The following is a 115343-nucleotide window of genomic DNA, read 5'->3' as shown; positions in this document are numbered from 1 at the left end:
CGTATTGACGTTTGCCGTACCTGCGACTTCAATGATATTAGCGGTGGCTCGTCCCGTCTGCTTGATGCGTTCATGTTTGATGAACGAGGCAAGTTGTTCCCCGATCAATTGGTTATTCGAGGTGATCGAACTGACGACTGCTTCGGAGCGAATCAATCGATCGATCGCGAAGACCGGAATCCCAGCACGGGCTGCCTCTTCTAACGTACTAGCGATATAGACATCATCCAGCGTCGTCACGAAGATTGCATCCACCTTCATTCGAATGAACTCTTGAATCTGCTCACGTTCATTGATGCGTGAGTTATGAGACGTCGCGACGACTGCTTCATATTTATTCAGTTTGGCTTGTGTCTTGAACGCATCGACAAGTCGTTGCGCAAATTCATGTTTATCATTGACGATCGTGAAGCCGATGAGATGACGACGTGGACTCGGATCCGGATTGACGAATAAATTGGAAATGAACAAAACGGATGAAATCCAAACAATTAGGACGAATAACCAGGCCTTATTGAATTTCATTCCGTTTGCTCCTTTCGAGGTAAGTGGACTTGAATCGTCGTACCGACCCCTGGCTTACTATCAAAAATCATCTTTCCTTTATGATCACGAACGATTTGTTTCGACATGAAGAGTCCAAGTCCATTGCCATCGACTTTTGATGTCTTAAACGCTTGACCGACATGATCAATTTGATTTCCATCCATCCCTACCCCATTATCCTGAACAATGAATACGACTTCTTCTGGATAAACGTGGACATGCAGATGACAGATTCCATCCGGTCCTTTAAACGCGACAGCTTGAAGAGCATTACGGACACAGTTTGCTAAAATCTGCAAAATCCCCTCTTCCGATGCATAAATCTTTGGCATGAAGGACGGTGTATAAATTTTGCAGTCCGCTTCGTAATGATGAGCTTCCGCTTCTAAGATATATGTCAGCTTCTTCATTAAATCATTCATATCGATCGTCGTTTTTTGAAGCGCATTGTTTTCGCCTTTCGATAAATCAAGCATCGTTTGAATCATGCCATTTGCTCGATCCAGTTCCGATAAGGCGAGAATCAACATTTCTGGATCACGATCCTTTTCTGCTGCTAACAACTGTAACGTCATCTTGACTGGCGTTAGTGGATTACGGATTTCGTGGGCAATTCCAGCTGCTAGTTGACCCAGTGAGGCTAGTTTTTCTTGATGTAACATCGTTTGTTGTTGACTCAACTGCTCAAGGCGCGCATTTTCCATCCGTTGAGCGTACTCGTTATAGGCAGCAACGAGTGTCTTGACTTCGTTTGATCCGGCACGCTCGAGAACGATTGGTTTGGGTGAGGTGCTTTTCTCAATCTTATTCACAAGTTCAAGCATCGGCGCCGTCAATTGTTTTGACATCAAATAGCCGACGATCAGACTGAGGACGAGCGTCAAGGCAGCGATGATCAAATACTGTTGCCGTGTCGTGTAGACTGGTTCATAAAAGACGCTTCGTGGCGTTCGAACGAGAATCTTCCAATCCGTCACCTTCAAATCTTTCGCAAAGTAATACATATCTTGGTTCGTACTAAAAATCTCAGAAGGCTCTACCGATTCAAAAGCACGTTCAATGACACTTTTCGATAATAAGCGTTCTTCATCCGGTACCAGATTACTGGATGTGGCTAACAATTCTTTTTTACTATTGAACAGGTAGGCAATCGTTTGATCGTCAAATGATTCAAGTGAATTCCGAAAGACGATCGAGTTCATGACACTTAACCCACCACCAAAGACACCGACACGTTCATTGCCGTCTCGAACCGGAACGAACATATAGGAAACGGCGTCTGATTCCATCGTATACAACTTACTCATATGAAAATCCGTACTCGTCAACGTTTGCAAGAATTCATCATCTTTTAGGATCGTACTGTTTTCTATGCGTCGATCCTCACTTGAGAACCAAGTGATTTGCTTCGTCTGTCGATCAAAGTAGAAGAAACTCTTAAATCCTGTATCAATGTCTAATAGATTTGATTCTTCAATTTTTTGTTTCAGCTTTTCGGGGTTTTTGACATTCAACTGCAAGCTCATGATCTCTTCGTGCAGATTCCCAATATTGTCGCGAATCGCATTTCCTGAGACCTCGACACTCTTTTCGCTCTGTTTCTCTGTTTGTTGCTCGACCCGAGAAATCGTGACCCGGTCAGCAGTGAAGGCAAGCGCTGAAATGACAAGACAAATCAGGATGAATAAGACGGCGGTGATTTGAAAAAAATACGACCGCATCATTTTCTTAGACTCCATCCCTTCGCCTCCCTTTTGAATAATTGACAACTTCATTAGTATAGCATGTTCTGTGGATGAAACAGACTCCTCTATTTTCATTCAGCTTCAATCAATGGTACACTCTAACTAATCATTCTTTTTCGCAAAGGGAGAATCCATAACTATGCTAGTAAAAAAAATCAGCCCCCGCGGCTATTGTTACGGTGTCGTCGATGCAATGAAACTTGCACAACAAGCGGCATTGAATAAAGACTTGCCACGTCCGATCCATATTTTAGGGATGATCGTCCACAATGCTCACGTGACACGTGAGTTCGAAAATATGGGTGTCATCACTGTCGATGGTCCCGATCGCCTCGAAGCGTTAGAGACGATTCAAGAGGGCACTGTCATCTTTACTGCACACGGCATTTCACCTGCAGTTTATGCGCGTGCTGCTGAGAAGAACTTACACGTCGTCGATGCAACATGTCCTGACGTGACGCGTACGCACGATTTGATTCGACAAGTCGTCGCGGATGATTATGAAGTCATCTACGTCGGCAAACATGGACATCCGGAACCTGAAGGTGCAGTCGGTGTAGCACCAGAGCATGTGCACCTCATCGAAAAAGTCGAAGATATTGATGAACTTCCGCCTCAGCTTGCCCACAAAAAAATCATCGTCACGAATCAGACGACGATGAGCCAATGGGATGTCCAAGCTTTGATGGAACACGTTCGTAAAAAGTATCCGCATGTAGAAGTACACAATGAAATCTGTAACGCAACACAAGTCCGGCAAGAAGCGGTGGCTGATCAAGCAGGAGACTGCGATCTCGTCATCGTCGTCGGGGACCCGCGTTCGAACAACTCGAACCGTTTGGCACAAGTATCCTTCGATATCGCTGGCACTCCAGCGCATCGGATTGGTGATCTAACGGAACTTGACTTAACTTGGCTCGAAGGTGTCACGCAAGTTGGTGTCACATCAGGTGCATCAACGCCAACACCGATCACGAAAAAGGTCATCGATTTCCTACAACAATATGATCCTGCTGATATCAGTACGCATGACAAGACACCGTTCCTTGAATTACGACGCATCTTGCCTAAAGTCAAAGTACTTTAATCATTACAATCGATACAGCAAAACCGAGTCGCGATCGTCATTCGCGACTCGGTTTTTTTATTACTAAATACGACGGTAGCATCGACGGATTCCATTCGATTCATCATAAAAACTGAAACGGATTCGTATTCGCTGTTGAAATCAGCAGTTCGACGTCGATTTTTTTCTGTTCGAATCGACGCTTCAATTCGTTGACGACGCCTTCCTTCATGACCGACTCTACATGATGTCCTGGATCGACGACTGCTAGTCCAAGTGCCATCGCATCATGCGCAACATGAAAATAGAGATCGCCTGTCACAAGGACATCCGCTCCCGCAAATGCTGCAGTCGAGACGTACTTATTGCCGTCACCACCAAGGACCGCAACTTTTTGGATGTGGCGTGATTCGTCTCCTACGAAGCGTAAGTTTTGTACACCAAACGCATTGCGAACATGCTCTGCAAATTCACGCAACGTCATTGCTTCCGGCAACCGACCAATCCGCCCAAGACCAAGTGATGTTGCTGGACGTTCTTGACGAATGAGATCATAGGCGACTTCCTCATATGGATGAGCCTGTTTCATCGCTCGAATGACTTGTTTCTGATTCAGTTCCGTGACGATCGTCTCGATTCGGACTTCTGAAACGCGTTCGAGTCGCCCTGCTTCACCAATATACGGGGTAGCTTCCGTCAACGGTCGGAATTGACCCGTTCCATCGACGTGGAATTGACAATCACTATAGTCCCCTTCTTTTCCTGCTCCCGCTTGTGCAAGGGCTGTTGAAACGCGCTCTACAGCCTCAGTCGGTACGAAGACACTTAGTTTATATTGCGTGTTTTCAAACGTCGGTGCTAGTACTTCACAAGACTCAAGACCAAGCGCATCTGCCATCCAGTCATTGACCCCGCCTGGTGTCACGTCAAGGTTCGTATGCGCAGCATACACCGCAATATCGTGTTTGATACATTTTGTGACGATCCGTCCTGTTGCAGAACGATCCGTCACATTTGCTAACTTACTAAAAATCGGTGGATGATGCGCGATGATGAGATCGACCTTCTTTTCAATCGCTTCATCCACGACAGACTCCAAGACATCAAGTGTTACGAGAACACGTTTGACGTCCTTGTTCAATGTTCCGATTTGTAGACCAATCGGATCACCTTCGAGTGCGAATTTTTTCGGAGCAAATGCTTCAAACTGCTCAATGACATGGTTCCCATTCGCCATTAGTTTGTCACCTCTTCCATCTTTTGAATCAACCGTTCGATGGCTTCGATTTTTTCAGATAAAACCTCCGTTGCTTGTCCTTGTTTCATCTGAGCTAGGATATACTCCCGCTTTTGTTTTTCGATCTGCCATTTTTCGATGAATTCTGGTGCACGTTCCCGCATTAACTGTGGTCCAAAGAACAATTCCCACTGACGTGTTGTTTCGTCCTCTGAGTACAGTGTTTCATCTCCACGTTCTGCAACAAGAATTTCATAGATCTTCCCGTTCTCCTCGACGATGGCTTCAGACAATAACGCATATGAATTCGTCAACAACCACTTCCGGACATCGACTGCATCGACATTCGGTTGAAGAATCAAGCGTTCCGCTCCCGACAACCGATCTTTCCCTTCTTCAAGGATTGAGGCAATCAGAGTTCCTCCCATTCCCGCAATCGTGATCGCCGTTGCTTCGCCCGGCTTTAAAACCGATAGACCACTTCCAAGGCGAACATCGATTTGGGACTCGAGCCCAACCAGTGCAACTTGTCCTTTTGCTGCTTCCATCGGTCCTTCATTCACCTCTCCTGCAATCGCGCGTTCGATTTTATGTTGCTGGATACAAAAACATGGTACGAATGCATGATCTGATCCAATATCTGCGAGGATTGCTCCTTGTGGAATATACGACACGACTTTTTGGAGTCGTTGATCCAATACGACGTTCATTTGCATCATCTTCATCCTTCCTATTTTCCGAAAAACTCTCTTTTAAAAATAGCGGATTTACGCTAAAAAAGATACCATACACCACAAAAAAACATCCATCTCGTGACGAGATAGATGCCCTTGTTCTTATTTCTTAGCAGCTAACCATTTGGCTAGAACAGCTGCTTCTTCGTCATTCGCAAGACCGCCAGGCATTTGCCCTTTACCGTTCATTGCGATGTCTTTAATTTCATCTTCTTTCAGCTTCGCGCCGATCTTTGTTAAGTTCGGACCTGTTCCGCCTTCTAAGTTTCCACCGTGACATCCTGTACATCCTTTAGATGCAAACAAGTCTTCTGGCTTCATTTCTGCAGTTGACGGCCCTTTGCGAGCTTCCTTCACCTGATCGACCCCAAAGTAAGACAATGAAATCATAGCGATGATGGCGATGACTGCGATCGCCGCGAACGGTACTAATGGATTACGCATTTGGATTCCCCCCATATTCTATACCCAACCAAGTTGGTGACTGAATGGTATTCCCCGTTACTATTCTACTGTAAAAAAAACAGGGAAGGAAGAAAAAAACGAAACTTTTTTCTTCCTTCCCACTAAAATTTCATATATTCTTCACACTTTGAATTAATCGAGGAAATCTTTCAAGCGTTTTGAACGACTCGGATGACGTAACTTCCGAAGTGTTTTTGCTTCGATTTGACGAATCCGCTCACGTGTAACGCCAAATACTTTTCCGACTTCTTCAAGTGTCCGTGTCCGACCATCGTCAAGACCAAAACGAAGACGGAGGACGTTTTCTTCACGATCCGTCAGTGTATCTAACACATCTTCGAGTTGTTCTTTCAAGAGTTCGTATGCCGCAGCATCTTGTGGTGCTGTCGCATCTTGGTCCTCGATGAAATCTCCGAGATGTGAATCACCCTCTTCCCCGATTGGTGTTTCCAGAGAAACCGGTTCTTGCGCAATTTTCAGGATTTCACGGACTTTTTCCGGCGTGATTTCCATCTCTTTCGAAATTTCTTCCGGTGATGGTTCACGTCCAAGATCTTGCAAGAGTTGACGCTGGACACGAATCAATTTATTGATCGTTTCAACCATGTGAACCGGAATTCGGATTGTCCGCGCTTGGTCAGCAATCGCACGTGTGATTGCTTGGCGAATCCACCATGTTGCATACGTCGAGAATTTGTATCCCTTCGTATAGTCGAATTTCTCGACCGCCTTGATCAGACCCATGTTTCCTTCTTGAATCAAATCAAGGAACAACATGCCACGTCCGACATACCGTTTAGCAATCGAAACGACGAGACGTAAGTTTGCTTCCGCCAATCGTTTTTTTGCTTCTTCATCGTTTTGCTCGATTCGTTTTGCGAGTTCGACTTCGTCTTCCGCATTCAACAAATCGACACGACCGATTTCTTTTAGATACATCCGGACAGGGTCATTGATCTTGACACCAGGAGGAACAGACAAATCGTTTAGATCCGCCTCTTCTTTTTCGTCCCCTGTACCGTCATTGTTGACCTTGATACCTTCTGTTTCAAGCAATTGAAGGAATTCCTCGAATTGCTGAGCATCCATTGATTCGAACGAACTTAGTTTGTCTTCGATCTTTTGGTGTGACAATTCACCATTTTTATGTCCGAGCGCGATGAGTTCCTCTTTCGCGAGACGGAGTAATTCAGCTTCTGATCTTGCTTTTTCTGCCATCGAACCATACACTCCTTCCACATCATGCAGCAGGTCATCGATCTTTTAAACGACGCTTCCGTTCTATGATCGCCTGCATCAGCTCCGCTTGAGCACGGATATCTGTTTGTTGATTCAATCGTGACTTTTCTTCTTCTAACAACCGACGTTGCTGTTCATTTTGGACGGCACGAATGTAGTGACTGAGCAAATCAGGATCATACTCAGGCATCAGCATGAACTCTAAATCCGCTACAATTCGTTGCAAAGAGGCGTCGTGCAACATCGTCAAAAAACGATCAGGACTTCCCTGCGTACCTGCTCCGTAAAATTCATATAGCTTGCCGGCAATCAATTGGTGTGCCGGATCATTGAATTGGACACCTAGTTGCTCTCGCACTTCAAGACATACTTCTTCTGAACGGATCATGTAGGCAAGCAAGAAGCGTTCTGCCTTCTTCCAGTTCGCGAACGTTCGGTCAGGAGGTGCTGTCGGTAGAGCAGCTGGGCGATCGGAAACGATTTGTTCTCTCTTCGGTTGTTGCACGGTTGGACGCACTTGTGCGATCAAGGAGTCTTTCGAGAGTTTGAATTCCTCAGAAAGTTTTCCTAAATAAATGTCCCGTAACAACGGATTGGATGTTCGACCAATCTCTTCAAGCATAGTTTCAATATATCGAACGCGTTCTCCTTCTAATCGCAAGTTTTTTCCTTGTCGAAAATAAAAAGATTTGAATTCAAGACTTGAAACCCGTTCTTGTTCGATCCAGTGTAAAAACGTCTCTTCGCCCTGAGTCCCAATGAAGGAATCCGGGTCTTCGCCATCCGGTAAACGGATGACGGAACAGTCGACGGCAACGGCTTCAAGCAACTGTAGGGCTTTTAACGTCGCAGCGCGTCCTGCCTTGTCTCCGTCATAACAAATAATGACTTCATCGACGATACGTGCTAGGTTTTGGGCATGAACCGGTGTTAAGGCTGTTCCTAAAGAAGCTACCGTATAAGGTATACCCGCTTGAGCGACACGCACAACATCAAGATTCCCTTCAACGAGGACGACTTGTTTGATTTTGCGCATCGCCCCTCGTGCTTGAGCGAATCCGAATAACAGTTCACTTTTATTGAACAAAGGTGTTTCCGCTGTATTGACATACTTCGGATCACGACCATCAATCGAACGTCCACTAAATCCGACGATCGTGCCATCACGATCGGAGATAGGGAATACGACTCGACCGTTGAATCGATCTCGATAATCGCCATCGCGTCCGATTGAAATCAATCCCGCTTCGACCATCTCATCTAAATCAAACCCACGTCGTGCCAAGGAATCCACTGTAAAACGATCTTGATCCGGCGCATACCCGAGTCGGAACTCACGCATCGCACCTTCACGGATACCGCGATTCTCTAAATAGATTCGTCCTGCGTCGCCTGCTTCCGTTTGAATCAACACCTCATGATACAACTCGGTGACGATCCGATGTGCTTCGCGCATCCGGAACTTCTTTTCCTGTTCGGGTGTCGATTCTGATTGTTCGAATCGGTCCGGCTCCAGTTCCGGAAGTGTGACATCACTTCGATCAGCTAATTTAGAGACGGCTTCCTTGAAACTCATTCCTTCTGTTTCCATGACGAAAGTGATCGCGTTTCCACCTGCACCACATCCAAAACAGTAGTACATCCCTTTATCAGGAGAAACAGAAAAGGAAGGTGATTTCTCAGAATGAAACGGGCAAAGCCCTGAATATCGATTCCCTTGTTTTTTTAATTCTACACGTTCTGAAATCAATTCGACGATGTCCGTTGCTTGGCGGACCTGATCGACGATTTCATCAGGAATTCGCTTCATTCCGTCCTCTCCCCTTTCCTTGAGAACTTATCCTTACATGACCATACCCGCAATGAAACGGAACGATGACTCGTTCCGTTTCATTAGAAAAAGGGCATTATCTCATTTATCAGCTAAACAAGTATACTATGTTCCTGACTGCTTGACTAGTCATGCGCCTTCCCGGAAATTCCGGTCAAAATCAGGTTCGCCGTTTCCTCGACTGCTTTATTCGTCACGTCGATGACTTGGCAACCGATTCGTTCGTATAAATTCCGTGCGTATTCGAGTTCCCGGTTGATTCGGTCCATCTGCGCGTACGCTGCTTCTGGTTTGAGTCCTAATGAACGCAGGCGTTCCATTCGGATGTCGATCAACTTTTCCGGTGAGATGAGTAGTCCAAAACATTTTTCTTTTGGAATATCGAATAGCTCTGTCGGCGGGATCGATTCAGGTACGAGTGGTACGTTCGCTACTTTATATCGTTTCAAGGCCAGATACTGCGAAAGCGGTGTCTTAGATGTACGCGACACCCCAATCAAGACGATGTCCGCACGTTTAATTCCTTTTGGATCACGTCCATCGTCATACTTAACAGCAAATTCGACCGCTTCGATTTTTCGGAAATATTCCTCATCTAAGCGATAGATTAATCCTGGCTCTTCCTTCGGTTGCATCTGCAAGCGATCTTCCATCGTATCAAGCAATGGACCAAGTAGATCAATCGCTTTTACACCGTGGGCACGCGCTGTGTCTGCAAGCAGACGACGATGGGTCGCATGAACGATCGTAAAAGCGATCGTCGCTTGTTCTTCTTTCGCATGAAGAACCAAGTCATAAATGACTTGATCATCATCGACGAACGGAATGCGGACCGTTTCGATGGCTTGTTCCGGGAATTGGATTGCAGCTGCGCGGACGACGAGTTCACACGTCTCTCCGACAGAGTCACTCACGACATAAATCCGTTGACGCATCAGGAACCCTCCTTAAATTTCTTCATCACGTGCTAAAGCGACCAACACTTTCGTCATGTTCGTCTTCGTCATTCGACCAACGACTTTCAAGACGCCGTTCTCCTCTTCGACGACTGGCATTGAATCAATCTGTTTTTCGATCAGTTTCATACCGGCACCAATCAACGTCTCCGATTTTTCACAGACCGTCAAATTCGGCATCCGTGTCATGATGATGTTGACCGGTAACGAGTCTAATTCTTGATTACCGATTGCCGCACGTAGAAAATCCTTACGTGACAACACACCGACTAACGCATGGTCCTTACTGACGACGAACAGCGAACCAACATCTTCAAGGAATAAGTGAACGATCGCATCGTATACGGTCATCCCTTCATGAATGACCTTTGCCGAAGACATGAATTCGCCGACGGTCAAGGTGTCGAGTTTCTCATGAAGCATGGACGCATTTTTCTTTCCAACGTACATATAGCCGACACGTGGACGCGCTTCTAGCATGCCGGTCATCGTTAAAATCGACAAATCGGGTCGTAATGTCGCCCGTGTCAGGGAGAGCGCTGCAGCAATCTGCTCTCCCGTGATCGGACCATTCTCTTTGACGATTTGGAGTATCTTTTTTTGCCGTTCATTTAACTTCATCGGCTCATCCGTCCTTTTTCTTTACGCTAAAGTAAGTGCATTGAACCGGGCGACTGATTCGATTGCTTGCGCAAATCGTTTCATTTCGCTAAGACGGTTCGTACGGACTGTTTCGTCGTCCGTCATGATCATCGTACCGTCAAAGTATGCTGTGATCGACGGAACGGTTGCCTCAAGTGCCTCAAGCGCTCGTTCATAATCAAGTGACGCGATGGCTTGATCTACCTCTGGTAAGGTTTTCTCAATCGCCTCATGCAACGCGCGTTCCGCATCATTTTCAAAGAGCGCTGGATTAACAGTTGTGACGTCTTCTGCTTTTTTCGAGATGTTTAAGACACGACTGAGTTGTTCGACCGTTTTCTTGAACAATTCTTTTTTCGTCGCACTTTCAAGCATCGCAGCACGCTGCTCATTCGCTTCGACTGTCAACGTATGATCAAGAGCGGCTTCGACGACATCATGACGGAAGTTCATTTCCGATAGACGGTATTTCAAGCGTTGTGCAAAGAAGTCTTGTAATGCAGCTTGAACTTCTTCGGCATCCTTCGCATAAAGACCTGCTGCCACCTGTTCTGAAACGACGAAGGCAATCAGTTCAGTCAATGTCAGATTCAACTTACGATCTGATAAGATTTGAACAATCCCTTGTGCTTGACGACGCAATGCGTACGGATCCGCTGATCCACTCGGAATCATACCGACGCCAAAGAATCCAGCGACGCTGTCCATCTTATCAAGAATCGCATAGAGTGTTCCTGTCGGTGTCTCCGGACTTGCATCACCCGCGAAGCGTGGCATGTAATGTTCACGAATCGCAGCCGCAACTTCCGGATCCTCATTCTTCATGTTCGCATAACGCTCACCCATCAGACCTTGTAATTCTGTGAATTCATAGACCATTTGACTGACCAGATCGAATTTATAGATTTGTCCTGCACGTTCAACACGTGTTTTGTCCGCACCGACACGATCTGCAAGTGCGAGCGCCATCTGACGGACGCGACGGACTTTTTCGCCTGTCGTTCCTAATTTTTCATGGAAGACGATTTTATCAAGACGTTTCGCCTGTTCATCGATATCTGCTTTTTTATCTTCTTCATAGAAGAACTGCGCATCGGCTAAACGAGCACGGATGACTTTTTCGTTTCCGCGTGCGACGTTTTCAAGATGTGTTGTGTTTCCGTTTCGTACCGTGACGAAATAGTGGAGCAACGCACCGTCACGTTTGACCGGGAAGTAACGTTGGTGTTCTTTCATCGTCGTGATCAAGACTTCTTCTGGTAACTCAAGATACGCTTCATCGAATGCACCGAACAAGGCTGTCGGATACTCGACGAGGTTCGTGACTTCTTCAAGTAAAGACGCATCAATCGGCACTTCGAATTGTTCGCGTGCCGCAAGCGCTGCGATTTGTTCTTCGATCAATTGACGACGTGCTTCATAACTGACGATGACGTTTTCTCCTGCGAGCGCTTCGACATACGCGTTCGGACGCAGGATTGTGATGTCCTGCCCGAGGAAACGATGTCCACGCGATGTCCGACCTGTTTCGACGGATGCGACTTCAAACGGGATGACTTGATCGTCAAGCAGGGCAATCAACCAGCGAATCGGACGCATGTAACGTAACGATTGTGTGCTCCAACGCATGTTTTTCGGGAATGTCATCGCTTCGACGACTTGTTTTAGTCCAGGAAGTAGATCAGCTGTCGCTTGTCCGACTTCCTTACGTGTCGCATAAAGGTATTCGACTCCTTTTTCTTCTCCAAGGAAAAGATCATCCGTCGTTAACCCTTTACCACGCGCGAATCCTTCGGCTGCTTTCGTCCAGTTACCGTCTTCATCCATCGCGATGCGTTTTGCTGGTCCTTTTAATGTCTCTTCGAGGTCGCTTTGACGTGCTGCGAGACCTTTGACATACACTGCAAGACGGCGTGGTGTCGAGAAGGATTCAACGCTCGCGAACTCAATCCGTGCTTCTTCAAGAAAACGCGTCACGCGTTCCTTGAGTTGTGTTTCCGATTGAAGGACGAATCGAGCCGGCATTTCTTCTAAACCGATTTCAAGTAATAATTCATGCATGTGACTCACCTGCTTTCGACTTGATCAATGGGAAGCCAAGACGTTCCCGTTCTTCGATGAAACTTTGCGCACAACGGCGCGACATGTTCCGGACACGATGGATGAATCCTGTGCGTTCCGTAACAGAGATTGCTCCCTTCGCGTCGAGAAGGTTAAAGGTATGCGAACATTTCAAGATGTAATCATATGCCGGGAAAACGAGGTTCTCGTCCAAGGCACGATTTGCTTCTTTTTCATATTGATCGAACAACGTGAAGAGTAACGCGACATCAGATGTTTCAAACGTATACTTCGAATGTTCGAACTCTGGTTGATAGAAAATATCACCGTATTTGAAGCCATCCGTCCAAACGAGATCAAAAACACTCTCGACGTCTTGAATATACGACGCGAGACGCTCAATTCCGTAAGTGATCTCTACTGCGATTGGATTACACTCGATTCCACCGACTTGTTGGAAGTACGTGAACTGCGTGATTTCCATTCCGTTCAGCCACACTTCCCAGCCGAGACCTGCAGCACCGAACGTTGGGTTCTCCCAGTTATCCTCTACGAAACGGATATCATGTTCGAGTGGGTTGATACCGAGCAACTCGAGACTTTGTAAGTACAATTCCTGAATGTTGTCAGGTGATGGTTTCATGATGACTTGGAATTGATGATGTTGATACAGACGGTTCGGGTTCTCCCCGTAACGACCGTCAGCTGGACGGCGTGATGGTTCTGTATAACAAACGTTCCATGGTTCTGGTCCGAGACTCCGTAAGAATGTCATCGGATTCATCGTACCGGCTCCTTTTTCTACGTCGTATGCTTGCATCGTCAAGCAGCCTTGTTCTGCCCAAAATTTTTGTAATGTCAAGATCATGTCTTGTACTGTCATCTTCACGACTTTCACCTCCGAAATGATTAAGGAACGCAAAAAACGCCCCTATGTACAACAATCGTTGCACATAGGGACGAGACGAGCCCGCGGTTCCACCCTACTTGCATGCATCGCATGCCACTCTTTTTGACAAAGAACACTCCGAAACGCCATTCGCGCCCCTCTCACTCCCAGCTCACACCACCCTGGAATCGCTTGATTGAGAAAAAGACGGTACTCCTTTTCGTCATCGTGTTCATTTAGTTACTTCTACCGCATTTATTCTACCGAACCCGCTTGTTGCTGTCAATCGTTGCCGAAATCAATCAACTGGTCGAGGACACGTTTTGAACGCAGGCGTAACCCGCTGTAACGTTCCATATAAGCATCCATGATTTGACGTAGTAGACGCTTCGTTTCCGGTTTCACCGTCACGGTCCCGATCCGTGAAAAATCGTAGACAGAAAATACGTAAAGCATCTTCGCGACTGCCTCTGACATGAAGACAGCATGTTCATCCTCATGGCGATGCCGGCGACAGAGTAGACCGCCATGGTGTAACGAAAAAGCAAACGGTGCTTCAGCACTCCCGCAAATCGTACAACCATTCAAATGAGGCGCAATCCCTAGATGACGCAACAGACGCAATTCGATGATGAAAGAGACGACGTCAGGATCGAGTCCTTCATCCATCGCCTCCAGTCCTTCGACGAATAAATCATACAGTGCCGGTTGTGGCACCCGTTCATCAAGCGCTTTATCTGCAAGCTCCAGTAGATACATCGCATACGCCATCAAGACGACATCTTGCCGGATATGCGCGTGGCTCGTGATGACGTCTGCTGATTTCAACTGACCGAGACCACGTGACCTTGGATAGATATAGACGGCTCGAACGAAAGGCTGGCTTGCCGCGTTAAAACGACTACCCGGCTTCTTCGCTCCTCGCGCCATGACGGCGAGCTTGCCGTATTCACGTGTCAGTAGCGTGACGATTTTATTCGATTCACCGTATACGACCGTTCGTAGTACAAGCCCTTCCGCCTTATCGATCATCGCTTAGTACTCGTCATCGCGGAAGCCAAGTTCACGCAATTGACCGGCCTTGTTACGCCAATCCTTTTGGACTTTGACCCACAAGTTCAGGTAAACTTTCGTTCCGAGTAACATCTCGATGTCCGTTCGTGCTTCAGAGCCGATTTCTTTTAGAAGTGCTCCGCGTTTACCGATGATGATTCCTTTTTGGGAATCGCGCTCGATCAAGATCGTCGCATGGACATCGACCATGTTTCCATTCTCACGCGTCTTGATTTGATCAATCGCGACTGCGATCGAGTGTGGTACTTCGTCGCGTGTCTTCTGCAAGACTTTCTCACGAATCATCTCTGAGATGATAAAACGCTCCGGGTGGTCAGTGACTTGATCCGCCGGGTAATACATCGGTCCTTCTGGTAAGATCTTCGCGATTTCTTCAAGTAACGGTCCGACGTTGTTACCTTGAAGCGCAGAGATCGGAACGACTGCCGCAAACTCGAGCTCATTTTTATATGACTCGATGATTGGCGGAATATCATTCGGATGAATCAAATCGACCTTATTCATGACGAGAATGATGGGTGTATCGAGTTCCTTCAATTTTTCAATGATGAAATCGTCACCTTTTCCTTTTGGTTCTGTCACGTTGACCATGAACAAAATCGCATCAACTTCACGCAATGCGTTCGTTGCGACCTTCATCATGAAGTCACCGAGTTTATGTTTTGGTTTATGAATCCCTGGTGTATCGATGAAAATCGTCTGAACGTCTTCTGTCGTATAGACACCTTGGATCTTATTTCGCGTCGTTTGTGGCTTATCAGACATGATGGCAATCTTTTGTCCGATGACACGGTTGAGGAATGTCGATTTTCCGACGTTCGGGCGTCCGATGATCGAGACAAAGCCCGATTTGAATCCTTCTTTAAACATGTAAATCCCCTTTCGTGAATGCTCCTGGTAAGAGGGCGCCCACTGTTGTTTCTGTGACATCCCCTTTAAGGTTCGTCAAATAGATTGGCATATCTGCGTCACACATCTCTGATAGCACTTGGCGGCATTGTCCACATGGTGCGACCGGTCCTTCTGTGTCCGCAACGACAGCCATCGCTGCATACTCGCGCGCATCCTGTGCCCATGCAGAGAAGATTGCTGTCCGTTCTGCACAGTTACAAAGACCATATGCAGCGTTTTCAATATTGCAACCATGGAAGACTTGTCCGTCTTTTGTTAGTAGAGCAGCACCGACTTGGAATTTCGAATATGGAACATACGCTTTTTCGCGTGCACGTTTAGCTTGTTCGAGTAATTGTTCTGTTTTCATGTGAGTATCCCCTTCTTAGGAACGGTATTGGCCAAAAAGGCCGGATTCTTATTGTACCAAATATGGGATGAAGATGCATAGTGCAATTGCAATAGATGTAAGCGCCAACACAAGAACAGCTCCACTTGCAATATCCTTGACTGCTTTTGCCAGTGGATGCCATTCCTGCGTCACGAGATCAACGACGCGCTCAAACGCTGTATTGAACATCTCGGCACTGATGACGATCCCGACCGTCAAGAAGAGAATCGCTCGCTCGACAGACGTCAAGGGTAATAGAAAAGCGACAAGTAACACGATGGCACCAACTGTCACGTGAACTTTCATATGCCGTTCTTCTCGAATCGATTGGCACAATCCGTTCATGGCATGTCGAAAGGGTTGCCACCAGCTTTTCACAATGTGCCCCGATATAACTCGAAGTGATGCAGGATTTCCTCCTGTCGCTTCGTCATGACTTCCTCATCTGCTTTTTCAATGTGATCGTATCCGAGTAAATGGAGAAAACCATGGACAGCGAGGAAACCGAGCTCTCGCTCAAAATGATTGCCATACTCTGCCGCTTGTTCACGACACCGTTCTACGGAAATGATCAAATCGCCGAGGACGATTGGTTCATCTTCCAGCAATCCAAAATCGATTTCATCTTCTCCGAGTTCTTCCATCGCAAAGGAAATGACGTCTGTCGCCTGATCCTTTCCACGCCATTCACGATTGATTTCTTGAATCTCATCGTTTGAGACGAAAGTCACGGACAACTCACTATTTGAATCGACTTCTTCTTGTTCCGCCGTGTAAATCAAAATCGATTCGACAAGCTGTCGTTGTTCTTCCGTTAGACGATTATTTTCGTCTGTCATATAAATATTCATGTCGTTGCCTCTTTCTTTAATTCTGGATACTCGATTCGTTCATGGAACAAACCGGATAAGGTATGACACGCACTTTCACCGACGCGATAAATCTCACGTGTCGTAATGTCACATTCCGCAAATTGGTCATCCATCATCTTTTCACGAATGATTTTCGAGACCAAGTCCCGAATTCCTTCTTCTGAAGGAGCTTTCATCGAACGAACTGCCGCTTCAATCGAGTCAACGATCATGATGACCGCCGCTTCACGGGTTTGTGGTTTCGGACCCGTGTAACGGAACGTCTCCTCGTCGACCTCACCTTGTTCTGCTGCCTTGACATAAAAGTATCGTAGCAGAGAGGTTCCATGATGCTGGCGGCAAATATCGATGATCGCTGCAGGCAGTTTTGCGTCTTCGAGTAATTCAACACCATCCTCAGTATGTGCCAAGATGACACGTGCCGACTCTTCCGGTGTCAATCGATCATGGGGATTGCGTCCATGCTGGTTTTCAATGAAATAAAGTGGTCGTCGCGTTTTCCCTAAATCATGATAGTAGGCTCCGACTCGTGCAAGCAATCCATCTGCTCCGATTGCTTCACAGGCTGTTTCTGCTAGGTTCGCGACCATCATACTATGATGGTACGTTCCCGGTGCTTCAACTAATAGTTTTTTGAGTAACGGATGCGTCGGGTTCAACAGTTCGAGTAGGCGGGTCGGTGCTAAAATACCGAATGTCATCTCAAGAAACGGCAATAGTCCAATTGCTAGGACGGCACTCAAGATACCACTCGCAATCGCAAAACCGATTAAAATCAGCGTTTCTCGTAGTTCGAACGTACCACTTCGTAACAGGACGAATGCTAAGAAAATCGCGATGTTTGCTCCGGCAATCGAAATACTGCTCATGAAAATACGACGACGCGACAAACTAGATTGTAGGAAAAACGTTGCAACTAACCCACCGACCAATAAATAGATCGCGATATTGAAGCTGAAGTTTTGATTTGCACTATAGAAGAACGTTCCAGCAAGCGCCGTAAAAAGAGAACTCGATAATGCAATCCGTTCGTTCAATAAATTGCGCAGGACAAGCGCAGCAAAAGCGGTCGGTGTGAGTAAGTAAAGTGCAGGATTGATGTCGTCTGCTAAGAACGCCATACCATACATGACGAGTAATTGTAGACTGACGACGAGATAGACAAGACCGAATAAACGAATCCGCCCCATTTGAGCGTATCGCAATTTCGAACGATGAATGAATCCAAATAAAAAGGCAGTCATCAACGCACTGACAAGCATCGCACCGAGTAACGGTTTCAACGACTGTCGATCAGAAATCAAACCGACCAGTTGTAGCTGACGATAGGCATCTTGTGAAATCACTTCGCCTCGTTTGACGATCACTTCACCTTCTGAAATAATAACCGGTTCGACTTTATCACTCGTCTGCTTACGAAGCTGTTCCGTCTTTTCCGGATCATAGACGTAATTCGTCACGATCAGTTGATCGGTCAGCGCTTTAGCGACTGCTTTTAATGAGAAGGAGAGCGGCGAACGTTCGATATCAGTCCGCGCATTCTCACGTGCTTCTGCTACTTCACCACCATCGGACGAGATACGTTGACGCATCGCTTCTTCAATCGCTGTAATGACGACGTCACGTGTCGTATTCCGAAGTGCTGTCGTCGACGTCACAAGCAAGCGTAACTCATCATCCTTCAACAGTGTCGCCGCCTCCGTTCCACGCAGACGCTGTTTGATTTTACCGATCTCATTTGCTTTTTTAATACCGGACAAACTAGCAAAAAGTTGTTCTACTTTATCAATTTGCTGTGCTGCATACTCTTGTTTGATCGTATACTGACTCTCGATTGCAGCAACCGAATTTTCCTTGATTTGATTTGTTGCGACCCGGTCCTCCATCGTCAAGGGTGACCGGATATCTTCTTCTGCAATTGAGAATGGTTCTGCGGACAAGGCTTCTGGTCGAACGCTGACATACATCATCGTCGATACGATGAGATAGAATATTACTGTCAAAAGACCGACCCAGACCCCAACCTTGCGCATATCATCTCCCCCTTTTTCCTCTATTTCCGTAACGGCTTAGGTCAAATCCTGACTATAAGCATCAACGATTTTTCGGACAAGTGGGTGACGTACGACATCAGCTGAGCCAAAGTGCTCAAAATGAATCCCTTTGACATTGCCGAGCAAATGTAACGCTTCTTGTAGACCAGACGTTTTTCCACGCGGAAGATCGACTTGTGTTAAATCGCCCGTAACAATCATCTTCGAATGGAATCCGAGACGCGTCAGGAACATCTTCATTTGTTCCCGTGTCGTATTTTGCGCTTCATCGAGAATGACAAAAGCATGTTCAAGCGTCCGTCCTCGCATGTAAGCAAGCGGTGCGATTTCGATGACACCACGTTCAAGCAGACGAGCCGTATGCTCGACACCAAGCACGTCATGTAGCGCATCGTACAGAGGACGTAGATAGGGATCGACCTTTTCTTTAAGATCCCCTGGAAGAAATCCTAGATTTTCTCCTGCTTCTACTGCCGGACGCGTCAGGACGAGTCGTTTGACGTGACCTTCTTTTAACGCTTTTGCTGCCATCACGACAGCAAGATACGTTTTTCCGGTTCCCGCTGGACCAATACCGAATGTCAAATCACAGCGGTCGATTCCCCGAACGTAACGTGCTTGACCGAGTGTCTTTGCACGAAGTGGTTTTCCTTTATGATTCGTATGAATGACCGTATCGTAAAGTTCTAGCAGTTCATCCACACGATCTTGACGTGCAAGTTGAATGGCGCTCGTCGCGTCACGTTCCGTTAAAACAGCTCCGCGATTCACAAGTTGTTTCAAGACGCCTACGACCTGTCCTGCTAAGATCACAGACTGCTCCTGTTCGGATTGTGCCAACAGCTCATCTCCTCGATGGGTCAGCTGAACGTCAAGTTCTGCTTCCATCGTACGTAAGACTGCATCATTCGGACCGACGAATGCTTGAATCTGTTCTGAATTCGAAAATGCAAATGGGATTCTTTCGTTGAATATCACGTTGTGAATGGCCTCCTAGTCATGGATAACAAGTTGTCATCGCTTCATATCTAATCTCTTCCACTTTAGCACTTCCGCCGAAAAGATGGAAAGAAAAACCCGTTCCCACCTTTTAGGAAATAAAAAGAGTCGATCCTACGCGTTTCGTAGAATCGACTCACTAGACAAATATTAGCGTTTGCGCTTGGAAACAGGCGCACCAAGAACTTCACTCCAAACGATGGCACGTCGCATTTCATCTTGTGAAATCGTCGTTGCTGATGCTGAACGACTAGACGATCCAATGGCACCATCTGCTACGCTATCTTTGATTTCGCCAATCGTCGATGAGGACATCCCTTTTTTCGAATGTTGCTTTTGACGTTGGTCCAAACGTTGTTGCAATTCCGTTCGTTCATGAACTGGTCGCGCTTTCGTTTGCGTTACCCCCGGTTGTTTCTTCGCGGGTGCTTTTTTACGAACGACAGGTGGAGGTACCGTCTCTTGTCGCATCGTATCGACCTGTTCGGTCATTTGCTTCACATATTCACCGAACTCCTTTGAAGGAGTTCGGTTCGTCTGCTTCGGTTTTTTATCTGCTGCTTTTGAGATGACGGAGATGACACCGAATGCGATCATCAATCCGACCCATATGATATCCATACCGTCTCACCCTTTATTGTGAGTCATTTGGTGATGATTGCCCACCGATTGCTTGGCGCATTTTCGTATCTGCTGTCACGTTCAAGTAGTTCGCATAATCCATGACACCAAAGTTACCGTCACGCATCGCTTCAGCGATAGCAAGCGGCACTTCCGCTTCAGCAGCGACAACCTTCGCACGCATCTCTTCAACACGTGATTTCATCTCTTGTTCACTTGCGATCGCCATTGCGCGACGTTCTTCGGCTTTCGCTTGCGCAATGTTCTTATCCGCTTCTGCTTGATCCGTCTGCAGAACCGCACCGATATTCTTACCGATATCAATATCTGCAATATCAATCGAGAGAATCTCGAACGCCGTACCCGAATCGAGTCCTTTTGCAAGAACCGTCCGTGAGATCATCTCTGGATTCTCAAGTACTTCTTTTTGGTCATTACACGAACCAATTGTTGAGATGACACCCTCACCAACACGTGCGATGACCGTTTCTTCCCCAGCACCACCGACGAGACGATCGATGTTCGCACGTACCGTGATCCGGGCTTTCGCTTTCACTTCAATCCCGTTCATCGCCACACCGGCAATGAATGGTGTTTCGATGACTTTCGGGTTAACCGACATTTGAACAGCTTCCAAAACGTTACGACCAGCAAGATCAATCGCCGCTGCGCGTTCGAAGCTCAACTCGATATTCGCACGGTGTGCTGCAATCAAAGCATTGACGACGCGGTCAACGTTACCACCAGCAAGGAAGTGACTTTCCAGTTGGTTCGTATTCAAGTTCAATCCCGCTTTAACCGCCTTGATCAACGGATTGACGATCTTAGACGGTGTTACTCGACGAAGACGCATCCCGACTAATGTAAAGATCGATACGCGCACTCCCGCTGCGAGCGAGCTAATCCAAAGTGGAATCGGAACGAGCGTGAAGAAGATGGCGAGGAAAATTAAAATTCCTCCGGATATGAGTAATACAGTCAATAATTCAGGTGTCATGTGTGGGACTCCTCCTTCGTATGTTGGACTCTAACAATGACGCGTCCATGCGTCACTTCTTTTACGACGATCGTTTCCCCCGCTTGAATGAAGGTCCCTTCCGTAACCGCATCGATTCGATTTCCGTCGATTTCAATTGTTCCTGACGGACGGAGAGGTGTCAGACTGACTCCTTCTTGTCCCAACAGTTGCACTTTGTCTTGATGAGAAAGATAGCCTTTTTCAGACGATGTGGAATCTGTCAAAATCAAACCTCTCCATAATAAGGATTGATTCGATTTAATTCTGCGATATGCCCAGTATCCGGCCGCAAGTGATAGAAATACAGCAAGTCCAACCGCTATGCCTACTTGACCAACTGTAGCACCTGCCATGATCAGACTAGCAAGGACAGCCCCGATTCCGAGGACTCCAAAGATTCCGAACCCTGTGACGAATATTTCGACCAGTAACATGAGGACCCCGATCATGAAGACCGCCAAAATCATCCCTAAGCTAAACGTCGTGCGTACGTTCACCCCTTTTCATTCGTGTCAGAAGTTGCTTCTTTTGCACTTTGATTCGTTACTATAATTATATACGCTTTCAAAACAAAAAGGTTTCATGACTATTCTGAATTCATTAAGAAACTTTTAATTGTGACAGGAACGACAAAAAAGGTGCCCCGAAGGACACCTTTTTCATGTATTAAGCGAGCCGTTGTTTGACGAGTCGATTAATTAACGCACCGTCTGCCTTGCCTTTAAGCTGTGGCATGACGATACCCATTACTTTCCCCATATCTGAAGGAGCAGAGGCACCCGTCTGCGCAATAGCTGCGTCGACGATTTCCTGTACTTCTTCCTCGGAAAGCTGTTTTGGCATATAAGCTTCGAGCACGACAATCTCTGCTTGAATTTTCTCGACGAGATCGTGACGACCAGCGCTTTCGAATTCTCGGAGGGAGTCGTTGCGCTGCTTCATTTCACGTGAAAGAATCGTTAATTCTTCCTCGTCTGTCAATTCTTGCTTACCGAGTTTGATCGTTTCATTTTGCAACGATGATTTCACCATCCGAATCGTCGTAAGACGATCTTTTTCACGTAGACGCATGGCTTCTTTCATATCCGCTGTCAAACGCTCCTGAAGACTCATGAGGATACACCCTCTCTAACGTTAGAACTTCTTACGCTTACGCGCAGCCTCCGATTTAAGCTTACGTTTTACACTTGGCTTTTCGTAGTGTTTACGTTTACGAACTTCTGCAAGCGTACCATCTTTTGAAACACCACGTTTGAAGCGACGAAGTGCGTCTTCAAGTGATTCATTTTTACGTACACGAGTTTCCACTAGTTTTCCCTCCCTCCGATATTACCGACTAAAGGAAACGTGTCAGACACGTCATACAACATTATAGTAGGAATATACAATTTGGTCAACAGTTGATTCTAGCGACTTTTCTGTACCCTACGCTGTTCCTTTTTGTTCTTATCTATCCTCTCATGGTTGCATCCGTTTGACAACAAAATCTAGTCATTCCTGCATCAAAATCCAGAAACTTTTTTGTAAGCGTTATCATGTATTTTTTAAAATGTTTTGTCAAAAAGGGTGATGATGTGTCAAAATATAGACAATTATCAAATAAAGGAGTGTGACATCACTTATGAAAGAAGCAAAGCGCATCATTTGGGGATTGATTCTCGGGGTGATTCTCGGAATCGTCCTCGCTTCCTTACCGGACAAGTCGATTTATGAGGGATTGAATAAATATGCTTTACAACCCATCGGAACGATCTTCCTGAACTTAATTAAGATGCTCGTCGTACCGATCGTCTTCTTCTCAATCGCCCTTGGCGTCATGGGACTTGGAAATCCAAAAGAGCTTGGTCGTGTTGGTGGTAAAGCCATCACTTACTTCATGACGACGACAGCTGTCGCAATTGTCATTGCTCTCGGTTTGTCATTACTGATCAAACCGGGTACGTTTGGTAACTTCGAGACGCAAGGTCTGGAATATGATAACGGAAATCTACCAGATACGAGCATAATCAACACAATCGTTGGTATGTTCCCGACGAACCCGATCACGTCGATGGCGGAAGGAAATATGCTACAAATCATCGTCTTCAGTGTCTTTATCGGTTTTGGGATCACGTTCCTCGGTCAAAAAGTCTCGACACTACGGACGTTCATCGAGCAGGGTAATGATTTAATGACGTACTTGATCACGCTCGTCATGAAAATGGCACCGCTCGGAGCATTTGCTTTGATCGCATCAGCCGTCGGTTCTCAAGGGTGGGATTCGCTAAAAGCAATGGGACTTTATATGGGTGTCGTCATCTTGTCACTATTCGTCCATTCCGTATTGACGTATGGTTCGACTGTTTCACTTCTTGGGAAGATGAACCCGTTCTTCTTCTTTAAGAAGTTCGCACCTGTCATGCTGTTCGCTTTCTCGACGTCTTCGTCGAACGCAACACTCCCTGTTGCGATGCAAACGGCTCAAAAAGAGTTGAAGGTTCCGCGTTCCGTCTCAAGTTTCGTCCAGCCTCTTGGTGCGACGATCAACATGGATGGAACAGCAATCATGCAAGGTGTCGCGACTGTCTTCATCGCGCAAGTCTACGCTGTTGACTTGACGCCAGGTCAACTTGCGACTGTCGTCCTGACAGCTGTTCTTGCATCGGTCGGAACAGCCGGTGTACCGGGTGTCGGTCTCGTCATGTTGACGATGGTTCTTCAATAGGTCAATCTACCGGTCGAAGGGATCGCTTTAATCATCGGTGTCGATCGTCTTCTTGATATGATGCGGACAGCCGTCAACATCACTGGTGACGCAGCATGTGCCGTCATCGTCTCGAAATCGGAAGAAGGTAATCTGAAAGAAGAAGAGAACGAAGAAACGGATGAGCGTTACGCTTGATTGCACGTTTCTCGACTGACGAAAAGGACATTCCGCCAACTGCGGAACGTCCTTTTTTATCTGTTCACTTATTTTGATAAGACGAATGAGCTAAGTCCTTCGACACGAACCGTACCTGATACGTTACGGATTGCTTTGGTTCCTGCTTGTTTACCGTCTACAAGCAACTTCCATTTCCCTGTAGGTAGCTTCATGTCGACTGCTGTTCGATTCGCATTATGAATGACGTAGAGATCATCCTTTTGTTGTGGCGCAGCATCATCTAATCGATAGGCGATGACTCGTGCCGGTGCTGCTTCAAACGTCAGGTAACGACGAATGTCTTTTGCTGTTGCTAAATGAAGTACTGGATTCTTTTTGCGTAACTCGATCAATCCTGTCATATAATCAACGTCTTGTTGACGGTCCATCTTCCGTTTCCAGTCGAGCTGGTTGACAGAATCCGGTGATTTATATGAGTTATGGTCGCCGCCCTTCGTCCGCATGAAGTCCTGTCCTGCATGGATGAACGTCGTTCCTTGTGACGTCAACAAGATGCTTGAAGCCAAACGATGCATCTTTGTCTTCGTTGCGTCATTGTCTTGCGGATTCGTCAGGTTCAACTTATCCCAGAGCGTATGGTTGTCATGTGCTTCAACGTAAGTGATGGCTTGATCTGGTTCTTGCGTAAATCCTTGAATCTCTTTGTCATAAGCAATTTCTCCGACGATTCCGCGTTTGATGCGCGTTTCAAGACCCGTTGTTCCGTTAATGAAACCAGCATCTGAATCGATGAAGACGCTACCTTTGAGCGCATCGCGTAGATTGTCATTGAAATGTCCGATTCCTGGCATTTGTTTTGTATTCGTTTGGTTTGCCTTATCCGTCTCCGGAAGCGGTGTTCCAAGGCTCCACCCTTCTCCGAATACAAGAATCGACGGATCAATTCGTTTTGTCGCCTGTTTGACAGCATTCATCGTCTTGACGTCGTGAATGCCCATTAAGTCAAAGCGGAATCCGTCCCAGTGGTATTCTTTCGCCCAGTATGAGACAGAGTCAACGATCAATTTGTGCATCATTTGACGCTCAGATGCTGTATCGTTTCCGACACCAGTTCCGTTCGCTAAATCGCCGCCTTCTGTATAACGGTAGTAATAACCAGGGACGATTTTATCAAGGTTTGATGCCTTTGCGTCAAACATGTGGTTGTAAACGACGTCCATGACAGCACGAAGTCCATTGTCATGTAGTCCTTGAATCATCTGCTTCATTTCTGTGATTCGGACTTTTGGATCATAGGGGTTTGTCGCATACGATCCTTCTGGTGCGTTATAGTTCTTCGGATCATAACCCCAGTTATACGATTTAAGCGGGTTCGTCTCATCGACGGACGCTGTGTTGAAATCATAGACTGGAATGAACTGAACGTGCGCGATGCCAAGTTCCTTCAGATGATCAAGCCCCGTCTTCGTCTTCGTTTTCTTACCATCCTTCGTCAAACGCGTACCTGGCTCGATGACGCCAAGGTACTTCCCTTTTTGTTTGATGCCTGAATCGTAACCTGAATTCGTCACATCAAACATCGATAAATCACGGACGTGTGATTCATAGATGATCGCGTCTGTCGTATGGCGAAGTGGCATTTTCCCATTCGTCCAGCGTTTTGGATCCGTCTCGCGTAAGTCGACGACGACACCTTGGTCGCCATTGACGGCGACTGCTGTCGCATACGGATCAACAGCACGCGTTGATTCTTTGGCGTGTTTGACTTCGTATGTGTATCCGACACCGTCAAGATCGCCCTTGACTGTTACTTGATACACACCACGATCCGTTCGTTCCATCTTGATTTCGCGCGTGATATCTTTTGTCGTAGCAGCTTCTTGTTTTGGTAAGCGATACAATTCGAGCTCGACGGCTTGTGCTGTCGGTGCCCAGACTTTAAACGTCGTCTTCGATTTTTGATAGTCGACACCGAGTTTTCCATCGTAGGCATACTTTTGGTCGAATGCTTTCGAACGGAGCACTTTACCTGCTTCAAGAATTGCTTCTCCAAAAACAGGATGAGATGCTCGGACGACTTTTGCTAAATCGATATCTAAAGTGACTTCGACTTTTACCGTTTTGGCATCGATTGCTGACACGACTGGATTCGTCACGCCTTCAAACGTAAATGCCTTTAAGTCTTCTTCCGTCAGCGGTGCATTCGTTTTTAATGTCATCGTCCGGAAGTCATCTGCTAAAAAGCTTGTGATTTTCGGTGTGCGATCAATTTCCGGTTTGCTGTAGTATACCGTCTGATCCCCTTCAATCAACCAGATGTCTTTCGCCCCTGCATAAAAGAAACGATCAGCTCCGTCTTTTTCCGACCAACCCTCAAGATGAGGAATGACGCCTGCAAGACGTGCTTTCGTTGGGTTATCGAGCGTTACCTTGGCAATGGTACCGAACTCATCCTGCTGATCGAACTCGAAACGCTTGCCATCTTGCTCTTCCGGCCAAGACCAGACACCGTACTTTTCGTAATCATTGTCATACCGGTAATAGTGGATGTTCGCATCAATTTTTTCGACATCTGCTCCATTGCTTGGATTGACTGTCGAGATGTCCTTGCTTCCCGACTCGATCCAAATTTCAGCAACACCATTTTTAATCATGTCTTTCGTAATGAAGCGATCATTCTCAGATCCCCCATCCTTGTTCCAGTTGTCATCTCGAACGATGAAGCCGATTTTTTCCGGCTGATCAACTGGAAATTCATAAGCTGCGATTTTTCCGTAAGCATCCTCACCGTTAAAAGCGTGGGCTTTATTCGGAAAATAATCCGGCCCATTTGCCCATAACCATAGATTCCAATCTTTTGTGGCATTCGGGTCTTCCTTGTAGTGAATGATGACCAATGTCGACTTCCCTTTTTCCAGTGCTTGACCGGATAAAGAGAGTCCACTAAATATCAGTGCAAACGTTAACGCAACGATACAAACGAATCTCATGCGTTTCATACGGTAGCCATCTCCTTTTGGTATGTAATCGTTTTCATTTTGCATCCGTTTACAAGTCCTGTCAAAGCCTATTTCATCGATTTGATCGAAAATAAGACTTTTGAACCAAGCACTTTTTTCAAAAAGAATGATGCGTTACTTAAGAGAAAGATAGGAAAAAGCGCCTCCACAATCATTTGCTAGAGACGCTCAACCTTGTTTATTTGATGGTAATACTAATTATGACTTATGATCGTGCGAGAAGTTTAGCGATCGTCTGCTTCGTCTGTTCCATTGATTCGTCCGATGCAAAGAAATACCAGACACCATCACTTGCGATATATCCTTCTCCCTCGATTTTCAGCGGCTTCAATTGTTCGAACCCACGCTGATTCTCCTGTGCTAGCTGCGTTGCGACATCAAGTCCGATATTCGTCGTAAAGTTGTTTTTCATGACATCCGTGATCTTTTCGAGTTGCGTCAACAACTGTGGTCCAGCAAGCTTCATTCCGACTGCTTCTAGCACTTGACGCTGACGAATTTGTCGACCCATATCGCCGAGTGGATCTTGCTTTCGCATCCGAGCATAACCACTCGCTTCAAGACCCGTCAGATGAATTTTCCCTTTATCATACTCCTTTTGAAGACGACGGTCGTTCCAACTAAAGGCAGATGGATTGTCGACCGTGACACCCCCAACAGCATCGACCAACTCAATCAATCCATCCATGTTGATTTTCGCATAATAAGGAATATCGGTCTCAAACGTCTGCTCCACCGTTTCGACTGTCTCTTTCACCCCCCCCATAGGCATAGGTATGATTGATTTTAGTCTTTTCGCCAGACGGCACGGTTACCTGCATATCTCTTGGAATGGACAGGGAAGTCGCTTGTTTTGTTTTTGGATTGAATGAAAGAAGCATGATGGCATCGGCACGTCCCTTATCATTTTTCCGTTCATCCACGCCCAGTAACAAGACATTAACCGGCTTCATCGATTCGAGTGGCTTAGGTTGCTCTCCATCTAACGGTGTTAAGAACGCGTCTGCCGTTTGCTTCACTTTTAAAAAAGCTAAACCAGCTGATGCACTAGCAATCAGAACGAATCCTAGTAGGAGCGCACTCAATACGCGCCAAACAAGGCGTGGTTTTCTTTTCGCCATTCGGGATCTCATGTCATGAACTCCTTCATAGTGTGTTTTCATACGTCTTCATCAATCCAGCAATGTTCGAGTTATGCAGGAACAACACGGAGTCGACTTGTTTTTGTTTAGCGAACTGCGACACATCGAATGATTTTGGGACGTAACGAACGTCGACGACTTCGAGATTGGCACTTTTAGCAAGGAACGGTAAGACTGGATTCGCGAATGAATCCTTTAAGACGAGAATCGTTGGTCGATCATTCTTCGTCTGCTCCTTCATCGACATGATGCCATGATTCCCGCGCAAGAATACTTCATACCGATCGACGTAATCTCCCTCTTGCTGAACGAAGGATTCATCAATGACTGGGCGATCGCATGCACCGTCGTAACAGACATTGATTCCTTTGAAAAATGCTGGTTCATAATAGGCTAACTGATCACCAGACGTCGCATACGCAAGCGTCGTCTTTCGCGCTAATGAACCATAATAGGCATGCTCATCTTCTTTACGATTTGCTTTTGATGGCATGACTGGTCGTAAGTCCATCCCCTTCGTAATCGTCTGATATGCTGACGCTGCTCCGTCGATATTCCAGTGATGGTCCGTCTTGAAGTAGTCCGTTAGTTTTAATTGATCAAGTGACAAATTCGTCATCCCCGCAGCCTTGAAGTCACGAATCATTCCTGCGTAACGTGTCCGTGCATTCGAAGCAACATACGATGGGATCAACTGATCGCGTTCAGCAATGACCGTCTTCGATGGAGCTAGCGCCATATAGACGGGTCGATCGACTTCTTGCACGAATTGCTGAAACGCGTTTGGAATCTGGACTTGAGTCGAGGCACTCGGTTCGATCATATAGCCATTTTTAGCTGTATAAATTCCATTACGAAAAGGCTGTCTGAAGACATCCTTCGATAGTAGCGCCTGCATCTCAACGAACGTCCCTCGCAAAAGTAGTTGGTCCGTGAAATACGTCTCCATCTTCAGCATGTCTTTTCCAGTCGCGATTCCTTCGATCGTCGGATCGACCGATTGTGCGAGTGTACGATTTTCTAGCTGAGAACGCACACGGTCTTCTCGGACGATCGTACCAATACCAATCGTTAACAAGATGAGTAAAAAACTGATCGTCGTCACCCACATCATGATCCGTTCAAAAGAAGTCGTCCGTTTTTGTCCCTGCTTATTTTCTGTTTCAAGTGGCTGTGCCATCAGTAGACCTCCTTTTTAGAAGCGGAAATAGATGAATGGATTAAACGTACTTGCAACAAGTGCTGATGTCGCCAAAAATAGTAGCAACATCGCATATCCATACTGCATCGTCGTACCAATTCTTCCGAGTGACACAACTAATCGCTCTCCGATGATTTTCGGAATCGGTGTCGCTGCGATGCACGCGACAAGCAGTAGAACACCATTTTGGACAAGCTGGTAGCTCGCGCGTTCATCCCAGATCACATCTGGTACGAACATCGCTTGAATGTACGTAACGGCTTCCGGGAACGTCTCGGAACGGAAGAATACCCAACCGACCAACACGAGTACGAGTGTCCAAACGGTCGAGAAGACTGGCGTTTTCTCCAACCATTTCCCGAGAAATGCTTTCTCGAGCATGATCCAGATTCCGTAATACGCTCCCCACGCGACGAACGTCCAACTAGCACCATGCCAAAGACCCGTCAGCATCCAGACAATTGCTAAGTTGCGATACTGTAACCACGGTGAGACACGATTTCCACCAAGCGGGATGTAGACATAATCCCGGAACCACGATCCGAGCGAAATATGCCAACGACGCCAAAATTCAGAAACGGACTTTGAAATGTAGGGATAGTTAAAATTCTCAAGAAAATGAAATCCAAACATCAAAGCTAGTCCAATCGCCATATCACTATATCCTGAAAAATCGAAATAGATTTGTAAGGCGTAGGCGATAATGCCAATCCAAGCAAGCCCCATCGAGAGATCTTTCATATTGAAGATGGCATCCGCGACCTGACCACATCCATTGGCAAGAATCAGTTTTTTAGCTAAGCCGATCGTAAACCGACGAACCCCTCGGGCAAAATCGGAAACTGTCTCTTCTCGTGATTCGATTTGACTCGCAATCGTGTTATAACGAACGATCGGACCCGCGACGAGTTGGGGGAAGAACGCGATATAAAGGGCGAGGTCAAGCGGATTCTTTTGCACCGCTTCCTTCCCTTTATAGATGTCGATGACATAACTCATCGCATGAAACGTATAGAACGAGATACCGAGTGGCAAGACGACTTCTGGTACGAACCATCCTAATCCGAATGTCTCGTTGACCGAACGAACGAAAAATCCGCTGTACTTGAACCAGCCGAGTAATCCTAAATTGACTGCAATCATACTAAACATGATCCATTTGACGCCGATTCGCTGTCGATACAGATCGACGAACAAGGCGAAGAAGTAGTTGATCGTGACGCTCAGTAGCATCAGCAATGCAAAACGCGGTTCTCCGAATGCATAAAAGAATAGACTCGTCACTAGCAGCCAACCATTTCGGAAGCTACGTGGTAGTAGGTAATAGACGATCAAGACAGTCGGTAAGAACAGAAATAAGAATATCGTCGAACTAAATAGCATACGTCGCTTCCTCCCCTGCCGTGACATGCTGCACAATCTGAATGTCCCGGAGATGGACCCGGAAGCTCCCCTCTTGCAAGAACTTCCATGCCACTTTGAAATACTTCGCTCCTGGTACTCGTTTCATCTGTACCTGAACGACTGTTTCATTCATCAGTGTGACGGTTTCCGTTTCCGACCCCATCCGTTTCTTCTGTCCATACTGCATCTTGAATAACTGAACGACACACGGTGCATCGACTTCGAAATGACAGGTCACCTCGATGAGATCTCCTGTAATCGTGGCGTCTGTTCGGTATAACTTTGAAGGCGGATGTTGAAATCCTTGATCAAACAACTGAATGTACAATTTGTCGTCTGCCGTCGCTTCTTGAAAATCAAAATAGACACCATCTGTAGCATCCTCAAGCAAGATTTTTTCCTGCGTTCCGAATGGAAAGAATTGATAAATCGCTGGAGGAATACGTTGACTCATACGGGTACCTCACTCATGATCGCATCGACGATTCGCTCTGCTGCCTGTCCATCGCCATAAGGATTCGCCGCTTGTGCCATCGATTGATAGAACACTTCGTCCGTCAATAATTGATGGCTCATCGCATAGATGCGCTCTGGATTCGTACCAACCAGTTTCAAGGTTCCTGCTTCGACGCCTTCAGGTCGTTCCGTCGTCTCCCGTAAGACAAGAACGGGAACACCGAGTGAAGGTGCTTCTTCTTGAATCCCGCCTGAATCTGTCAGGATGAAGGAAGCGCGCGCTGCAAGGTTATGGAAATCAAAGACATCAAGTGGTTCGATCAATTGAATCCGCGGATGATGTTTCAGGCGAGCCGCCGCTTCTAGTACGACCGGATTCGGATGAACCGGATAGACGATTTCGATTTCCGGATGATCATTTGCTAACCGTTCAATCGCATCAAAAATCGTTGCCAGTTGTAAATGATTCTCACGGCGATGAACGGTCAGCAAGACAAGTTTTCGTCCCGACTTCTCGAGGCGTGTTAGGACAGGATGCGTATATGTCGATGATACAGTCGTCTTCAACGCATCGATGACCGTATTGCCGGTTACGATGATCGGTGTCTGCTTGTTCTCAGCACGTAAGTTCATGGCAGCCTGTTCAGTCGGTGCAAAATGATAATCCGCCAGCACACCTGTCAATTGACGATTCATCTCTTCTGGGAACGGCGCATACTTTTCATATGTCCGTAGTCCTGCTTCCACATGACCGACTGGAATCTGTTGATAGAACGCCGCTAAAGAAGCAGCGAACGTCGTCGTCGTATCCCCATGGACAAGGACGAGATCCGGCTGTTCCTTTTCGAGGACACGACGCATCGCGTTTAGGATACGCGCTGTCATTTCCTCTAACGTCTGACGCGGACGCATCAAATCCAAGTCATGGTCCGGAGTGATTTCGAATAGTTCAAGGACCTGATCGAGCATTTCTCGGTGTTGTGCTGTAACGACGACGATTGGTTCGACGTCCTGACGATTTTCAAGTGCTTTAACGACCGGCGCCATTTTGATCGCCTCTGGTCGTGTTCCGAATACAAGCATGACACGTTTCATTTACTTCATCCCCTATCTCATTTCATGACGATCGTTCAATCGTCTCGCCCATCATCTGTTGATCCACGGAACCGATCCGTTCCGTTCGTTTCTTAGCTACGTAATGGGAGGCTTGCTTTTTTGATAACTGTTTGTACCAATATAGATATTTATTGTATTCAGCCAACGTTTCGTTCGTCGGACCAAATAGACGTACTTCCCCGTATTCCAACCAAAGGATTTTTGTACAGAAACTCTTTACCTGACTGAGCGAATGACTGACGAAAAAAATCGTTTTCCCTTGATCGCGGAATTCACGCATCTTATCGAGACACTTTTCAGTAAACGTTTGGTCTCCGACTGAGAGCGCTTCGTCGATGATCAAGATATCTGGATTAATATGAATCGAGATGGCAAAACCAATCCGAGCTCGCATGCCGCTCGAGTATGTCTTGACTGGCTGATCGATGAACTCCCCAATATCAGCGAACTCTAAAATTTCTGGAGTAATCGTCTCGATTTGGCGTTTCGTCAAGCCCATCATCAGCCCTTTTAATTCAATGTTATCTCGCCCTGTCAGTTGACTATTCAATCCACTAGAGATGGCAATCAAGGCTGACTTCCCACCCAACGTGACCCGACCGTACGTCGGTGGTGTCACGTTAGCAAGCAGATGCGATAGTGTCGATTTCCCACTTCCGTTAATGCCAACGACACCGACGATTTCTCCCTCTTCCACAGAAAAGGAGACGTTCTTCAGAGCATAAAACGATTTTCCATTCACCTTACCGAACAACACTTCTTTTAGCTTGTCGATCGGTCGGGCATAGAGCATGTGCCGTTTCGATACATTCTCAAACACGACATGACCCATCGTTCTCCCTCCTATACGTAATCGATGAAATAGCGTCGGAATCGAATGTGAATCGATGCTCCAACAAGTAAGATTGCGAGCGTCATACACCAGAAGTACACGCCATACCACATATGATCGAGCAGATAGCCCGTTCCGATGAGTGCTGAGCGATACCCCTCAATCAAATAAACGAGTGGGTTTAGCATCAACAACATCTTGAATAACGAGTGATCTGGCGGAATCCACATGATTGGCGTTAAATACATCAACATCCGAATGGCAGATGTCACCATGTTTTGCACGTCTCGAATCATCGTTGCAAGCGCGGACAACAATAAGGAGACCGCATAGAGGAACACGACACCCGCCGGTACGATATACAAGAGTTCAAGCGTATGCCATCCCGGAAAGTAACCGAAGGCACATCCTAAAATGATCGTTAAGGCAATCATCGCTAAGTGGCGATAGAATTGCGCCAAGATGACGTACGCTGGAATCGTACTCAATGGAAAATGCATCTTTGAGACGAGCGCGACTCGACCATAAATCGACCGGGAACCACTTGGAATCGTACTGCCGATAAAGAACCAAGCAATCAATCCGCTGACGAGCCAAAAGACGAACGGAATTCCATCGACTGGATGCCCACCACGAATCCCGAAGCCGAATACGACCCAGTAGACACCGATTTGGAGAAGCGGCGTCATGATCTCCCAAAACCAACCAAGGTATTGCATGCTATATTGACTCTTTGTTTCATAAAGCGAGAGTCGAAAGATCAGATATAGATGATCCTTCAACTCTCCCCCAATCGTTCGTAACGCGTTCATATCGCTTTCGCATCCACTTCCGTCACGCGGTGCGTATGCAAATTACCGAAGTTCAGGACTTTGACAGCGTCGAGCTCATTGACGATCCCTTTCGTATCAAAGAGTAACGGTGTCCGCATGTAGTTTGCGAGACGACGTGAATCGAATTGTTTGAATTCATCGTGGTCGACTAGGACGAGTGCGAGATCAGCGCCTTGAATCGCTTCCAGCTCATCGACGAGTTCGAAACGTGTCGAAATCGAGCGTTCGACGTGCGGATCACAGACAGCGACGTCAAGTCCACGGTCGAGTAATTGTTCAATGACTTCGACAGCTGGACTCTCGCGCATGTCGTCGACGTTTCCTTTATACGTGACACCAAAGACGGCGATCTTCGGACGGACACGTGAACCAACAAGACGCGCTGCTTGTTCAGCGACGAATTGTGGCATCTGAACGTTCGTTTGTCGTGCTGTATGAATGATGCGTGCAAGCGATGGAGCTTTTGCGACGATGAAGTAAGGGTCAACCGCAAGACAATGACCACCAACGCCCGGTCCTGGATGATGTAAGTTCACCCGTGGATGCATGTTCGCCATCTCGATAACATCTAAGACGTTGATCTCTAGCTGATGACATACCTGCGTCAATTCATTTGCGAGAGCAATGTTGACATCGCGGAACGTATTCTCCATCAACTTCGACATTTCGGCTGTCTTCGCGTCTGTCCGAACGATTTCACCTTGAACGAATGTTTCATAGACGGCTGCGCCCGCCTCTGCACACGCTGGCGTCAATCCACCGACGATGCGGTTATTATGAATAAGTTCATGTAAGATTTGTCCTGGCAAGACACGTTCTGGGCAATGGACGACATAGACGTCTTCACCGATCGTAAAGCCGGCTTCTTCAATCAATGGACGAACATGGTCATCCATCGTACGTGGCGCAATCGTCGATTCGACGATGACGACATTCCCTTTTTCAAGGAATGGTAGCATATTGTTAACCGCTGAAATAACATATTTCAAATCACATGATTTATACGTATCGTTTAAGTTCGGTGTCGGAACGGCGATTAGGAAAACATCTGCCCGTTCTGGTGTAAGTGTCGCCCGGAATTTTCCGTTTGCGACGACCCGTTTGATGACATCCTCGAGTCCTGGTTCTTCAATATGAATCGTTCCCGTGTTCAGAAGATTGACGATTTGTGGATCGATGTCGACACCTACGACTTCCGTGCCATGATCCGCGAACATCGCAGAAGAAGGTAATCCAATATATCCTAGTCCGATTGTGCAAAGTTTCATTTTGTCATTCCTCCATCGAGTTAGTCATACTAGCCAACGAACGGTCTGTGGCTTGGCTGTAACTAGACCATAACGACATTTCCTTTGCTTTCCAATGCTTCTAACCATCTCTTAAACCATTCTTCACAGACCTTACATTTCCAGCGTTTTCTATTGTTTTTGTAAATCTTATGAAGCTTTCGCGAATCCTTCGTATCTATTTGAATGAAACAAAACGACTCGTCAGGAATCCACCTTCATTGCACGTGGATTTCCCTTCGAGTCGTTGACTATTTCTCTTATTTTGCGTCAGATTCCATGAAAATCGAGTCATAGACAGCAAGAAGTCGACCTTTTTCTTGCTCCCAGTTGTATTGTGTCCTTGCTACGCTTGCTCGTTCCTGCATCGCCCGTCGCAAGCTCTCATCCTTCACTAGACGGTTGACTGCTGTAGCAATACTCTGCGGCGATTCGACATCAACGATTAATCCAACTCCTTCTGTTTCGACGACACGACGGATTTCTGGTAAGTCAGCTGCGATGACAGGAATCAACGCCGCCATGTATTCGAATAGTTTGTTCGAAGAAGCAGAATAATGATTGAAACAGACGTTCTGAAGGACTTGAAAGCCGACCGTTGCCGCTGCCGTGTAACTTGGTAGTTCAGCAAGCGGAACCTTCTCAATGAAGCGAATGCGAGACTTTTCCGATGATCGGGCAGCCAGTTGCATCAGTTTTCCTTTTAATTTTCCGTCCCCGACGAAAATCAATGTTCCTCGATCGATGAACGGCATCGCTTCAATGAGTCGCTCCAGTCCGCGTCCTTCTTGGATTCCGCCTTGATACAACAAAATCGGCTCATCTTGAGCAAGTGCTAACTCTTCGCGTAACGGTCGCGGTTGCGGAACAATCGGTTCGTAAAACGGATAATTGTGCAAGACAGACGGTCGTGTTCCGTATAACTTCTGGTGGTAATCCGCACGCGTGTCATTTTCAACGATTGTCTGGTCGACGAAGTGAAGCAACCAGCGTTCTAATTTCCCTTGCATGCTGCCGTATCCTGTCCGATCGGTCTGGACTTCATGCGAATCATAGACGATTTTCGTCCCACGGGCCGCCCCAATCGCTTGTGGTAACGTATTGACATCGTTCGCATGCATGACGTCATAATCGTGCTTCCTAGCAGCTCGTGTCATACGCAGAATGCCGAAACTGTTGTAAAGGGCGTACCGGATGAACCGACTTCGCATGAGGAAAAAGAGCACGAGCATCACGGGAATGAGCCATGGCGCAAGAAGCGCACCCATCAAACCGACAGCAAGTGTCCGTTTTTTCCGTTTACGAAAGAACGGGAGCCACCTCGCAAAAGGTGGCGTCCGGTCAATTCGAATGACGCGAAACCCTGACATCGGGTATTCGACTTCTGGAAGTGTGCCGTCATTTAGGCAGTATAGGTCCACGCGGTGCCCTGCTTCGACGAGTGCCGTACATTCACGTAAGACTCGGGCGTCATTCGTAAAGGGATTCCAAACAAACATTCCAATGCGCTTCATTCTGCGACCGCCTTTCGCGCCTGTGTTCGTTCGATGGCGTCGAACAAGCGCTGTTCATTTTGTTCCCAATCAAAATGGTGTTGGACGTATGCCACACCTGCGCGTCCCATCGCTGCACGTTTTTCTGGATTTCGTGATAACTCGAGAATATGATCGACGATCTCCTCTTTTTTCCGCTGGACAGACACATAACCAGCTCCTGCCTCTTCAATGACATGCGCTGCGTGTCCGGATACCGCTCCGACGATGGCACACCCCATTGCCATGTAGTCAATGATTTTACCGGGTGTCACCGTATCGAATGCTGTACTTTCGACGAGTGTCGCAAAGGCGATGTCACTCTTTGCCAGTTGTTTCAACGCATCCCAACGCGGCATCGCGTCAAGAAACTCGATGTTCGTCAATCCACGTTCCTTGACGAGTCGTTCGAACGTTTGCTTGTGATAACCGTAACCGACGACTTGAAAGCAGATATCCTGCTCTTGTTGAAGTTCCTGTGCGACGTCCAGCAACAAGAACACATCTTGCGCGAGTCCGATATTCCCTGTATATACGACACGCACTTGTTCCGACACTTTTCGCCGTTTAATCAACCACTCGTTTTCCTCGATCGAGTTCGGAATGTAATGAATTTTTTCCGGTGCGATACCACGCCCTTCAATGTACGATCGAAACCCTTCACTATTAATGACCAATTGATCCGCCTGACGATACATCCACTTTTCAAGCCAGTAGAGCGGAGTCAATAACAAACGCGAATTCGTGATGCCGACGCCAATCAGCGACTCCGGCCATAAATCGCGTACATCGAGAATCAATGGCGCTTTTTTGACATGTTTCGCGACGACCCCGACGAGTCCCATGAAGATGGATGGTGTCGTCGCATAGATGTAGGCGTAGGATTTTGGATCGTGTCGCACCTCTTTTACAGCGAGTACGAATTGTTCTACAAACAAGCGGAGGCGCCGCCATAAATTGTTCGTCGCCCGGATGTCACGCGGTTGGATACGGGTTACATGTGCCGTATCCAAGCTCGGTTCATCCCAGAACATTGAGTCCGTATAAAGTTCTGCCGTCGGATAGAGCGGTTCTGATGTCAGCACATGGACGTCACTTCCCGCTTGTTCCATCCGCTTGAAGATATTCTTCATTCGGTTTGCCGCACTCCCGATTTCCGGATAAAAATTTTGACAAATCATCAAGACGTTCATCGATGACTCCGGCGCTGCTTGAGTTGACGTCGGAACTTCCAGTAGCGGACGACGATTTTTCCGAGCTTTGATCGCGCGAGTGAGCGGTATTTTGATTTCCATGATGCATTCGCCTCCAGCAGTTCCAGATTTGCTACCAATGCCCCTTCGAATCGATCAAGTAGTGCGGCATATTGTTCTTCAAGCACCTTGTATTGTTCACGCTGTTCCTGTAGTTGCTGTTCCTGACGTAACGATTCTGCTTGTGCCTGCTCTAATACATCTGTTTGTTCCCCTAACCGCTGAACTTTTCGTTCTAGAGTCTGTTGCTTGCGTTTTAAGTCAATGATCGTTGCGAGATGCAATCGCTCCACCTCTTCAAAGGCGTCTTCTAGCCATTCAACTTCCTCCGGTAAAATCGATCGACCAGATTGAAGTTCCGGATAGACTTGAATCGTGATTCCAAGCCACTTATCGATCCGCTCGACCGTTTCGATTTTACCGAAAGGTGTCAATTGCTCAAGCAGTCGATTTAAATAATACGTCCGTTTATGATCTGCATAATCGTTCACTCCGAATGGGACTGTGATGACAAGTCGGCCTTCTGGTGCGATGAACGAGACGGCACGAGCGATGAAGCGTTCCGGCTCCCCGATATGTTCCAGTACTTCCGTCATTAAGACTGTATCGAATTGAATATCAGGTGTGTATGTCATGACATTCGCTTCATGTAATTCCACCTTTTCTTTAACGGATGTCGGTTCCTCGAGCAACGCTTGTTTGGCTTCGATGATCGCTTCTGGTAATACATCGATCCCAACGACATGTTTCCCTTCGCGTCCAAGCAAAATTGGAACGACTCCGCCTGAACAACCGATATCTAAAATGTGCTCCCCTTTTGCTTGTCGTACGATCCAGTGAACACGCGCGCGGACTTTTTTACCGAATCCACCGCCTAACTGATCGTAATAGGCCGCCCGGATTTGATCTTTTGGTCGTGCTGTTTTCATCGATGCCGTCATTTCTGCACCTCCTCGAGTAATAGATGTTGAAGCCGATCTGTCTCCTGTCGATCCGCAAGCTCCATGAATTGACGGATCAACGGATTCGTCAACGTGATCGGTTCATAGAAACTAATGATCGTACGTAACAATGCGACACTCGGTGCGAAATCCTTATCACTGCAGTAGCGCAATTTAACGAGATACCAATGCTCGAAGAAATGCTCGAATCGTGTTTGCTTATATTCCTCTAGCACTCCATAACGGGCGAACTTTTCTGCTCGTGCCCGCTCTCGGACGACACTTCGTTCAAAAAATTTCACCGTCAAGGCATTCACGGTCGATCCGGCAACCGCCGCATAATAATAATGAATGACCCGATTGACGAGTAAGACACGGTTCGCACGGAGCATCAATTCTTGGAAGAACAAGGAGTCCTGTCCGACTGCACCGACTACCTGCTCCAATTGATGTTCGAGCAGGAAAGTACGACGGACGACGAGTGCTTGAATGCTTTGTACCGCAAACCGATGTTTCAATAGAAAAGCTTTCGGATCCTCACAAACGGTTCGTCCCTGTTTACGAATCGTCGGTAAGGCGATGATACTCGTCTTCTCGGCCAGCTTTTTCATATGCCCTGCCACAAAATCAAGTGATGGATCTTTTTCTAGTTCCTGAAGCAAAAAAGCATAGCGATCACTGAGTACCTCGTTATCCGGATCAAGGAACGTCACGTAGTCAGCGCGTGCCATCTCGACACCTTTGTTACGCGGACGTGAAGCACTACCGCTTCCACCTGTCTCGAAGAAATAGGTTCTGACATTTCCGTGGCGTCGTGCGAGACGCTCTACCGCTTGACGTGTCGCTATATCCGTCGATCCATCATCTACGAGTAAAATCTCTGACTCCATGAATCGATCCATCCGTGTAAGACTAGCGAAACATTTATACGTGAGGTGTTTTCCATTGTTATAGATTGGAACGACGACCGATAGTTGCGGGGTCTGATTCGTCGGAGCTACCGCCTGCTCGTTCCACTCAAATTGATCGAGCAACAGCGTTTTTCCGTTCAGTTCATCTGCCTGGAACATGTCATATCCGATAGCTGACCGCCAGACGATTGCACCGTTTCGGCTACCGCTCATCTCTTGTAGATGATACGGATGCTCGCTTCCTTTTCGGACGATGCTCGCATCACTGTATTTAAAACCGTTCACGAGGTCCTCAAGATAATATTCGCCGTAGGATTCCTGCCCATCCATCCAAGCCACGAGATCGGCTTGATTGTAAGTTTGCTCCGTCAGCGCATCCGCAGAGACGATTTCGTCCGGTGTGAGACTTTGGCGATTGATCACGTCACGGATGGCTTCCCCGTCTTGGGCAACGACGATCAATAAGCGATGTTTCCGTGTCTCAGGTACTCGCCCAATGAACGCTAGAATCTGATCTATCCGTTCGAAGACCGTGTGTTCCGTCATGACGGCACGAAGCCCTTCTGCTCGTAACCGTTCGATTTCTTCTTGCGACGTACGTTCCACGATTGCCGTCGCCTCCTGTGCGTCATGCACGGTGAAGATGTTCGGAAACTCATTGTTGACGGCGATACTGTAATTCGACAGGATTAGATTCCCGAGTGCTTGCGATTCATAGACGCGACGGGCACACATCGTTTTGCTGTATTTGATGCTATTCAGGTTCAAGACCCAGTCATAACATTTACTGACTTGTTGTAAGGCATCATAAGGAATCGCTGGTGCGACCCGTGATTGATAACGTTCCGGAAACTGATAAGCCGGTAAGTCGAGATGATAATTCCGGTCCACGATATCGAGTTCGTGCGAAGACTGCATCACCCCATCAAACAACATCTCCGTATCTTTAACGCGCTCCGGATATTTCGCCATCCAGCTACCGGCAAATAAAACGCCCTTCTTTCGGCTACGCGTTGCTCCGATCGGATTGTGAATCAATGGATTGACACCAAACGGCATCGCCATGATCCGATCATGACCACATAAGACGCGGTATTCAGGAATCATTGCCTCATCTGAAGTCAGGACATAATCGGCAGCTTGAGCCACGTCTTGAAACCGTTCATGATTGCTCGGATCTTCCGTCGATTGAAAGACGACTGGAATTCCTTTAGCTTTGACTTCCTGCATCATTGAAAGCAACCGTTGGCGTTTTTTTGAATTCGGTGTGGCGACACCTTTCCAATCGTCTCCTCGTAACCCCTTCCATGAAGAGACGACTAAAAAGAGATCAATCTCGCGCTCGAAAACTTCTTCGAATGTGTGCGCATTGACGTAGTGGAGATGAACGGCATCTTCATAATAGGCGTACATGAATTCCGAGCAGACGATTGCCATCTCGATTGGTCGCTTTTCATAATAACGCGTCGTCGTCCGGACCGGAATCTCCGAGACATCCAATTGATTCAGCAGTGATGCTTGGCTATTTTGTCGGTAACGTGTCGTCGTTTTATTAGAAGTTCGAACCGTTGGCAGTCGCAAGACCTCTAACTGACGGAGTTTTTCGAGTGCCTCTTTACTTGCGGTCGTCGCGCTTGTTAGTCGTTTTTTCTCTTCGCGGACCCAGTTCAGTTGTTGCATGATTTGTCGTTTCCATTTTTGATCACTCACACGTAAACACCCTTCCTCTTTTCAACTCTTTCTTAGTCTACGGAAGCAGTTCAAAGGCTACTTGAAGGACTTGCAAGGTTTTTGTAAAGACTTCATGAAGCTTTTTTGGATTTTCCTTACATTCCATTTCAGTCAACCTGTATTTCCTAGGAAATCGACCACTTTCGCTTTCTTGTCCGTGGAAGTCATTCACATGTTTTCAAAAACGAATCCTATGCACTCTCATTGTTTTGGATTTAAAAAACGGGGAAACATTACTACGTACTGATAAAAGGAGATGACTGGACATGTTAAACGAAAAAAATCATGATTTACCAGATGAAAAGGCAGACGTTGGTCTTCACCCGGATCCTGATCCAGCTGAGACATCAGATCCCGGAATCAAGCCTGCGGAAACACAACATCCGGATCCTGATCCAGAAGAGCTCGAGCGCGATCGAAAAGATTCATGAATCTCACGCCATAGAAAAAGAGGTTGCGGAAATAATTCCGCAACCTCTTTTGGCATATTTACTTCACTTTTACTAATAGTTTCCCTGTGTTCGAACCATCAAATAATCCGAGGAAGGCATCTGGTACACGATCGAATCCTTCAAAAATCGTCTCTTCGTATTGTAACTTCCCTTCACTAACCCATTGACCAAGTTGCTCAGCTGCTTCCTTGAATCGTTTGCCATAGTCACCTACTAGGAAACCTTGCATGCGCGCACGCGCGATGATTAATTTCGATTGAACACGTGGACCGATGTCCTGTTGTGCATTATAACCGGAAATGGCACCACAAACCGGTACCCGCGCGAATGGATTGAGTCGATCAAGGACTGCATCACCGATTTCACCACCGACGTTTTCAAAATAGACATCGATGCCGTTTGGACATGTCCGGTCTAACGCTCCCCCGATGTCTTCCGTTTTATAATTGATGACTTCATCAAAACCAAGATCTGCTTTTAAGTGTTGTAGCTTTTCGTCACTTCCTGCGATTCCGACGACACGAGCACCTTTGATTTTAGCAATTTGACCAACGATCGATCCAACAGCCCCTGCTGCTGCCGATACGACGACCGTTTCCCCTGATTGTGGATTCCCGATATCAAGCAATCCGAAATACGCCGTCATCCCTGTCATTCCGAGAACACCGAGTGCTGTTGAAATCGGTGCAATCTGCTCATCGATTTTACGGACACTTTTCGCATCGACGACTGCCTTTGTTGCCCAATCGAGCATCCCGACGACGACATCGCCTGACTTGAGTGCCTCACTTTTAGACTCAATGACTCGCGCCACGACACCACCGTGAATCGGTTCATCAATCTCAAACGGTTGCGAGTAAGAGCGCGCATCGTTCATACGTCCCCGCATGTATGGATCGACCGAGATATAGAGTGACTCCAGTGCGACTTGCCCTTCCTTCAACTCTGCTAACTCAAATGATTCATAACGGAATGTTTCCCCTGTTGGTTTTCCGTTTGGTCGTGCCGCTAATACGATACGTTGTTCTGACATGATTCATGACCTCCTCTTTCAATGTACTTCCTCACTGTAACAATTCCGTTTCTGAAAGACGAATCCTTTGCTTGTTTGGAATTTTCTAACTTTTTCTTGACGCCTGCCTTTGCTTGCCGTAAGATAAAACACAATTCATAACTTTTATACTGTTATGCATAAAAGCATTACATAAGGAGAGGACTTGTATGGATTCATCTATTTTGCGTCAGCCGCGTCAATTTGCCGTTCATGTTTTAAACGGACTCAGTATCGGAATTCTCGTTGCCCTTATTCCAGGAGCACTACTCGGTGAACTCGCTAAGGCATTGTTGCCATACGTCTCTGGTGCCCAACATGTTTTAGATGCCACAACACTCGCGATGCGCCTCTTGCCGATGGTGATTGGTGTTGCCGTAGCCATGCAATTTAAAGTGACACCGATTGCGACCACGTCGATTGGACTCGCGACAGTCGTTGGATCAGGTGTTGCGACTCGTGCAGATGCAACCTTCGTCTTCGTCGGTACAGGAGACGTCATCAATGCTGGTCTGACGGCAGCTGTTGCGACGGCAATCGTCTTATTGATCGGTGAACGTTTCAAAACGTACACGGTGCTTGTCATGCCAACGATTTTGATTGTTGGAGCCGGTGGAATCGGTGTATTGACATATCCGTTCGTGACACGGATCACGACAGCGATCGGACATGTCATCTCAGACTTTACGGCACTTCAACCCGTCTTAATGGGTATTCTGATTGCCGTCGCCTTTTCCGTGCTCATCGTCTCTCCACTTTCAACGGTCGGCATTGCGACAGCGATCAGTTTATCGGGTGTTGCTGCCGGAGCTGCGAACCTAGGCGTCTGTGCCGCTGGATTTGGTCTTGCGATCGCCGGATGGCAAGCGAATTCACGTGGAACGTCGATTGCTCACTTTCTTGGTTCTCCTAAAATTCAGATGGCGAACTTTATCCGTAATCCCTTGATGATTCTTCCTGTCATGTGTAGTGCCGCAATACTTGGTGCACTAGCAGGAATGCTCGGCGTCCAAGGTACGCCGTTCAGTGCCGGATTCGGAATGTCTGGTCTAATCGGTCCGATCAACGCGTTACATCTGATGTCGGGAGGCTGGACAGTGTTTAACATGACATTCGTTCTTGGGCTGTTCATCGTCTTGCCGGTCATCCTTTGTCTGTTGTTCCACCTACTCTTCCGGAGATTCCGTCCATGGATGAGTGCAGAACCATACCGACTGGATTTTGAGTAAGCTCATCTTTAGTCATTCTTTCATCACAAAAAAAGCCAAGCCGACCGTCTAAAAGATCGACGGATCGGCTTGGCTTTTTGATGCACTTATTTGATCACTGTCAGTAAGTCAAGCGGTGTCTCGATGACATGGTCCGCCGAATCCCACTCGGATTGTGTACCAAAACCGTATTGGCATAAGACGACGGGCATGTTTTCCTTACGAGCCGCTTCGACATCGGAAGACCGATCCCCGATCATCCAGTAAGTCGCTTCTCCAAACTCCTCACGGTGCGCTCGCAAGATATCCGCCTTTTCTTTCCCATTGACGGATTCCAAGCATTTCGGACTCGTGAAGAACGAGCGAATATCCTGGCTATCCAGCACAAGGTTTAGATAGTGATTGCCACAATTACTTGCTGTTGAAATGGTATGACCCGCGGACACTAGCGCTTCTAACAAGGTTCGAATTCCGTCGAACAAGACGTTCTGTTCCACCATCGTCGCTTCAAGATGACCATGTCTTTTTTTGCGGATTAACCGAATATCCTCTTCTGAAGCCTCTGGAATCGCCTTACGCCAAAAGGCACTTCCCGCCAACCCATAACTTGCTTGTACACTAGCTTGAGAAGGTTTTGGAAGATGCGGCATGTCCTCCATCGCCCGATGGATTGCTTCCGTCATCTGTTCCGTTGAATCAATCAATGTACCGTCAATATCGAATAAGATAATTGCCATGATGCCACTCCTTCTAGATCTCTTTTTTTGCCTTTTTCTTTTTCTGGATCAAGTAGATTACAGTAATGAGCATCCCTAGTCCAATCCAGACCACAGGATGATTAAGGTGATGCAACTTTCGCCATTCATGACCGACGGCTTTCCCGCCCCAAATGAATATCGTTGACCAAAGGAGGAAGGAAATCGTCGTCACGACGGTAAATGTCCAGCGCGAGACACCCGTCAGACCTGCACCAATCGCAAATCCGATGCGCCACATCGGAGACAGAAGAAGGATATAGCGCCCTTTCGTCTCCATTTGTGTTTGAAACTGAAGCATTTTTGTTTCTGAAATCCGAAACCATTTGAATAAACGATTCAATAACCGTTCACTCCCGAACTGACCAATTGTAAAGAAGAGGTTCTGACTAATGACGAAGCTCAACACAGCGAGGAACAACATGAATAGTAGGTTCGCCTGTGCGGTATGCACGAGATATCCGGCATACGCGAGCGGTACTTCGCTCGGTATGAATGGAAACATGAGCGTCATCATGATCCCGATATAACCGTATGATTCCATCCAGTGGTGTCCCATCTTCGCCCTCCCTCTCTTTTTACCAACTATTTTTAGTGTATCGAAATTTCAAGAGGGCGTACAGGAAACGGCTCTTTGTGGACAAAGAAGAGCGACTTCTGGTCTGAAGTCGCTCGGATCATCTAATTTAATTAATACGCATCCTCACTTTGTACTGGTTGCGTACGACGCTTTTGTTGTTCATCCTGCCAGTCGCTGAAACGTGTCAATTCTTCAAAGACTGTTTTCGTGACGAAGAGGATGACCGCGATATCGTCTGCGAAACCGAATCCGAGTACGAAATCAGGTACAAGGTCAATCGGTGACACGAGGTAAATCAACGCGCCGATTACTTTTAAGATCGTCGTACGACGAATGTTACGGTATTCACCTGATTGATACGCGCGAATCATATCGACGAACAACGTCAATGGCGAGAAGACGACGGACAAACGAGAGTTACCGTTTACCTTTGCAGTTGCTCGTTGTAACAGCGAGTTCGTCTTTTTCGGACGATCGATATAATCTTTTGCATCTTCGGCATATTGATTTTGTTGTTTTTCTAATTGTTGATTTGAGAATTTCATTCCTATTTTCCCCCATTCTAAAGTAACTTCAACGCTTTTCTATTTCCCTGTTCCTACGGATGATAATCCTGTCAGGTTTCAGGATATGATGGAACGGTAAAAAAGGGAGAGAAGCGTTACAGAAAGGATGATTTTTTATGAATCATGTTAATCAAACCGTCATCATTACGGGAGCCGCGAATGGAATTGGAGCAGAACTCGCCCGCACATATGCTGCGCATGGCGCAAATGTCATTCTTGCTGATATCGATCAGATGACAGGAGACGAACTAGTTCAACAAATTGAAGAAGATGGTGGAACGGCTTACTTCTATCACCTCGATATCCAACACGAAAAAGACGTTCAACTGTTGATTGAAAAAGCGATTGAACATACTGGTCGCATCGACATCGTCATCAATAACGCCGGTATCATGATTCGAAAACCCTTACTCGAATTGTCACTTGAGGAATGGGATCGGGTTCATCATACGAACCTGCGTAGTATCTTTTTTAACGACTAAGGCCGCTACACCTTATTTGAAACAAAGTAAAAGTGGTGGTCGGATCGTCAATCTCGCTTCGACCCGTGCCTTCATGTCGGAACCGCATACAGAATCGTATGCATCTACGAAAGGTGGTATTTTTGCTCTGACCCATGCACTTGCTGTCTCACTCGGAGAAGACGGAATACTCGTCAACGCGATTGCTCCTGGTTGGATTGAAACCGGTGACTATCAAGAATTATCACCTGAAGATCATAGTCAACATCCAGCCGGCCGTGTTGGAAAACCAAGTGATGTCGCTCGAGCCGCTCTTTATCTAACACATCCAGATAATGATTTCTTGACCGGCGAAACACTAGTCTTAGACGGTGGGATGACACGAAAGATGATTTATGAGGAATGATTCGTATTGAGTGCCTTTCGGGGCACTTTTTCATTTTATAAAAACTATACTTATACCTTTTTCAAACATTAATAAACCTTCTATTTATATGATGTTACAAAAATATATCTTCTGACATCATTCGGAAATCAATCAATTACACATTGATTTTTCCTTTCATATCAACATTTTCTACTTATACTTCTGTTCACGCATCATTATTTTCATAAATTCTTCATACTTTTCGCTAGCTTCTCTTGCATTTTTTTAAAAGAATTGTAAAGTGGATTTTCCGATTTTCTTGTTAGAGTGGGAAAGGTAACACTTCACAAGGGAAAGGAATGACGCTTAGTTTATGAAACGACCTTTCGGAAAGTCACTTGGGCTATCGCTCATGACACTCACTCTACTCGCAAGTCCGCTCATGACGACGACTCCCGTCGACGCGGCAAGTTCATATAAAGAGAAGCAACAACAAAACCAGCAACAACAATCGAAACAACGCGAGGCGTTGTCTCAAAAAAATAATCAGCTCTCTAAAGCACAGCAACAAGTCTATGCACTTGATCAACAGATCAATGGGCTGACGTTACAAGTCGTCGAGAATCAAAAGAAGATCGACGAAAACACGAAACAGATCGCTCGATTAGAAGATAAGATCGAGAAGTTACAAAAGAAAATCAAGAAGCAAGAAAAAATGCTCGGTGATCGCTTGGCAGTTCGCCAGTCTAAAGCTGATAACGCCCCGCTCCTTGAAGCCGTCTTCGGCGCAAAAGATGTCGGTGATATGATCAGCCGCTTCAATGCCTTTAATACGATCGCGGAAAGCGATGCTTCTTTGTTAAAAGATTACGAATCAAACAAAAAAGAACTGGCAGCTGCCAAAGAAGAACTAAAGCAGACACGCCAAGATTTGATTGAAGATCGTAATGTTTTAAAAAAGAAACAACGTGAACTGAAACAAGAAAAACAAAAGCGCACAGCACTTTTGAAGCGTCTGACGTCGCAAAAGAAAAAAATCGAATCTAACATCCTCAGCCTGAAAGAGGCATCGGCCCAACTGAAGGCACAGGAAGCAGCTGAAAAAGCAGCAGCCCGAGCAGCAAAGGCAGCTGCCGCAAAAGCTGCGAAACAATCAGCAGCTCCAGCATCTGTTAGTAAGGCTAGTACGAAAGTCATCTCAAAAGCAAAAGGTAAATTCATTAAACCTGCTCAAGGCTCTGTCTCGCAAGGAATGGGTGCGGCAAGCGGAAGCAATGGTTATGCGTATCACAATGGAACAGACTTCGCTGGTCCACTCAACTCGCCAATCGTCGCGTCTGCAAGTGGAACAGTCATTTTAGCAAGTTCAGGTGGTCCTTACGGCAACCACGTCTATATCTCTCATAATATCGACGGGAAAACGTATACGACCGTTTATGCCCATATGAATGCCTTGAACGTCAAACAGGGACAACAAGTCAAACAAGGACAGCAAATCGGTGTGCTCGGAAGCACCGGTAACTCGACTGGTCCACACTTGCATTTTGAAATCCACGATGGTGGGTACCAGTATGATGCGAATGGACGGACGAATGAGCTCGATCCAGAAAGCTTCTTCTAAGTCGATTCAAGAAAAAGTGCACTTCTTCTCTTCCGAGAAGGAGTGCACTTTTTGCTGTGTTCATTAAATTTTGAATTGATGTGTCTGACTATCAAGCGACGTCGTCGTTGACTCGAGTTCTTGCATCAATTGATGAATCTGTTCGAACGATGCCTGTTGATCGCGCATCGAAGCAGCAATCTCTTCATTTCCAGCTGCAAGTTCTTCCATGACGCCACTGACTGTGCTGACTTGACCAACGACATGGCGGGCTTGTTCTTTCGAATGAACGAGTTGTTTCGTTACATAATCAAGTGTTTCTGTCACGTTTGCTACCTTTTGACGCGTCTCGCCGAATGCTTGTTGAACGTGCGTGAAGTTCTCGACCTGGTTTGTCTGCTCCCGCTCCGCTTGTACGAGTGCTTCTTGTAAGACGGCACCGTCCTGACGAATTGAACGGACGAGTGAGAAGATTGAGCGCGTCGCCTCGTGTGTCTCGTCGGCTAATTTTTTGACTTCACTTGCCACGACAGCAAATCCACGACCGGCTTCCCCTGCCCGCGCCGCTTCGATTGCCGCATTGAGTGACAATAAGTTCGTCTGTGCGGAGACTCCGGCGACGAGTTGTGCCATCTGCTCGATTTGTTGCGTCTGTTCTAAGAAACCTTCCAGTTTCTGACCGAGTTCGCGGTTTTGTTCCGTTGACGCGCGAAGTGACCGTGCTTGCTGTTCCATGACGGAACTACTTTGAACCATCACGTGATCGGCCGCCTGTCCTTCTGCATAAGCGGTTTGTGCGCGTTGTTCACTCTCTTCAAAGAGCTGTTGCATATCGGACATCGTACTGACTGTCGTCTGGATATCGTCCGACACCGTTTGAGTACCACTTGCCATCTCATTGATCGCATGGGTCATGTTGCCAGAAACTTCAACGATGTTCGCGTTCTCTGTCGTCGCTTCCGTACTCATCTGACGAATCGTATTCGACGAACGACTGATCGTTCCGATGACCTCATGCAAGGTTCCTTGCATCTGGGCAACCGCTGTCTCGAGTCGACCAATCTCATCTTTTCGACCGGATACGACTAGTTCCTGTGACAAGTCTCCGTCCGAGATTTGCTCTGCTGTCCGGACGACACGGCTGATCGGTCGCGTGATGCTACGGGCGAAGTACCAGTTGTATAGCGCAAGACCGATCAGGAGGATGAATGTCGCGATTAGGACAGTCCTCGTCAAATTCAAAGTCTCGTCTTTTGCTTCACGTTGTAAGACATCATAAAACTCTCCATTTTTCGTATGTAACGTGTAGAGATCACTGAGGACACCTTCGATTCGTGCGGCATGGGAGCGAATCTCAATCGGATTCATCGCGTCCGTCAGGTCCGTCCGTTTCGCAGCGAGCGTCTTATATTTCATATCCGCCCGGTTCAACTCTTCTTGAAATGCAGGAATCAAATACGTCTTTTGTAGCTGATTCAAGGCTTGTTCGTTCTTTTTGCTAAGAGCCTGTACTTGCTCCGCTTGACTCTCAGACGGCTGGCTTGCCAGTCGGTTCCATGCTGCCTGTTCATATAAGAGCTTCGTTTCGAGTTCTGAAATCTCAACGAGCTGTTTCCCGTAGTCTTCGTTATAGGATTGAATTTGACGGAGTTGGAACAAGGTCCATCCCATCAAGATGACGACACTCAAAATCGTCACTAACGTTGAGAGTAAAAATCGTTTCCGTAACGTCATTGAATCGTCACCTTACCTTCGAGCACGTCTTGTTGTAGCTGCTCTAATTTTTTTCGTTCCCCGTCCGTAAAGTTCGTGTTTCGGATTGGAGCCAATTGGATTGCCCCTTCTTTGACACCCAGGACGACTTGTCCGGACTGTAGACCTTTCGCAGCCACATCTTGTCCGATTTTCGTAATCGCAAGATCAACTTGTTTTAGCATTGACGTCATGACAGCGTCAGGCGCGATCGGAGTTTGATCGCTATCGACACCGATCGCTTTTTTCCCCTTCGTTTGCGCTGCCTCCAGGACACCGCTTCCCGTCAATCCAGCAGCTGCGTATAATACGTCTGCCTTTTTCTGCATCATTTCGTTTGCGAGCGTCCGTCCCTTTTCCGGGGCTGCAAAGTCCTCTGCGTACTCGACGAGTACTTTCGTTTTTGGATTGACTGCTTTAGCGCCAGCTATGTATCCTTTTTCAAATTTCTCGATCAGAGGCGACTTCATCCCACCGATGAAACCAATCGTGTTCGTCTTCGTTTGAATCCCTGCAGCCGCACCCGCTAAGTAGCTTCCTTCATCCTCTTTGAACGTAACCGAGAGTACGTTCGGTAACGTCGATACAGCATCAATCAAAGCGAATTGTTGTTTTGGATATTTTTTAGCAACGGTTTCAAGATCCGTCTGCCCCATAAAGCCAAGCCCGACGATGACGGTCGGTTTCTTTTTCGCTAACGCTTCGAATGCTGCTTTATAAGTCTTTGTTTCATTTAACTCTCGGTAATCGATCGACCAGCCTTCCTTCTCCCGTAACAACGCCATACCACTCATCGCCGCATCGCTGAATGATTGATCGCCAAGACCCACATCCGACAAGACGACTGCCATTTCCTTCCGCTCCTTGACTGCCCGTTCTGGATCATCGATGACACTGCCGCACCCTGCGAGGCTAAGTGTCGATGCCAGTATGATTCCACTCCATCGTTTCATTCATTCCACATCCTTCCGACATTCTACATCTGATTATCGGAAGCGATGTCCGACTTCTTAATACAAAATTTAAATTCAGAATAGTCCCATAAAAAAAACATGCCCCTCTAAACAAGAGGGGCATGCCAGATATTCTTAGTAGTCGCTGTCAGACGAACCGCCTGTAACGATTGCGATTCCTGCTGATGCACCAATGCGCGATGCACCTGCATCGATCATTGCTTTTGCACCTTCGAAGTCGCGAACACCACCAGATGCTTTAACACCGATGTCAGGACCAACTGTCTCACGCATGAGACGGATGTCTTCAACTGTTGCACCACCCGTTGAGAAACCAGTCGATGTCTTCACGAAGTTAGCACCTGCTTTAACTGAAAGTTCAGCAGCTGTTTTGATTTCTTCTTTTGTAAGAAGGCAGTTTTCGAAGATGACTTTAACGAGTGTACCGTTTGCCGCTTCGACAACCGCACGAATGTCACGTTCTACTAACTCAAGATCACCATCTTTTAATGCGCCGATGTTCAAAACCATATCGATTTCTGTAGCACCGTTTTGGATCGCATCCTTTGTTTCGAATGCTTTCACTTCTGGAGTGTTTGCTCCAAGCGGGAAGCCGATGACTGTACAGACTTTGACGTCATCATCTGATTTTAAGAGTTCTGCTGCTAACGCGACGTAAGTTGGGTTAACACAGACGCTTGCGAATTTGTATTCTAATGCTTCTTTACAGAGTGTTTCGATTTGAGCACGTGATGTTTCTGGCTTCAGTGCCGTGTGGTCGATCATTCCTGCTAAATTCATGTTTGTTGTCCTCCTTAAGGGTATCCCTTAGACTCTGTTTTTATTCTATCACGCAAGAGGTCAGACTTCTATCTTTTTACGCGACTTTTCGGAGCTGTTTTTTCCGAATCCAGACACCATTGAGCGTAAAGACGATCGCTGCTGTCCAAATACATGTAAACGCCACCATGTGCGTTTTAGTAAACGGCTCGTGATAGAGCAATACACCGAGTCCAAGTGACAAGGTCGGTGCGACGAATTGAAGGAATCCGACCCATGTGAACGGAATTCGTTGTGCCCCGAATCCAAATAACAAAAGTGGAACGGCGGTGACGATCCCGGTCAAGATGAGTCCGGTCATCGTACCGACGGATTCGGTCATCGAAGACGACCCTTGTACTTGCCAATACCCGAGGAAGATCAAAGCCAGCGGAAGCGGCGCCATCGTTTCTAGCGTCAAACTGACCGTTGATTCCAGCGGTCGCCGCTTTTTGACGACGCCGTAAAAGCCGAAGCTTAAGGCAAGAGCGATCGAGATCCATGGAAACTCACCGTAACCAATCGTCAAAATCAAAACGCCGATTGTCGCAAGGACAATCGAGATCCATTCAATCCGTGAGAGCTTTTCTTGAAAGAAAAAGACACCGAAGACGATACTGACGAGTGGATTGATGTAATAGCCAAGCGATGCCTCAACGATGAATTGATGATTGACGGCCCAAATATAGATGAACCAATTTAGACTGATGATCAGTCCGTTCAAGAAAAAGAGTCGACGTGTGAACGGATCGCGTAACGCCGTCTTCCATTTCCCAAGAGCTTTTTGAAACGACAATAAGATGAGCAGAAATAAGAACGACCAGATAATCCGGTGTGCCAGTATCTCTTCACTCGGTACATTGGCGAGCATCTTCCAGTAGAGCGGTAAGAGTCCCCAAATGATATACGCGACAAGTGTCGCGAAGAATCCAGGTAGATTCATGTATTCCCTTCTTTCGTTATGACACTTTCTTCATTCGCATCTTTCCTGCCGATAAACCGCTGATCGTAAATAAAGCAACGGCAATCCAAATGAACAGGAAGGCGATGAAGTGAATCGTCGTAAAGACGTCATTAAATAGATAAATTCCAAGTAGTAGCGTCAACGTCGGAGCAATGTATTGGAGAATCCCGACGTAGACGAACGGGATTTTCGGCATCCCGTATCCGAATAACATCAATTGGACTGCTGTTGCGATCCCGAGCATGATGATCGCAACCAGCGCACTCATTGGCATCGCAAGCGGTTGACTATCTGTCACACCAAGCGTCAAGAGAGCGAACGGGAGCGTGACCAGTGTCTCTAGAAATAATCCGGATAATGGTTCCGCTGCCGCCTTTTTCTTCAGTACACCGTAAAAAGCAAACGAGACGGCAAGTGAGAAGGCGATGATCGGAAATTGACCATAACCGAGCGTTAGAATCATCACACCGATGATCGCTGATAAGATGGCGATGATTTGCGGACGCGTCAGACGTTCCTTAAAAAAGATCAAACCGAACAAGACGCTGACGAGCGGATTGATGTAATACCCGAGTGACGACTCAACGATATAGCCTTCCCCGATGGCGTACAGATAGAGCGACCAATTTCCACCTAGTACAAGCCCTGCTGCAAGCACGGTATAGCGCTGGCGTTTGTTTTGCCACAGTTGACGAACGAATCGGAATTTCTTCGTCAGTCGCAGTAATAACGTCACGAAGATGAACGCACTCAATATCCGAATTGAAACGACCGTCCATGCTGGAATACCAGTTGCAAATACTTTGTAGATCGGTAATAGTCCACCAATTACGTAGGCGACGAATGTCGCACTCATACCCCGTTTATCCACGGTCATCCCCCTTATGTATGAAGAAAGCCGCCAATGGCGACTTTCATTGAACCTTATTGCCCGTCAAGCGTCGTAAACAATTCGCGTAATTCCGCTTCCGTCAAATCACGCCAAGAACCGATCGGTAAATCACCGAGCTCGATGTTCATAATTCGGACGCGTTGCAGGCGTTTGACCCGATAGCCGAACTCTTTACACATACGGCGAATCTGACGATTTAACCCTTGTGTCAAAATGATCCGGAACGTCCGTGTCTCGAGCGGCTCAACGATACATTCTTTCGTCGTCGTACCGAGAATGTCGACTCCACTCGCCATGCCTTGAATGAACGTATCCGTAATCGGTGCGTCGACGGTCACGATATATTCCTTGTCGTGATTGTTTTCCGCTCGTAAGATCCGGTTGACAACATCACCGTCATTCGTCAACAGAATCAAACCGTCTGAATCCTTATCGAGACGACCAATCGGGAAAATCCGCTTCGGATGGTTGACGAAATCGATGATGTTTCCTTCGATATCAAGCTCCGTCGTACATGTGATGCCGACTGGTTTATTTAAGACGATGTAGACAGGTTTTGGTTTCGTTTGGAGTGGTTGACCGTCGATTTCGACGACGTCCGTCTCTTCAGCTTGCGAGCCGAGTTCTGCCGTCAGACCGTTGATTGTCACACGACCTGCGTCGACTAATTTATCGGCAGCACGCCTTGAGCAAAAGCCCGTTTCACTAATGAATTTGTTGATTCGCATGAATGATATCCTCTTTCCTTAATTGAACTGTATTCAGTGTAGCGCATTCCTGAAATGAAAACAAAATAACATGCGATGCTTCTCTAAGTAAGAAAAGCAATGCATGTCGTCCTTAGTCTTCAATGCAATGATTGATTCATTGTTTTTTCTTATCTATGTTTAAAAACGTCAAACAAGTAATACTTATTATTAGCACGACCAAAATGATTGAACTATGCGCAACTGCATCTTGATTAAATAAAACGATGAACATCAATACTGTTAAGGTGACTGATAGAACTGATAATCCGTTTGTTTTCATTTTGGAAAATTCCTTTGTATGTGAAGTAATATGCCACTGTTACAAGGCTTTATTTCTGGTAATCATCTACTTATAAAAACCATAACATAAAATCATTTTCTAAAATGAATCGATTACAAGTTGTTTTAAAAATCTAAAGCACCTTATATAGTAACGTAAGAAAACAGCCCCTATTTCGAGGCTGTTTTCTTATATGCGTATATCAAGATCGCTTTTACGAATCATTAGACCGCAGCGTCTTTTAATGTCTGCATGATTCGAACGAATTGACCGTGATTCATCGGATAACCGGCTTTCGTGATTTTGACACGAACGAGTTGACCGATCATTGACTCATCGCCTTCGATTGCGACACGCAAATAGTTATCCGTATAACCGACGAGACGACCGCCTGCTTCCTCCGAGAATTCTTCCGGAATGATCTCAAGCAGTTCTCCTTCGTATTTCGAAGCATATTCCTTCGCGAGTTGATCCGATAAAGCGATCAAACGCGCGACGCGTTCTTCTTTGATCGATTCCTCGACTTGATCCTCCATCATCGCAGCTGGTGTTCCTGTCCGTTTCGAGTACGGGAAGACATGCAACTCACTGAACTTATGGTCATTGATGAAGTTGAACGTTTCCATGAACTCTTCTTCCGTCTCACCTGGGAAACCAACGATGACATCCGATGTGATCGCACAGTCAGGAAGGACTTCCTTCAGACGCGTGATCCGTTCTCCGAATTCTGCCATCGTATACTTCCGGCGCATCCGGCGAAGGACCGTATCCGATGCCGACTGGATCGGAACGTGCAAGTGACGAACGACGATCGGCGAATCCTTCAGGACATCAAGTACCTCGTCCGTGATTTGACTCGCTTCAATCGACGAAATGCGTAAGCGTTCAAGTCCATTGACAGATTCGAGTGCTTTAAGTAATTTTGCTAAGTTGTAGTCTTTCAAGTCTTCTCCGTATCCACCTGTATGGATTCCCGTCAAGACGATTTCTTTGTAACCCGCATCAACGAGCTGTTGTGCTTGCTTCAAGACATCTTCTGGTTGACGAGACCGCATGAGACCACGCGCCCATGGGATGATACAGAACGTACAGAAGTTATTACAACCTTCCTGAATTTTCAGCGAAGCCCGTGTCCGGTCCGTAAAGGCCGGTACATCTAGTTCTTCATAGACTTTTGCTTTCATGATGTTTCCGACCGCATTGATTGGCATGCGCTCTTCTTGGAATTGTTCGATGTATCCAATCATTTTATGCCGATCTTGCGTTCCGACGACGACATCGACGCCAGGAATCGCCATGATCTCAGCAGGAGACGTTTGGGCATAACAGCCCGTTACGCAGATGACACTATCCGGATTTTGGCGAATCGCCCGTCGGATGACTTGGCGACTTTTCTTATCTCCGGTATTCGTGACCGTACATGTATTGACGACATACACGTCCGCATGATCAGCAAAATCAACGCGTGCGTAGCCAGCGTCCTTAAACAGTTGCCAGACAGCTTCTGTTTCGTAATGGTTGACTTTACAGCCAAGCGTTTGAAAGGCAACAGTTGCCATTTCGTTCACCCTTTCAATTCAAAATGATACGAGACGGCGGAAAGGACATAAAATGGTGCCGTTTCCGTCCGTAAGATGCGACGCCCTAGAGCGGCTTTTTTAAAACCGGCCTCCGTCAAACGTGCGATTTCTGCTTCAGCGAACCCACCTTCAGGTCCGATGACGACAAGAAGGGAATCGCCCTCTTGCAGCCCAGCAAGCGTCGTAGCGAGGACGGAGGCCTCCCCTTGTTTCGCTGATTCTTCATAGGCAACCAGACAAGCCGTGTAGTTCGATGCATCCTGTAAGACTTCATCATACGCCACGAAGTCGACTGTCGGCAAGTGGGCACGGTACGATTGTTCCGCTGCTTCCTTGACGATTTTTTCGAGTCGTTCAATCTTTTTCGGAACCTTCTTTTGATCCCATTTCGAGACGGAACGGTCGGCTTCGAAAATCCGTAGATGATGGATCCCGAGTTCCGTTGCTTTTTGGGCAACGAGTTCGATTTTATCGCCTTTTGGCAATCCATGGGCGATCGTCACACGAATCGGTAACTCCGTCTCAATCGGTAGCGTCTCTTCGATCCGGGCAGAAGCCACTTGTTTATCGAGTGCTTCCAGGCGGCACCGGTAAAGACCTGTCCCGTCGAGTACGAGAATCTCTCCGCCGACTTCCATCCGCATGACGTTTTTCATATGGTGTGCGTCGTCTTTCGGGAGATGAAACACATCTCCCTGACGCATCGAGGGCTCGACGAAATACCGTTGCATGCGTTTACGCCTCCCGTTTCGCGATGATCGCGACCCAGTCCTCAAGCTTCGTCGTCTCGACGATTGTGAAACCTGCTTCTTGCATCGCTTGTACGACCATATCCTTCTTCTGACTGATGATACCGGAAGCGATGAAATGACCGCCTGGTAACGTCAATGTATAAGCATCCTTGACGAAGAGAAGGATGACTTCCGCTAAGATGTTCGCGACGATCAACTCGACCGGCTCACTCAATTCCTTCATCAAGTCGCCTTGACGGACCGTGATCTGCTCACTGACTTCGTTCAAAGCGACGTTTTCCGTCGCTGATTTGACAGCGACTTCGTCTAAATCGAGTGCAAAGACATCCTTTGCCCCAAGCTTCGCAGCTGCAATCGCTAGGACACCGGATCCCGTTCCGACATCGACGACACGGTCTTGCTCTTGCAAGTAGTTCTCAATCGCTTGAATACAGAGGACCGTCGTCGGGTGTGTTCCCGTTCCGAATGCCATACCTGGATCGAGCTCGATGATTTTTTCATCCGGTTGTGGTGTATAATCTTCCCACATTGGGACGACGGTCAGATGGCGACTAATTTTGACCGGCTTATAGAATTGTTTCCATGAATGAGCCCAATCTTCTTCATCTACTTGAGTCAGCGTGACAGCACCCGTGCCAATCGACAAACCGAAGTTCGTCAACTGCTGGATATCATGTTCGATGCCTTTGATCGTGTCCGTCAAATCGCTGCTTTCTGCAAGATACGCCTTCACGAGTACACCTTGTGTCGGATACTCGTCTCGTTTCGTCTCATCCCAAATTTCACCGAAGTTATCTTCGCGGTGGGACATCATCTCGAAATCTTCGACGTCCTCGATGACGACTCCGCTTGCTCCCGCTTCATGTAAGATGTTTGAAACTGCTTCGATGGCTTCTTGTGTCGTATGGACACAGATCTCTGACCATTTCATTTCTTGTCACGCTCCTCTGTAGTGATCACCCTGTAAAGAATGTCTTGATCCGGCTGAAGACACCTTCGTGTTGCTCTTCGACACCTTTTTCATCGCTAATTTCATTGAATTCCCGTAAGAGTTCTTTTTGACGTTCCGTCAGATTCTTCGGTGTAATGACGACGACATTGACGTACTGGTCGCCATGGTGACCGGACCGAACGTTCGGCATCCCTTTTCCGCGGAGACGGAATCGTGATCCTGTCTGTGTTCCGGCTGGAATCTTCAGACTGACCTTACCGTGAACAGTTGGCACTTCGATCTCATCGCCAAGTGTTGCTTGCGCGAATGTCAGTGGCATATCCATGACGATATGATCGTCGACACGTTCGAACAATTCATGTGCTGCGACACGAACGACGACATACAAGTCACCCGCTGGTCCACCGTTGACACCGGCTTCCCCTTTTCCTGCTAAGCGGATTTGTTGCCCATTGTCGATCCCTGCTGGAATTTTGACACGGACATCTTTGTTTTTACGAACGCGACCGGCTCCACGACATGTTTCACATGGCTCCTTGACGATTTGTCCACGGCCATGACATGTCGAACATGTCGTTTGGTTGACGACACGACCGAACATCGTGTTTTGTTCGACGTTGATATGCCCCGAACCACCGCATCGTTTACATGTTTCCGGATGTGTTCCTGGTTTAGCACCTGAACCATGACAAGTACCGCAATCTTCTTCGACTGGAATCGTGATCGTCTTCTCGACGCCTGTGACCGATTCCATGAAGTCGATTTCCTCGACGTATTGTAAATCCTGTCCTTTACGTGGTGCGTTTGGATCTTGACGACGTCCGCCACCGAAGAACATGTCAAAGATATCGCCGAATCCTTCTGCTCCACTGAATCCACCGCCACCTTGTGATGGATCTTGGTGACCGAATTGATCGTAACGTGCTCGTTTATTGTCATCGGATAACACTTCATACGCTTCCGATAGTTCCTTAAATTTTGCATCCGCATCGGCTTCCTTATTGACGTCTGGGTGGTACGTCCGGGCAAGCTTACGGTACGCGCGTTTGATTTCCGCTGATGAGGCATCGCGCGCGACGCCTAGTACTTCATAATAATCGCGTTTTTCCACGTGCAGTCTTCCTCTCTCTATTCCGATTCATTTCATACTGTTTGATTTTACCGAACTTCGTGCGACATGGAAAGAGCCAAAGCGCGGATACGCTTTGGCTCTCTCTAGCGCCCGAAAAATCGGTCGGATGAATTACTTGTTGTCTTTCTCGTCGACTTCTTCGAACTCAGCGTCCATGACGTTATCGTCTTGGCTACCAGCTTGTGCGCCTTCAGCGCCAGCTTGTTGCTGTGCCATGTTCTCGTAGACTTTTTGTGTCAACTCTTGAACAACTGTCGACAATTCGTCTTTTGCAGAACGGATTGCTTCGATGTCTGTTCCTTCGAGAGCTTTTGTTACTTTTTCTTTTGCAGCTTCTGCTTTTTCTTTATCAGCGTCAGCGACTTGCTCACCGAGGTCTTTGATTGCTTTATCTGTCGCGAAGACGAGTTGGTCTGCTTCGTTGCGTAATTCGACTTCTTCTTTACGCTTGTTGTCAGCATCCGCGTTTGCTTCTGCATCTTTGACCATTTGCTCGATGTCCGCTTCAGTCAAACCGCTTGATGATTGGATCGTGATCGACTGTTCTTTGTTCGTTCCGAGATCTTTCGCAGAAACGTTAACGATACCGTTCGCATCGATGTCGAATTTAACTTCGATTTGTGGCACGCCACGTGGTGCTGGTGGAATGTCCGTCAATTGGAAGCGACCAAGTGTTTTGTTATCTGCTGCCATCGGACGTTCCCCTTGGAGGACGTGGATGTCAACAGCTGGTTGGCTGTCTGCTGCAGTTGAGAAGACTTGTGATTTTGAAGTCGGGATCGTTGTGTTACGATCGATCAATTTCGTCATCACGCCACCCATTGTCTCGATACCGAGTGAGAGTGGAGTTACGTCGAGAAGAACGACGTCTTTGACGTCTCCTGTCAATACGCCACCTTGAACCGCTGCACCGAGGGCAACGACTTCATCCGGGTTAACCCCTTTGAACGATTCTTTACCAGTGAAGTCTTGGATTGCTTTTTGAACTGCAGGAATACGAGTCGAACCACCAACGAGGATGATTTTGTCGATTTTGTCTGGTGTCAGACCTGCATCGTTCATAGCACGGCGTGTTGGTTCCATCGTACGTTCAACGAGATCTGCTGTGAGATCGTCGAATTTCGCGCGTGAAAGCGTCATTTCCAAGTGAAGTGGACCTGATGCGCCAGCTGTGATGAACGGAAGGCTGATTTGTGTTGAAGAAACACCTGAAAGGTCTTTTTTCGCTTTTTCAGCTGCATCTTTTAAACGTTGAAGCGCCATCTTATCTTGAGCAAGATCGATGCCGTTTTCTTTTTTGAATTCTGCTACGAGATGATCGATGATTTTTTGGTCGAAATCATCTCCACCGAGACGGCTATCACCAGCAGTTGAAACAACTTCAAAGACACCGTCACCGAGTTCAAGGATCGACACGTCGAACGTACCGCCACCAAGGTCATAGATGAGGATCGTGTGGTCTTCGCCTTTTTCGAGACCGTATGCGAGTGCTGCCGCTGTAGGCTCGTTGATGATCCGTTTTACGTCAAGACCAGCAATCGTACCAGCGTCTTTTGTCGCTTGGCGTTCTGCATCGTTGAAGTAAGCTGGTACTGTGATGACAGCTTCTGTGACTTTTTCACCGAGGTAGTCTTCTGCTTGTGCTTTTAATTTTTGAAGAATGATTGCAGAGACTTCTTGTGGTGTGTAGTCTTTGCCTTCGACTTCTACTTTATAGTCCGTACCCATATGACGCTTGATCGACATGATCGTGTTCGGGTTCGTGATCGCTTGACGTTTTGCGACTTCCCCTACTTGGCGCTCACCGTTTTTGAATGCGACGACAGATGGTGTCGTACGGTTTCCTTCTGCGTTAGCGATGACGACCGGTTCGCCACCTTCCATTACTGCGACACATGAGTTCGTTGTACCTAAGTCAATACCAATGATTTTTGCCATGATCTATTTCCTCGCTTTCAATGATTGGAATAATAAAGTGCAAGCTGATTACTCAGCTACTTTGACCATACTCGGACGAATCACACGATCGTGCAATTTGTACCCTTTTTGGAATTCAGCGATGACGATACCTGATTCGTGTTCTTCGCTCGCTTCTTGAACGACTGCTTGGTGTAAGTTCGGATCGAACGCTTCACCGACAGCTGGAATCTCGACGACGCCTTCATTTTGAAGCGTTTCAACGAGTTGACGTTTTACCATCTCGACACCCGTCAAGACGGATTTCGTCTCATCGTTTTCTGTCTCGATTTGGAGCGCACGGTCCAAGTTATCGACGAGCGGCAATAGCTTTTCGACGATCGCTTGTGAAGAATACTTCGCGCGGTTCTCCGCTTCGACACGGTTGCGACGTTTGAAGTTCTCAAAGTCCGCACGGAGGCGTAACTCTGAAGCTTTTGCTTCTGCGAGTTGTGCTTCGAAGTCTGGTTTCTCGTCTTCGACGAGATCCGCTTGGATGACTTCTTCTTCTGTGACTTCGACGGTTTCAGTCGGCTCTGTCACGTTTTCTTCTTGTTGGAGGTTTTGATTCTGTTCTTTTTCTTCCACTCTGAATCGAGCCCCTTTCTATATTCAATCCAAATTGTTCTTATGCAATTCGGTTTGGAATGCTTGAAGTAGATGGATGATCGAGTTGATTCCCCGGTTGTAATCCATCCGTTTCGGTCCGATCAAGGCGAGTGTCCCGATCGAGACACCGTCGACCGAATAATGGGCCCGGATGACGCTACAATCTTTTAATGCATCCACATTGTTCTCACTCCCGATCGTGATCAAGATTTGATTATCGAGATTCGGTCGGAGGAAATCGAGAACGGCTTCTTGCTGTTCGATCAACTCGAGAACAGGTCGTAGTTTGGCAACGTCCTGAAATTCGGGCTGATCGAACATGTTGGCTTTCCCGCCCAGATAGATGAACGGGCGCTCCTCTTGATCCGTCAAGACGAGATCAAGTGCCTTCGAGAGCAATACCGTCTGTTCAGAATGCTCTGAACGGAAGCGACGGATTTCCTCAAGCAGGCGACTGCGTAAGGCTGAGAGCGGCGTACCGCGTAACGTCTGATTCAGACGTTCCATCAGGCGGCTCGCTGCTTCTTGGGACAACGCTTGATTCAATTGCAATGTCTTGTGTTCGACATGCCCCGTCTCCGTGACGAGAACGATGACGACACGACCCTCGGCAAGTGGAATCAATTCTAAATGATGCAGGCGTTGTCCGTCTTCTTTTGGTCCAAGTACAAGCGTCGTGTAATGGGTTAAATCGCTCAACAGGTCTGCTGTGTGCCGAATCAACCGATCATTCTCATTCACGGAATGGGCAAAGAGTGATTTCAATGCCTGTGCTTCTTTTGGTGTGATGCTTTCCGGACGAATCAGATGGTCGACATAAAAACGATATCCGAGTTCGGAAGGAATCCGTCCTGCGGAAGTGTGTGGCTTTTCAATCAGACCCATCTCTTCGAGGTCCGCCATCTCGTTACGAATGGTCGCGGAACTGAACGTCACGTCGTCTCGCTTGGAGAGCGTCCGTGAGCCGACGGGTTGAGCAGTCTTGATGTAATCATCGACGATTGCACGTAAAATCAACAATTGACGATCCGTCAGCACCTTCTTCACCACCTTATTTTGTTAGCACTCACTTTTAATGAGTGCTAATTACATCTTTTACTATAAGGAATTGTCCGTCCGATGTCAACCGAATTGCGTGACCCTTTGAACAGTTTCCCATTCTGCGATACAGTGAAACAAAGAACGGAAAGGATGAATCGGATGATTGAATTATTGGCAATGGCAGGAGTCTTTGTCTGGCTGTTCATCGCGGTCATCGGAACGACTGCCTATTTTTTAAGGAAATCAAAAAAATGAAAAGAAGCGGTATTCCTCTTTTAAGGAAACACCGCTTCTTTTCATTTATTTAAAACTCATTGAACCTGCGCTTCACCGATGAACTCTGCGAAGACTTCGTTCGCTAGCGGAACCCCGGCTGGCGTCAAACGGATATGTGTCTCCGTTTGTTCGACGAGACCGTTTGGTAACAACCGTTTCATGACGTCACCAAACACATCTTCAAACGCTACTCCATATTTCGTCCGGAATCGTTCGAGTGATACGCCATCCTTCATTCGAAGTCCAAGGAACATCTCTTCTTCCATCCGCTCGACGTTCGTCAGTGGTGTCTCTTTGCGAACCGGTAACCCTTCCGCCTTGATATAGCGCGGAATCGGTGCGATATTCGCACGACGTGTCTGATTGATGTAGCTGTGTGAGCCTGCACCGAATCCGTAGTACTCATCGTTTTCCCAATAGACACGATTATGCCGGCTCTCTTTTCCAGCTTCCGCGAAGTTCGAGATCTCATACTGCGCATATCCGCCTGCTTCAATCGTGTCGATCATCACTTGATACATCTCCGCCTCGAGATCTTGCGTCGGAAGTGGTAATTTTCCTTTTCGCTCCTGAATCGCAAAGACCGTGTGCGGTTCCAAAATCAATGAATAGGATGAGATATGCGTGATCGGCAATTGAAGTGCCCGCGTGACGTCGTAGCGGACCTGATCGAGCGTTTGGTTCGGTAATCCGAACATCAAGTCGACCGAGATATTGTCAAACCGTTTCGCTGCGGCATCGAGCGTCTGCGCGACTTTCGCTTCGCGGTGCGTCCGACCGATGCGTTCGAGCAACCCGTCGTCAAACGACTGGACACCGAAACTGACGCGATTGACACCACCCGCCTTCATGATATCGAGCTTCTCTTCCGATACACCGTCCGGGTTCGACTCGACCGTATACTCTAAATCATCACCTGTCAGTGGCAACAAGTGCTTCTGGATGATTTCCATCAGCCGTTGCATCTGTGGTTCATTCAAAGCGGTCGGTGTGCCGCCCCCGATGAAGATCGTCTCGAGATGATCCGTCGGATATTGTTTCAGCGTCAGTTCGATTTCTCGTTCGAGTGCATCGAGGTATTCATCGACGGGCTGATTCTTTAAAAAGACTTTATTGAAATCACAGTAATAACAAATATGTTCACAAAAAGGGATGTGGACATATGCGGCGCGTATTCCCATTTCGCCTCATCCTTTCTCTATAAAAACCAAAAAGGGGACGCAAGCGCCCCCCACCTGTTTAATCTTCGTCCATGGATAGAACGGACATGAAGGCTTCTTGCGGTACCTCTACTGAGCCTACCATCTTCATGCGTTTCTTACCTTCTTTTTGCTTCTCGAGCAACTTACGTTTCCGAGAGATATCTCCCCCGTAACATTTCGCAAGAACGTTCTTCCGTAATGCCTTGATCGTCGAACGCGCGACAATCTTCGTTCCGACAGCAGCCTGAATCGGTACTTCGAACTGCATCCGTGGAATCAATTCCTTCAACTTATCAACGATGACTTTCCCGCGTTCGTATGCAAAGTCACGGTGAACGATGAAGCTGAGCGCATCGACGTTTTCGTTATTGAGGAGGATGTCCATCTTGACGAGACGCGACTGTTGGTAGCCGATCAATTCATAATCAAGTGACGCATACCCTTTCGTACTCGATTTCAACTGATCGAAGAAGTCGTAGACGATCTCAGATAACGGCAACTCATACGTGATTTTGACACGTGTCGTATCGATGTATTGCATATCGACGAATGTTCCGCGCTTCTTCTGGCACAACTCCATGATGGCACCAACGTAATCATTCGGTGTCATGACAGCAGCCTTAACGAACGGCTCTTCGATGAATTCGACTTTTTGCTGATCCGGCATCTTCGATGGATTATCGACGTGCAAGACTTCACCCGCTGTCGTCGTCACGTGGTAGATAACCGACGGTGCCGTCGTGATCATATCGATGTTGAACTCTCGTTCGATCCGCTCCTGGATGATCTCCATGTGGAGCATTCCGAGGAATCCACAACGGAATCCGAATCCGAGTGCTTGTGATGTCTCTGGTTCGAACTCAAGCGCCGCGTCACTGAGTTGTAATTTTTCAAGCGCTTCTCGTAAATCGTTGTATTTCGCAGCATCGATTGGATAGAGTCCACAGTACACCATCGGATTCATCTTCCGGTATCCTGGTAGTGCTTCAGCAGCCGGCTGTTTTGCGAGCGTGATCGTATCCCCGACACGTACATCGCCGACCGTTTTGATCGACGCAGACAACGTCCCAACATCACCGACCGTCAATTCTTGCTGACGTAATGGTTTTGGCGTCGCGACGGCAAGTTCCAGAACTTCAAAATCCTTACCTGTCGACATCATCCGAATCTTATCGCCAACCTTAACTGTTCCGTTGACGACTCGGATTGATGCAACGACACCACGATAAGCATCATAGTACGAGTCGAAAATCAATGCTTCAAGCGGTGCAGACGGATCACCCGTCGGCGCTGGTACTTTCTCGACGATTTGTTCGAGAATTTCTTCAATGCCGATCCCTGCCTTCGCAGAAGTCGGAACGGCTTCAGACGCATCAAGTCCGATGACATCTTCGATTTCTTGACGGACGCGCTCGACGTCCGCAGAAGGTAAATCGATTTTGTTGATGATCGGAAGGATTTCGAGATCGTTGTCGAGTGCTAAGTAAACGTTCGCAAGCGTCTGCGCTTCGATTCCTTGCGCCGCATCGACGACGAGGACAGCTCCTTCACAAGCTGCAAGTGAACGCGAGACTTCATATGTGAAGTCGACGTGTCCCGGTGTATCAATGAGATGAAGAATGTAGTCTTCCCCATCTTTTGCTGTATACTTCAATTGAACAGCATTCAGTTTAATCGTGATTCCACGCTCACGTTCGAGATCCATGGCATCAAGTGTCTGGTCTTTCATTTCGCGCGATGTCAGCGCGCCAGTTTTTTCTAAAATCCGGTCAGCGAGTGTCGACTTCCCGTGATCGATATGGGCAATGATCGAGAAGTTACGAATACTCTTCTGCCGCTTTAAACGGTCTTCATTCGTCATGTTTAGAGTCACCTTACCTTATTTTCAAACGTACATACGGTTCATTATACCAAAAAGCGCTTCACTGTACTATCTCGTTTTGTTTTACCCGAAAAACAAAATGTGAAGATTCCCTAGACGTCGTATTGCTTTTAAGAAAAACGTTTGCTACAATTGTGTTTGTTCTGTTGAACGATAACTGCAGATATGCGAATATAAATCTCGAATGAGTTTTATTGGAGGTGAATCATCCATGGCTAACATTAAATCAGCAATCAAACGCGTTAAAACAGCTGAAAAACGCGTTAAAACAGCTGAAAAACGCCGCGTCGCTAACGTACAACGTAAATCGGCAATGCGTTCAGCGATTAAAGCAGTCGAAACTTTCGCAGCTGAAGGTAACAAAGACCAAGCGGTCCTTACTTTCGCTACAGCTTCTAAAAAAATCGACAAAGCTGCTGCTAAAGGTCTCATCCACAGCAACAAAGCTGGTCGTGACAAATCACGTCTCGCTAAACTCGTAAACGCACTTTAATTCTTTCCGAAGAATACGGTGATGGGTCGCCACTAGGAGTTATCTCCAGTGGCGATTTTTTATATGATCTAAAATGGCGGACGAAGGACTCGTGTGAAACGATTCCTTCGTCCGCCATTTGTTGTTTCATTTGTCGTCTAGACGGTCGATCATGACATAGTGAAGACCGATCCCTTCAATAAGGAAGGGTTCTCCGACACGTTCAAGTCCGAGACGCTCATAAAAAGGAAGTGCCGTGACGCGGGCGTTACACCACCAAGCTGTCACTTGTCGTTCTTTCAAGAGACGACGGGCTTCTTCAATCAGCGCCCGACCATAGCCTTCACCACGCACATCTTCACTCGATGCCATGCCGCGAAGCTGATATGTCGCTCCTGGCGCTTGTGCATGCGATTGTTCCGAAAAGCTACCGATTGCGACGATTTGTTGTCCTTTTATCCCGCCGAGATGAAACGTCGATGGCAAGGCATCGTCTGGGTAGATACACGCTTCGCGTGGTTGATGCGGGCGCAATACGTCATGCCGTAATGGGATGACTTCTTCTGCTGTAATGATTTGGACTTCCATCATCATTTTCCTCCTCTTATAGCGTCGCTAAGCGAACGATCAACGCATCGAATAGAATCTTCTTATCGCCGCGCCCCGTCTTCATGCCTTCATCTGTCGTCGTGATGGCGATGAGTGCTTGTTCGAGCTGTGCAAACGTAAACCGTTTGGCAGACTGTAATGCCAATTTGATCGCATATGGATGAGCTCCGACTTTTGATGCGATTTGTCGTTCTCCGTATCCTTGTTCTGCTAATCGTTTCGACAGCAGCATCATCCGGTATTGGCGTGCCATCAGTCCAAGAAGGGCCAACACTTCTTGTCCTTGTTTTTCAAGGTCGCGAATCAAGCGAATTGCTGGTTCGAGTTGACGCTTCATCAAGTAGTCCGTTAATTGAAAGACGTTGTCCTCTAATGTCCGCGGAACAAGCAAATCGACATCCTCGATTTCGATCGTTGGTCGATCTCCTGCAAACAACATCAACTTCTCAAGTTCGTGCGCTAATGTCCCCCACATCTCAGCAGTCAAGAAAATAAGCCGCTCGATTGCCGGGCGTTCCATCCGGTAGCCTTTATCATTGACGGCATCCAGGACGAAGCGGAACAACTCTTCAGTCGTCGGTTTCTTCGCTTCTAACACCGTCGCGCGCTCCTTCAATCGTTTGACGACGGTTTTTCGTTCATCGAGCTTTTCTGCTTCGACAATCAAGACAACGACTGCGTAGTCCGCCGGTTGTAGGATATAATCTGCTAACCGTTCGAGGTTATGTTGTTTTTTATCTTTTGCCCCTGTCAGAAACGTTGCAGGTTTTGCAACGACGACGCGATAGTCACTTAAAAAGGGTACTGTCTCCGCCTCATCGAGTACTGCATCAAGCGGTTGGTCGTTCAAATCGATTTTCATATAATCAAAGCGTTCTCCGTCCGGAAGAGCCGCTTTTACGATTTCCCGTTCCCATTCTTCTAACAGGTGTCGTTCTGTTCCATATAATAAGTATAAATTCGCTAATTTTCCGTTGACGAGCCAAGGAGTTTTCATCATTCCCACCACATTTCACAGTTTGTTCTTAACTTCATCATAGATAATCCTCTTTTATTCCGCTATACTAGAAGCGGAATCTATTAAGGGGGAATGCAGCATGGCACATTCAGTACGCCCACCAAGTGAAAACGCGTTCGAGAACGATATTCAATCAAAACGCAACGATGCGCTCGACTCTGCCGTTGGTTTTGGTGCATCATTCGGCTTCTTCGCAGTCTTGTTCATCATCGGTGTCGCAATTAAGTTCTTAAGTCTATAATCAGTAAAACAGCAACCTTGGGGGGTTGCTGTTTTTTTATTTTATCATAGGTTCACAGCCCGCTGAAGAACAAGTTACACTCCCGTCCTCATCCGTTCGAAAGACGATTCGATCTGTTCCGATTCGCTCAAGCACGTCCGGATGCGGATGCCCGTATCGATTTTTCCGTCCGACTGACAAGATGACAATTTTCGGATTCGTCTTCCGCAAGAGTTCTTCACCGGTCGACGTATTCGAACCATGATGACCTGCTTTTAGAATATCGATCGGATCAATCGTTAACTCGTCCTCGATTGCTAAACCAGCGTCGCCCGTCAACAAAACACGTTGCTTGGCGATCTGTGCAAGTAATATGATAGACCGATCGTTCTCTTCTTCCTCTCGTCCAGTCGGTGCAAGGACCTGCAACCAAGGACGAATCGTTTGTCCCTTTTGAACGAACTCAACACGCGTCCCAGTTGCTTCGATGGAACGAATCAAATCGTTTCGTTTCTCATCCGTGTTGTCATACGCACCTAAATAAATGGTTTTCACGCGAACTTGACGCAGTACACCTAGAAGTCCACCGACGTGATCGTGATCAGCATGTGTCACGATGAGACCGTCGATTTCTGCTTCTCCTCGTGTGAATAAAAAGGGCGCGACGATATGACTACCTGGATCAAACGGACGAAGCAGTGGATGCGTCGTTTGTTGATAAACGCCACCCGTATCCACGACGAATGTCTCTCCTGCTTTCTCAAGCACGATACTATCGCCTTGCCCGACATCTAAAAAAGTGATTTGTTCGGGTGCGCGCCACTCCGTGTAGCCCCATGCCGCAAGTAAAAGGATCAACGGGAGAGCATGCCCCCACCATCTCCGCTCAGCAATGAACCAAGCGATCCCCGTTCCGACAATGACGATCGTCAAGACGATAGGAGAAAATGCTGGAACGGCAACCATCGCCAATGGTAGATCCTCCGCCAGTCGTAACGCTTGATCCATCCATTGAATCGCGTACTGATGCGCGATCTGAAACGTTGAACGAATCGGTAAGAACGGAAGTGTCGCAAGAATGAACGATCCCGGAAGAATCACCCATTCAATCCAGCTACCAATCAATAGGTTCAATAACGGCGACCAAATTGAAACAGTCGTCTGTTCAATACCTTGCAAAAAGAGGAGTGTTCCAAACTGTGCCCAAGCACTGATGAGCAGCCAGTTCCAAGGACGACGAACCGAACCCATGAGTCGTCTCGACAGCACAAGAAACAGCGTCAGTCCGACCGTCAATTGGAATCCGATATCGTAAATGACAGTTGGTTGAATCGCCAATTGAAAAGCTGCGACCCCCGCAATGACCTCCACCGGATCTAACGGTTTATGGAAACGACGACCGAGCAACAGAATGATCGCGACAAGAACAGCTCGTGTGACTGGTGGACTCCACTCCGTCAACCATCCGTAAATCGGCAGTAAGATAAGAACGATATCAAGTCGTTTTTCTTTGGTCATTCTGATTTTTCGTAAGACATACAGCAGACTAAATACTAAAAAAGCGATATGTGATCCTGAGATGACGATTGCATGTAATAAGCCGAATTTCTTAAACCGTTCGAGCGTCACTTGATCCATTAGTCGATCCTCACCAAACATGAGCGCTTCGACGTAGAAGGCTTGCTTTTCTGGTAGCAATTCTTCAATCCGTTTCAACCATGCTTCACGTACCCGTCTTCCTTCTGCCGCATACCCAGGTGTCGGATGACAGGAATCAAATGAACGGACTTCCCACTTTCCAGCGTAACGATGTGTATGCATGAATTGCTGTTCGTCAAAACCTCCCGCATTCGATTGTTGCCGGACGTCGAGCGGCTCCGTATTGACACGACAGGAGTACCCGATTCGTTCGTATCCTGTCTCTTCTTCTGCAATCGTCGCCGTCAACAGAACCGATTGATCGTTGCTCTCTGCCTCATAGCGAATTCGATCCCCATTACGCTTACCTGATAAAATGTCAACAGACGAGACGTCATGCGGTTCAGGTGACAGATGACCCATTCCGATGAAAAGGCAACTCAGAATGAGCAAACAGAAGAGACGACCGATTGAAAAAGACCATGATTTCATGACAGCAAACAACATCAACGTTACTAACCACCAGATTGATTCTTTAATGGCAACAACGAGTAAGAGCACAAACAGGGCATATAGCGGCATCAGTAGACGATCAGGTAGGATTTAAGCGACTCTAACGTCTTTTCCCCAAAACCCTTCACATCTCCGAGTGATTCATACGTCGCAAATCCTCCCTTCTCCTCCCGATAGGTCAAGATCGCTTCTGCTTTGGCAGGACCGATTCCCGGAACCTCCATCAACTGTTCCGCTGTTGCCGCATTGAGATCAATCAATCCTTTTGGTATCTCTGCTTTTGAGCGTTTCGTTGATTTCGGCTGATCTTTCGTCTTTTTTACCGGCACGATGACTTCCTGTCCATCAATGAGACGTGCCGCAAGATTCATTTGTCGAATGTCCGCTTTCGCAGTCGTCTTTGCTTTTTCGATTGCATCCTTCACTCGATCACCGAGGTGGAATTGATAGGGTCCAGGTGCTTCTACCGCCCCTTTCACATCGACCATGATGAGTTTGTCACGAATCGAGGGCTCCTTTTCTGCTGGCTCTGCTTTTGCCTCTTGTTGTTTATCCGTTAAGGACGGTTGATCGACCATCGCTTCATTCGAACAAGAGGGTAATGGTACGAACAATAAAACGATGAGTAGCAGGACGACGACGAGACCTGCGATCTGTTGCAAACGTGGAACGGTCAAGACGAATCCCTCCTTTTCCCACGACTCTAACAGGTCGCTACGGACTTCAGGAAACGAAGGAATACGCACTAACCACTCTTTTACAACACGATACTATGTGTTATGTCGGATGAATGTCATAACATCCATACCGTTACTTTGAATTAGCATCTGTTTGACGAACAAAAAATCCGTCTCCTTCAAGCAACACGAACGTGTATCGCTTAAAGAAGACGGATGAGATCACTTTTACATTTTTTCAGCAACGAAGAAAATCCGCTCAGCTGTCTCGGAAGGAGCTTCCGGTCCAAAATCGCCTGTGACGGCAAGGACACGGAATCCGGCTTCGCGTAACCACGTCACGTATTGTGCCGGAGGATACGTCCGCTGATGATGCGTCTCATCGACACGTTCATAGCGACCGTCCTCTTCCTCGATGAAGAAAGTCAGTTCATGGACGACAGAAAGCGGTGTTTCACCAGGATCCGCGAACCAGATATACGAACTTTGCTCGGCATGTGTCGCGTATGTCTTTCCATTGAACAACGTTTCCATCTTGTAAGGAGAATGTGTATCGAATAAGAGACGTCCACCCTCTTTGAGGATTGCTGCTACATGTGTAAACGTCTGTTTGACATCCTCTTCCGTCCGGAGATAGTTCAAGGAGTCGCATAGTATTGTCACAGCATCGACAGGTGTCGGCAATTCGATTTCGCGCATGTCTTGCGCCCAGAATTGAATGCGTAATCCCTCTTCCATCGCCTTCTCTTGCGCGACTTCTAGCATCTCTTCCGATAAATCGATCCCGAGCATTTCATAGTGTGCCGCTAATGCAAGCGTCGCCGTACCCGTTCCACATCCGATATCAGCAATCGTACTTCCAGTCGGAACATATGCTTTGACCCAGTCGACCCATTGATCGTACGGGACGTCTTGCATCAATTCATCATAGATGTAGGCGAACTGTTCGTATGCCATTAGTTGACCTCGACTTCAACCTTTGGAGCATCTGCCCAGAGTTTTTCGAGGTTATAGTAATCACGATCGTCACGGTGGAAGACATGAACGACGACATTTTCAAGATCCGCTAACACCCAACGTGCCGCATCGAATCCTTCGAGACGTTTGATCGGCAGGTTATGTTCGTGCGCGATTTCTTTGAGTTCACGTGCAATCGCCTGTACTTGTTTTTCTGAATTCCCTTCACAGATGACGAAATAATCGGCAACTGGTGAGATGCTAGACATATTCAGGACGACGATATCTTCAGCGCGTTTATCGTCGATGGCATTTACGATTAATTGTAATTCTTGTTCGACTGTCATAGGACGGTCCCCTTTCGTTTGGCCGCGACGAAGGCATTATAAGTCTCAATCGTTCGCGGAAAGATGATGGCTTGTTTCTTACATAAAAAATGAATCGTTTGACTGAGTGTTGCGATGACGGCGTCCGTCAAATCCTGCTCCGCTACTTCACGAAGCGCTTCGACACCTGGATAACTGCGATTCGGTTCAATCGCATCCGCGACGAAGATGATTTGATCAAGCAACGGCATACCGGGTGCCCCCGTCGTGTGATTTGCGATGGCCTGATAAATCACGTCTGAATCAAGACCAAGTTCTCGACGGACAAGCTCCGCACCCACTGGCGCATGAAGCAGTTCGTCATCATAATCGAGTAAAACACGTTGATTCAACTCAACAGCAATCGAACGCATCTCATTCGTATCGCGGTATTTCGCATAATCATGGAGCATGGCAGCGAGCGCTGCCTCTTCTTCGTTGACTCCATACTTGAGAGCCAAGTGTCGCGCTGTCTCGACGACACCTAATGTATGCACATAGCGTCGTTCAGGCAACGTGTTCTCAATGATTTGACGTGCTTCTTCAAGGCGCATATAGATCCCACTCCTCAATCCGTTGTCGAACGGCTTCCGGTACAAGGTAGCGAATGCTCCGTCCGCGCGCGACCCGTTGCCGGATATCCGTCGAAGAAATTTCTAGCAATGGCATATCGACTGCTTTCACACGGGCGCCACGCGGAATCAGATACCGACTGCCCGGTCGAGCGACGGCACCAAAGACGACTTCCTCGTATAACTGTTCGGCTTGATACCACGTATCGAGACTAACGAGTGAATCCGCTCCAATGAGAAACAGAAACTCATGCTCTGGGTACCGGTGCTTGAGTGCACGAATCGTATCATACGTATAGGAAGGTTCTTCGCGCTCAAACTCGATCGCTGAGACGGAGAAGGAAGGATTCAATGCAATCGCTTCTTCAACAAGACGTAGACGTTTGGTTGCGTCTGTGACAGTACGTTGTTTATGCGGTGGCACATTCGCCGGTAAAAACCAGACCGCATCGAGTTCGAGTTGTTCCTGCGCTTGTTCGGCAATCAGGAGATGACCGATATGCGGAGGATCGAACGTTCCGCCCATCAGTCCGATTTTCATCGTGGTAATTCGAGCGTCTTGTTCTCTTTTGATTCTTTATAAAGAACGATGACTTTTCCGATGACTTGAACGAGTTCAGCATTCGTTCCTGCGACGAGTTCTTGTGCAACATCCTTCGGTGCGTCCGCACAGTTTTGTAATACTTGTACTTTTAAGAGTTCCCGTTTTTCGAGCGCATCCATCAAATCAGCACACATCGCTTCGCCGACTCCATTTTTACCGACTTGGAAAATCGGGTTTAAATCGTGAGCTGTCGCGCGTAAAAAACGTTTTTGTTTACCTGTTAACATGATTAAAATTCCTCCAATTGCTTTCGTATCACCTGCTCGCCAAGTGCGAGGTCAGGTGCTTGTCCGGTGAAGCGTTCAAATGCTTCAGCCGCTTGTAAGACGAACATCGGGACGCCGTCAAGTGTGTCGAGACCTTTTTCAGTCGCTTCACGCAATAGACGGGTCGGCGTCGGTCGATAAATAATATCACAAATCAAGGCGTGCGTCTCTGTCAATTCGATTGGACGTGCCTCGATATGTGGAGCCATCCCGACAGAAGTCGTATTGATGATGACGTCGTAACTCGTTAAATCAAATGTTTCTTGCCACGGTAGAACGTTTGCTCCAAATTCATCGGCAACTGCCTTAGAACGTTCTTCTGTACGATTCGTGATTGTCACATCTCCGGGTAACGCAGCAATAATACCTCGCGCCGCACCGCCCGCACCAAGAACGAGCGTTTTTTGAAATGAAGGACGACGTTCTGTCAACGCGCGGACGAATCCGATTCCATCTGTATTCGCACCAATCAACTGCCCATCCTGCCGGTACACTGTGTTCACGGCGCCTGCTTTTTGAGCTGCCGGCTCTAGCCGATCCAGATACGGAATGATTGCTGTTTTATGCGGAATCGTCACATTGATTCCGTCTAGCTGATGTATGCGTAATTTCGTAATGATTTGCGGCAATTGCTGCTCCGTTACATCGATGAGGTCATAACAGCCGAAAAGCCCAGCCGCTTCCAGCCAAGCTGTATGCAGCTCAGGTGAAAGTGAATGGGCAATCGGATGACCGATGACGGCAAAGCGCATCAGACGAGCGCCTCACGTAAGGATACAGCGACACCTTTCGGGGCGTAAGCAGCGACACGTCCACCTTTTCCGTGAACCGCAACCCACCCGAGTCCACTGAAGACGATATCCGTCTTCATGTTGTCGCGGAGGCTGAATTCATGACGGACAAGCGGCGGTAGCATCTCACGCGTCTTTTCGTTTGGCGGAGACAACAGCTCACCGTTGTGGTTCGCATATAGATCGTCTGCCTTTTCAAGCTTCGTCCGGTGAACTTTCAATTCGTTCGACATGTAGATGACGAATGAACGCTTGTTCCCTTCCATATAGTCCAATCGCGCAAGACCTCCAAAGAAAAGCGTCTGTTGCGGATGGATTTGGAAGACTTGTGGCTTGATCTCTTTTTTCGGTGTGATCAGCTTCAAGTCTTTTGCATCCACATAGTGAGCCATTTGGTGGTGATTGATGATCCCTGGTGTATCATACAGGTTACAGTTATCATCGAGTGGAATATCGATCAAATCAAGTGTCGTACCTGGGAAGTGACTGACCGTAATGACGGCCTCATCTTCTTCACCGAAGCGTTTGATGACTTGGTTGATCAGCGTCGATTTCCCGACGTTCGTACAACCAACGACATAGACGTCGCGGCCTTTTCGATAATAATCGATTTTTTCAGCAAGTTCATCAACTCCGTGCCCTTTTTTCGCACTGATCAGATGAACGTCGACTGGACGTAATCCGAGTTCTTTCGATGCTTGACGCATCCAGTTCATGAGACGATTCGGGTTTAGTGACTTCGGTAATAAATCGGCTTTGTTCCCAACGAGTAAGACGTCGTTTTTACCGACGAACCGATGTAATCCCGGTAACCAGCTTCCATTAAAATCGAAGATATCAACGATTTTAACGACAAGTGCATCTTTTTGACCGATTCCGTCTAAGATTTTAACGAAATCATCGTCCGATAACGATACATCTTGAATTTGATTGTAGTGCTTTAATTTAAAGCAACGTTGGCAAATGACCATTTCACGATCAAGTGCAGATTTAGGTGCGTATCCTGGTGCTTTTGTGTCTTCCGTTTGAATGGCGACACCACAACCAGCGCAGTGGATTTCTTCGATCATATTATGTTGAGCCGCATGCGGGAACGATATCCCTTCTCTTTTCACCGTAGCGCCCTGCTCGCTACTCCAAGAGCGTAACTTCCGACCTCTCGCCGTACATGTTGCGACTGCTGCCTTCCCTTTCATCTACCGATCTGACAGGGTTATTGTTGCTTATCCTGACGAAGTGTTTCGATCGGATGTTCCAGCACAGAAGGATCTTCTTTGACGCGTTGTGTCAATTTATAGATTCCTTTGCGTTTCATCCGGCGGAAAATGACACGTTCCATCAGGCGATTGAATTTCGTGACGACACCGTCCGTCTTAACGACGGGTTGAACATGGATGACTTCGATTCCAACGGAGTTTGCACCGAGTACATCCGTAAAGAGTTGATCTCCTAAAAAGACAACTTCCTTCGCGTGATAACCGAATTCCGTCAATGCCCGTTTAAACCCGATAGGAAGCGGTTTTCGAGCAGGCGCAATGTAGTGCAATCCGAGCGGATCCGCGAACTTCTTGACGCGATCTCCATTGTTGTTCGATACGATGATGACGTCGAAACCATATTGATTATTCACCATATCCAGCCAAGCAACCAATTCGTCTGGAGCATCTGCGATATTCCATGCGACGAGTGTATTATCAAGATCGGTCAAAATAGCTTTGACACCGTTTCGTTTGAGCATTTCAAGGTCGATATCGTAGATCGAAGCCACGAAATGTTTCGGATAAAGTCGTTTGAACAAGAATAAAACCTCCAGATAATGGTCTAGCTCTATAGTTAAGTTTAAGAAACAGTTATGCTCTTATCGTTCGATTATAGCACAATCAGGTAGTAAGAGCGACGCACAAAAGAAAACGGAAGGCGGACCTTCCGTTTTCTTAATAATACCGAATCCACAGATAGAGTTGGGATAGAATCAACGTTACGATCGTGATCGGTGCTCCGTAAATCAAAAAGCGCATATAGGTGAATTTTTCACCTTGTCGTGTCGCAAGACCCGCGACGATGACGTTCGCCGACGCACCAATCAATGTTCCGTTACCACCGAGACAGGCACCGAGTGCGAGGGACCACCATAACACGTCCACTTTCGCATCTGCTGGTGACAATCCGATCCCAGCAGCCACATCGTTGATGAGTGGAATCATCGTCGCGACGAACGGGATGTTATCGATCGTCGCACTGGCGATACCGGACAACCAAAGCACAGCAGTTGCTGTCGTCTTGATATCACCGCCTGTCAGATCAATCGTCTTTTCCGCAAGGTAGCGAATGATACCCGCCTCCTGAATCCCGCCGACGAGCACGAACAGTCCGGCGAAGAAAAAGATCGTCGTCCATTCGATGCGGGCAAAAATTCCTTCGAGCTGATGATCGTTTTCGATCGTCAGCAACATTAGGACCGTCGCTCCAAGGATCGCGATGGCCGGTGCTTCGAGATGGAGTCCGATTCGATCAAGCACCGGATGCAACACGAACAACGCAATCGTACTGACGAGGACGATACTACTCCGTGTGACCAATTTGCGACTGACAATATAACTCTTTTCATCGATTTCCATCAGTTTCTGTCGATCTTCCGCTTCGACATGCAGTTGTTTGCGGAAGATGAAGTACAGAATGCCAATCGTTACAACCGTGATGACGAGAATAATCGGTGCGAGATTCACTAAAAAGGCGTTAAACGTTAAGTGTGGATTCGCAGCACCAATCATGATGTTCGGTGGATCGCCGATCAAGGTCGCCGTCCCACCGATGTTTGCAAACAATACTTCTGCGAGCAAGAACGGAAACGGCGCAATCTTAAGTATCTTCGTAATCGAAAACGTGATTGGAACGATCAATAGAACCGTCGTGACGTTATCAAGAAAGGCAGATCCAAGTGCCGTCAATGCAGACAGTAGAATCAACACCTTGATCGGATCACCTTTCGTCGTCTTCGCCGCACGGATTGCGATGTATTCGAACAAGCCAGATTGGTTGGCAATCGTGACGAGAATCATCATGCCAATCAATAAGACGATCGTTCCCCACTCGATGTATTCAAATAATGCAGTCTCGAGATCCACGATGCCGATGATGACCATCGCGAGCGCTCCAAGCAAGGCGACGATCGCCCGACTTACTTTTTCACTGATGATGAAGCCATAGGTCACTAAAAAAATGATGAGTGCGATATAGGTTTGGACCTGTGTACTTCCGATTTCTGCTAATGCCAGTGCCGGCATGATTCATTCCTCCTAAACGTAAGGAGACGCCCAAAACGGGCGTCTCGCTTTCATGAATGCCATTGTCCGAGGCGTTGCCCCATTAAAACTGGTCCGATTGCTTGACTGTCTAACGTCAATGCATCTTTCGGACAAATCAGGACGACCGTCGAACCGAATGAGAAGTATCCGAACTCATCCCCGCGACGAAGGTCCTTCGACTCGTTCGTCCGAACGATCGAGTTGACGTTGAGTGCACCGACCATGACATGTTCAAGAGCATGTTTCCCTTGGACGATGCGTGTCACACGACGGTAGTTCCGAGTCAATGGGCGAAGCGCATGTGTGAGACCAATCTCATTTACTGGTGCCGAATCGCGACCGAGCGTATAACTCGTCCGGACCGTTCCATCCATCGGTACATGAACACGATGGTAGTTTTGCGGACTTAAGTAAAAGATCATTACACGTCCACCGACATATTGCTGTGCTTCATGATGGGAACCGAGTAACTCGGATACCGTATACGATTGTCCTTTGACGGTAAAGCGGCTATCAGCCGTCAAATCGTCAACGACGGATAGCACACCGTCACACGGACTGACGAATGCGCCTTCTGCTTGATCGATCGGTCGCATTTCCCGTTTGACATGACGAACGAAGACGTCATGTAAACTCGAATACTCTTCAAGGCTCCGAGTCGCTTCTGTCATATTTAAATCGTATGCCTGAACGAACGGACGGATAAACGGACGACTGATACGGCTCATCGCAAAACGTTTCAGTTGTTTGGCAACAAGCGGGTGTCCATTTAATTCGAACACACGAGAGTAAAACCATTTTTTAATCATTGAGATCACCAGATGATTCTTCTTTTGAGTCCTCTACGTCTTTTCCAGCGAAGAACTCTTTATAGCTGTCTTCCGTTTGCTCACCTGCGACACGTCCAACTTCCTTACCGTCCTTAAAGTGAACGACAGTCGGTGTACCCTCGATACCAAACGTATCCCAAGCCGACTGTTCGACAGCAAGGTCGATCTGTTCGAATGGGATATCTTGTTTTTCACCAAGCGGGACGAGATATGGTTTTACTTTTTCACAGTGGGAACAACCCGTTTGATAGAAATACGTATAGAATTCATCACCGGATTTTACTTTATCTGCGACTTGTGTAGCCGTTAGATTGCCGTTCTTCGATGCAGAATCTTCTCGATCCGTGAAGACAAGAAGTAATCCTCCCACCAATACGATTAAGGCGATGACTCCCGCTGTAATCCAATTCGCCTTGGATTGCGGTTTTTTCGTATTTTTACGTTTTGTTTTCTTTGACACGTCTATCCCTCCGTCATTCTGGTATTAGCCATTTTTTCTGAACCATTATAGCATGACCATTCGCAAGAATCGTATCGATTTGCAAAGCGTCATCAATCAGTAACAGATCCGCTCGTTCTCCGACCGCTATTCGCCCGCCCGGTATACCATATGCATCCGCGACATGTCGCGTGATCGTCGTGATTGCCTGATCAAAAGCAACACCATGCGCCACTGCATCGCGCACGGCTTGTATCAGAGAAGAAGGCTTTCCTGTATCAATCCGAACTAGACGACCTGCATCATCAAATGCCGGAAGACTGGCACCAGCATCGCTCGACATCGTAATCTGTTCAGGTGGGATTCCTGCTGCTAAAGCACGGGCGACAGCCTGTCCTGCCGGAATTTCGCCTTCCGCAATGAAGCTTTCCGTCGTACACGTCGTGAAATCGATTCGTCCGCCCTGTTTCGCCCAGGCGAGTCCCGCTTCAAAAATCCGTTCACTCCGGTTGATATGCGTCGGAAGGAATTGTCCGATGGGGATATCAGTCGTGTCAATCACTTCATGTAATAGATCGAGTCCTTGTTTCCCGTCTCCGATATGGACGTTCATCGTTCCCGACACGCCTTTGACCATGCCGGCAATTCGGGCTTCTGACGCTAATCGTGCGAGTTCATGGGCTGTCGGTTGTGTCGACCGATGATCGTTGATGGCAATTTCCCCGATACCGATCACTTCATTGATGAGGACGATATCATGTCCTGTCGATTGCGTCAGGAAGACCGGTGGAACCATATAACTTCCGCTTAATAGAAAGGGGCGGATACCAGATGCAGCATATCCTCGTATATGTGCCAGTAGATCGATTCCCGTTCGTGTCCAACCATCCGTTCCGAGTAATCCAACGACCGTCGTGACACCACCTTCGAATATGTCTCGAACGGTCAGCGATGCTGTTCTCGTCGCAAATCCGCCTTCTCCTCCCCCACCGATTGGATGTAAGTGTCCATCGATGAATCCAGGAACTAGCTGTTTGCCGCGACCATCGATCCGATGCGTAATCATTGCTTCATCTATGGTATAGGAACCGATTCCGATGATCTGATTTCCTGCTATGTAGATATTTTGCGGCATCTGTTGCCACAGAACCTGTTCGATGACGATCATCGATCATTCCTCCTTAAGACAAAAAGCGAGCCTATCGCCCATGTGACGACATCTCGCTTTTCCTTATTCTGCCTTAGTCCCTTGACCAAGACCTAAATCTTCATTGACGGCATCGAGTGCGAAGACGACAAGTGAAGTGACGACAGACATAGCTGTCGCGAATCCGAAGCTATACGTTACTGCATCAACTGCCGATACGATGAACACAGCTGTGTTCACGAGTAAGAATGACCAAAAGAATGTAACGAGAAAACGCATGATTTCCCCTCCGTTTCCATAACGTACTATAGAGTTATCCTACGATTTGTAGTATACCATTTTTTAAACCAAGCAACAGCTTTTCTCTAATTTTTTCAAGCGCTTTCTTTTCCTTGAAAAACTTAATCGTTTCATAAGAAGGACAATCGCTTCATATGCTACAGTAGAATTAACGAAAAGAAAGCGGAGGATTCCATCATGACCCGTCACTTAATCGCTGTCGATCTCGACGGCACTCTTTTAAAAGATGATAAGACAATCAGCGCTACGAACATCAATGCGCTGCAACGCGCGCGTGCGAATGGTCACGAAGTCGTCATCGCAACCGGACGACCGTTTCGTCACGCCAGGAAATATTACGAACAGCTCGGTTTAACGACACCAATCGTTAACTTTAACGGTGGTCTCGTCCATCACCCACAAGACACCCACTTTGAAGTCCAGCATCATCCAATTCCATTAAAAACCGTTCAACATATTTTAGAGTCCATCGCTGAGACGAAGACACAGAACATCGTCTGTGAAGTCACGGATCATGTCTATTTTCAATATGATCCGGTTGGCATCTACGAATTCTATACTGACCATGCCTTATCCGTCACGACCGGAGATTTACGAAAGGTGCTTATGCATGAACCAACCTCTCTTTTGATTCATGCCAAAGGAGAACACGTCGATGAGATCCGCTCCGAATTATCTGGTATTCATGCCGAGACGGTACTCAATCGTCAATGGGTGAAGCCTGAATTCATGGTCGAAGTGATGCGAAAAGGTACAAGTAAAGCGGTCGGTCTTGCCCATATCGCGCATCACCTTGGTATTGACTCTAAACAAATCATTGCTTTCGGTGATGAGGAAAACGATTTAGAGATGATCGAGTATGCTGGACATGGTGTCGCGATGGGAAATGCCATCCCCGCGCTGAAGCACCTGGCAAACGGCACGACGAAGCGAAATGAAGATGACGGGATCGCCTATTACTTGAGACACGTCCTCGGGCTCGCATGAAAACAGATAAAAGGCACTTGCTGCATGTTGCAGAGCAAGTGCCTTTTTCATTATCCTTTTCGGAAGTATCCGACGACCGAGTCCGTTGCGACGACGTTGATGAAGACCGTCTCGTCCGCTTCCCGGCAAATCCGTTCAATGTCCCGCAATTCGTGACGCTCGATGACCATCATCAACGTCGCTTTTTCAGCTCGTGAATACGTACCGATCGAAGGAATCTGCGTGATTTCCCGCTCGTGACAGAACCATTGCCGAACTACGATACGTTTGCTTTCGTACCTGAGATGCCGAAATTCAATACCGAGAATGATGAAGTAAAGTCTTACTTGCTCCACGTCGCTCGTTACTGGGTCGAAGAATTCGGAATCGATGGCTGGCGACTCGACGTCGCCAACGAAGTCGATCACGCATTTTGGCGTGATTTCCGTCAAGTCGTCAAGGAGGTCAACCCTGACACGTATATCCTTGGTGAAATTTGGCATGACTCACAGGAATGGTTGCTCGGTGACCAGTTTGACGCCGTCATGAACTATCCATTTACGAATGCCGCCTTGAACTTCTTTGCCTTAGATAAGACTAAAGCAACTTCGTATGCGAACGATATGTCGCATGTATTGTTCTCAAACACGATGAATGTCAATGAAGTAACCTTTAATTTGATCGGTTCTCACGATACACCGCGTGCATTGACGCGTGCAGGGAATAATAAGAGTAAGTTACGTCTCTTGTTACTTTCGATGCTGACGTTCTCGGGCAGTCCTGTCATTTATTATGGAGATGAAATCGGTCTTGATGGGGATCAAGATCCAGGCTGCCGGAAATGTATGCCGTGGGATCCAGAGGAGCAGGATCAGGAGTTATTCGCCTATACGCGACACTTGTTGCAGCTTCGAAAACAACATAAGACACTTGCGAACAAAGGACATATCTCTTTCGTTCACGCGAATGATGAGACAAATACGATCATCATGCGTCGCATGAGTCCGGAAGGATTGTATTATATCTATTTCAACAACTCAGATGTTTCTGTTTCGTTGACCGCTCCACAAGCTGGTCGGGGGCTTGATTTATTGACGAACACGCACCAGCAGACGCTTGATGTCTCTCTCCCTGCGTATTCGGGAACGATCGTTCAAGTCTTATAACCATCTAAAAGCCTGGACACTTACCTTCTATAAAGAAGTTTTGTGTCCAGGCTTTTTTCTTCTGTATCCGTTCTCCAGGATAGAAACGAGTTAATGAATGCTTGCGAATTAGGGTATAGGGTACAGAAAGGAGGATATCCTCCATGGAAATTTTCTTTTACGCCGGTCTCATCCTCATCGGCTTGTTTACGATCAGTTACTTGAGTGAACGATTCCACGTCCCAAGTATTCTGGCCTTCATCTTGATCGGAATCGTCCTTGGCTTCTATTACGACCCTCCCGAAGAGCTGAAACTCGGAGGAGAAGCGGGCATCATCGTCTTATTCTTTTTACTCGGTCTAAAATTTTCAGTGGCGGACTTGCTGATTCAGCTCCGTTCCATTTGGAAAGCAGGAGTCATCGATATTCTACTTTCGTTCGGTGGAACAATCCTGTTGACCCTATCGTTTGGCTTTTCAGTCGCCGAATCGTTTTTGATCGGCTGTGTCTTGTATGCGACGAGTTCTTCGATTTCTGCTCGGCTACTCGACCGTGAACCAGATAAACACCAAGACGTGAATCGCTTCGTGCTGTCCTTACTCGTCTTCGAAGATTTGATGGCACCAATCTTACTGACGACGGCTCCGTTCGTTTTAGGGACTGAGACGTTCTCGGTTGCCAAAATCAGCATCATCTTTCTCGGGTTCGCCTTCTTCTTCATTGCTCTGATGATCATGACGTTGTTTATTCGAAGACGTGGACGGTTAGTCGATTCCCTCTATCGACACCCGGATGCTGGAATCGGGATCATCGGCTTAATCTTATTGTTTTCTGGAATTGGAATCTTATTTGGTCTATCCGAAGTACTCGGTGCCTTCATCATCGGTATTCTGTTAACCGAACTGGATGAGACGCGTTATCTTAAACGGCTAGTCACTCCGTTCCAAGACTTATTATTACCCTTGTTCTTTATCACGCTCGGAATGTCGTTCGAGTTGACTGAGGGGTTACCCATTGATCTATTTTTCTTCGCTCTTGTCATTTGGGGAGTCGTCTCGAAATTCTTAGTCGGTTATCTCGGTGGAAAATCGTTCGGTCTATCCAATTATCATGCGATCGAATCAGGCTTTTGTCTTGGACCACGCGGTGAATTTTCGATTCTATTCATCACGCTCGCTAGTGGCGCATTCGTGACGTTGACCGGAATTTATATTTTTGTTTCCGCTTTTCTTGGAATCCTATTGTTCCGTATCTCTACTGCCTTAACGGATCGTACACATGCGACCGCACGAAAAATCAAAAAGAAATTGAAGTGAAAAAGACGTCGGCGCATCGTGCGATTCCGACGTCTTTCTTCTATATATGTCTTCGATTCATCGTCCGACAAAAACAGGGCGTTTTTTTTCGATGAAGGATTCAACAGCATGAAGATGGTCTTCCGTTTTCCCAGCGCGTGACTGGTAGATGATTTCTTGAGCAAGCATTTCCTCCAAGTTATTTTCATAACTCGCTGCCTGTAGCTGCTTGATATATCCGATTACTTTCGTCGGACGATCCGCCAGTTGACGAGCAAACGCTGTGACCTCTTCTACAAATTGCTCTGATTCGATGCTTCGTGTCGCAAGGTTGAGCGAAACAGCTTCGTCTGCTGAAATCGTGTCACCGAGTAACGCAAGCTCTGTTGCTTTTGCTGCACCAATTAGCCGAGGCAAGAAATACGGAGCACCCGCATCTGGGACAAGTCCGATATTAATGAACCCAAGCGATAATTTCGCTTCCTTGTCGACTAGTCGAAAATCACAAGCGAGCGTGAGTGATAACCCAGCCCCTGCCGCTACACCATTGATGGCAGCAATCGTCGGTTTCTTCGATTTAGCGAGTGCACGAACGACAGGATGATAATACTGTTGTAAATATTCACCATGATCGAGCTCAGGTGAGACAGTTTTCAAGTCTTGACCTGCACAAAACCCACGTCCCTCGCCTGTCAAGACGATGACACGTACTTCCTCATCCTGATTCGCTTCTTCTAGAGCGTCTGCTAACTCCTCCAATAAATTCGAAGTTAATGCATTCAGTTGTTTCGGTCGAGCAAGGGTTAACGTCGCAACCTGATCCTTGACGGCATAATTCATTTCTCGTTTCATCGGATTCCCCTACCTTTTAAAAATGAATGATTGTTCATTATGATGTATTCGTGATATTTTATGAAAATCCTTTTAAATCTCTTTTTTTTAATGAAACACAAAAAACCCTCTTTCATTATGAAAATCGAAGGCGTATAGTTTCAAAAAGATAAAGAAACACTATTCGTTTTATGAAACAAAGGGGATTTATTTTATGAAAACAGTCAAGCAACCAAGCTTATTCCACATCACGTGGCCATTATTCATCGAGATTGCATTGCATATGAGCCTTGGGATCATTGCAACGTTGATTTTAAGTTATTACTCAGATAGCGCTGCTGCGGCAGTCGGTGTATCCAATCAAATTTTGAACATCTTCATTATTCTCTTTAACATTACCTCGGTCGGTGCAACGATCATCATTGGTCAGTACCTCGGTGCAAGAAAAACACAAAACGCTCGTCAAACTGCTCGTTCTGCTTTTGCGATTAACTTGTATACCGGTCTCATCGTTTCTCTGACCGTCGTATTGTTCGGAAGACAACTCCTTGGATTTTTCTCATTAGAAGGAGAGACGCTCGTCTATGGCGAAACGTTCATTAAGATCGTTGGTCTATTCCTTTTCTTAGAAGCCATCTCTCTGACACTCGGTGCGATTCTCCGGAGTCATGGATTCACGAAAAATGCTATGTATGTCACGCTACTCATGAATTTCGTTAGTGCTTTTGGTAACGTCATCGCTGTTCTTGGACTCTTCGGCATTCCCGTTCTCGGTGTTGCCGGTGTCGCCTGGTCGATCGTCATCGCTCGGACAATCGCTGTCCTTGTCTTATTCTTCGTCGTTTACCGGAAACTCTCATTACGTTTTAAAGTAAAAGACTTGATTCATTTCGACCGGGAAGATGTGAAACGGATCATGAACATCGGAATCCCATCTGCCGGTGAAGGAATCTCATATCAATTTTCACAACTCATCATCACAGGATTCATCGCAACGATTGGTGAAGCAGCATTGTCCGCTCGTGTGTATGTATCGAACATCACAATGCTTTGTTTCCTATTTACACTTGCGATCGCGCAAGGGACGCAACTTCTCGTCGCACGCCAAGTTGGCGCTCAACAATTTGAACAAGCATATGGACGTGCTGTGAAAACATTGAAAATTGCCGTCTTCGCAAGCTTCATCTCAGCTGTCGCTCTCGCTTCATTCGGTTCATCGATTCTATCAGTGTTCACATCGAGTCCTGAAATCATTGCAATCGGTATCCCACTACTCTGGGCAAGCGTCATTCTTGAACCAGGTCGCGCGATGAACATCGTACTCATGGGAACTCTTAAATCGGCAGGAGATGTCCGTTTCCCTGTCGCCATCGGTATTCTATCGATGTGGGGAATTGCGGTCGTCCTCAGTTATACACTTGGTCTTGGTTTCGGTCTTGGTTTACTTGGAATCTGGATTGCCTTCTCTGCTGACGAATGGTTCCGTGGCATTTTCGCCATGAAACGTTGGCACGGACGGAAATGGGTCCAATACTCACTCGTCAAAGGAGAAACACATGAGCAAAACGAACGTCGAGAGGCTTCTGAAGCAGTCTAAGATTGACTTCGAATCCCTCACTTATCCTGTTGATCTTGATGATTTATCTGCTGAAGTCGTCGGTAGAAAGATTAATTACCCCCTTTCGACCATTTTTAAAACCCTTGTTTTGAAAATGGTCGAAAATAAATATGTCTTTGTCGTCATTTCGGGGGAAGAAGAACTCTCTCTTAAGGCAGCAGCTAAAGCATTGCATTCGAAAAAAGTCGCGCTTGTTCCGATGAAGGAGTTAGAAGACCTGACTGGCTATATTCGAGGTGGTGTCTCTGCCATCGGTGCTAAGAAGAACTTTCCGGTTCTTTTATCGGATCGTGCTATCCATGAACCATTCATCATCGTATCCGCCGGAAAACGTGGACATCAAGTTCGGTTGAATCCTCATGATTTTTTATCTTTCACTCAGGGGATTCTCTTTACGAACGGCTGAATTCCATCTCCTAATTATGGTATGATGAGTAGTATCGATTAAGTGGCAGGAGGAATCATTTTGTGGAAAGATCGTGTTCGTAATTCAATACCCAACCTATTTACGTTCGGAAATCTGTATTGTGGTTTTTTAGCCATCGTCATGGCGGCAAAAGGTGATTTTCAAAATGCCACCTTACTAATCGTCATCGCGATGATGCTTGATAGTCTGGACGGACGTCTTGCTCGGATGCTTGGTGTAGCAGGCGACTTCGGAAAAGAACTGGACTCATTAGCAGATATCGTGACATTCGGTGTCGCACCTGCAATGATGGCCTACTATACGTATTTCTATGAATTCGGAGAAGTTGGTTTACTAATTTCTGCTCTGTTCCCGTTGTTCGGCGCATTCCGTCTTGCCCGGTTTAATTTATCGGCAACGAATGTGGCATCTGCTTATTTTTCAGGTGTACCGATTACGGCGGCAGGTGGTATTTTGGCCGTTGTTACGTTGTTTAGTGGACGAATGAACGACTTGATGGTTCCACTTGTCTTCACAGGTCTTGCCTTCTTGATGGTCAGTCGTGTCAAGATTCCAAGTTTTAAAGACATTCCCGTTCCGCGCCATACGTTCGTCATCACCTTTACATTGCTATACGTGACGTATGTCATGATTGCTCGTAGCAATGAATGGTCGACGTTTTGGTTCGTTGCTGTTCCGTTGTATATCGCGTTTCTCCTTTTCTCGTTCATCAAAAAGAAGAAGCAAAAGCAACATTCAAACGGATGATGGTAGGAAGTGGTCCGGTTTCTCTTGCGAGAAGCCGGACCACTTTTTTTATAGGACCGCTTCTCCCTCGCTCGTTTTCAAGATATATGGGTATACTTATGACAGAAGCTATTTTGGAAATGGAGGAATGTCACGCATGGAGCAGTTTCATAAACGTCTTTGGATTTTCTTTTCAATTTGGTTCACCATCGGCTTGATCTTAGTTGGTTTTTCGTTACTCCCCCCTTGGCTCGAGTGGGCCAATGCCGTCTTTTTATTCGCTTCCGGCTTATACGCAGCACTCTATTTTTGGCATATCTTACCGAAGGGTCGTCTTGTCATCCCCTTCATCTTCTTTGGTTCGATCATCATCGAGTCGATTGGGGTCCATACCGGTTGGCCGTTTGGAACATATCGTTATGAGTCGGATTTCGGTGTTCAATTATTAGGTGTGCCGATTACGATCGGGGCTGCATGGCTGTCGGTCATGGGGGCGAGTCTCGCTTTCTCCCGTTTGTTTTCGTTTCGCTATAGTACATTGATCCTCGTTCCATTGTTTGCCGTCTGGCTCGATTTAGCGATTGATCCTGTTGCTGCTAACGTGAAATCGTATTGGCTTTGGCAAGACGGTGGCTGGTATTACGATATTCCGACACAGAACTTCTTCGGCTGGTATGGAACGGCGCTCGTCTTTTCCCTTTTCATCAATCGCTATCAAGTCAAAGCGACGGATGCCGCACTCGAACAAAACAATCAGTATCTCTTTTTGATGTTGCACACTTTATTCGGTGTAACAGCAGGAGTTGCTGGTCTCTATGGCGTCACTTTGGTCAGCTTAAGTGCATTCATCGTCTATTTCATTGTGAAACGAGGGGTTATCGTTGAAAGAAGCAAACAAAAGCAAATTAGCTGAATCCGTATTTCATACGTATGTTGATCATGCTTTGATCCGACGTCATTTCCACCGTGTCTTATATCGAGCAGACGATCTACCTGTCCCTGGTCTCATGCTTGCTACGCACAGTTCTTGGTGGGATGGTATGATTCTTTTTCATTTGGATCAGACCTGTTTCCATCACGATCCTTACGTCATGATTGACCAAGCAGGGCTTGCTCGCTTCCCGTTCTTCTCTCGTCTTGGAGCTTTCTCTGTTGATCGGACATCATTCGCGGATATCAAGACAAGTCTTCATTATGCCAAAGAACGACTTCAAAATGGCAGCAGCGTCTGGATGTTTCCTCAAGGCGAGGAACGTCATCAAGAGGACCGTCCGCTTCGCTTAGCAAGTGGTGCCACACATTTGACGCGTCATACGGATCACGTGTCTCTCGTCGCCTTTTATTATTCATATGGCCATGAACAGCAACCGGACATCTATATCCGGACGCGTCGCTTTCATCCATTACCTGAGGAACGTTCAAGTGCCCAGGCAAAACGACTGACGGCAGAACTAACCGCCTTATACGACGACATTCGAGCAGATGCAATTGCGGAACGTATTGATTTATATCGTTGTATCTCTACACGAAGGGAACCACTTCCTGCGCGAACGGAGCGCTGGTTACGGGCATTTCGGTCATGAGTTGGTTCTTTCTCTTCTTCGCTCTAGCTGTCTGTCTCTATACATGGATCAATTTAGCTTTTTTACCACGATTAACGGATCCCGTTCAACCAGATAGTCTAGCAATCTGCATCCCTTTACGTAATGAGGAGCGTAATGTACGAAAATTATTAGACGCACTAGAACATGCTCTGACAACTGGGATGCACGTTTACTTATATGAAGACCGCTCGACCGATCGGACGCGCGAGTTATTGCTCGATCGGATTGGTCAAGACGACCGTTTTACAGTGATTGATGGTCTTCCCTTACCAACAGGCTGGGCAGGAAAGGTCCATGCGTGTCATCAACTCGCGAAACGAACGACAGAGGACTACTTGTTATTTCTCGACGCTGATGTGACACTGACACCTGATGCAATTTGTCGCTTATACGGAACGTTACGAACAGAACGAGCCGTTTTCCTTTCCGGTTTCCCGTCCTTTCCTGTACCGACGTTTCTCGGAAAGTGTTTGATTCCAATGCAACATGTTCTTATTGCACAACATCTTCCGATTCCTTTTCGCAAGGTGAAGCATCCAGCGTTTGCTGCAGCCAACGGAATGGTCGTTCTCGTCGAACGACGTGCGTATGATCAAGTCGGTGGACATGAAAGTATTCAATCGGCTCTCGTTGACGATTTAGAACTTTGTCGCACATTTAAAAAATACGGATGGACGACGACGCTCGTCGAAGTCGCTCCAGCAGTCTCTTGTGATATGTACGCCACGAATGAAGAGGTCTGGCAAGGTTTTCTAAAGAATGTCTTTCGTGGGATGAACGATTCTTATGTTGTCGGATCATACTTTCTACTCTTTTACTTGGTTCAAGCAAGTGTCCTACCTTATCTCATCCTTCACCCATCCTGGCAGATGGGTGGTGCACTGATTCTTCTTTACTTAGCACGATTCCGGATTGATCGTGCGGCACGAATCCGACATGTTTGGTGGCTCCATCCACTAGCTGTATTCTTTTATGTCATCTTGCTAGCAAGTGCGATGATTCGAAGCTTTAGGAAACGGGAAATCACATGGAAGGGTAGGACCTATTCATAAGGAGGAATCAGTATCATGAAACATATAGCTGTCATCGGAGCTGGTCTTGGAGGACTAAGCGCTGCCATCTCATTAGCTGCAAAAGGATTTCGTGTCACGGTCATCGAGCGCAATACACATATCGGTGGCAAAATGATGCCGATCATCACAGAAGGACATCGCTTCGACTTTGGTCCGAACACGATCACGATGCCGGAAGTTTTTCAATCTGTCATTCTTGAATCTGGTGCGGATCCTGATGAATACTTTACATTCACGAAACTTGAGCGTCACACGGTCAATCACTTTTCTGACGGACGCACCTTAACGTTCTCGTCTGGACGTGAAGCGATGCGGACAGAAGTAGATCGTTTCACGAACGGTCAGTTGGCAAAAAACGATATTACAGGTTATCAAGAAGAAGTGGCGAAGTTGCATACGATTGCAAAACAACAATTCTTTACGAATATAGATTCATTCATCCGCCCTTCCCTCTGGCGAGACATGTTGAAAGTGCATCCCTTCCAAAACCTTCATGGGCTGCATAAGCACTACTTTAAGGATAAAGGGTTGATTCAGGCACTCGATCGTTATGCGACCTATATCGGGAGTAGTCCTTATCAAACACCCGCTACCTTCAGTCTCATCGCTCATTTAGAACTAAATGACGGCGTCTACTTCACGAATGGCGGCAATACGGCAATCGCAGAAGGATTCGCTCGACGTGCAAAAGAACTAGGTGTCGTCTTCCGTCTTGGCGATGAGGTGACACAGATCGAAGTCGTAGATGGACAAGCAACGGAAATCGAATTGAATCATTTGGAATATCTACCGGTCGACTTCGTCGTCATGAACGGCGATTTATTGACACAATATCCACGCCTGATCTCAGAAACGGCACGACCTGATTTTAAAAATCCGACACCTGCTCAAGTCGAACCATCAATTTCTGCCTACGTCCGATGTATCGGTCTCTCACGTCGGATCGAAGGACTGGCTCATCATAACGTCTTCTTCTCTTCGGATTACGAAGCTGAGTTCAAGGCACTCTTTGATGAAAAACGTTACGCTGAGGAGCCGACGATCTATATCTCGAATTCTTCCGTCACAGCACCAGAAATGGGACAAGCGGGTGACAACTTATTCGTGCTCGTCAATGCACCCGCAACGGATATTGGACATGCGATTGATTTTGATACGTATGATCAACTGATCAATCAACGATTGCAGTCATTTGGAATTGATATTTCATCTGATGTCGTCTTCGAACAACGGATCACACCACAGGATATCGAACAAACCTTCTTTGCTTATCACGGCTCGTTATATGGCTTGTCATCCAATGGCATCCGGTCGTCTTTCCTCCGTCCGAGCAACCGTTCAAAGAATGTTCACAATTTGTTTTTTGCCGGTGGATCAACGCATCCTGGTGGCGGTAGTCCAATGGTGACGCTTTCAGGAAAACTAGCAAGTGAACGAATCGTCTCTGCTGTCGCCACTACCCTGTGAACGTTATGTGAATTGCATATCAATCACTTGTACGGACAACTAAGATTTGATACGATTACTTCGAGTTCAAGAGGTAGTGATTGACCCCACATCCTCAATCAAGCGCAAGGTGACTTCCCCGAGTCAAGAGCGTTGAAGAACTTACTTTTTCTAACCAGCGAAATCAAATGGGACCCACCCATTTCATCACGTGACTCATCGTGTGTCCATTCGCATGACTTACGACGTTCCCCCTTAGATCGTCTCATCCGAATGGTCCACAGATAGCTCGATAAAGAAAAGACCATCCCCGTGGTCGAAACAGACCTATCTCGTAGTCCAGATGTTCGCTCTGGTGTAGAAGTAATCTGAGACTCCCCGGTCTCAGACCATAGAAAAAAGACCTTGGTCCCCGCCAAGGTCTTTTTTCTATGGTCATGTATTAAATCGTAGCAAGTAACTTCATTTTTTGCCAACGGCTGACGTACGCGCGTTTCGTAAAGACGTCATAGTGATTATCCCGCGCTGCATCAAGAATACCGCGGTATAGGAAGGCAGCAGCTTTTAGAGCACGCCGACTCTCACGTGGATATCGTTCAAACGATGGAATCGCCGCGTCATATAGATGCTCTGCTCGAAGGGCAACCTCTTCCCAGAGACCGATGAAGTCTCCTGAAGGACGACCAGCGAGTAACGACTCCGCTGTGACACCGTATGTCTCCATCCATGAATGGGGCAAGTAGATGCGGCCGCGTTTTGCATCTTCACCGACATCGCGCAAAATGTTCGTCAGTTGCATCGCGATTCCAAGATCGATAGCTGATTTACGGAGATCAGGCTGTTGCGGTGCAAGGATGGGTAACAGCATCAAACCGACAGTACTCGCTACGTAGTAGCTGTATTGCTCTGTCTCCTCAAGCGTTTGATAACGATTTTTCTCGATATCCCAACGCATCCCTTCTGCGAGCTCAAGAAATGGTGTCTCATCCATTTCATAACGTTCAAATACATCTGCTAAAGCAATCCATAACGGTTTATCTAGTACTTCGCCATCACGGAATCGTTTGAATTCATTCAAGAAAGCCATTAAGCTCTCTTTTGGTGTCTCTGATTCATCGACGGTATCATCGAGGAATCGGCAAAATGTATAGATGGCATAAACAGCTTGTCGATCTGCTTTTGGTAAGAGTGAGAAGGCTTTATAGAACGTTTTAGATCCGGACTGAATGACTTCCTCACATTTGATATACGCGTTCTGGATCGTCACTGAATTCATGTTTCCACCCCATCTCTTGTTCCATTCGGTTTACGAGTATCGTTGCGCCCATCATGACGACTGGTACTCCTCCACACGGATGCACCGATGCACCGACGGCATATAATCGATCGATATCCGGATACGGTTTTGCCTGTGTCTTTAAGGCAGCGGATTGGCGAATCGTCGGCGCAATCCCAAAACTCCCTCCCTGATACAATCCAAAGGCCTGTGCATCATTCGGTGTACGAATCTTCATTTCTTGTATCTTTTCCCGGAATCCCGGATGATGATGCTCGATTTTTTCAAGTACGGTCTCAACGAACTCTACTTTTTCATAATCTTCTACACCATAGCCACGTGGAGAAGGAATTAATGAATAGACGACGCTATCGTCCGTTCCTGTCAAACTACGGTCAATCTGACTTGGATGGAACAGATAGACTGCCGGATGTTCAGGTAATCGTCCCTTTTTAAAGATATTCGTCATGAGCGGTTCCAAGTCGTTTGGCATCAAAAAGCGATGCACTGGTAAATCGACTTTCCCTTTCATTTTGAAATACAGCAGTAGCGTACCGCCTGAAGGCGTATAGGTTTTAGGTTGTTTACCTTCCACAAGACGTTCCATCAATGGAAACTCTCCATTTAGTACGATTTGATCGAAGGCTTCATGTGTTCCATCTTGTAAGATGATTTCTTTCGCCTGTCCTTGGTCGACAACGATTCGTTCAACGGGTGCCTCGAAGACGAATCGGACACCACGTTCGACTAATGTGTCATACATGCGTTCAGCAAGCGAGAAATAGCCACCTTTTACATACCAGACACCTTCTGCTTGTTCCCGGTACGGAATCAAACCGTAAATCGATGGTGTTGTATAAGGATTTCCGCCGATATAAAATGTCGGGAAACTGTATGCCATGCGCAAATATTTACTCTTGAAGTATCGCTTCAAATGGTCATGTGCAGTTTCTAGAGCATGCATCTGTAATAATGGACGCATCATGTCTGGGTGCAACAACTCTGTCTTTCGACGATAACCACGTTCTAAAAATTTCGATACACTCGTCTCATAATCCTTTTCTTTTTGATGCATGAATTCATAAAATCCACGCCCTTCACCGAATTGACGTTCGATTGCGATCGCTTGATCCACGACATCGGCTACTTTCGTGACGACGGTACCGTCGTCGAAGTGAAGGTCATACAATGGATCGACCCGTTCAAGTTCTACTCCCGTCACGCCGGCTTCTGCCAACTGCTCTTTTAACTTGCCTGGCATCAGGACGATCGTCGGACCTTCATCGATGCGGCCACCTGATTCAAAATCGACGGATTGTAATCGACCACCGACATGCGCTTCTTTTTCAAAAATCGTAATCTCGACTCCGGGATGTCTTGCTGTCAGCAAAAGCGCTGCATGCAGTGTACCGACACCGGCTCCTACGAATCCTATCTTCATGTCCGCACCCCTTCTTTTTTGAGCACAAGTTCTGCCGTGATACGCGCGGATTCGAAGATCGTTGGTAATCCGCTACCTGGATGTGTGCCACCTCCGACGAGATACAGATGATCGAGCTCTTCAAATTGATTATGCGGTCGGAAATACATCATCTGCGTCAACTGATGACCGAGATTGAACGTCGCGCCTTGATGGATCCCCATCGCTTCCCAGTCGTCTGGCGTGAACATCTCTTCGACTTCGATTGCTGCTTCAATCCCTTGATACGGCGAACGCGTTTCAAGGGCGTCAAGAACACGACGACGTAGTTTCGGTCCTTCGATCGACCAATCAAGTTCAGAGTAATTGTTCGGTACCGGCACTAGTACATACATAGCAGACTTGCCTTCAGGTGCTAGCGTTGGATCAATCACGGATGGATTTTGGACATAGAATGAAAAGTCATCAGATAGCTCAAGCGTCTGTGTCATCTCACGAACGTTTTTCTCATAGTCCTCCGCAAAATAAATCGTGTGGTGTGGTGCATCAAACGTCCGGTTGACACCAAGATATAACATGAACGTCGAACATGAGAATTTTTTACGGTCAATTTTTGGTCGGGACCATTTTTTCAAAACCCCTTCCGGCACCAAATGATTCATCGCATGTGCGAAATCGGCACCGATGATGACTTCATCGAATAACTCATGTTGACCTGACTCAAGGATGACTCCTTCGACAGTTTTTCCATTTAAGATCAATTGTTCGACGCCCGCACCTAACTGTACGGTTCCGCCCAGCTCCTCGATCGCACGTTGCATTGCTAGCGGTACTTGATGCATCCCGCCAATCGGATGGTGGACACCGTAAGCATGTTCCATATAAGACAAGATCGAAAAACCACCTGGACATTCCCAAGCTGACATGCCTAAATATTTCGCTTGGAATGTAAAAGAATACTTCAGTTCTTCGCTCGTGAAATAATCGGATAACACGTCATAGAGGGATCGACCGAGCGAAAGACGCGGAAGTGCTGTTAAGACACGTGGTGATAAGTAATCCGTCAGCCGATCGTGACGTGTCTGCAAGATGGGCATGAGTTTTCCAAGCTTAAGTGCTTGCTCTGCCATGAATCGATCGTATCCTTCTCCGTTTCCAGGGAAGTGTTGTTCAATCGTCTCTTTCATCCGGTCCCGATCCGTCGTCATCGTGAACTGCTCCGTTCCGCCTTTGAAATAGAGCGTGTACATTGGATCAAGTGCCTTTAAATCTAAATAGTCTTCTAACCGTAAACCGGCTTCGTGAAAGACGTTTTCTAAAATATGCGGCATATTAAGGAATGTTGGTCCTCGATCAAATGTATAGTCACCTAGCTTAACGGCAGAAGTTCGTCCACCGACTTGCGTTTGTTTTTCGTAAACGGTGACGTCTACTCCTTTTCCTGCTAATAACAAGGCACATGCAAGTCCCCCAGGTCCTGCTCCTATCACTGCTACGCGTCGCTTCACCCAAATCTCTCCTTTTATCTCTCATCGTTTCAACTATTATACTAAGCACATAGTAAAAGCGACAAATTTGAACTGTCTTCCAACTGTAAAAACGCCAGACTTCGCTTAGGAAGTGGCGTTTGCAGTGACGATATACCAGGCACCTTCTTTTAAGAATGGTGTGATCGAAATGTTTTCAAACCCAGCTTTTGATAGATCTTCTTTCAATTCTTCCTTACTCGGTAATGGATACAGATTCTCATGCAACGTCATAAAGGCATTGAATGCTGCTGAGAAAGGTGCGCCATGTGAACTATCACGTAATGGTGTGACGAGAATGACTGTTCCATCATCCTTGACGAAACGACGAACTCCTTCTAATAGTGCAAGTCGTTCCGGTTGCGGGAAGTAATACAAAATATTATTCATCATGACACCGTCATATGTCTCTTTGACATCAAACGTTTTGATATCCCCGACGACAAAATCAATCTCTCCGCTCGTATCTCGCCGTTTTGCTTCGGCGATGACTGATTCTTCAATATCAATTCCGGCGAGTCGTAAGTCCGGCAATGCCTCGTGAATTTTACGGAGATACCCGCCATAGGCACAACCAATATCAAGAAGTGAAGTTAGATTACGATTCCGAATGATGTGACGTACTGCTGGGAAAGCGACAGTCTCAACGAGAGCTGAAGTTTCGGCTACAACGTCTCCATGTTCCTCTCCATTAAAGGTCTTTTGTTGACCCTCTTCTAAGAATTGAGGATAAGAGAATAGTGCTGGTAAGTGCAGCTCCATCATTTCCGATAACATAAATCCGATACTGCGGTCGTCTGATTGAGAGAGTTCCGGAAGAACATGGCGAGTCGCTGTATAGCGTAAATCTTTTTTCTTCAAGTGACCGACTGCGACGCCGACTTCGAACCAGCGGGATAGCGCTTCCTGTGTCAGCGGACGCTGCATCCGTAGCTGTGCCTCTGCTTGCGTTGCTCCTGTTTGAAGAGCATCGAATAATCCATATTTATAACCGATATACCCATGCCAAAGTGGTAACACCGGTTCTGCGCGTTTCATCCATTTCCGTGCCCGGAAAACCTTCGTCCATTCCTTCAACTGTGCCACAAGCGTTCCCCTCTCTACTGTGTAATACATCCCTTTTCCCAAATAACAACCACTTGTAAACAAAAATTACTAACGGACATGACAAAAAGAGTCCTTTTCAACCTATAAGGTCGAAAAGGACTCTTTTGATTCTGTATGAACTTAGAAGAACTTCATACCGTATGGGAGTGAATAACCAAGGAATACTGTCACAAGGACGAGCACGGCGAATCCGATGACGAAACCGGAATAAGCTTTTCCTTTTTTAAGCCGAACAAGTGTCAACTCTCCGAAGATGAGCGTTAGTAATCCTGCTGTGATCTTCGCATGGTAGAGTGGATCTGGGTTTTCAGACATCCCCATGATTTTGATGTACAGATAAAGACCTGTCGCGAACGTCAATAAAAGTAGAAGACGGAACGCCATATGAATGCCTTTTGCGGCTTTCTTATTGTTCTTGTACATCGAAAAGGCGACGAAGAACGTGACCAATAAAAGTACCCAAAGTAAGACGTGTGTGTGAACGAATGCTGTGATTGGCATTTCATTTCCTCCTTTCTTTTCCTATCTCATCGTATCTGATTTCCGTACGAACACCTAGTGTTATTTTGTTGATATATGGTTTTTTCAGGAGATTGTCACATGTGTGGATTGGACGAGTGGGAATTTGACAGTGAAGAGACTTCCTTCCCTTACGACCGATTCCACGTGAATTTCTCCACCATGACCGGTGACGATTTCCTTACAGATAGCTAGACCGAGACCCGTACCACCAATTTTTCGACTATCTGAGTTGTCGACGCGGTAGAATTTTTCAAAGAGACGACTGAGCGATTGTTCTGGAATCCCAATTCCTTCATCCCGAACTTGAAGAATGACTTGATCAAGCGATGTCGTCAGTACGACATCGATCGCACCGCCAGATGGTGAATACTTCACCGCATTATTCAATAAATTATTGAGCAACTGTCTGATTTTTTCTTCATCTGCTTCAATGACGGGTAACTGATCTCCTTCGTGACGGAACGTAATCCGATGAGCTTGTGTCGAAGCTGCATAGAACTGTGTCGTCTCTTCGGCAATCGCATGAACGTTCACCGATGCTTTTTTATACGATTGTGTGCCCGACTCCATACGCTGGACATCTAAGAAATCATTGACGAGATTCGCAAGGCGTTCCGTTTCGGAATGGATCGTCCGTAAATATCGATCTTGGCGCGATTCTTCGATGTCCCGGTTGAGCATGAGCTCTGTAAAGCCGTAAATCGAAGAGAGTGGCGTCCGAAGTTCATGAGAGACGGTTGAAACGAGTTCCGATTTCAAACGATCCATTTCGGTCTCTTTCGTCACATCACGCATGACAAGCATCGTTCCTTTATGCACCTGATGAATCTGGATCACCTCGACATAAAATTGAATGAATACCGTCTCGTTTCGAATCGAGAATTGTAGACTATCCGTCGGTAATTCTCCACGGAGAACTGAATCGACGTATCTGCTGAAGACTTCTGGTTCATCGACGACAGATCGAATGACTTCAAGACATGTTTGAAGCGTTTCTTGCTCCGTGTGGACTCCATATCGTAATTCCGGGAACAGATCGTACAGCGGTCGATTGACGAAGACCTCTTCTTTCCCAGGTTCAAGATAGATGACCGCTTCTCGAATCGAATCGAGAATTCGCTCCGTTTTCGCTTTTTCTTTTGTCATCTCGTCAAATAAACGCATTCGCAAGAGTGATAGTGACAGTTGACGGGAGAAGGACATGACGTCTCGCATCTGTTCATTCGTGAACTGATCGCGGTAGCGGACAAGGTAAATATACGCGATGATATCATCTGCCGTTGGATCGAGAATCGGCACAGCCGTTTCATACATATAGTACGGATACGGTAATGGATGATTGCTTGCGACTTGTTTAGAAGAATGAACTGGGGTCTTAAGCGATTCTGCTCGTTTCAACAGTGACGCATCATTTTGGAGCAACTGTTCTGCCAGTTCATCCGTCATCCCATAAGTGACGACAGAATAACTATCTTCCTCATCCACGAACACCAATGCACCGATCTCCGAATCCGTGATTGTGACGAGCTTCTCGATGATTTCGGGATAAGCGGTCAACGACTCACGTGCCGCAAGTGTCTCGGTTAAATCATTCCGGTACTGGAGATGCTGTTCATTGCGCATCGTCAGCTCTAACGCTTCTTCAAGCTCTTGCTGTTGTGCTTGCAATTCTTCTTGTTGGGCTTGCAGTTCTTCCTGTTGCGCCTGTAATTCTTCATTTTTCGCTAATAAATGCTGCTTGTTCTCGGAAATCGAACTTGCCATCTGATTGAAGGATAACGCCAGAATTCCGATTTCATCTTTACGATTCGGTACTTTGACGCTCGAAACATCTTCACCGTTTGCAAGCCGTTGACTGTTCTTGACGAGAGATAATAATTCCATCGTGATGCGGCGAATAAACGGATAAATAAAGAAAATCAAGATGGCAAGTAAGACGACGATATTCGCTAACCAAATCAGCTGTGTCGTCCGGATTTCCCGTTCCAGCTGGGCGCTCGTCCGTTGTGCCCAATCCTCTAAAAATTCACGATAACCGCCGAGTGCTAGCTCGCTCTTATTGATCTCTGATAGTACATCAATGTTTCCTTGAGCATCTAATTGAATCTTACCTTCAGCTAACAATCGCTGACCAAGTGGCAGTTCAGCAAGTGTTGTTCCTTTTAAGAGCGATTCCGTGACATCTCCGGATTCTTTCGCTTTGACATAAGATTGAATAAGCGGCAAAATGGCATCGAAATAATAACCATACAATTCTCTCGAGGACTGGGCGAATGCCTTTCCCTGATCATAAATCGCATTTTTTTCGAACCATTCTGTATCCTGATCAATCTTATCTTGCTGAGCCATGACTTGATTGTACAATTCTCCATTCCCCATCAAGGCATAACCACGCATATTGAACTGGACATCCTGCCACTCTTCCCATAAGGCACCCGCACGTGCACTCCGATCACGGATATCTTCTAATTTCGCCCGAGTCGCCTGCAGTTTCGTATCGGTATAGTTGTAGACGATCAATGATGAAATCATCAATGTAGCTAATACGACATAAAAGGAAGCCATGAGTTGGCGCCCGATTTTTCGATTAATCCACTTGGTGATCACTCAGTATTCCTCCCACGACATCAATCAGTTCTAACGGACTAAATGGCTTTGAGAAAAAGTAATTCGCACCAATCTCTTCCGCTCGTTCGCGGTCCGATTGTTGACTTTTAGCCGTCAACATCATGATTTTTAGATGTTGCTTATCCGGATGTTGTCGGACTTTTTCGATGACTTCAATCCCTGTCATTCCAGGCATCATGTAATCGAGTAAAACGAGATCATATTCAGCGTTCATGATTTTTTGATACGCTTCGTCTCCATCTGTCGCTTCGTCGATCGTATATCCTTCATCTTCTAGTGTATCGAGTACTAACATTCGTAAGACATCTTCGTCTTCTGCTAATAAAATACGTGCCATCTATTAAAACCTCCCAAAATTATCCATCGTCAAAGTGACATATCTTCTTTATTTTACACAGTTCCTTCACAATAAGAAACGGAAATCGCTTCAGAAACTGATTTTCCCTCCTTATTCCTCATCCCTCTTTCGTCCTATGCTAAAACCTCCCTCATCTCTACCTTAAGTAGGAGAACGAGGAAGGTCTCGATCGTATCAAAATTAAATTAAACTAAATCAATCGTTTCTTCTAAAGCAAACGCATAGATGACCTTCCGTGTAATCTGAATATGAAGAATCGCTTCTAGCGCTTCTTGATACAGATTCAATTGGGTCGCATATCGTTCACGTAACACGTCTGCAGGTGTTTGTCCGACTTCCGTCGTAACGATTTGATCCGATTTATAATCGAGCAAGATATATGATTCTCCATCCTGAATCAAACAGTCGACGATTCCTTGCATGACTGCGTCATCCACTGGACCTGTCCAATCTTTCCGGAAACGCGATGCCCCGATCTTATAAGTGAATGGCAACTCACGATAGACGTGGTTCGTCCGTAATCGTTCGCTGAACAATTGTCCGATTTCAGAGTCGAGGAACCCTTGTAACTGTGCTGTCGCTTCCCGCATCGTCGTCGCTTCAATCGGCGTAATGCGTTCCGTTGCTTCCCACTGATCAATTTGATGCGAAATCGATTCGTCCGGTTCATACAATTGCATCGCTAAGTGTAAGACCGTTCCTCGTTCCGCCCCACTGAGAACTGGTCCGAGGAATTGAGGCGTTCGGTAATAGGTCGTCTGGCGATATGTCGTTTCAAATGCTGCACGTTCCAGCTGTTCCGCTCGCTTCAGTTCCGTGACGGTCTGTTTTGCTGCCGTCTCTGTCGCAAGCGCATGCGGATACTGATACGAAAATGCCGCTTCGACGATTTCTTTGACTTGCGAATTAATCGGCACATCGATTTTTTCAAGCTTCTGGACGTGTTCGAGTTGCTCCACGAGTGTTGAGATTTCTTGATACGGTGCTAACTCCTCTAAAGACATCACGCGAATCGACCAATCCGTCTCATCCGGACGTAGTAAACTACTGCGTAAAACTGCCGGAACGACCCATTCTGCATAACTCTTCGCTTGGCGCCGGTCATTTTCAGGTAGTAAGACTTCATCTGGTGGCGTCATCTGCCAAGTCGCCATTTGATCTTCTAAATCCTTGACTGTGCCGACGAGAATCAACTTTTCCTTCGCTCGAGTCATCGCAACATACAAGACGCGCATCTCTTCCGCCTTCATCTCTCGATCCATTTCCCGGCGAATGACTTCTTTCAGAAGGGTCCCAGATCTTAAACGACGAATTGGATCAATCGCATCTAGGGCAATGCCATACGTCTTATGCAACTGAATCGCTTGCATCTGATCCTGTTTGTTGAATTGCTTCGTCAATTGGCTGACGATCGTCACAGGGAACTCGAGTCCTTTTGATTGGTGGATCGTCATGATGCGAACGACGTCCTCGTCTTCTCCAAGCGAACGGGCTTCTGCGAAGTCTTCTCCTCGTTCAATTAATCGATTGATCAGACGAAGGAAACGATATAATCCACGATAACCGGACGTCTCATATTGCTTCGCTCGCTCATATAAGGCGTTCAAGTTGGCTTGACGACTTTTTCCTCCGGCGAGACAGCCGACGTACTCAAAATAGCCGGTCTGATCAAAGAGCGATCGAATGAAAGCCGGAAGAGCACTCCCACGCGCTTCAGTTCGCCATGATTGAATCTGACGGATGATTTCATCTATTCGAATCCCGAGTGATGATTCCTCTGCCGCCATCGCTAGCGCTGCCTCATAAAAGCTTCCTTCTTTTTGTTTTGCTCGAATCCGTCCTAAATCTCGATCTGCCACTCCAAAAATCGGCGATCGTAACAGACTCGCGAATGGAATATCTTGAAGTGGATTATCGATCGTCTTGAGCAATGCCATCATGATTTGAATTTCCGTCGCTTGGAAGTATCCGCCCGTCGTATCCGCATAGACCGGAATCTCATACTGTTCGAGCACTTCGACAAGCGCTTGGACACGCTTACCACGCGACCGTGCTAAGACGACGATGTCGCGGTATTCACAGGTCCGGAATCGGTTTGCTTTCGCATCGTAAATTAGATGTGGATGCATCGAATCAACGAGTTCTAAAATTCGTGTTGCAATCGCTCGTGCTTCAACCTCTTCTTTTTCACTATCAAGTGGATCAATCAAGAGTAATTCAGGCGCCACTTGCTCCGATTCGAGATAACTCAGATTCCCGAGTCGAAGGTGCGCGGCTTCATCGTAATCAATCTCCCCGACGGTCTCATCCATCACTTGGCGGAAGATTTGATTTGTTCCATCCAGCACCTCAAGACGACTCCGGAAGTTTTTTGTTAAATCGATCCGTGTTCCCACGTCGGTCTGTTGGAATCGTTTGAATTTCTCAAGGAACAATCCTGGCTCTGCATGACGAAATTTATAGATGGATTGTTTGACATCACCGACCATGAATAGATTTCCTGTCGCCTCATCCGTTTTCGAGACCAATTGGATAATGCGTTCCTGAACCTCATTCGTATCTTGATATTCGTCAACGAGTACTTCGACGAAGCGTTCCTTCAGAAGTTTTGCCACGTCTGACGGTTGTCCTTCGTCCGTCAAAATCTCTAATGCAAAATGTTCAAGATCCGAAAAATCGACGATACCACGTTGTTGTTTCGCTTCAAGATAATCACTTGCAAATTGACGTACGAGTGTTACGATCGTTTCCACATGTCGAAGCTGCGATCGTAAGTCTTCTAAATAATCAACACCAGTCTTTTGGACGAATAGCTCTTTCATTTTCTTGAACTCCGCTACGAGTCGCGTCCGCTCTGCTTGAAACGGCTTGATTCCTTCATCCCCGCGTGGACTCTTCCAGCGACCGAACTCTACTGCTTGAAAAGCAAGCGCAACCATCGACCATTGGCGTGCTGACGTCTCAAGTGAGGTAAAAGGAGCAATGTCCTGTCGCATCATGTTTCCCATTTCCGCATAACCAGACTGCTCCAGCTCAAAAGCAAGTTCTCGGTAACGTCCCAATACATTTGAGAGACTTTCCCACTCTAATTCGACTAGTCGTTGCATAAGTGGAGAATCATCCGGATCAATTGGCTGATCGTACTGACTGATTAAATGTGCATAAAAGGCTTCCGGATCCGGTAAGGAACGGGAAAACCGATAGAGATTCGAAATCAGTGTCAGCATCGCTTGATCATCCCGATCTGACGTATAACTATCAATCAAATCATAGAATCCCGGGTCCTCAGAAGCATAAAAGGACTCAAAGACCGCTTCTAAGACATCGTCTTGTAATAACAGTAATTCAGATTCATCGGCAATTCGAAACGCAGGATCCAGACCAATCCGGTAATAATTTTCGCGGAGAATCGACAAACAGAACGAATGAATCGTCGTAATTTGTGCCCGGTTCATCAATTGACGCTGTTTTTTCAAATACAAATCGTCCGGTGCCTCTTTGATGCGCTGATCCATGACCTCGATGACCCGCGTCTTCATCTCACGTGCTGCCGCATTCGTAAAGGTAGCAACTAGAATTCGATCTGCCGACAACTCATCTTTGGGATCAATCAATCGTTGCGTCAGCCGTTCGACGAGGACAGCTGTCTTCCCTGATCCGGCTGCCGCTGAGACTAGGATATGTCCACCTCTAGCTGAAATGGCTTGTTGTTGTTCTTCCGTCCAACGCACGCTCATTCTTCTTCCTCCTTCAACCGTTCCAGTACCTCTTTTTCAGACATCGGCTTTAATGGGCGATACTGATTCCCAAGCGATTCATCGAACTGACAGACTGAACGATACTCACAAAAACTACACGGAGTCCGCTCTTGATAATCAAATGGATTGATAGCGATATCCCCATCATAGATGTCTTGACTGCTGTCTTTTAGTGCCTCCCATGCATGATCCATCAGCGCTGATAAATCTTCCTCCTGTACGACACCTTTCGTCTGCGTCTTATGCAGTCCGTTTTTCGTGAATGTCACTTTGACAAGCGGTGATTTTTTTCGTTCATCGTACGCAATATGATCCATCGCTCGTAGTACTTCGTCATTCTCGAGGATGACGCCTTGCATTTGATAGGACTCGAGTAACAATCGGTTGCGTTCTTCTTCGTCAGCCGATAAATCGCCCCGCAACATGGGGTTTTTGACGTGGAAATATAACGCACCAGCTGGTTTTGCCTGCTGTTGATAAAGCAGCTCCGACTGTTCCACGACCGTCTTCAAATACAACAACATCTGAATCGCAAGCCCATAATAGATTTCCGCAAAATCAAGTCCTCGAGCACTTGATTTATAATCAATGATTCGAACGTATAGCTGATCACCAATCGTCGCCTGATCAATCCGGTCGATGCGACCCGTGAATTCAATTTCTGTTCCATCCGGCAATGTAAAGCGTAATGGTGGGAACGTCGCGTTCCCAAAACTGATTTCAAATAAGTCAGGTTCAAAATCTGTTCGTTTTGCTTGTTCAACAAGCATTTTAGCTGTTTGTTCGACGACATCCGTCAATTTTTTCTTGATATACCCGAACCGACTCGAACTCATCAAAATCGCATTCTGAATTTCAGGTGTCACCTTTTCAACAGCTTCCTTCGCAAGTGTTCCGCACGTCTCGCCATCGAGCTCGCGCCAGTGTCGTCCAGAAGCTTTAATACTGAGCGACAGATCATTCAGTGCACCGTGGAACAGATTCCCAATGTCCGGTGCTTCGAATTTATACAGTTTTCGCTCGCGTAAACGAAGGCCGTATCGTGCAAAATGCTTATACGAACAGGCATTATAGGTCTCAAAACGCGAAACGCTTGCTTGCAGTGACTCACCATATAAACGATGCGCCAATCCTTCCGGCAAGGCTTCCGCTTGATTTTGATAGAACAAGGCATTCGAGAATAATCCCATCCGTTCACGTCCCTGTCCGTTTTCGAGAAGCGTATTATACACTTCGAACCAAATTGGCTGGATCGGATAACGTCGTTGCAGACGCCGGAGTTCAATCGCTGTCGCTGCTGCCGCGCGATCTGGGCTCGTCACGAAATCAAGTTGTTCTTGCGGTGCATGTTCTCCAGCTTCTGCAAAGTGTGTTTTGATCGGACGATCGAGCAACAGTTGTCGCTTTAATTGTTTTGTGATCGCTGCCGGCTGAAGCGCCTTTCCTTCTTCATCGACAAGTGCGTAACTAACATACAATGCTTCACTTGGAGCCATCATCCCTTGATACAGGTAAAACAGCTCATCATCAAACACGTCAAGAGACGCTTTTCCAACCGGAATACCATGTTCATGTAAGAAGTCATGATCATTTTCGGACAGTAACTTTGATTGATCTTGAACGAACGGAATCAGACCATCATTCGCTCCCAGTAAAAAGACGACTTTCACTCGTTGTAATCGTCCACGGACATAGTCCGTCGCGATAACTTGATCAAGCGATGGAGGAACAAGTGCAAAACGAAGGCTCTCAAGTCCTGTCTCGACCATCTGAACAAACAGTTCCGTTGACAAGGTATGCTCAGGCGCAGCAGCTTCTAGCTGTTCGAATAGATGGAGTATCGCTTCGTACACTTGATCGTGCTCTCGAGCAACAAGTAACTGATCCTGCTCTAGTGCCTGCTTACGCCATTCCATTAAACGTTCTGCAATTTTTTGTTCTTCAAGGAATTGATAAAGACCTTTCGTATACGCGCTCATTGTCTTTGCCTGCTTCAACCGACGGTGCAATGGTTCAATCAAGTCGACGACGAAGGTTCGTAAATCGTTCAGTTCTTCTTCTTGCGCAAGCTCTTCTTCCGTTAAGCGAACTTCCTCTGCTAGGCGTCGCTTTAATTGCCATGGTTGTTGCCACATCGATCCTTTGATGCCGCGTTCGAGCACGAACGTCTCGAAACGATCGAGCGCTAGACGCGCATCTTCTGCTGGAATCGGCAAGAGCTCCGTCTTCAGTAAACGAAAGACTGTTTCTTCCCGATAACCCGACGTCACGATGTCTAAAGCAGATTGAATCAAGTCAATGAGCGGATGATGAACCATCGACTCACGTTGATCCAAGAAATACGGAACATCGTACATGTGGAAGGCTCGTTCCAAGTGATCCGCATACGGCTCAAGATGTCGCACGACGAATGCCATTTCATGAAAACGATACCCTTTTTGTCGAACGAGTTGAATCGCTTTCCGCACGGCTGATTCTGCTTCGACTTGACGGTTAACTGCAGCTGTCATCTGAAAGCCGTCAACGTCATGATCGACAGCGGGATATCCCGGCTTCAACAAGGCCTGCTCCAAATGTCGTAGCCCTTCTGATTGAAACTTGATTGGTTGATCGTACAAGATTTCTTCGTATGGAATCGACAGCTCCTGCATCTGACCGATCAACTGCATGTAGCATCGCTGAGACACACCAAAAGAGGTTTGTTTCGCATAAGGATCCGTTGGGTCCATCGTAAAACTAATATGCATTTCAGCCACTTGTTGCATCAAGGCGAGCAGTACTTGTTGTTCCTGAAGCGAAAATTCATAAAATCCGTCGACGATGATCGTCGCTTGATCCAGTCGTGCTTTTGGAAGTAATTCAAGTAACGTCGTATAGTAATCGTCCGCATGGAGTGCTTTATCGACGATGCGTTCCGTAAAGCGCTCATAAATCAAAGCAAGATCGTTCAATTTCGGTGACCGTTCGAGAGAACGATCACTCACTTGACGCAACATATCTGGTTCAATCAGCGAGCGTTTAAACGACGCGATGAGCTCATCAAGTCCTTGGAAAAATCCTGGCATGTTTTTAGTTCGTTTAAAAATCTTCAGTTCGTCTTCTGATTCCTCGACGACCTGTCGCAGTAATAGCTGTGTCCCTGTCTCATCGAGAAATGGAATCGCTTGATTCCCGTAATCGCGTAAGATATGAAACGCAAAGCGCCGTAGACTCATGACCTCAAGACGAACAAGACCTGCTATCCGGTCATCTGTCGCAATCCGCCGCTCCATTTCAAATGACATCTGATCCGGAACGATGAAATACATCTTCTCCCCTAGCGGTCGTTGCTCGAGTTCTTGTACGACGCGCTCGATCAATTGTGTCGTTTTCCCACTACCGGCACGACCAATATGCATATGGTTCATCAAGAAAACCTCCTCCTCGTTTTTTCTTTACTATCAGTATCTCACAAACAAGAACAAATGTACTGTTTTTGGCGCATGTCTTCTAAGTATAAATTTGCTATAATCAGGACACATCCTATGTAAGGCAGGTGATGCTTCTTGTCACTTTACGAAACCATCGGAGGCGAGCATATACTCACATCCTTGGTTCGCTCGTTCTATCATCAAGTCTACCATGATTCACTGTTGCGACCGTTATTCCCTGAAGATCGACAACGTGTCGAACAGGCACAACTCGTCTTCTTGATCCAATTGACAGGAGGACCGCGCGACCCGGATCAACCGCCGGCGAGTTTAGCGATGATTCACCGGTTATTACCGATTCAAAAAGAACATGCCATCCGTTGGTTGGAACTGATGGAAGTAGCTTCTCTTGATACGATTCCAAATGAAGAAGCACGACTCCAACTACTCGAGCGATTACGAATTGGCGCGATGAATGTACTACGCGTTTGTGAAGCACACCAGATGGACTGAGGGATTTTTCTTTCTCATCTGTCCATTTCCATGTAAAATAATAATTGGAGGCGATAAAACATGACGGAAGAACAAGAACAACGACCTGAACTCGTAAAGAATGCGATCGAGCAAGCAGAAGCATCGACGAACGAGGATGACACGCTCGAGGAAGAGCAAACCGAAGAACAAAAAAAATTGGATCATATCAAAGGTCTCGTAACACTTGAACGTGGATCTGATTACTATCGTGTCGTTTTTTATGACGACCATAAACACTTGATTTTCAAGGAACTCGATTACGATCGTGTCGACTTCGTAGGTCGTTTCTACAATGATAGCTTTGATCCGACAAACTTGACGGAACTAGAAGAAATCGCAGACAAAGCACTCTCGACTTCTTTACGAAAACGATTCTTATAATGCATGAAATAAGCCATCCTCCGATTGGAGAACGGCTTATTTTTTATTGATCAGATTGTTTTTTCTTCCGACGAAGAACGTAAGCAAGAACGCCACCTGCGACAGCGATCCCTGTTGCCGCCAAAATCGGTAATAAGACCTTTTTGTTAGATGCTAGTTTTTGTTTGACTTGCTCAAGGCGCGACTCATTCGTCTCCTTCAAGGCGATAGATGTCCGACGGTTCATCGTGACGTGTTTCGCAGCATCCGTCACGACGATGCGTTTCGTGACCCAACGGCGATTTCCAGCATCATCGACGACCAATTGTCGTGCCCGTTTAATTCCTTTGATTCGTTTACCCGGTGTATTTTCCGGACGCACGATGCGAGAACTGATAAAGCGTCTGCCTCCAGTCGCACCAAATCCAGGCTGTAGTTTTCGGCGATTTAACCATTCGTATGATTCATTCATCGTGTCGCGGTAAAAGTTACCGCTTCACCTCCCTATGATTTCTCTCTCTACTGTTTCTCCTTACGTAAGTAAGATTCCTGTTATGTGTTTCCACTTTTCACCGATTCTTAAACTCCGGCAACTGAAAACGACGTTGCATTTCATACGCCAGTTCCAGCGTTTTAATCCGTTGTCGCTCGATGCTGTACGCAGATGCATCGGTATCGATACATTGCCCGGTCTGAAATTCGACTTGTACTTTACCCGATTTTTTCTGAACAGTCTTCATCTGTTTAAAATTAATCCAAATACATTCTGCCTTTTCTTTTGCGGTCGTTGGAAAGAAAATCGTCTGTGCTTGCCAATCCACTAAAACAGGTGTCTTTCGGTTCGGACCAAGAATATGCCGCGCTGCTTCAATTCTTCCACGCATCGACGAACCAAAATACAAACAGGATTCTTCAATCAACTTAATGGGATGACCATCTAAAATACTTTCAGAATGTTCCTTGATGACGAGTGTCTGCGGTTCACCGTATTGACCGTATCGCGGGATCAAGGCTAACGTTTCTTCCGTGATTGGGTATGACATCTCCTTCGCTCCCTTCCTGGATTATATTGGTTATATCAAACTTCCTTTTGCCTTGCATGAACGGAACGATTATTTCCTAACGAAAAAAACGAGATCCAAAGATCCCGTTTTTAAAATTCTTTTGGTTTTTTTTCCTCTTGCACAATAAAATGACGTGGGAAATTAAAAATCACACAAACTTTTCCAACTCCATTTCCCGCAGAACGGTTTTCGATTGCGACCGTTCCATCATGACGCTCAACGATCCGTTTGACGATATAGAGACCAAGCCCAAACTTTCCTTCCTTGCCACGTGAGAATTGATGGAACAGTGGCGAGGAGGCGTCAAGCGGTGGTCCGTCATTTTCGATTTCGATATGCACCTGATCCGCTGTTCCGGACAATCGGATATCGATTCGTGTTTCGGCATAACGAATCGCATTGTCCATGACATTTTCTAGCGCAACACGTAACTGCTCTCCTTCACCAAGAACAATTCCTGCTTCTCCGCTGACATGCCATTCCAGTGACTTCGTTCCAGAAAAGCGATTTTTCAACAGATGCACCATCCGGTCGATGTCAACATTGTCCCAGGTCGAACGATCGAGCTCGAAATAGTCGAGCTTCGTGACATAAAGTAGAGCCGCGACTTTTTTCTCTAACCGCTCCGCCTCTTCATCAATGACGGATACGGATCCGGTCAAATCACCATCTGGATAAATCCCGTCTGAGATGGACTGGGCATAACTTCGAATAACCATGATTGGCGTTTTCAAATCATGGGAGATGTTTTGAAGTAATGATTTTTGTGCCTTATCCTGCTTTTCAAGATCCATCCGCATCGCATCGACGGATCGTGCGAGTCGTCCGATTTCATCCCCGCGGTCAAGCGGAAGTGGTGTATCCCATTTTTGAGCCGCGATTTTACCGACCGCTCCCTCGATTTCAACGAGTGGTTGTGTCAAACGTCGTGCTAACCAAAACGCAATGAATAGCGTAAAGATACTTCCGATGATGACGACGAATCCGATTTTCGAGAATAACTGCGTAATCAGTTCTTGTCGATACGCATCCCAAACATAGGAGACACGATAGTACGTTTCACCACTATCCTCGATTTTTCGAATACTGTAGTAGACATCTTCTTTATCAAGACGCGTCGTATACTTTGCCGTAACTGTTTTTTGATCAATCGCATCACGGTACATCTGATTGATCAGCTGTTGTGGCGCTCCACCGTAATAGAGCTTTCCGTTTTTAGAAAGAAGTAGGATATTCACAGAACGGGACTCCTGTTTCCGGCGGTCAAATTCAATCGGATTATCTTGAAGCATCTCGATGACGGAAGCATCTTTCGAGAAGAAGACTTCGCTATTCTCAAGTGTCGCATAGACCTGTTCATCGATGAAATTTCCGATCGATGACCGGATGACCAGGAGAATGACCGCAGAAAGCGTGACGATGACGAGCAGAAACATCGCCCAAATCTGGAATCCAAGACTGCGGTTTTTCATGCAGACACCAAGCGATAACCGATACCGTAAATCGTTTCGAGCTCAAGCTTCGATAATTTTTTACGGACGCGACGAACGAGATCATCGACGACTCGGTCTGAACCGAAATAATCGTCACCCCAGACGCTGACGAGAATCTGCTCGCGTGACATCGGCGTCCCAATTTGTGTGGCGAATAAAATCAATAGATCGTATTCTTTCGACGTCAAATCGATTTCTTGACCATTCTCTTCGATGATTCGTTTCTCTGGATAAATCATATAATCACCGTATTGGATGACACCACTCTTTGGTGTCGCATACGTTCGTGCCAAAATCTTTTTGACGCGGATGACGAGTTCTCGCGGAAGGAACGGTTTTGCGATGTAATCGTCCGATCCCATCTCAAGACCAATGATTTTATCGATATCCTCATCCCGAGCCGAGATGAAAATGACAGGTGTCGTCTCATCATGTGCCTTGATCCGTTTAATCAATTGAAAACCATCCATATCCGGTAGCATGATGTCTAAAATCCATAAGTCAGGCTTTTCAACGATGGCAGAGGCTGCCGCCTCACCAGACGTAAACGATTTCACCTGCCATCCTTCTTGCTCCAAATATTTCACGAGTACACGATTCAAGTTCACTTCATCATCAACTAAATAGATTGTATGCATGGCTCTCACTCCTCGACTAATGTGCTTTGTTTCAGTGTATCAAAGGAATTCCGCAAAATTATGGGAGAGTGGATAATAATTCAAAAAAACCTTTCTTTTCAAAAGAAAAGAAAGGCGAAGTCGTAAATTTTCTATTATTTGACGAGACGGAGCGCTGGATACGCTACTTGCTCGTTCTTTGAAGTCACAGTTGTTGCCTGTTGACGACGTTCCATTTTTACGACGTGCGTCAAGAATCCAACGCCGCCTCCTAGCAATACCGTTACACCCGTCATTAATAGAATCTCCATTTTCTTCGCCACCTTTTCCATCGCAATTGATAATCAGTATCATCCTCAAACTGACTATAGCATGCTCAATCGAAAATGAGAAGCGTTCTCATGAAATTAATCGTCTAAAAACTTTTTTTGTTCCAGTTCATGACGTTTTCGGATGATTTCCTTCCAATCGAATTGTCCTTGTTCGAGTCCATTGATTAAAATTTCAGCAGTTCCAACATTCGTCGCAAGCGGCAGATCGTATACGTCGCATAATCGAATGAGTGCCGAGACGTCCGGTTCATGTGGTTGCGCCGTCAGTGGATCCCGTAAGAAGATTACGATATCGATTTTCCCTTGCGCCACGAGAGCGCCAATTTCCTGATCACCACCGAGTGGACCTGACTTACAGCGATGGACGTGCAAGTCGGTTGCTTCCATGATTCGTTGTCCGGTCGTTCCTGTCGCATACAATGTATTTTTCTTGAAGAATGCGGCGTAAGCTCGTGTAAAGCCCATCATCTCATCCTTTTTTTCATCGTGTGCAATCAATGCGATGTTCATCTGTATCCCCTCCTTCTTGTCTATGCACAGAAAAAGAACTTCAGAAACCTGAAGTTCTTGATTCCACTCATGAATTCGTCGGTTGTTTCTTCAATACGGTCCGTAAAATCTTTCCGGTCGTATTACGAGGTAATTGATCGATGAACTCAATCTGTGTCGGACATTTATATTTTGCGAGTGATGTAGCACAGAACGCCTGTGTTTCCTCTTTTGTCATCGTCTCACAGGCAACGACAAATGCTTTGACAGCCTCGCCCATCTCCTCGTCCGGTATGCCGATGACGGCTGCTTCGATGACATTTGGATGTTGATAAAGCACTTCTTCGACCTCACGTGGATAGACGTTGTAACCACCGACGATGATCATGTCCTTTTTGCGATCAACGATATAGAAGTATCCATCCTCATCTCGACGAGCTAAATCACCCGTAAACAGCCAGCCGTCGCGTAACGTCGCTTGCGACTCTTCCGGCATCTTGTAATAACCCGTCATGACGTTCGGTCCACGAACGATCAATTCTCCGACTTGACCATCTGGTAATTCCTGTCCGAGTTCATCGACGACTTTGTTTTCGACATCGACGATCGACGTACCAATCGATCCTGGTTTCTGAATACCATTGACCGGATTGAAACAAGTGACGGGTGATGCTTCCGATAAACCGTATCCTTCGAGGATATGACACTGGAACGTCCGATCAAACGCTTCAAGAAGCGGCACTGGAAGACTCGCTCCCCCTGAGACGAACAAACGTGTTGATTCAAAATAGGTCGCATATTCTGGATGGGCCTTCACGGTTTGAAGTAAGAAATTATACATCGTTGGCACTCCCGCGAAGATTGTCACCTGTTCTTTTTTCGCTAACTCGAACGTCTCCTGTGGTGAAAAACGTGAAGCAATGATGATTGACGCTCCATGTGCGAGTGAAGCATTGACGACGACCGTCAAACAAAAGACATGGAACATCGGTAACACAGCAAGTGTTCGATCGCTACTAGATACATGTAGATAATCTCCAATCGAGCGCGCATTTGATGTCAGATTACGGTGGGATAACATCGCACCTTTTGGTTTTCCTGTCGTTCCACTCGTATAGAGAATGACAGCGATGTCGTCCAGTTCATTCGTCACTTCTGTCAAGGGATGTTCGATTTCGAGCCAGCGATCGAGCGTGATGAACGTCACTTGTTGATGTGTTTCGTTTGGTCCTTCTTGATCCGCGTAAGGAACAGAGACAACAATCTTGAGATTCGGTAAATGCACGAGACGATCTTTTGCAGCTTCGACGAGCGGCGCAATGCCTAAAATCCCCTTCACATCACCGTTCATCAGGATATACCCGATCTCATCCGGTGTATATGTAGGGTTGATTGGAATCGCGATTGCCCCTTGTTTCATGATGGCGTAATATGCCACTAGGAATGCTGGGCTATTCCCTAAGATCAGCGCGACATGATCGCCTTTTCGGATTCCGTTCGCTTCAAGCGCACCGGCTGCCCGGTGAAACTTCTCGACGAACTCACGATAGCTGATTTGCGTGTCCTCAAACACATACGCGGTTGAGTCCGGATGTGTTCGAGCGGTTTCTTCGACGGATTGAATCAATCCAAGCATGAGCAAAATTCCCCTTTCGAATGAATGACTATTCATTTTTTGCGTAAAAAAAATCCATACGTAGTCAAAAGCGACCGTATGGATAGTGTAACACTTTTTGGAAACGTTTTCACCGAGTTTCTTTTTAACCGTTGACGATGACGCCACCGTTTAAATGAAGAACTTGTCCTGTCATATAACTTGAATCATTACACGCTAAGAAGACATATGCCGATGCCATTTCAGCTGGCTGTCCCGGACGATCCATCGGTGTATTCTTCCCGAATGTCTTGACCG

Annotated in this window: 109 protein-coding genes and 3 pseudogenes (2 of these 112 only partly in view); 20 read left to right on the top strand and 92 right to left on the bottom strand. The window is 46.7% G+C overall.

From position 1 onward, the window contains the following. Together P401_RS0102295 and P401_RS0102290 are read right to left on the bottom strand one after the other, a co-directional pair. A protein-coding gene (locus tag P401_RS0102295; RefSeq protein ID WP_029341045.1) for a sugar ABC transporter substrate-binding protein crosses the window boundary here: on the bottom strand, positions 1 to 525 show its 5' portion. The gene continues 429 nt to the left of window position 1, outside the view; only the first 525 of its 954 coding nucleotides appear in the window; its start codon is at positions 523 to 525; its stop codon lies off the left edge, out of view. After that, complete coding sequence (locus tag P401_RS0102290) at positions 522 to 2285, bottom strand: two-component system sensor histidine kinase NtrB (protein WP_029341044.1); 1764 nt, start codon at positions 2283 to 2285, stop codon at positions 522 to 524. The genes P401_RS0102295 and P401_RS0102290 overlap by 4 nt, the downstream gene beginning before the upstream one ends. A 145-nt stretch (positions 2286 to 2430) precedes the next feature. Between P401_RS0102290 and P401_RS0102285 the strand changes: the two genes are divergently transcribed. Continuing rightward, positions 2431 to 3378 (top strand): 4-hydroxy-3-methylbut-2-enyl diphosphate reductase, encoded by a 948-nt coding sequence (locus P401_RS0102285; protein ID WP_029341043.1) that lies wholly within the window; start codon positions 2431 to 2433, stop codon positions 3376 to 3378. A 103-nt stretch (positions 3379 to 3481) separates the two neighbouring features. Here the strand turns inward: P401_RS0102285 and P401_RS0102280 are convergent, their stop codons facing one another. From P401_RS0102280 to rpsU, 21 genes are all read right to left on the bottom strand, one after another. Beyond that, on the bottom strand, positions 3482 to 4594 hold the full coding sequence (locus P401_RS0102280; RefSeq protein ID WP_029341042.1) for a Nif3-like dinuclear metal center hexameric protein: 1113 nt from the start codon (positions 4592 to 4594) through the stop codon (positions 3482 to 3484). After that, positions 4594 to 5313 carry a tRNA (adenine(22)-N(1))-methyltransferase gene (locus tag P401_RS0102275; protein WP_328286309.1) on the bottom strand — a complete coding sequence of 240 codons (720 nt, stop codon included), beginning with the start codon at positions 5311 to 5313 and terminating at the stop codon, positions 4594 to 4596. The genes P401_RS0102280 and P401_RS0102275 overlap by 1 nt, the downstream gene beginning before the upstream one ends. Positions 5314 to 5430: 117 nt before the next feature. After that, positions 5431 to 5772 carry a cytochrome c550 gene (gene cccA / locus P401_RS0102270; protein ID WP_029341040.1) on the bottom strand — a complete coding sequence of 114 codons (342 nt, stop codon included), beginning with the start codon at positions 5770 to 5772 and terminating at the stop codon, positions 5431 to 5433. Positions 5773 to 5925: 153 nt separating this feature from the next. Then, complete coding sequence (rpoD, locus tag P401_RS0102265) at positions 5926 to 7011, bottom strand: RNA polymerase sigma factor RpoD (RefSeq protein WP_029341039.1); 1086 nt, start codon at positions 7009 to 7011, stop codon at positions 5926 to 5928. 34 nt (positions 7012 to 7045) lie between these two features. Then, complete coding sequence (dnaG, locus tag P401_RS0102260) at positions 7046 to 8842, bottom strand: DNA primase (protein ID WP_029341038.1); 1797 nt, start codon at positions 8840 to 8842, stop codon at positions 7046 to 7048. A gap of 146 nt (positions 8843 to 8988) precedes the next feature. Further along, positions 8989 to 9798: a pyruvate, water dikinase regulatory protein gene (locus P401_RS0102255; protein ID WP_029341037.1), complete on the bottom strand. Its 810-nt coding sequence runs from the start codon at positions 9796 to 9798 to the stop codon at positions 8989 to 8991. Positions 9799 to 9810: 12 nt separating this feature from the next. Beyond that, positions 9811 to 10440, bottom strand: coding sequence for a helix-turn-helix transcriptional regulator (locus P401_RS0102250; protein ID WP_029341036.1), 630 nt, complete (start codon positions 10438 to 10440; stop codon positions 9811 to 9813). A 21-nt stretch (positions 10441 to 10461) separates the two neighbouring features. Then, entirely contained in the window at positions 10462 to 12522 is a 2061-nt protein-coding gene (gene glyS / locus P401_RS0102245) for a glycine--tRNA ligase subunit beta (protein WP_029341035.1), read from the bottom strand. Continuing rightward, the gene (gene glyQ / locus P401_RS0102240; protein ID WP_029341034.1) at positions 12515 to 13405 is read right to left on the bottom strand and encodes a glycine--tRNA ligase subunit alpha; all 891 of its coding nucleotides are present in this window, start codon (positions 13403 to 13405) and stop codon (positions 12515 to 12517) included. Before glyQ ends, glyS begins: the two co-directional genes overlap by 8 nt. Positions 13406 to 13693: 288 nt before the next feature. Beyond that, a complete protein-coding gene (recO, locus tag P401_RS0102235) occupies positions 13694 to 14443 on the bottom strand; it encodes a DNA repair protein RecO (protein ID WP_023467502.1) in 750 nt (249 codons plus the stop codon). Between the two features lie 3 nt (positions 14444 to 14446). Then, the gene (gene era / locus P401_RS0102230) at positions 14447 to 15355 is read right to left on the bottom strand and encodes a GTPase Era (RefSeq protein WP_023467500.1); all 909 of its coding nucleotides are present in this window, start codon (positions 15353 to 15355) and stop codon (positions 14447 to 14449) included. Then, positions 15348 to 15746 carry a cytidine deaminase gene (locus tag P401_RS0102225; RefSeq protein WP_023467498.1) on the bottom strand — a complete coding sequence of 133 codons (399 nt, stop codon included), beginning with the start codon at positions 15744 to 15746 and terminating at the stop codon, positions 15348 to 15350. Before P401_RS0102225 ends, era begins: the two co-directional genes overlap by 8 nt. 48 nt (positions 15747 to 15794) lie before the next feature. Beyond that, on the bottom strand, positions 15795 to 16112 hold the full coding sequence (locus tag P401_RS0102220; protein ID WP_231681784.1) for a diacylglycerol kinase: 318 nt from the start codon (positions 16110 to 16112) through the stop codon (positions 15795 to 15797). A 29-nt stretch (positions 16113 to 16141) separates the two neighbouring features. After that, positions 16142 to 16618: an rRNA maturation RNase YbeY gene (gene ybeY / locus P401_RS0102215; protein ID WP_029341033.1), complete on the bottom strand. Its 477-nt coding sequence runs from the start codon at positions 16616 to 16618 to the stop codon at positions 16142 to 16144. Continuing rightward, a complete protein-coding gene (locus P401_RS0102210) occupies positions 16615 to 18672 on the bottom strand; it encodes an HD family phosphohydrolase (RefSeq protein ID WP_029341032.1) in 2058 nt (685 codons plus the stop codon). Before P401_RS0102210 ends, ybeY begins: the two co-directional genes overlap by 4 nt. A 36-nt stretch (positions 18673 to 18708) precedes the next feature. Next, positions 18709 to 19671 (bottom strand): PhoH family protein, encoded by a 963-nt coding sequence (locus P401_RS0102205; RefSeq protein WP_023467492.1) that lies wholly within the window; start codon positions 19669 to 19671, stop codon positions 18709 to 18711. A 171-nt stretch (positions 19672 to 19842) separates the two neighbouring features. Beyond that, positions 19843 to 20313 (bottom strand): hypothetical protein, encoded by a 471-nt coding sequence (locus P401_RS0102200; RefSeq protein ID WP_029341030.1) that lies wholly within the window; start codon positions 20311 to 20313, stop codon positions 19843 to 19845. A 13-nt stretch (positions 20314 to 20326) separates the two neighbouring features. Continuing rightward, positions 20327 to 21310 carry a flotillin-like protein FloA gene (floA, locus tag P401_RS0102195; protein WP_023467489.1) on the bottom strand — a complete coding sequence of 328 codons (984 nt, stop codon included), beginning with the start codon at positions 21308 to 21310 and terminating at the stop codon, positions 20327 to 20329. Next, complete coding sequence (locus P401_RS0102190) at positions 21307 to 21798, bottom strand: NfeD family protein (protein WP_051656223.1); 492 nt, start codon at positions 21796 to 21798, stop codon at positions 21307 to 21309. Before P401_RS0102190 ends, floA begins: the two co-directional genes overlap by 4 nt. Before the next feature lie 199 nt (positions 21799 to 21997). After that, complete coding sequence (locus P401_RS0102185; RefSeq protein WP_023467485.1) at positions 21998 to 22444, bottom strand: GatB/YqeY domain-containing protein; 447 nt, start codon at positions 22442 to 22444, stop codon at positions 21998 to 22000. A gap of 21 nt (positions 22445 to 22465) precedes the next feature. Then, positions 22466 to 22639: a 30S ribosomal protein S21 gene (gene rpsU / locus P401_RS0102180; protein ID WP_012369719.1), complete on the bottom strand. Its 174-nt coding sequence runs from the start codon at positions 22637 to 22639 to the stop codon at positions 22466 to 22468. Positions 22640 to 22952: 313 nt separating this feature from the next. On the opposite strand from rpsU, the pseudogene P401_RS17445 reads away from it, so the two are divergent. Next, a pseudogene (locus P401_RS17445) lies at positions 22953 to 24212 on the top strand (dicarboxylate/amino acid:cation symporter). A 68-nt stretch (positions 24213 to 24280) separates the two neighbouring features. Here P401_RS17445 and pulA read toward each other — a convergent pair. The 14 genes and pseudogenes from pulA to P401_RS0102110 form a co-directional block, all read right to left on the bottom strand. Then, complete coding sequence (gene pulA, locus P401_RS0102170; RefSeq protein WP_029341028.1) at positions 24281 to 27193, bottom strand: type I pullulanase; 2913 nt, start codon at positions 27191 to 27193, stop codon at positions 24281 to 24283. A gap of 226 nt (positions 27194 to 27419) precedes the next feature. Next, complete coding sequence (locus P401_RS17440) at positions 27420 to 27971, bottom strand: LCP family protein (protein WP_268871233.1); 552 nt, start codon at positions 27969 to 27971, stop codon at positions 27420 to 27422. Further along, on the bottom strand, positions 27934 to 28347 hold the full coding sequence (locus P401_RS19050) for an LCP family glycopolymer transferase (protein WP_268871232.1): 414 nt from the start codon (positions 28345 to 28347) through the stop codon (positions 27934 to 27936). Before P401_RS19050 ends, P401_RS17440 begins: the two co-directional genes overlap by 38 nt. A gap of 13 nt (positions 28348 to 28360) precedes the next feature. Next, positions 28361 to 29536: a DHHW family protein gene (locus P401_RS0102160; protein WP_029341027.1), complete on the bottom strand. Its 1176-nt coding sequence runs from the start codon at positions 29534 to 29536 to the stop codon at positions 28361 to 28363. A gap of 15 nt (positions 29537 to 29551) precedes the next feature. Then, the gene (locus P401_RS0102155; RefSeq protein ID WP_029341026.1) at positions 29552 to 30940 is read right to left on the bottom strand and encodes an MBOAT family O-acyltransferase; all 1389 of its coding nucleotides are present in this window, start codon (positions 30938 to 30940) and stop codon (positions 29552 to 29554) included. Beyond that, on the bottom strand, positions 30930 to 31415 hold the full coding sequence (locus tag P401_RS0102150; protein WP_029341025.1) for a hypothetical protein: 486 nt from the start codon (positions 31413 to 31415) through the stop codon (positions 30930 to 30932). The genes P401_RS0102155 and P401_RS0102150 overlap by 11 nt, the downstream gene beginning before the upstream one ends. Then, complete coding sequence (wecB, locus tag P401_RS0102145; protein ID WP_029341024.1) at positions 31412 to 32512, bottom strand: non-hydrolyzing UDP-N-acetylglucosamine 2-epimerase; 1101 nt, start codon at positions 32510 to 32512, stop codon at positions 31412 to 31414. The genes P401_RS0102150 and wecB overlap by 4 nt, the downstream gene beginning before the upstream one ends. A gap of 112 nt (positions 32513 to 32624) precedes the next feature. After that, positions 32625 to 33365 (bottom strand): annotated as a pseudogene (locus P401_RS0102140) (ABC transporter ATP-binding protein); the annotation flags it as partial. A gap of 11 nt (positions 33366 to 33376) precedes the next feature. Beyond that, positions 33377 to 34177 (bottom strand): ABC transporter permease, encoded by an 801-nt coding sequence (locus P401_RS0102135; protein WP_029341022.1) that lies wholly within the window; start codon positions 34175 to 34177, stop codon positions 33377 to 33379. Next, positions 34174 to 35466, bottom strand: a complete 1293-nt coding sequence (locus P401_RS0102130) for a nucleotide sugar dehydrogenase (protein ID WP_029341021.1) — start codon at positions 35464 to 35466, stop codon at positions 34174 to 34176. Before P401_RS0102130 ends, P401_RS0102135 begins: the two co-directional genes overlap by 4 nt. A 278-nt stretch (positions 35467 to 35744) precedes the next feature. Continuing rightward, positions 35745 to 36998, bottom strand: coding sequence for a glycosyltransferase (locus tag P401_RS0102125; protein ID WP_029341020.1), 1254 nt, complete (start codon positions 36996 to 36998; stop codon positions 35745 to 35747). After that, the gene (locus P401_RS0102120) at positions 36995 to 38311 is read right to left on the bottom strand and encodes a glycosyltransferase family 4 protein (RefSeq protein ID WP_235609859.1); all 1317 of its coding nucleotides are present in this window, start codon (positions 38309 to 38311) and stop codon (positions 36995 to 36997) included. The genes P401_RS0102125 and P401_RS0102120 overlap by 4 nt, the downstream gene beginning before the upstream one ends. Then, positions 38206 to 39210, bottom strand: a complete 1005-nt coding sequence (locus tag P401_RS0102115; RefSeq protein ID WP_029341018.1) for a class I SAM-dependent methyltransferase — start codon at positions 39208 to 39210, stop codon at positions 38206 to 38208. Before P401_RS0102115 ends, P401_RS0102120 begins: the two co-directional genes overlap by 106 nt. After that, positions 39207 to 41831 (bottom strand): glycosyltransferase, encoded by a 2625-nt coding sequence (locus P401_RS0102110; RefSeq protein ID WP_029341017.1) that lies wholly within the window; start codon positions 41829 to 41831, stop codon positions 39207 to 39209. The genes P401_RS0102115 and P401_RS0102110 overlap by 4 nt, the downstream gene beginning before the upstream one ends. A gap of 287 nt (positions 41832 to 42118) precedes the next feature. Here P401_RS0102110 and P401_RS18660 point away from each other — a divergent pair, with 287 nt between their 5' ends. Further along, positions 42119 to 42283 carry a hypothetical protein gene (locus P401_RS18660; RefSeq protein ID WP_023467459.1) on the top strand — a complete coding sequence of 55 codons (165 nt, stop codon included), beginning with the start codon at positions 42119 to 42121 and terminating at the stop codon, positions 42281 to 42283. Positions 42284 to 42341: 58 nt separating this feature from the next. Here P401_RS18660 and P401_RS0102100 read toward each other — a convergent pair whose 3' ends face one another. Beyond that, on the bottom strand, positions 42342 to 43337 hold the full coding sequence (locus tag P401_RS0102100; protein WP_029341016.1) for an NADP-dependent oxidoreductase: 996 nt from the start codon (positions 43335 to 43337) through the stop codon (positions 42342 to 42344). A 188-nt stretch (positions 43338 to 43525) separates the two neighbouring features. Here P401_RS0102100 and P401_RS0102095 point away from each other — a divergent pair, with 188 nt between their 5' ends. Beyond that, positions 43526 to 44584: a PTS transporter subunit IIC gene (locus P401_RS0102095; RefSeq protein ID WP_029341015.1), complete on the top strand. Its 1059-nt coding sequence runs from the start codon at positions 43526 to 43528 to the stop codon at positions 44582 to 44584. A gap of 86 nt (positions 44585 to 44670) precedes the next feature. On the opposite strand, the gene P401_RS0102090 is transcribed toward P401_RS0102095, so the two are convergent. The 3 genes from P401_RS0102090 to P401_RS0102080 form a co-directional block, all read right to left on the bottom strand. Then, positions 44671 to 45300 carry an HAD family hydrolase gene (locus tag P401_RS0102090; protein ID WP_029341014.1) on the bottom strand — a complete coding sequence of 210 codons (630 nt, stop codon included), beginning with the start codon at positions 45298 to 45300 and terminating at the stop codon, positions 44671 to 44673. Positions 45301 to 45313: 13 nt separating this feature from the next. After that, positions 45314 to 45877: a DedA family protein gene (locus P401_RS0102085; RefSeq protein ID WP_029341013.1), complete on the bottom strand. Its 564-nt coding sequence runs from the start codon at positions 45875 to 45877 to the stop codon at positions 45314 to 45316. 131 nt (positions 45878 to 46008) lie between these two features. Next, positions 46009 to 46443, bottom strand: a complete 435-nt coding sequence (locus P401_RS0102080; protein WP_029341012.1) for a YkvA family protein — start codon at positions 46441 to 46443, stop codon at positions 46009 to 46011. A 137-nt stretch (positions 46444 to 46580) separates the two neighbouring features. Here P401_RS0102080 and P401_RS17435 point away from each other — a divergent pair. Beyond that, positions 46581 to 47331: pseudogene (locus P401_RS17435) on the top strand (SDR family NAD(P)-dependent oxidoreductase). 334 nt (positions 47332 to 47665) lie between these two features. Continuing rightward, on the top strand, positions 47666 to 48913 hold the full coding sequence (locus P401_RS0102070) for a murein hydrolase activator EnvC family protein (RefSeq protein ID WP_029341011.1): 1248 nt from the start codon (positions 47666 to 47668) through the stop codon (positions 48911 to 48913). A gap of 63 nt (positions 48914 to 48976) precedes the next feature. On the opposite strand, the gene P401_RS0102065 is transcribed toward P401_RS0102070, so the two are convergent. From P401_RS0102065 to lepA, 15 genes are all read right to left on the bottom strand, one after another. Next, the gene (locus P401_RS0102065; protein WP_029341010.1) at positions 48977 to 50626 is read right to left on the bottom strand and encodes a methyl-accepting chemotaxis protein; all 1650 of its coding nucleotides are present in this window, start codon (positions 50624 to 50626) and stop codon (positions 48977 to 48979) included. After that, entirely contained in the window at positions 50623 to 51597 is a 975-nt protein-coding gene (locus tag P401_RS0102060; protein WP_029341009.1) for a BMP family lipoprotein, read from the bottom strand. Before P401_RS0102060 ends, P401_RS0102065 begins: the two co-directional genes overlap by 4 nt. Positions 51598 to 51732: 135 nt before the next feature. Continuing rightward, a complete protein-coding gene (gene deoC, locus P401_RS0102055) occupies positions 51733 to 52398 on the bottom strand; it encodes a deoxyribose-phosphate aldolase (protein ID WP_029341008.1) in 666 nt (221 codons plus the stop codon). A gap of 76 nt (positions 52399 to 52474) precedes the next feature. After that, a complete protein-coding gene (rarD, locus tag P401_RS0102050) occupies positions 52475 to 53359 on the bottom strand; it encodes an EamA family transporter RarD (RefSeq protein WP_029341007.1) in 885 nt (294 codons plus the stop codon). Between the two features lie 16 nt (positions 53360 to 53375). Beyond that, on the bottom strand, positions 53376 to 54257 hold the full coding sequence (rarD, locus tag P401_RS0102045; RefSeq protein WP_231925698.1) for an EamA family transporter RarD: 882 nt from the start codon (positions 54255 to 54257) through the stop codon (positions 53376 to 53378). Positions 54258 to 54304: 47 nt separating this feature from the next. Continuing rightward, positions 54305 to 55000 carry a 23S rRNA pseudouridine(2604) synthase RluF gene (gene rluF / locus P401_RS0102040; RefSeq protein ID WP_029341005.1) on the bottom strand — a complete coding sequence of 232 codons (696 nt, stop codon included), beginning with the start codon at positions 54998 to 55000 and terminating at the stop codon, positions 54305 to 54307. 525 nt (positions 55001 to 55525) lie between these two features. After that, entirely contained in the window at positions 55526 to 56860 is a 1335-nt protein-coding gene (mtaB, locus tag P401_RS0102035) for a tRNA (N(6)-L-threonylcarbamoyladenosine(37)-C(2))-methylthiotransferase MtaB (RefSeq protein WP_029341004.1), read from the bottom strand. Between the two features lie 5 nt (positions 56861 to 56865). Further along, positions 56866 to 57612 carry a 16S rRNA (uracil(1498)-N(3))-methyltransferase gene (locus tag P401_RS0102030; protein WP_029341003.1) on the bottom strand — a complete coding sequence of 249 codons (747 nt, stop codon included), beginning with the start codon at positions 57610 to 57612 and terminating at the stop codon, positions 56866 to 56868. A 4-nt stretch (positions 57613 to 57616) separates the two neighbouring features. After that, positions 57617 to 58564, bottom strand: coding sequence for a 50S ribosomal protein L11 methyltransferase (prmA, locus tag P401_RS0102025; protein WP_029341002.1), 948 nt, complete (start codon positions 58562 to 58564; stop codon positions 57617 to 57619). A gap of 25 nt (positions 58565 to 58589) precedes the next feature. Further along, positions 58590 to 59696: a molecular chaperone DnaJ gene (gene dnaJ / locus P401_RS0102020; RefSeq protein ID WP_023467442.1), complete on the bottom strand. Its 1107-nt coding sequence runs from the start codon at positions 59694 to 59696 to the stop codon at positions 58590 to 58592. Positions 59697 to 59828: 132 nt separating this feature from the next. Further along, positions 59829 to 61655, bottom strand: a complete 1827-nt coding sequence (dnaK, locus tag P401_RS0102015; protein WP_029341001.1) for a molecular chaperone DnaK — start codon at positions 61653 to 61655, stop codon at positions 59829 to 59831. Between the two features lie 48 nt (positions 61656 to 61703). Then, positions 61704 to 62261 carry a nucleotide exchange factor GrpE gene (grpE, locus tag P401_RS0102010; protein WP_029341000.1) on the bottom strand — a complete coding sequence of 186 codons (558 nt, stop codon included), beginning with the start codon at positions 62259 to 62261 and terminating at the stop codon, positions 61704 to 61706. Positions 62262 to 62285: 24 nt separating this feature from the next. Further along, positions 62286 to 63320 carry a heat-inducible transcriptional repressor HrcA gene (hrcA, locus tag P401_RS0102005; RefSeq protein WP_029340999.1) on the bottom strand — a complete coding sequence of 345 codons (1035 nt, stop codon included), beginning with the start codon at positions 63318 to 63320 and terminating at the stop codon, positions 62286 to 62288. A 314-nt stretch (positions 63321 to 63634) separates the two neighbouring features. Further along, entirely contained in the window at positions 63635 to 64780 is a 1146-nt protein-coding gene (hemW, locus tag P401_RS0101995; RefSeq protein ID WP_029340998.1) for a radical SAM family heme chaperone HemW, read from the bottom strand. Positions 64781 to 64838: 58 nt separating this feature from the next. Next, a complete protein-coding gene (gene lepA / locus P401_RS0101990; RefSeq protein WP_029340997.1) occupies positions 64839 to 66662 on the bottom strand; it encodes a translation elongation factor 4 in 1824 nt (607 codons plus the stop codon). A 232-nt stretch (positions 66663 to 66894) separates the two neighbouring features. On the opposite strand from lepA, the gene rpsT reads away from it, so the two are divergent. After that, the gene (rpsT, locus tag P401_RS0101985) at positions 66895 to 67176 is read left to right on the top strand and encodes a 30S ribosomal protein S20 (RefSeq protein ID WP_029340996.1); all 282 of its coding nucleotides are present in this window, start codon (positions 66895 to 66897) and stop codon (positions 67174 to 67176) included. Between the two features lie 126 nt (positions 67177 to 67302). Here the strand turns inward: rpsT and P401_RS0101980 are convergent, their stop codons facing one another. After that, positions 67303 to 67746, bottom strand: a complete 444-nt coding sequence (locus P401_RS0101980) for a GNAT family N-acetyltransferase (RefSeq protein WP_029340995.1) — start codon at positions 67744 to 67746, stop codon at positions 67303 to 67305. A gap of 13 nt (positions 67747 to 67759) precedes the next feature. Next, on the bottom strand, positions 67760 to 68761 hold the full coding sequence (holA, locus tag P401_RS0101975) for a DNA polymerase III subunit delta (RefSeq protein ID WP_023467432.1): 1002 nt from the start codon (positions 68759 to 68761) through the stop codon (positions 67760 to 67762). 100 nt (positions 68762 to 68861) lie between these two features. On the opposite strand from holA, the gene P401_RS18215 reads away from it, so the two are divergent. Then, entirely contained in the window at positions 68862 to 69023 is a 162-nt protein-coding gene (locus tag P401_RS18215; protein WP_023467431.1) for a YqzM family protein, read from the top strand. A 36-nt stretch (positions 69024 to 69059) separates the two neighbouring features. Here the strand turns inward: P401_RS18215 and P401_RS0101965 are convergent, their stop codons facing one another. The 15 genes from P401_RS0101965 to P401_RS0101895 form a co-directional block, all read right to left on the bottom strand. Next, complete coding sequence (locus P401_RS0101965; RefSeq protein WP_029340994.1) at positions 69060 to 71222, bottom strand: DNA internalization-related competence protein ComEC/Rec2; 2163 nt, start codon at positions 71220 to 71222, stop codon at positions 69060 to 69062. Next, positions 71222 to 71830, bottom strand: coding sequence for a helix-hairpin-helix domain-containing protein (locus P401_RS0101960; protein WP_029340993.1), 609 nt, complete (start codon positions 71828 to 71830; stop codon positions 71222 to 71224). The genes P401_RS0101965 and P401_RS0101960 overlap by 1 nt, the downstream gene beginning before the upstream one ends. A 228-nt stretch (positions 71831 to 72058) precedes the next feature. After that, entirely contained in the window at positions 72059 to 72787 is a 729-nt protein-coding gene (locus P401_RS0101955; protein ID WP_029340992.1) for a class I SAM-dependent DNA methyltransferase, read from the bottom strand. Next, on the bottom strand, positions 72787 to 73134 hold the full coding sequence (gene rsfS, locus P401_RS0101950) for a ribosome silencing factor (protein WP_029340991.1): 348 nt from the start codon (positions 73132 to 73134) through the stop codon (positions 72787 to 72789). Before rsfS ends, P401_RS0101955 begins: the two co-directional genes overlap by 1 nt. Next, complete coding sequence (gene yqeK / locus P401_RS0101945) at positions 73131 to 73706, bottom strand: bis(5'-nucleosyl)-tetraphosphatase (symmetrical) YqeK (protein WP_029340990.1); 576 nt, start codon at positions 73704 to 73706, stop codon at positions 73131 to 73133. Before yqeK ends, rsfS begins: the two co-directional genes overlap by 4 nt. Next, positions 73696 to 74265, bottom strand: a complete 570-nt coding sequence (gene nadD, locus P401_RS0101940) for a nicotinate-nucleotide adenylyltransferase (RefSeq protein WP_029340989.1) — start codon at positions 74263 to 74265, stop codon at positions 73696 to 73698. The genes yqeK and nadD overlap by 11 nt, the downstream gene beginning before the upstream one ends. Continuing rightward, positions 74262 to 74555 (bottom strand): ribosome assembly RNA-binding protein YhbY, encoded by a 294-nt coding sequence (yhbY, locus tag P401_RS0101935; protein WP_023467424.1) that lies wholly within the window; start codon positions 74553 to 74555, stop codon positions 74262 to 74264. Before yhbY ends, nadD begins: the two co-directional genes overlap by 4 nt. A 2-nt stretch (positions 74556 to 74557) precedes the next feature. Next, positions 74558 to 75346 carry a shikimate dehydrogenase gene (gene aroE / locus P401_RS0101930; protein WP_029340988.1) on the bottom strand — a complete coding sequence of 263 codons (789 nt, stop codon included), beginning with the start codon at positions 75344 to 75346 and terminating at the stop codon, positions 74558 to 74560. Further along, positions 75346 to 76455, bottom strand: a complete 1110-nt coding sequence (gene yqeH / locus P401_RS0101925; protein WP_023467421.1) for a ribosome biogenesis GTPase YqeH — start codon at positions 76453 to 76455, stop codon at positions 75346 to 75348. The genes aroE and yqeH overlap by 1 nt, the downstream gene beginning before the upstream one ends. A 143-nt stretch (positions 76456 to 76598) precedes the next feature. Beyond that, the gene (locus P401_RS0101920) at positions 76599 to 77183 is read right to left on the bottom strand and encodes a YqeG family HAD IIIA-type phosphatase (protein ID WP_029340987.1); all 585 of its coding nucleotides are present in this window, start codon (positions 77181 to 77183) and stop codon (positions 76599 to 76601) included. Between the two features lie 136 nt (positions 77184 to 77319). Beyond that, on the bottom strand, positions 77320 to 78669 hold the full coding sequence (locus P401_RS0101915) for an ArsB/NhaD family transporter (protein ID WP_051656221.1): 1350 nt from the start codon (positions 78667 to 78669) through the stop codon (positions 77320 to 77322). A gap of 50 nt (positions 78670 to 78719) precedes the next feature. Next, the gene (locus P401_RS0101910; RefSeq protein ID WP_029340985.1) at positions 78720 to 79499 is read right to left on the bottom strand and encodes a phosphatidylserine decarboxylase; all 780 of its coding nucleotides are present in this window, start codon (positions 79497 to 79499) and stop codon (positions 78720 to 78722) included. Then, complete coding sequence (locus P401_RS0101905; protein ID WP_029340984.1) at positions 79492 to 79980, bottom strand: thioredoxin family protein; 489 nt, start codon at positions 79978 to 79980, stop codon at positions 79492 to 79494. The genes P401_RS0101910 and P401_RS0101905 overlap by 8 nt, the downstream gene beginning before the upstream one ends. A gap of 13 nt (positions 79981 to 79993) precedes the next feature. Continuing rightward, positions 79994 to 81127 carry a beta-aspartyl-peptidase gene (iadA, locus tag P401_RS0101900; protein WP_029340983.1) on the bottom strand — a complete coding sequence of 378 codons (1134 nt, stop codon included), beginning with the start codon at positions 81125 to 81127 and terminating at the stop codon, positions 79994 to 79996. 63 nt (positions 81128 to 81190) lie between these two features. Then, positions 81191 to 81385, bottom strand: coding sequence for a YjzD family protein (locus P401_RS0101895; protein WP_023467415.1), 195 nt, complete (start codon positions 81383 to 81385; stop codon positions 81191 to 81193). A gap of 198 nt (positions 81386 to 81583) precedes the next feature. Between P401_RS0101895 and P401_RS0101890 the strand changes: the two genes are divergently transcribed. Beyond that, a complete protein-coding gene (locus P401_RS0101890; protein WP_029340982.1) occupies positions 81584 to 82393 on the top strand; it encodes a Cof-type HAD-IIB family hydrolase in 810 nt (269 codons plus the stop codon). A 50-nt stretch (positions 82394 to 82443) separates the two neighbouring features. On the opposite strand, the gene P401_RS18210 is transcribed toward P401_RS0101890, so the two are convergent. After that, positions 82444 to 82566 (bottom strand): DUF2179 domain-containing protein, encoded by a 123-nt coding sequence (locus P401_RS18210; protein WP_236627058.1) that lies wholly within the window; start codon positions 82564 to 82566, stop codon positions 82444 to 82446. Between the two features lie 63 nt (positions 82567 to 82629). Between P401_RS18210 and P401_RS0101880 the strand changes: the two genes are divergently transcribed. Together P401_RS0101880 and P401_RS0101875 are read left to right on the top strand one after the other, a co-directional pair. Next, positions 82630 to 83538, top strand: coding sequence for an alpha-amylase family glycosyl hydrolase (locus P401_RS0101880; RefSeq protein WP_412767677.1), 909 nt, complete (start codon positions 82630 to 82632; stop codon positions 83536 to 83538). Between the two features lie 143 nt (positions 83539 to 83681). Beyond that, the gene (locus P401_RS0101875; protein WP_029340980.1) at positions 83682 to 84833 is read left to right on the top strand and encodes a cation:proton antiporter; all 1152 of its coding nucleotides are present in this window, start codon (positions 83682 to 83684) and stop codon (positions 84831 to 84833) included. Positions 84834 to 84890: 57 nt separating this feature from the next. Here the strand turns inward: P401_RS0101875 and P401_RS0101870 are convergent, their stop codons facing one another. Next, complete coding sequence (locus P401_RS0101870) at positions 84891 to 85664, bottom strand: enoyl-CoA hydratase/isomerase family protein (protein ID WP_029340979.1); 774 nt, start codon at positions 85662 to 85664, stop codon at positions 84891 to 84893. Between the two features lie 193 nt (positions 85665 to 85857). Between P401_RS0101870 and P401_RS0101865 the strand changes: the two genes are divergently transcribed. The 7 genes from P401_RS0101865 (at position 85858) to P401_RS0101835 (ending at position 92558) form a co-directional block, all read left to right on the top strand. Further along, complete coding sequence (locus P401_RS0101865; protein WP_029340978.1) at positions 85858 to 87240, top strand: MATE family efflux transporter; 1383 nt, start codon at positions 85858 to 85860, stop codon at positions 87238 to 87240. After that, positions 87200 to 87667 (top strand): aminoacyl-tRNA deacylase, encoded by a 468-nt coding sequence (locus P401_RS0101860; RefSeq protein WP_029340977.1) that lies wholly within the window; start codon positions 87200 to 87202, stop codon positions 87665 to 87667. Before P401_RS0101865 ends, P401_RS0101860 begins: the two co-directional genes overlap by 41 nt. A 60-nt stretch (positions 87668 to 87727) precedes the next feature. Then, complete coding sequence (pssA, locus tag P401_RS0101855; protein WP_023467401.1) at positions 87728 to 88435, top strand: CDP-diacylglycerol--serine O-phosphatidyltransferase; 708 nt, start codon at positions 87728 to 87730, stop codon at positions 88433 to 88435. Positions 88436 to 88571: 136 nt separating this feature from the next. After that, complete coding sequence (locus tag P401_RS0101850) at positions 88572 to 89327, top strand: carotenoid biosynthesis protein (protein WP_029340976.1); 756 nt, start codon at positions 88572 to 88574, stop codon at positions 89325 to 89327. Next, positions 89296 to 89997 (top strand): lysophospholipid acyltransferase family protein, encoded by a 702-nt coding sequence (locus P401_RS0101845; protein ID WP_029340975.1) that lies wholly within the window; start codon positions 89296 to 89298, stop codon positions 89995 to 89997. The genes P401_RS0101850 and P401_RS0101845 overlap by 32 nt, the downstream gene beginning before the upstream one ends. Beyond that, positions 89994 to 91070: a glycosyltransferase family 2 protein gene (locus P401_RS0101840; RefSeq protein ID WP_029340974.1), complete on the top strand. Its 1077-nt coding sequence runs from the start codon at positions 89994 to 89996 to the stop codon at positions 91068 to 91070. Before P401_RS0101845 ends, P401_RS0101840 begins: the two co-directional genes overlap by 4 nt. Positions 91071 to 91085: 15 nt before the next feature. Then, entirely contained in the window at positions 91086 to 92558 is a 1473-nt protein-coding gene (locus P401_RS0101835) for a phytoene desaturase family protein (protein ID WP_029340973.1), read from the top strand. Between the two features lie 421 nt (positions 92559 to 92979). Here P401_RS0101835 and P401_RS0101830 read toward each other — a convergent pair whose 3' ends face one another. The 9 genes from P401_RS0101830 to addB form a co-directional block, all read right to left on the bottom strand. Continuing rightward, positions 92980 to 93813 (bottom strand): phytoene/squalene synthase family protein, encoded by an 834-nt coding sequence (locus P401_RS0101830; RefSeq protein ID WP_029340972.1) that lies wholly within the window; start codon positions 93811 to 93813, stop codon positions 92980 to 92982. After that, positions 93773 to 95254 (bottom strand): phytoene desaturase family protein, encoded by a 1482-nt coding sequence (locus P401_RS0101825; protein WP_029340971.1) that lies wholly within the window; start codon positions 95252 to 95254, stop codon positions 93773 to 93775. The genes P401_RS0101830 and P401_RS0101825 overlap by 41 nt, the downstream gene beginning before the upstream one ends. Further along, positions 95251 to 96741, bottom strand: a complete 1491-nt coding sequence (locus tag P401_RS0101820) for a phytoene desaturase family protein (protein WP_029340970.1) — start codon at positions 96739 to 96741, stop codon at positions 95251 to 95253. The genes P401_RS0101825 and P401_RS0101820 overlap by 4 nt, the downstream gene beginning before the upstream one ends. 105 nt (positions 96742 to 96846) lie before the next feature. Further along, complete coding sequence (locus tag P401_RS0101815; RefSeq protein WP_029340969.1) at positions 96847 to 97845, bottom strand: class I SAM-dependent methyltransferase; 999 nt, start codon at positions 97843 to 97845, stop codon at positions 96847 to 96849. A 141-nt stretch (positions 97846 to 97986) separates the two neighbouring features. Beyond that, positions 97987 to 98367: a DUF1516 family protein gene (locus tag P401_RS0101810; RefSeq protein ID WP_029340968.1), complete on the bottom strand. Its 381-nt coding sequence runs from the start codon at positions 98365 to 98367 to the stop codon at positions 97987 to 97989. A gap of 84 nt (positions 98368 to 98451) precedes the next feature. Beyond that, complete coding sequence (locus P401_RS0101805) at positions 98452 to 100995, bottom strand: HAMP domain-containing sensor histidine kinase (RefSeq protein WP_029340967.1); 2544 nt, start codon at positions 100993 to 100995, stop codon at positions 98452 to 98454. Next, positions 100976 to 101353, bottom strand: coding sequence for a response regulator (locus P401_RS0101800; RefSeq protein WP_023467390.1), 378 nt, complete (start codon positions 101351 to 101353; stop codon positions 100976 to 100978). Before P401_RS0101800 ends, P401_RS0101805 begins: the two co-directional genes overlap by 20 nt. A gap of 206 nt (positions 101354 to 101559) precedes the next feature. Further along, the gene (gene addA / locus P401_RS0101795; RefSeq protein WP_029340966.1) at positions 101560 to 105111 is read right to left on the bottom strand and encodes a helicase-exonuclease AddAB subunit AddA; all 3552 of its coding nucleotides are present in this window, start codon (positions 105109 to 105111) and stop codon (positions 101560 to 101562) included. Then, positions 105108 to 108539, bottom strand: coding sequence for a helicase-exonuclease AddAB subunit AddB (gene addB / locus P401_RS0101790; protein ID WP_029340965.1), 3432 nt, complete (start codon positions 108537 to 108539; stop codon positions 105108 to 105110). The genes addA and addB overlap by 4 nt, the downstream gene beginning before the upstream one ends. A 138-nt stretch (positions 108540 to 108677) precedes the next feature. On the opposite strand from addB, the gene P401_RS0101785 reads away from it, so the two are divergent. Both P401_RS0101785 and P401_RS0101780 read left to right on the top strand, forming a co-directional pair. Next, entirely contained in the window at positions 108678 to 109055 is a 378-nt protein-coding gene (locus P401_RS0101785; protein WP_029340964.1) for a truncated hemoglobin, read from the top strand. A gap of 60 nt (positions 109056 to 109115) precedes the next feature. After that, a complete protein-coding gene (locus P401_RS0101780; RefSeq protein WP_029340963.1) occupies positions 109116 to 109457 on the top strand; it encodes a hypothetical protein in 342 nt (113 codons plus the stop codon). Positions 109458 to 109500: 43 nt separating this feature from the next. Here P401_RS0101780 and P401_RS0101775 read toward each other — a convergent pair whose 3' ends face one another. From P401_RS0101775 to P401_RS0101740, 8 genes are all read right to left on the bottom strand, one after another. After that, on the bottom strand, positions 109501 to 109908 hold the full coding sequence (locus P401_RS0101775; RefSeq protein ID WP_023467385.1) for a hypothetical protein: 408 nt from the start codon (positions 109906 to 109908) through the stop codon (positions 109501 to 109503). A gap of 97 nt (positions 109909 to 110005) precedes the next feature. Then, on the bottom strand, positions 110006 to 110479 hold the full coding sequence (locus P401_RS0101770; protein WP_029340962.1) for a competence protein ComK: 474 nt from the start codon (positions 110477 to 110479) through the stop codon (positions 110006 to 110008). A 110-nt stretch (positions 110480 to 110589) separates the two neighbouring features. Next, positions 110590 to 111972 (bottom strand): HAMP domain-containing sensor histidine kinase, encoded by a 1383-nt coding sequence (locus P401_RS0101765; protein WP_029340961.1) that lies wholly within the window; start codon positions 111970 to 111972, stop codon positions 110590 to 110592. Then, positions 111969 to 112631 carry a response regulator transcription factor gene (locus P401_RS0101760; RefSeq protein ID WP_023467381.1) on the bottom strand — a complete coding sequence of 221 codons (663 nt, stop codon included), beginning with the start codon at positions 112629 to 112631 and terminating at the stop codon, positions 111969 to 111971. The genes P401_RS0101765 and P401_RS0101760 overlap by 4 nt, the downstream gene beginning before the upstream one ends. 134 nt (positions 112632 to 112765) lie before the next feature. Then, positions 112766 to 112921: a hypothetical protein gene (locus P401_RS18655; protein WP_167507527.1), complete on the bottom strand. Its 156-nt coding sequence runs from the start codon at positions 112919 to 112921 to the stop codon at positions 112766 to 112768. A 96-nt stretch (positions 112922 to 113017) separates the two neighbouring features. Continuing rightward, the gene (gene mgsA, locus P401_RS0101750) at positions 113018 to 113452 is read right to left on the bottom strand and encodes a methylglyoxal synthase (protein ID WP_029340960.1); all 435 of its coding nucleotides are present in this window, start codon (positions 113450 to 113452) and stop codon (positions 113018 to 113020) included. Positions 113453 to 113519: 67 nt separating this feature from the next. Next, the gene (locus tag P401_RS0101745; RefSeq protein ID WP_029340959.1) at positions 113520 to 115067 is read right to left on the bottom strand and encodes a fatty acid--CoA ligase family protein; all 1548 of its coding nucleotides are present in this window, start codon (positions 115065 to 115067) and stop codon (positions 113520 to 113522) included. 124 nt (positions 115068 to 115191) lie between these two features. After that, positions 115192 to 115343: the final stretch of a glucose 1-dehydrogenase gene (locus P401_RS0101740; RefSeq protein ID WP_029340958.1), read on the bottom strand. 736 nt of this gene lie beyond the right edge of the window; 152 of the gene's 888 nt are visible here — the last part of the coding sequence; the start codon falls outside the window, past its right edge; its stop codon occupies positions 115192 to 115194.

The sequence above is a fragment of the Exiguobacterium acetylicum DSM 20416 genome, from assembly GCF_000702605.1.
GTDB lineage: Bacteria > Bacillota > Bacilli > Exiguobacteriales > Exiguobacteriaceae > Exiguobacterium_A > Exiguobacterium_A acetylicum.
The sequence above is the reverse complement of the archived record's forward strand: the minus strand, read 5'-3'. Positions and strand labels throughout refer to the sequence as shown.

Coding starts and splice junctions, on each gene's coding strand:
- wecB (WP_029341024.1), bottom strand. CDS start 32,512: ATGAAACGTGTCATGCTTGTATTCGGAACACGACCAGAGGCGATCAAA.
- P401_RS0102130 (WP_029341021.1), bottom strand. CDS start 35,466: ATGAAACTTTGCACAATCGGACTAGGATATATTGGATTACCTTCTTCT.
- P401_RS0101895 (WP_023467415.1), bottom strand. CDS start 81,385: ATGCGTTTTCTCGTTACATTCTTTTGGTCATTCTTACTCGTGAACACA.
- cccA (WP_029341040.1), bottom strand. CDS start 5,772: ATGCGTAATCCATTAGTACCGTTCGCGGCGATCGCAGTCATCGCCATC.
- P401_RS0102280 (WP_029341042.1), bottom strand. CDS start 4,594: ATGGCGAATGGGAACCATGTCATTGAGCAGTTTGAAGCATTTGCTCCG.
- P401_RS0102210 (WP_029341032.1), bottom strand. CDS start 18,672: ATGCGCAAGGTTGGGGTCTGGGTCGGTCTTTTGACAGTAATATTCTAT.
- lepA (WP_029340997.1), bottom strand. CDS start 66,662: ATGACGAATGAAGACCGTTTAAAGCGGCAGAAGAGTATTCGTAACTTC.
- yqeK (WP_029340990.1), bottom strand. CDS start 73,706: ATGCGCCTTGAAGAAGCACGTCAAATCATTGAGAACACGTTGCCTGAA.
- mgsA (WP_029340960.1), bottom strand. CDS start 113,452: ATGAACATCGCATTGATTGCACACGATGAAAAAAAGGATGAGATGATG.
- yhbY (WP_023467424.1), bottom strand. CDS start 74,555: ATGTTAACAGGTAAACAAAAACGTTTTTTACGCGCGACAGCTCACGAT.
- P401_RS0101865 (WP_029340978.1), top strand. CDS start 85,858: ATGAAAACAGTCAAGCAACCAAGCTTATTCCACATCACGTGGCCATTA.
- P401_RS0101770 (WP_029340962.1), bottom strand. CDS start 110,479: ATGTCATACCCAATCACGGAAGAAACGTTAGCCTTGATCCCGCGATAC.
- P401_RS0101835 (WP_029340973.1), top strand. CDS start 91,086: ATGAAACATATAGCTGTCATCGGAGCTGGTCTTGGAGGACTAAGCGCT.
- P401_RS0101760 (WP_023467381.1), bottom strand. CDS start 112,631: ATGCATACAATCTATTTAGTTGATGATGAAGTGAACTTGAATCGTGTA.
- P401_RS18660 (WP_023467459.1), top strand. CDS start 42,119: ATGTTAAACGAAAAAAATCATGATTTACCAGATGAAAAGGCAGACGTT.
- P401_RS0101910 (WP_029340985.1), bottom strand. CDS start 79,499: ATGATTAAAAAATGGTTTTACTCTCGTGTGTTCGAATTAAATGGACAC.
- recO (WP_023467502.1), bottom strand. CDS start 14,443: ATGATCGATAAGGCGGAAGGGCTTGTACTACGAACGGTCGTATACGGT.
- P401_RS0101775 (WP_023467385.1), bottom strand. CDS start 109,908: ATGAATGAATCATACGAATGGTTAAATCGCCGAAAACTACAGCCTGGA.
- P401_RS0101745 (WP_029340959.1), bottom strand. CDS start 115,067: ATGCTTGGATTGATTCAATCCGTCGAAGAAACCGCTCGAACACATCCG.
- rarD (WP_231925698.1), bottom strand. CDS start 54,257: ATGACCGTGGATAAACGGGGTATGAGTGCGACATTCGTCGCCTACGTA.
- P401_RS18210 (WP_236627058.1), bottom strand. CDS start 82,566: ATGATGGTCATCGAGCGTCACGAATTGCGGGACATTGAACGGATTTGC.
- P401_RS18215 (WP_023467431.1), top strand. CDS start 68,862: ATGGCACATTCAGTACGCCCACCAAGTGAAAACGCGTTCGAGAACGAT.
- mtaB (WP_029341004.1), bottom strand. CDS start 56,860: ATGGCAACTGTTGCCTTTCAAACGCTTGGCTGTAAAGTCAACCATTAC.
- holA (WP_023467432.1), bottom strand. CDS start 68,761: ATGAAAACTCCTTGGCTCGTCAACGGAAAATTAGCGAATTTATACTTA.
- P401_RS0102120 (WP_235609859.1), bottom strand. CDS start 38,311: ATGGAAATCAAAATACCGCTCACTCGCGCGATCAAAGCTCGGAAAAAT.
- yqeH (WP_023467421.1), bottom strand. CDS start 76,455: ATGATCGAAGAAATCCACTGCGCTGGTTGTGGTGTCGCCATTCAAACG.
- P401_RS0101875 (WP_029340980.1), top strand. CDS start 83,682: ATGGAAATTTTCTTTTACGCCGGTCTCATCCTCATCGGCTTGTTTACG.
- P401_RS0102135 (WP_029341022.1), bottom strand. CDS start 34,177: ATGAACGCGTTACGAACGATTGGGGGAGAGTTGAAGGATCATCTATAT.
- P401_RS0102070 (WP_029341011.1), top strand. CDS start 47,666: ATGAAACGACCTTTCGGAAAGTCACTTGGGCTATCGCTCATGACACTC.
- P401_RS0102160 (WP_029341027.1), bottom strand. CDS start 29,536: ATGGCACAGCCACTTGAAACAGAAAATAAGCAGGGACAAAAACGGACG.
- P401_RS0102115 (WP_029341018.1), bottom strand. CDS start 39,210: ATGACGGCATCGATGAAAACAGCACGACCAAAAGATCAAATCCGGGCG.
- P401_RS0102250 (WP_029341036.1), bottom strand. CDS start 10,440: ATGAAGTTAAATGAACGGCAAAAAAAGATACTCCAAATCGTCAAAGAG.
- dnaK (WP_029341001.1), bottom strand. CDS start 61,655: ATGGCAAAAATCATTGGTATTGACTTAGGTACAACGAACTCATGTGTC.
- era (WP_023467500.1), bottom strand. CDS start 15,355: ATGTTTAAAGAAGGATTCAAATCGGGCTTTGTCTCGATCATCGGACGC.
- P401_RS0101870 (WP_029340979.1), bottom strand. CDS start 85,664: ATGAAACGAGAAATGAATTATGCCGTCAAGGATCAGGTTGCGACGTTA.
- P401_RS0102155 (WP_029341026.1), bottom strand. CDS start 30,940: ATGCTATTTAGTTCGACGATATTCTTATTTCTGTTCTTACCGACTGTC.
- aroE (WP_029340988.1), bottom strand. CDS start 75,346: ATGCGCTTTGCCGTCATCGGTCATCCGATTGCCCATTCACTTTCACCT.
- iadA (WP_029340983.1), bottom strand. CDS start 81,127: ATGATCGTCATCGAACAGGTTCTGTGGCAACAGATGCCGCAAAATATC.
- ybeY (WP_029341033.1), bottom strand. CDS start 16,618: ATGAATATTTATATGACAGACGAAAATAATCGTCTAACGGAAGAACAA.
- P401_RS0101780 (WP_029340963.1), top strand. CDS start 109,116: ATGACGGAAGAACAAGAACAACGACCTGAACTCGTAAAGAATGCGATC.
- glyQ (WP_029341034.1), bottom strand. CDS start 13,405: ATGACAGTACAAGACATGATCTTGACATTACAAAAATTTTGGGCAGAA.
- P401_RS0102150 (WP_029341025.1), bottom strand. CDS start 31,415: ATGAGTCAACGTATTCCTCCAGCGATTTATCAATTCTTTCCATTCGGA.
- P401_RS0102200 (WP_029341030.1), bottom strand. CDS start 20,313: ATGGATATCATATGGGTCGGATTGATGATCGCATTCGGTGTCATCTCC.
- P401_RS0101765 (WP_029340961.1), bottom strand. CDS start 111,972: ATGAAAAACCGCAGTCTTGGATTCCAGATTTGGGCGATGTTTCTGCTC.
- floA (WP_023467489.1), bottom strand. CDS start 21,310: ATGACACCTGAATTATTGACTGTATTACTCATATCCGGAGGAATTTTA.
- P401_RS0102085 (WP_029341013.1), bottom strand. CDS start 45,877: ATGGGACACCACTGGATGGAATCATACGGTTATATCGGGATCATGATG.
- rsfS (WP_029340991.1), bottom strand. CDS start 73,134: ATGACAGTCGAACAAGAATTACAATTAATCGTAAATGCCATCGACGAT.
- P401_RS0102125 (WP_029341020.1), bottom strand. CDS start 36,998: ATGAAGCGCATTGGAATGTTTGTTTGGAATCCCTTTACGAATGACGCC.
- deoC (WP_029341008.1), bottom strand. CDS start 52,398: ATGAATTTAGCAGGAATGATCGACCACACGGCACTGAAGCCAGAAACA.
- P401_RS0101840 (WP_029340974.1), top strand. CDS start 89,994: ATGAGTTGGTTCTTTCTCTTCTTCGCTCTAGCTGTCTGTCTCTATACA.
- nadD (WP_029340989.1), bottom strand. CDS start 74,265: ATGAAAATCGGACTGATGGGCGGAACGTTCGATCCTCCGCATATCGGT.
- hemW (WP_029340998.1), bottom strand. CDS start 64,780: ATGGGAATACGCGCCGCATATGTCCACATCCCTTTTTGTGAACATATT.
- P401_RS0101980 (WP_029340995.1), bottom strand. CDS start 67,746: ATGATGGAAGTCCAAATCATTACAGCAGAAGAAGTCATCCCATTACGG.
- P401_RS18655 (WP_167507527.1), bottom strand. CDS start 112,921: ATGGAGATTCTATTAATGACGGGTGTAACGGTATTGCTAGGAGGCGGC.
- P401_RS0102060 (WP_029341009.1), bottom strand. CDS start 51,597: ATGAAACGATGGAGTGGAATCATACTGGCATCGACACTTAGCCTCGCA.
- P401_RS0102185 (WP_023467485.1), bottom strand. CDS start 22,444: ATGAGTCTTCAGGAGCGTTTGACAGCGGATATGAAAGAAGCCATGCGT.
- P401_RS0101800 (WP_023467390.1), bottom strand. CDS start 101,353: ATGGCACGTATTTTATTAGCAGAAGACGAAGATGTCTTACGAATGTTA.
- glyS (WP_029341035.1), bottom strand. CDS start 12,522: ATGCATGAATTATTACTTGAAATCGGTTTAGAAGAAATGCCGGCTCGA.
- P401_RS19050 (WP_268871232.1), bottom strand. CDS start 28,347: ATGAGATCCCGAATGGCGAAAAGAAAACCACGCCTTGTTTGGCGCGTA.
- P401_RS0102080 (WP_029341012.1), bottom strand. CDS start 46,443: ATGAAATTCTCAAATCAACAATTAGAAAAACAACAAAATCAATATGCC.
- P401_RS0102290 (WP_029341044.1), bottom strand. CDS start 2,285: ATGGAGTCTAAGAAAATGATGCGGTCGTATTTTTTTCAAATCACCGCC.
- P401_RS0101860 (WP_029340977.1), top strand. CDS start 87,200: ATGAGCAAAACGAACGTCGAGAGGCTTCTGAAGCAGTCTAAGATTGAC.
- rarD (WP_029341007.1), bottom strand. CDS start 53,359: ATGAATCTACCTGGATTCTTCGCGACACTTGTCGCGTATATCATTTGG.
- P401_RS0102275 (WP_328286309.1), bottom strand. CDS start 5,313: ATGATGCAAATGAACGTCGTATTGGATCAACGACTCCAAAAAGTCGTG.
- P401_RS0102100 (WP_029341016.1), bottom strand. CDS start 43,337: ATGTCAGAACAACGTATCGTATTAGCGGCACGACCAAACGGAAAACCA.
- prmA (WP_029341002.1), bottom strand. CDS start 58,564: ATGAAATGGTCAGAGATCTGTGTCCATACGACACAAGAAGCCATCGAA.
- P401_RS0102190 (WP_051656223.1), bottom strand. CDS start 21,798: ATGATTTTGGCGGTCTTCATGATCGGGGTCCTCATGTTACTGGTCGAA.
- P401_RS0101830 (WP_029340972.1), bottom strand. CDS start 93,813: ATGAATTCAGTGACGATCCAGAACGCGTATATCAAATGTGAGGAAGTC.
- P401_RS0101810 (WP_029340968.1), bottom strand. CDS start 98,367: ATGCCAATCACAGCATTCGTTCACACACACGTCTTACTTTGGGTACTT.
- P401_RS0101965 (WP_029340994.1), bottom strand. CDS start 71,222: ATGCCGCTATATGCCCTGTTTGTGCTCTTACTCGTTGTTGCCATTAAA.
- P401_RS0101825 (WP_029340971.1), bottom strand. CDS start 95,254: ATGAAGATAGGATTCGTAGGAGCCGGTGTCGGTACACTGCATGCAGCG.
- rpsT (WP_029340996.1), top strand. CDS start 66,895: ATGGCTAACATTAAATCAGCAATCAAACGCGTTAAAACAGCTGAAAAA.
- rpoD (WP_029341039.1), bottom strand. CDS start 7,011: ATGGCAGAAAAAGCAAGATCAGAAGCTGAATTACTCCGTCTCGCGAAA.
- P401_RS0101955 (WP_029340992.1), bottom strand. CDS start 72,787: ATGGCATACGAACAGTTCGCCTACATCTATGATGAATTGATGCAAGAC.
- addA (WP_029340966.1), bottom strand. CDS start 105,111: ATGAGCGTGCGTTGGACGGAAGAACAACAACAAGCCATTTCAGCTAGA.
- rluF (WP_029341005.1), bottom strand. CDS start 55,000: ATGCGAATCAACAAATTCATTAGTGAAACGGGCTTTTGCTCAAGGCGT.
- dnaG (WP_029341038.1), bottom strand. CDS start 8,842: ATGAAGCGAATTCCTGATGAAATCGTCGATCAGGTCCGCCAAGCAACG.
- P401_RS0102225 (WP_023467498.1), bottom strand. CDS start 15,746: ATGAAAACAGAACAATTACTCGAACAAGCTAAACGTGCACGCGAAAAA.
- P401_RS0101850 (WP_029340976.1), top strand. CDS start 88,572: ATGGAGCAGTTTCATAAACGTCTTTGGATTTTCTTTTCAATTTGGTTC.
- P401_RS0102285 (WP_029341043.1), top strand. CDS start 2,431: ATGCTAGTAAAAAAAATCAGCCCCCGCGGCTATTGTTACGGTGTCGTC.
- P401_RS0102095 (WP_029341015.1), top strand. CDS start 43,526: ATGGATTCATCTATTTTGCGTCAGCCGCGTCAATTTGCCGTTCATGTT.
- P401_RS0101890 (WP_029340982.1), top strand. CDS start 81,584: ATGACCCGTCACTTAATCGCTGTCGATCTCGACGGCACTCTTTTAAAA.
- addB (WP_029340965.1), bottom strand. CDS start 108,539: ATGAACCATATGCATATTGGTCGTGCCGGTAGTGGGAAAACGACACAA.
- P401_RS0102255 (WP_029341037.1), bottom strand. CDS start 9,798: ATGCGTCAACGGATTTATGTCGTGAGTGACTCTGTCGGAGAGACGTGT.
- P401_RS0102030 (WP_029341003.1), bottom strand. CDS start 57,612: ATGCAACGGTATTTCGTCGAGCCCTCGATGCGTCAGGGAGATGTGTTT.
- pulA (WP_029341028.1), bottom strand. CDS start 27,193: ATGAAACGCATGAGATTCGTTTGTATCGTTGCGTTAACGTTTGCACTG.
- P401_RS0102220 (WP_231681784.1), bottom strand. CDS start 16,112: ATGAACGGATTGTGCCAATCGATTCGAGAAGAACGGCATATGAAAGTT.
- P401_RS0102065 (WP_029341010.1), bottom strand. CDS start 50,626: ATGACGTTACGGAAACGATTTTTACTCTCAACGTTAGTGACGATTTTG.
- P401_RS0101915 (WP_051656221.1), bottom strand. CDS start 78,669: ATGCCGGCACTGGCATTAGCAGAAATCGGAAGTACACAGGTCCAAACC.
- P401_RS0102090 (WP_029341014.1), bottom strand. CDS start 45,300: ATGGCAATTATCTTATTCGATATTGACGGTACATTGATTGATTCAACG.